Below are 115,343 nucleotides of genomic sequence, written 5' to 3'. Positions count from 1 at the left end.
ATGGGTTTTATGATAAAAGATCCAGAGCCATTTAGCATGGTCTCATGGAGCGAGATCGGCAGGATCGCCGTAAGTTGGGTTATCTCACCACTACTTGGCGGCGTGATGTCTTACATAATATTTGGCTACGTAAAAAGTAAGATTATTGAGCCAACACATGAGCTCAAAATGAATCTAAAAGCGCTAAAGACTGAGAGAAAAGCATATAAAGAAAGCTTTATAAAGGCACTAAAAACAAAGCCGGCTGAGGAGCAAATAGCTACTCTTTCAAAGATCGCAGTTATCGACGAGGACGAGATCGAAACCACTGAATACAGCGAGTACCGCTCAAAAATTCGCATTATGAAAGACGGCGAAAAAGAGATAGACACTTTTAAAGCGATGAAAAAGCATATCCCAATTATCGCTGGATTTGCAGCAATGGTGATCTCGTCAATGATGCTTTTTAAAGGGCTTGAGCATATAAATTTAGCCTTTAGCATCATCCAAACTATCTGGATCATCTTCGTCATCGGTGCTCTGGCGTATCTTGCAAGCCTTGCTATCATAAATGTCATGAGCAAAAACGATAGCGAAAAGAGTATCAATAGAATTTTCTCATGGTTTCAAATTTTTACCGCTTCATCTTTTGCGTTTTCACACGGAGCAAACGACATCGCAAACGCAGTTGGACCATTTGCTGCTGTGCTTGATGTGTTAAAAACTGGCTCTATAAACGAAAGCTCGCCCATACCAAGCATCGCAATGGTAACCTTTGGAATTTCGCTTGTCGTTGGACTTTGGTTTTTAGGCAAAGAGGTGATCACTACTATCGGCTCAAAACTAGCTGAAATTTTACCTACGACCGGCTTTAGCGCTGAGCTTGCCTCAAGTATCGTCATACTTCTAGCCACAAAGCTTGGCATACCAGTTAGCTCGACGCATATCCTAATAGGTGCAGTTTTAGGCATCGGCATCGTAAATAAAAATGCAAACTGGAAAATGGTAAGACCAATCATTCTTGCTTGGCTCATCACACTTCCTGCTGCTGCTATCTCATCAGCTATATTTTATTTTGCCCTTGCTAAATTTTTAGGCGTTTAGATATATTTTTAAATAACGAAAACCGCCCTATTTTTAGATATTTTTTGTATAAATTTATATGAAGGCTTGGCAAGTTGATCCAACCTGCCAAGTAAATTTGAAGTTATTTTTTCTTAATGATGATCTTCTCGCCGTCGCTATCAATGGTGATCTCATCGCCACTTTCAAGCTCATCTTTTAAGATCATATCAGCGATCTTGTCTTCAACTAGCTCATAAAGCGCTCTTCTAAGAGGTCTTGCACCATAAACTATGTCAAAGCCAGCTTTTGCGATAAATTTCTTAGCTTCTTCGCTTAAAACTGCCTTGATACCGCGGTTGTGAAGAGTTTTTTCAAGCTCTTTAAACATGATCTCAACGATAGAGATTAGGCCTTGCTCATTTAGAGGGTTAAAGATGATAGTATCATCAAGCCTATTTAAAAACTCAGGTTTAAAGTAGTTTTTAAGCTCGTTTTTAACAGCCACATCACGATCTTCGCCCTTTAGCTCCATTATGAAATTTGAAGCAATGTTTGAAGTTAAAATAATGATAGTGTTTTTAAAATCAACTGTTACACCTTTGTTATCAGTCGCACGTCCGTCATCTAAAATTCCCAAAAGTATGTTAAATACATCTTTGTGAGCCTTTTCAACCTCGTCAAAAAGTATGACTGAGTAAGGTCTTCTACGAACTGCCTCTGTTAGCTGACCGCCTTCATCGTAGCCCACATATCCTGGAGGCGCACCAAGAAGCCTGCTCACGCTATGTTTTTCCATATATTCGCTCATATCAAAGCGGATAAGCGCCTTTTCATCATCAAATAAAAATTTAGCCAAAGCCTTAGCAGACTGAGTTTTACCAACGCCCGTTGGTCCAAGAAATAAAAACGAACCAATTGGCCTTTGACCTTCATTCAGCCCTGCTTTATTTCTTTTTACAGCACGTGCAAGTGCGTGTAGTGCGTCATCTTGACCGACAACGCTCTCTCTTAGATGCTCTTCGATGCGCAGATATTTCTCTTTTTCACTTGTTAGCATCTTCTTAACTGAAATTCCAGTCCATTTGCTCAAAATTTCAGCTACAAGCTCTTCATCGACTTGGTTTTTAAGAAGCACGCCCTCTTTTTTCATGCTTTCCCATTTTTCTTCAAGCTCGTGTTTGTGCTTTTTAGCATCTGCTATCTTGCCATATTCTATCTCGGCAGCCTTTTGAAGATCGCCATTTCTTTTTGCTATCTCAGCTTGTGATTTTAAGCTATCGATCTCTTTTGTTGCTTTTGAAATTCCGCCAAAAACAGCCTTTTCGTTTTCAAATTTAGTATCAAGTGCTAGCTTTTTCTCATTTAGATCAGCTATCTCTTTTTCGATCTCGCCAAGTCTTTCTTTATTTTTATCCGCATCCTCCATCTTTAGAGCTTCTTTTTCTACTTGAAGCGTTACGATCTCGCGTTTTATCTTTGAAAGCTCATATGGCTCGCTCTCTATTTGCATCTTAAGCTCAGCTGCTGCCTCATCTATAAGGTCGATCGCTTTATCTGGCAAGAAGCGGTTTGCGATGTAGCGGTCACTTAACCTTGCTGCGGCAACTAGCGCGCTATCTGTTATCGTGATGCCGTGATGAACTTCAAGACGCTCTTTTATACCACGTAAAATTTGAAGTGCCTCATTTACGCTTGGCTCTTTAACGTCTATTGGCTGAAAACGTCTTTGAAGTGCTGCATCTTTTTCAAAGTATTTTCTATACTCTTTTAATGTCGTAGCACCAACAGCGTGAAGCTCACCACGTGCAAGAGCTGGTTTTAGGATATTTGCAGCATCCATTCCGCCCTCGCTCGCACCAGCTCCAACTATGGTGTGAATTTCATCTATAAAAAGTATGATATTGCCAGCTTTTTTTACCTCGTCAATAACTGCTTTTAGCCTATCTTCAAACTCACCTCTATACTTTGCGCCAGCTACAACTGCGCTCATATCAAGCGCGATAACACGCTTGTTTGCAAGGCTTGTTGGTACGTCACGAGCCACTATCTTTTGAGCCAAGCCCTCAACGATAGCTGTTTTACCAACACCTGGCTCGCCTAATAATATAGGGTTGTTTTTGCTCTTTCTTATTAAAATTTGCATCATTCTAGTGATCTCTTCATCACGGCCAATGACTGGATCAAGCTCCTTATTTAGGGCTTTTTGCGTTAGATCGACACCAAATTTCTCTAAGCTATCAAGAGTATCATCGCCAGTTTGGCTATCTATCTTTTTACCACCTCTTATGCTCTCAAGGTTCTTTTTGATCTCTAAGATATCGCAAAATTTGCTTAAAATTTGTTTGATCTCACTAAGTTCAAGAGATGAGATGATCCATGTATCAACAGCTATGTAGCTATCGCCCATACTTACCATCAACGCTTTTGCATTTTCAAGAGAATTTATAAGCTCTCTTGAAACTGAAACATTATCTTTTGTAACGTTTGAGCTACTTGGAAGTGAAGAAATTTTACTTTTTACTTCAAGCTCGACAGCATCTTTACTTACATTCATTTTATTAAACACTTGGTTTAAAATAGAATTACTATCTGCAAGCAAAGCCCAAAAAATATGAAGCGGAACAACTTGCGGATTTTTAGAAAATATCGCTAAACTAATACCTTTTTCAAGAGTTTCTTGCATCTGAGCTGTTAAATTTTCTGTTATATCAGCCATTAAATCTCCTTGGATTATTTTATATGGTTGCCATTATATAACTTTAGTCTTATATTGTCAAGTATTTTTATAACACTTGTCACTCTTTTTATTTAATTGCTAAAATTCGCTGTTATAAATTTGTATCAAAAACTATCCAAAAGCAAAAATATAAGCTTAAATTTATACTTTTTTTAGCCAAAAGCTAATAGAATTGAGCCAAAAATTATAGGAGAAATTTTGAATAAATTTAGTAGATTTTTTGCACTAAAAATTACAGGTGCTTTGCTTATTTCAAGCGTAGCAGTGAATGCACTTTTTGCAAAGAGTGAAGACGAAGCAAGTGCGAAGCTTGAAGCACTTTCAAAGCTTACAAAAACAATTTCAACTGTTGAAAAATACTATGTTGATGACATTAAATTTAAAGAGATCATCGATAAAGCCATTGCTGGTTTAATGCAAAATTTAGATGCCCACTCAAGTTTTTTAAATGAAAAAGCCTACAAAGATATGCAGGTGCAAACAAGTGGAGAATTTGGTGGCCTTGGCATAACAGTTGGCATGAAAGATAGCGCACTAACCGTTATTTCACCGATAGAAGATACCCCAGCTGATAAAGCAGGTATAAAATCAGGCGACATTATCTTAAGGATCGATGGCAACTCAACTATCGGCACAACGATAGATGAAGCTGTAAATAAAATGCGCGGCAAGCCAAAAACTCCAATAACTATCACAATTTTGCGAAAAGGTGAGCAAAAACCATTTGATGTAAAAATAATAAGAGATCTTATAAAGGTTGAGTCTGTCTATGCAAAAATGATAGAAAACGATAACATCCTTTATATACGCGTCACAAATTTTGACAAAAACGTCGTTACAAAGGTAAAAGAAGCAATCAAAGAATATCCAAAAGCAAGTGGCATCATACTTGATCTTAGAAATAATCCTGGCGGACTTTTAAATCAAGCTGTCGATCTAGTGGATCTTTTTGTAGATAACGGCGTCATCGTCTCTCAAAAAGGTCGCGACGCATCTGAAAATGTAGAGTATAAAGCAAGTGCGAGTAAAACTCTTTCAAAACTACCACTTGTTGCACTAGTAAATGGCGGAAGTGCTAGTGCTAGCGAGATCGTAAGCGGCTCACTTCAAGATCATAAACGTGCTGTAATAATTGGCGAAAATACCTTTGGCAAAGGAAGTGTTCAAGTAATCCTTCCGATAGATGACACCGAAGCACTAAGACTAACTATCGCAAGATACTATTTGCCAAGTGGCAGAACTATCCAAGCAGTTGGCGTAACACCTGATGTAGTCGTGCATCCTGGTAAAGTGCCACAAAGTGACGACAGTGCATTTAGCATCAAAGAGAGTGAGCTAAAAGCACACCTAAAAAGCGAGCTAAACAAGATAAATCCTACAAGCGAGGGCAATAAAACTGAAGCAAAAGATGATAAAAAGATAATCACGCAAAAAAAAGTCGATGAAGATATTCAATTAAAAACAGCGATTGATACGATCAAAATTTTAAAAATAAAACAATAAATTAGAAGGAGATCTCCATGCAAAAAAGAGAACTTATTTACGAGGGAAAAGGTAAAAAAATGTATGCCACAGACGATGCAAATCTGCTTGTGGCTGAATTTAAAGACGATCTAACAGCATTTGATGCTCAAAAAAGAGGCAACGAAGCTGGTAAAGGCGCATTAAATAATAAAATTTCAACACAGCTTTTTAAGCTTTTGGAGAGTAAAGGCATCGTGACTGACCTAGTTGAGACTATTAGCGACACTGAACAAGTAGTCAAAAAATGCGAGATCATACCTCTTGAAGTTGTTGTGAGAAATATCGCAACTGGCTCACTAAGCAAAAGACTTGGTATAAAAGAAGGCACAGTTTTACCTTTTACTCTCGTTGAGTTTTACTACAAAAATGATGATTTGCACGATCCATTAGTAACAGATGAGCACTGTATCATTATGGGATTAGTAAAGAGTGAAAAAGATCTTCAAATGCTAAGACACACAGCAAGAGAGATCAACTCTATATTATTTAAATTTTTTGCCGAAAGAGATCTAAAACTAGTTGATTTTAAAATAGAATTTGGTATTGATAAAGACGGCAATATCATTCTAGCTGATGAGATAAGCCCTGATAGTTGTAGATTCTGGGATGCTAAGACCAATGAAAAACTTGACAAAGATAGATTTAGACAAGATCTTGGTAGCGTAAAAGTCGCTTACGAAGAAGTTTTAAGAAGAATTTTATCGTAAGGACAAAAATGAAAGCTGTTGTAAATATAGCATTAAGAAGTGGGGTCCTTGACCCTGCTGGCAAAGCAGTGGAGCATGCTTTAAATTCTCTTGGATTTAGCGGTGTATCAAATGTCAGAATAGGCAAACAAATCGTTTTAGATATAGATGAGAGTGATAAAACTAAAGCAAATGAGCAACTAAAAGTGATGTGCGAAGAGCTTTTAGCAAATACCGTCATCGAAGACTATGAGATCGTGCTATGAAAGTAGCGATAATACTTTTTCCTGGCACAAACTGCGAAGAAGACACAGCTCACGCTTTTAAGCTGCTTGGTTGCCAAACGCAGATCATCTGGCACAAAGAAGATAAAATAGATGCTGATCTAGTCGTTTTACCTGGTGGTTTTAGCTACGGCGACTATCTAAGAACAGCTGCGATAGCTAAATTTAGCCCAGCTATGCAGGCCGTAAAAGAGCATGCGAAAAAAGGCGGCTATATCTTGGGAATTTGCAATGGTTTTCAGATGCTTCTTGAGCTTGGGCTTTTAAAAGGTGCTATGAGAAGAAATGAAAATTTAAATTTCGTCTCAAAATATCACCATCTAAAAGTGATCTCAAATAACAATAAATTCCTGGCAAATTTAACCAAAAATGAAGTAGTGAATATACCTATCGCCCACGGAGAAGGAAACTACTACACTGACGAAAATACGCTAAAAAGCCTATATGACAATGAGCAAGTGCTGCTAAAATATTGCGATGCTAAAGGCAACGAAATAAATCCAAACGGCTCAGTCGATAGCATAGCAGGAATTTGTGATGAGAACAAAAAGATTTTTGGCCTTATGCCTCATCCTGAGCGTGCTTGTGAGAAAATTTTAGGTACAGATGATGGTATGAAGATGCTAAAAGGTCTAGTTTGGTAAAACATTTTCTTTTTATCTCCCTACTCGTACTAAATTTATTTGCTGTAAATACCGACGAGGTAAGCGTTTTTGACATGATGGACGAAGTTAGGGAGGATAAATTTGTAAATAGCCCTACTTCAAATCCAAAAACTCAAAAACCACCAAAAGAACAAGATTTTTCAAGAAAATTTGTATCACCACAGCCAGAACGTATCACTCCAGAGCAGATGCGAAACATCGTGCCAACAAACGAGCCAGATATTAGCGTTCCAGACAATCAAGTATATGACAAGATCAAAGTAAAAGAGCTTCTTTTAAAAGCCACAAATGTACCAAAAAATGTTGTTATAGGAGAAATTTTTAGTGTTGAGATAGTGGCTGATACACAAAATGACTTTGAGTTTGAGTTTGAGACACAGCTTGATGAAACAAATATCAAATGGCTAAATAAGAAAAATTTTCAATGGGTAAAAAGTGAAGACAACAAATATGTAAGTACTTTTTATCTTGAGGCTACAAGCATTGACGCAAAGACTTTAAAAGTTAGCTTAACCCTAAAAAGAAATGGCGAAAACTATCAGAGCTCAAGCATAAACATCTTTTTGCCGAAGTTAAAAGAGCTTAGAAGTGATGAGAACTACAACCATATCGTGGCTGATAATCTTGAAGTTAAGAAATTTAAGACAACAAAATTTGATGATATAAACAATATCATGGTTGTAGAAATTTATGGCAAAAATGTCGATCTAAGCGCCTTTAATATTGAAAATAAAACGATATTAAAGCAAGGCGTAGATACGATAAATGGCGACTTTAACTCACAAAGTGCATATTATTTTGCAGTATTTAAGCCAAATAAAAAATCGCTTGACTTTAACTACTACAACCTAAAAAAGGCTAAATTTGAAAGCTTTTCTTTGCCAGTGAGTGTCGAAGATGACGATGTCAGCACACAAATCGGACTAAACCCAAAACAAAGCGAGTTTAGCACCTATAAAGATGTCACGATCTACTCTTGTGCGGTAATTTTTATATTATTAGCTATTTGGCGCAGAAGGCTTAGCTACTTTTTCGTAGCAACCATTTTTATAGCACTTGGAATTTATACCTACAACCCTTTTGGTAAGGCTGTTCTAAAACCAGATATTAGCGTTTCGATCTTGCCTACAAAAAACTCAACCATCTTTTACACATCCCGTAAAAATGAAAATATAGAAATTTTAGACACGAAAGATGACTACTCAAAAATTTTATTTGCTGATGGTAAGATTGGCTGGGTAAAAAAGGATAATCTTGTCAAAAATTAGAGCTTTATTTTTTGCTATTGAGTTTGTTATTAGCGTTATTCTTGTCGTCTTTTTTATGTGGCTATTTAATGATAAAAATAGAGCCATAAGAAAATTTTGGGGAAGATCGCAAAGGTTTTTTGGTGGATATAAACTTGAAGTGATAGGCAATTTTAGTGATGAAGCAAATATCTTGCTCATAAACCACCAAAGCATGCTTGATATCATCGTCATCGAAGAGCTTCACCCAAAAAATGTCTGCTGGATCGCAAAGGCACAGATCGGTAAAATTCCTATAATTGGTAAAATTTTGAGCCTGCCAAAGATGATAGCAGTTGAGCGTGAAAATAAGCACTCTTTAATAAAACTTTTAAAAGAGGCTAAAGATAGAGTTGAAAATGGTCGTGTTTTAGCTATTTTTCCTGAAGGAACAAGATCACAAACTAACAAGCTTTTGCCTTTTAAGGGTGGCGCAAAACTACTAGTTGAAAAGCTAAATTTAAAAGTTCAGCCTATCGTAATCGTTGGAAGTGACGCTTTGAAAGTAAAGGAGTTTAGCTTTAAAAAAGCAGATATTAAAATATTTTGTCTTGATCTAGTAGATACTTCAAAAGAAAACTGGCTAGAGGCAACTAGAGAGAGTATGCAAAAAGTCCTAGACGAAAATAGAAAATAAATTTAGTTTTGCAAATTTGCAAAACCCCTACTCTATAACATTATCTATAAAAATTTGACTTTATATACTAGAAATTTTATCAATAAATTTAAAAAGGTCTAGCGGGAGCTAGACCTAAAAATATTAGTTTTGCAGATAAGTTCTTAAGTTCTAAAGACACTAAGTTTTGAATTTAATGCATCTGTCATCTTGTTTAGATGTTCTGCCGCTGAAGCTATCTCTTCGACACTTCTAGCATTTTCAGATGAAATTTGGTTGATATTTGAGATGCCTTCCATGATTTCATTTACATTTTTACCAGTTGCGATGTAGTCTTGCATAGTCTTATCAGACATTGCTATAGCGTTATTCATTGTCTCACTCATAACATTTATAGTTTTTTCAACATCGCTTGCCACGTGAGTTAGCTCTTGGATCTGCTTAGAGTTGATACCCATTTGCTCGCTACTATCATTGATCGCTTGGACAATGACGTTAATAGTAGCATTTATCTCAGTTAAACTCTTTTGAGTCCTCTCAGCTAGCTGTCTAACTTCATCAGCAACAACGGCAAAGCCACGTCCATGCTCACCTGCTCTTGCAGCCTCAATAGCTGCGTTAAGTGCAAGTAAATTTGTCTGATCAGCTATATCATTGATAACAACAAGAACTGATTTTACCTGCTCGGCATCACGGCTAAGCTGATCGATCTTATCAGCCATTTGATTTTCTACATTAGCTGAATCAATAATCTGCGCTGATAGCGATCTTATAGCTTCAGTTGCCGTTTTTATATGTGTGCTTGCTTTTTGAAGATCGTCTTTGCCAGCTTGAGCTACCGCTAAAGATTCTTTCATATTTTCTTGCATTACTTTACATCTTTGATTTGTCTCTTCTACTATTTCAGTTGATTTTTCTACACGTTTGCCTGTCTGAAGAGATGTAGAACTAAGCTCATTTGCAACGGAGCTATTTTCGCTTGAAAGGTGCTTTGTATCACTTATTAATATTCTTATTCTTTCAATAAAATCATTTATATCTTTACTTATCTTAGCTATCTCGTCTTTACCATAAATAGGAATTTTAATTGTAAAATCAGATGTTATCGCATTTAAATTTGTTCCTAGTCTATCAATAGGATTTGCAACCATCTTTTTAAGTAAGAGCATCGAAACAGCTATCAAAAGCAAGGTAACTATGATACTTGCTATGATGAAATTTTTACTAACTACTTTTAGTGGTGTTAAAAAATCATCAGTAACAGCTGAACCTAAAACCATCCAGTCTAGTTTATCAAATGACTCAAAAGCAACTATGCAGTCAACCCCATCAATTATAATAGGCTCAATACCTTTTCCTTTTTTAACAATATTATCCATAGTAGTTTTTAATTCGCTACTTAGCTCTTGATTTGTCTTGGTTGGATGAAAGTCAAATTTGCCAGTTTTAGTATTGTAAAGAGAAAAATATCCATGCTTACCAAGTTTCATCTCAGAAAAAGTCTTTTTCATATTGTTTAATCCCTCGGTAGGATCATAACCAACAAATAAAATTCCTATTACCTCGTTATTTTCAATAATAGGATCATAAATACTCATATAGTTGCGTCCAAATAAATTTACAACACCTATATACCTCTCTTTATTCATGATATTTTTATAGGCTTGACCGTTTTTGTCAATCATCGTACCAACAGCTCTACTACCATCAGCCTTCGTCACCGATGTACTAACTCTTAAAAAATTATCACCCGATTTTGCAAAAATGGTTGAAATTCCGCCTTTTGTAGCGTTATTAAATTTATCTAGAATATCGTAGTTATTGTTTAAAATACCATTTTGAGATATTAGTTCTATCGCCTCGTATTTGTCAGTTTTGCTCATCTGGTGATTAGTTGAAATTTTTCCAATCATCTCTTTAAAAACACTCATTATTAGCTCTGCACTACTTACATTATCTTTTTCAAATAATTTAACCGTATTCATAGCAAGCTGGACGTTTTGTTCTACTGTTGTAAGCACACCATCTTTTATCTCGCGCTCTAAAATATTTGATGTATATACAACAAAACAAGTCATAGATACTGCCAAAACCGTAGCAATCGTTGCTGAAACTTTTACCAAAATGCTTCGTAAATTCATTTTGTCTCCTTTTTCTAAAAATTTTCGCCTTGATTATAGTACTATTTTAAATAAACTTTATACAAGAATGCATAATTAATAATAATTAATAAATTATCATTATTATTTTATTCATAAACTATAACTTTTTTGAAATCATTTTAAAAAATTAATTTAAAAACCTTGATAGTAATGCTATCAAGGTTAAGTATATTTTTATCACTTTGTGTTATAATCTGCCAAAAATTTTAAAACAAGGAAAGAAAAATGGCAGATAAATTTGAATTTCAAACCGAGGTCAATGACCTTTTAAATTTGATGATCCACTCTCTTTACTCAAACAAAGAGATATTTTTAAGAGAGCTCATCTCAAACTCAAATGACGCTCTTGACAAGCTAAACTACCTTTGCTTGACCGATGAAAAATATAAAAACTTAAGCTACACTCCGAGGATCGACATCAAAGTAGATGAGAAAGCTAAGACTTTAACCATCAGCGACAATGGTATCGGCATGGATAAGGACGAGCTCATCGCAAATTTAGGTACCATCGCAAGAAGTGGCACAAAAGGTTTTATGAAAAATTTAAGCGGCGATGCCAAAAAAGATAGCTCGCTGATCGGTCAGTTTGGTGTTGGCTTTTACTCAGCATTTATGGTGGCAAACAAGATCGAGGTCATAAGCAAACGAGCACTTAGCGACAAAGCCTATAAATGGACATCTGATGCAAAAAGCTATGAGATCGAAGACACCCAAAAAGATAACTTTGGAACGGACATCATCTTGCATTTAAACGATGATGAGTTTGCAAATTCTTGGCGTATAGAAGAGATAGTCAAGAAGTATTCAAATCACATTCCTTATCCTATTTTTATGGATAAAGAGAACTATGTCGCTCCAAAAGAAGGCGAAAAAGAGGGCTCTTATGAGACCAAAAATGAGCAGATAAACAAGGCAAATGCGCTTTGGAGGCTAAATAAAGCTAGCCTAAAAGAGCAAGATTACAACGACTTTTATAAGCAAATTTCACACGATAGTAGCGATCCGCTCCTTTACATACACACAAAAGCTGAGGGCAAGATCGAGTATTCAACTCTATTTTATGTGCCAAGCACCGAGCCGTTTGATCTATTTAGGGTTGATTATCAAAGTGGCGTGAAACTCTATGTGAAAAGAGTCTTTATCACAGATGATGCAAAAGAACTCTTGCCGCCATATTTAAGATTCATCAAGGGTATCATTGATGTTGAGGATCTACCATTAAATGTAAGCCGTGAAATTTTACAAGAAAATGCGATCATGAGAAGCGTCAAAGAGCAAAGCGTGAAGAAAATTTTAAGCGAGCTTGCAAAGCTAAAAGATAACGATCGTGAAAAATACATAAAATTTTACAAACTATTTGGCAAGGTTTTAAAAGAGGGACTTTACGGCTTTAACGCTGAAAAAGAGCAAATTTTAGATCTTTGTCTATTTAAAAGCTCAAAAAGAGATGATTTAGTTAGCCTAAAAGAGTACAAAGAGGCAATGAAAGATGATCAAAAGTCGATCTATTATATCAGTGGCAATAACGAAAGTATGCTAAGAAATTCGCCACTTCTAGAAAGCTTTAAGAAAAATGATATTGAGGTGCTCATTATGGACGAAGAGATCGATACGATCGTTATGCCAATGGTCAATGAATTTGACAAAACTCCTATAAAATCTATCTCGCACGCTGATATCAATGACGAGATAAAAAGCGATGAAAAAGTAGATGAGAGTAAAGTCGCAAACACACTCGTTAAAATGAAAGAAATTTTAAAAGATGAAGTTAAAGACGTCAAGCTTAGCTCAAGACTCTCAAGCTCTGCTGCGGTGCTTATCTATGATAAAAACGATCCTGATTACGCTATGCAAGAGATGCTAAAACAAATGGGACAAGGTGCAAACGCTCCAAAAGTTAAGCCTATCTTAGAGATCAATGCTGATCATGAAATTTTTGCAAAACTAGAGAAGAATGAGGCTATGATTTATGACATTGCGCCTTTACTTCTTGATATGGCAAGGCTAAATGAGGGCATGAGCCTAGAAAATCCAGCTAAATTTTCAGAGCTACTAACGAAAGTTATGCTAAAAGCTATCTAAAATTATAAAGCCCAAGAGAAATTTTGGGCTTTATATTGCTTCTATAAATTTAAATTTCTATAAGAGATCGACCTGTACACCATCTTGAATCTCAAGAAAAACAGTGTGTCTTGTGTTTATTGTATTTCCATTTATGGTTTCTTGGCGATTAAATGTCGCTTTATAGACTTGATTTACTGCATCACCCTCACTTGTGACATCTACTTTGTTATACATGTCACCGACAATACTATGTTTTCTATTTAGCGTAGCAACATCAGCTTTTGTAGCTTTTACAAAGTCATGCGTGAGTTGCACTAAGTCTTTACCGTCGCCTATGACTTTTAGCACTGTATTTACACTCTCACTAGCTGCGCTATTACTTGCATCCCTTGTGTTTCTGCTATCAATAATATCAAAGACACCATCTGGGCTAAATTTTATAGATACTGCTTGATCAGCACTACCTAGCTGGATCTTTTCAAAGTTATTTATCTTTTTAACGTTATCTAAATTTGAAAAATCCACATCATCAACGACTATTAGAGTATCCACGCCACCTCTGCCATCTATCATTCTACCCTTGCTATAAACAAAGGCGTCATCTAGGTTGCCACCTTTTATATCGCCCTCTTGTCTTAGATATACTGGATCGCCAAAATTTGATTCGCCGTATTTACTAGTGTCACTTAGTTCGTAAGAATTTGTAGTCCCTATCTTTTTTAGATGTCCATTTTGAATAAGTGCTTCAACATAATTATTACTAAAGAGATGCGTGCCGCTACCTTGTGCTCCAACTAGCATAGATGAAGGATATGGATCTTGGGGGCCATAAGTGTTTGCTACACTTTTTGGAAGCATATATAAAGATAAGTTCATCTCACCAGTTCCGTCCATATACTCCATATCAAATTTATAAAAACCAGCCTTATCAAATGTAAAATCCCTACTCCACCACTGGCCATTTTTACCATATGATGCTTCGGTAGATGGATTTATATAATTAGTCGCACTTCCAAATTTTTGTGTCGTTCCATTTATAGTAAGCTCTGCATAGTTATGCAAGTCTGCTGCTCTTACAGAGTATATTCCAGGTGCACTTACATATATCCAGCCATTCATCTTCATAACAAGATCAGATCCAACAGGATTTGACTCACCAAGGGTATAGTTGCCGGGTCTACCTTTTAAAACACCATTTGCAAAGCCTATATTATCACCAGTGCCAGCAGCAGTATCGACGCCATTTCTAAATTTTTTTGGTGCATATGGATTAGACGCATCATATAAAGCACTATCTTCATGCCTACCAACTCTAGCTAGATCCTCCGCATGCATATTTCCTTGATTAGACAAAGTCTTATAGTGTGTTCCTGAAGCAAACTGCACAACATCGTAGGTAGTAGAGGCGCTTGGAGAATAAATTTCCATATAGTTTTTATAGATAGGCTTGCCGCCTTGCGTACTATAAACACCAGAATTGTTACCAACTCTAGCTCTCCATGACGGATCTACGTAGTTGTAAAACCACATATCAGCATCAAGACCGCTGTTGCCAATAAATGTAACAGTGCTAATAGATACGTTTCCTGCGGCGTCAGAATTTTTTATCATAAAATTTGCCCCAGTGCTATTGGCTGATAGGGCAAAATTTTCAGAATAGCTATGTGTATTATCAAGAGACGAGCTTTTGTGAACAGAATTTAGCAAGTCATAAAGATCGACTTTATTTATGGTATTTTTATTAAGAGTATTGTTGCCATTTGAGTCGGTTCCAATACTACCTGAAATATCTACACTAGTAACATTAGACGTGGTATTTGGTGTGCCTATCGCATCCGGAGTAGCATCTAGATCGACTCGAACCAAGAGATCATCATCTTTTGTTTCATCACTCTTTAAAACAGTCGCTCTGATATTTGAGTATCTTTCATCTAGCTTTATCCCAAGCGCTTCAAAGTCCATATTTACACGCTTGTCCGCACCTACAACTAGATCTATATAGTTTTGTCCGTTTGGTAAAATTTTAGCATTACCAAGATCATCTTCAAGAGCCAAGCGAAGTTTTGTTCTGGGAGCACGGTCTACACCAAAGACTATATTTGGTTGCTCATCGTTCGTAAGCGAAATATTATACTCTTTTATAGTTTTGCTCTCATTATCGAAGTTATTTTTCTGAATAACTTTTTCATTGTCCCCTGCTCTTAGGTATTTTGCGATATTTATAACTCCGCCGTCTATCTGCGTAGCAAGCTTTACATCATCAATATACTCTAAAATTCCAAAGTCAAATAATCTACCACGGATACCATCAGTCGTCGTAGCCTCGCCAGGTGTTGTAATAGTCGCTCTAACCGGCGTAGAATGATCCATAGAAATATGAACGCCTGGTATACTAAATTTACCACCAGCTATTGGAAGTGGTGCTGAGCCATCACTTGGTACGGCTGTTAGCCCATCATCGCTTATGGTATATTTTACAGTTGTTGTAACAGATGGTATGGTAGGAGTTGATACCGTGACGTTTATACTGCTTCCTGGTTTTGTATTGTTAGGTAGGTAGATATCAAGATCACTTTGGGTTGACGGCGAACCCGAAGGAGTTGTGATGCTATCTATTAGTCCATCACCGTTATTATCCCTTGCAAATTGCACCTTTATGCTATTATCTAGAGTTATCTTGTCTGTGACTGGGGCTGCTTTGTTGCCAGCTTTGTCAGTAAATGTAGTTGTAAAATTTGTAGTAAGCCCATAAAGTCTTGTGGTGGTCTCTATGGTGCCATTATTTACGCTAATAGGTACGCCATCATCTCTTGTCGCACTATATACACCAGATGTATCTTGAGAAATTTTAATAGTAATCTTATCTGTTTTGCCGTCGCTTCCTACGATATCTATCTCAAATTTATCACCATCTCTTGTATCATTTGGAATTTTTATCTTTATAGATGTCTTTACGCCATCAGGACTAAAACCACTCTCCTTGCTAGTTAGAATGCCATCTTTATCGCCATCTTTTACAAACTGTACATGTGGGGATTTGATAGGCGCAACTGTATCGCTTGAAATTTCACTCACGCTTGAAGCTTTTGGAGTGCCAGTCGTGCCATCAATAATCGTCGTGCTTAGCCTTTTTCTGCTTGGATCGCTCGAGTTTGTTGGATCAGTGATTGTAATCTTGCCATTTTCGATAGGAATGATCTCTGTACCACCATCAAGTGTAGCACTAAGTCCGTCAGGTGCGATAGTATATGTCTTTGTCACACTTGTTGGCGTGCTAGCTGGATCATCAACTTTTATACGGATCTTATCGCCAACTACGGCATTGTTTGGTATATAAATATCTATCGATAAGGCCGTACCGCCACTTTTTGTGAGTTCAGCTAAATTTATAATCCCATCTTTATTGTCATCAAGAGTAAAAACAGCGATTGGGTCATTGTTGTTTGCTATGGTTATGGTTTCAGTTGCACCTGGATTGCCTGACTTACTTATCATTTGGATATTTACATTTGTAGGCGTTGAAGATGAAATTTTAACCGCATTTGCTACATTAAAACCAACATTTCCACCACTTTCACTTGTGAGCGGATAGCTCTCGCCACTCTCTTTATCTACAAGCATATTAACAGATGTTTTAACCAGCACTTTTTCATGTAAAGTTCCGTCAGGATCAGTGGTAGTTAGTTTTATCTTGTCGCCTATTTTCATATTTGGTGATAAGATGACCTTTGCATCATCACTTGGTGTGCTAATTGCTGGATTAAAGCTATTTTCGCTTGCATCTATGACGCCATCTCGGTTTAAATCTTTACCCAAAAATACCTTTTTAAAAGCAAGAGTTGGAGTGATGGTATCAACACTTGTGGCTATATTTGCCACATATGAATTAGTGCCATTTGCTAGAGTGATACTAGAATTTACACTAAATGCAGCATTTGGAGTGACAGTGACACTTGGAATGATAAATTCTTTTTGCTCTGGGTTTATAGCATTTGGCGCAATAGGTAAAATTTCACTTGGATTATTTATATTTATCACGCTTGTACCAGCTTGATTAACCTTATAAACAAGCATGGTCTTTACACCGTTATTTACGACTTCCAATGTCACTTTGTCGTTTGGCTTAAAGTCATTATTAAAAGCAACCGCTATACTTGTATGGTTTGGATCACCGCCTGCTTCTGCAATATTTATATAGCTGTCGCCATCAATGTCTTTTAAAATTCTAACACTTGGTGCCACAATAACTGGAACACTCTCTTTTTGCTCTACCGCTGATACCGCCCCACCAACAAAGCTATGTGGCAATACTGACTCGTTTGATGTAAAAGGTAACACAACTGCGCCACCATCAATACCAACAATATTTGAGATGTGACCTTGTGTATCAAAATTTAAACCATTTATGCTTGCGAAGCTACTACTGTGGCTTGAGCCATGAGAACTATGACTTGCGTTGTGAGAGTTGTCGTCCTCGCCTTTGTTTTTTGCTTCTTCATTCTCACTAAGAAATTTTCTCTTATCTTCTTCTATCTGTGTTTCGCTGCCTTGCGTGTTAAAATTTACCTTTGATAGCTCTTTTGTGATGATAATAGTTTGGGGCTCAAGTAGCGTGATTGGCGAAGCGTGGTAGAAATTTATAACGATAGTGTCACCGCTACTTTGTGTGATGATCTCGTCGCCTAAAAATATCTCATCCCCCTGTTTTAGTGCGATCAACTTTCCATTGCGTTTTACAAATACTTTTCCGCTTATTTTTGCAACAATGCCAACATTTTGCATATTTAGTCCTTTAAATTTAATAATCAATCCATTTAAAATTTCACGCGATTGTAGCTAAAAAATATTTTATATAAATAAAAGAATTTACATAATAAATTTTATTATTTTTGATCCATTTTTATATTAAAAAATAAATTAAAATTTTTATAAAATGCCAAATTTGCTTTGTTTGTAATAGAAAAATAAATTTTAAGAATTCCCCACGCCAAAAGACGTGGGATAAATTTATGCTATTTTACTAGCATCAACGATATTTAGATCAAGACCCAGATCCTCAACAGATAGTCCAAGTGCAAGACCTACAAGCTGAGATAGGTGAATGATAGGCTTTCTCACATTTGAGTGGTTCTCATCTTGATATCTCTCTTGGTAGATGTCAAGTTGCATTTGACAAAGCGGGCATGGTGTGACAACTACGTCAGCGCCGTTTTCATCAGCATTATTTACGATCTGGCTTGACATTTTTCTTACAGATGTGCCAGCTGGATAACTAGCGTGAAATCCGCAGCAGTCAAGTCTTTTCTCAAATGGTACAATAGTAGCACCAAGTGCGCCTACAACAGTTTCAAAGCTCTTTGGATTGACTGAGCTTTCTCTATTGTGAAGATCTTTTTCAGGTCTTAGGCTATGGCAGCCGTAAAATAGTGCTACTTTTAGCCCACTAAGTGGCTTAACAACCTTTGCTCTTAGTGTTTCTACGTTTTGATAAAGCACCCAAAGAAGGCTTGTGATCTCGGTTGAGCCATTGTATTTCATATTACCCTCAGCCAAGAAAGTATTTATGTGGTCCTTTGCCCCCTTATCAAGTGTAGTTTTAGCTCTTGTTAGAGTTAGCATACAGGTTGAGCATGTCGTAAGCATCGGCATATTCATCTGCTCAGCAAGTGCTATATTTCTAGCATTTGCCACAAGTGTAGCGATAGGATCGACGTCTTGTGCTTGTTGGGCCCCACAGCAGCTCCAGCCCCTTATCTCGTGAAGCTTCCAGCCAAGTATCAGAGCGATAGCCTCAAGCGACATCTTAGCCTCTTTAGCTGCTTGAGAGAGTACGCATCCTGGGAAAAAAGCGAATTCGTTTTGCATAATTACTCCTTACTAGCAGCTTTGCGAGCCGCATTTATCATTTTTACTAGATCATCATGTCCTTCTATATCCTCTTCGCCAAAGATATGAAGCGGATTCATCTTACCTGCGAGCATTAAATTTGCAGCAATATCCATTTTGCCCATATTTTTAAATACTCCCTCAGAACGAAGCGCAAGCTTGATCTCATTTAGTCTACCTGAGCCATCAACTAGATCGGTTAAGAATGCCTCAGCGTGATCTGGCCCCATACCATCATCAAAACCTTTTTGTATAGCCATGATGCGAAGATCAGTTATATCTTTACATGCACTTATACCTTTTGGACAGCGGTCAGCGCACTCTTGACACTTTACACACATCCAAAGGCCGTTGTCGATAGCTGGTTTTAAGTGTGGCATAGGATCTTTGTTGCGTGAGTCAAACGCCGCTCTATAAGCATGCACAAAGACAAATGGCTGCATATAATCGCTCGCATCAGCTTCAAGTTTATTACACTCACTAGCGCACGCACCGCAAAGTATGCAGTCCCATTCAAGCGCTACTTTTTCATACTCTTTTTGACTTTGCTTACAGCCTTTTTCTGCGCTAAATTCTGACTTAGCAGTGATGCTAGGCCTAATCTTGCGTAAATTTTCGATACTTGGCTCCCAGTCCACCATAAGATCAGAGATGACCCTGAAATTTCCAAGTGGAGAAATTCTTATGCTCTCTGGATTGTCATACTCAGCCAAAAGCTCGTTCATTTTTGTATCACAGGCTAGATATGAGTGGCCATTTACTCTAACAGCACACGCTCCACATATCGCTGAGCGGCAAGATGCTGTGAAATTTAACGTCGCATCCTTTTTTTGTTTGATATCAAGAAGCACTGTTAAAAGAGTTTTGCCTTTGATCTCTTCATTTGTTAGCTCATAAGTTGATTCATATTTTTTAGTTCCGTCAAAGCGGTCGATAATAATTTTCATCCTAGCTCCTTACTCTGGCTTCTTGCCGTCAAGTGAAAATATGCCTGTCACAACGTCTTTGTAACTAAGCTCAAGCTTGCCGTCTTTTAGTGTGACTATGCTGTGTTTTAAGAAATTTACATCATCTCTTTTTGGATAGTCCTCTCTTGTGTGAGCGCCACGGCTCTCAAGACGATTTTGCGCTGCAAGGCATGCTGCACGAGAAAGAAGTATAAGATTGCCAAGCTCGACATAGTCGGTAAATGCTGTATTCATAACTGGGTTTTGATTTGGCACTTTGATAGTGTCATATTTTGCTTGGATAGCTTCAAGGTTTTTAGAGAGCTGATCTAATTTTGCACCAGTTCTAAAGATACCCATTAGATCCCAGTTGTTTTTACCAAGCTCTTCACGAAGTGCGTACATATCGTTCACACCGCCCTCGCCTGTTGCTATGGCTTTAAATTTATCTTGCCACATTTTTGCTAGATCAGAAGTCTTTTTGCCGCTTGCAAATTTTACATTTTGAGCGTAAGCACCAGCACCTTTGCCAGCTAGATCGCCAGTTACAACTGCGTCAGTTAAGCTGTTTCCACCAAGGCGGTTTGCACCGTGGATAGATACACATGAAGCCTCACCACCTACATAAATTCCAGGGATTTTTGTGCTCATATCATCAAATTTAGCTACCTCTATGCCACCCATTGAGTAGTGAGCTGTTGGACGGATAGGTACTGGTTGTTCGATTAGATCGATATTTTGGAAAAGCATGGCTGTGTGGCGAATTTTTGGAAGCTTTTTCATAATGGTATCTTTGCCAAGGTGGCGAACGTCACAAAGCACATAAGCGCTCATACCCTCACCAAAGCCCCTGCCTTCACGAATTTCTGTCTCGATCGCACGAGCGACGACGTCACGAGGAGCTAGCTCCATCTTTTCGTGATAGTTTTTCATAAAGCGCTCGCCCTTGTTGTTTAACAAGTATCCACCCTCTCCGCGAGCTGCTTCAGTGATTAGTGTGCCACCATTTTGAACGCCAGTTGGGTGAAACTGGAGCATCTCAGGGTCTTCAAAACCAAGACCTGCTTTAAGCGCAGCAGCGATGCCATCACCAGTTGCTATAAATGGAACTGATGTGCGGTTATAAAAAATTCTAGTGTATCCGCCAGTTGCGATGACAAGAGATTTGCAAAGAACTGGGTAAATTTGACCATCCTGGATGTTGCGAAGAACGACGCCTTCAACCTTGCCATCCTCAAGACCGATCTCAAGTAGCTCATGATCCATTAAAAATTTAACGCCAGCTGTGATAGCGTCGTCAAGACAGGCGTGCATCAAAATGTGGCCAGTTTTATCAGCTGCGTAGTTACAGCGTTTTTTACTGGCACCACCCATGAAGCGAAACGCAACATCGCCATTATCTTTACGGGACACGTCGCCATTATCTATACGAGAAAAGAGCATGCCATTGTGGTCTAGCTCGTGGATGACTGCGCCTGCTGCCTCGCAAAATTTCACTACCGCATCTTGATCGGCAAGATAAGCCGCACCTTTAACTGTATCATAAGCGTGAAGCTTGAAGCTATCGCCATTACTAAAGTCAGTAACGCCGTTTATTCCACCCTCTGCCATACAGGTCGCATTACGTGATGGCATCATCTTTGTAGCAACAACGACGGTTGAGTTTGGATATTGCTTGCGAACGGCTGTTGCTGCACGAAGTCCGGCACCACCAGAACCGATTATTAGCACATCAACAGATGGCAAGCCACTTTCATTGCCTTTTGGCAACTCACCAGCAAAAACATTGGTTGCACCAGCTGTTGCAGCTAGCGCACCTACGCTGATACAGGCACTTTGTAGAAATTCTCTTCTGGTAAATTTTTCACTCATTGATAACTTCCTATCTTAGTAAATTTTTAGCGTTTAAAACGCACCGCCAGTTCATTTCTTAATATTTTTTAAAACAACTATATTAATTAAATAATTAATAATGAAACATTACATTAAATTTACTTAAAAGAAACATAAAGATTTATTTTAGATTAAGGAATGAGAGCTAATATTAAAATCAAAAAGGATAAAATGGGCTTTTTAAGGCGGTTTATATAAATTTAGCGGTAGAAAATTTACAAGATATATAAAAATTTCTACCGATTTGAAGTTTATTTTTATTTTTGAGTTTTTAAGCTTTAAAAGCTCTTTTTTAGGATATTAGAAAAAAAAATTACTTTTATACTTAAATAAATATATTAAATATAATAAATAATATTATTTTTGTCCTATTATCAAAATTCACCCTTTGGGTGCAAAATTTCTTTTAGCTCGCCATCACTTAGCTTGTAGTTATAAAATCTCTCGTAAAACTCTCTTGTTTTTTGCTCTAAATTTAGATCGCTAAAATGCTCTGGGTAAAATGTCTTAGCCAGCCAAAGCGGATAAAGCGCACCTTCAGCACTTCTTACGCTCCAAAGATAAACGCCACTTGGCACTACAAAAATTTCTCCATTTTGCACAGCTTTTAGCTTGGCAAATGATGCGTTTTTAGCGATAGCATCGGCACTTTTTTGTGAATTTGTGATGATGATGTCTGGGTTAAAGATGATGACTTGCTCTTCGTTTATCGCTTTTGAAATTTTAAAATCCCCATCACTTAGCTCTGAGCTTAAATTTATACCGCCAGCCACGCTAATATACTCTACGCCGATATCTTTTGAGCTGATGGTGTTAAAGTTTCCTGAGTTGTAGTTAAGCACCAAAACTCTCTTTTTTGGCATTAAATTTGCTGTTTTTTGGCTTACAAATTTTATGTTGTTATTAAAATAGTCATTAAACTCACGCGCCCTTTTTACGCTCTTTTCACCCCAAATTTCAGCGATCTTGCTAAAGCTATCTTGTATCTCTTTGATGCTTTGAAATTTATCTATCTTCACAACTGCGATGCCAGCGCTCTCTAACTGAGCCTTGCTATTTTCATCAAACATCATACCAACTGGCCCAAAAACAACTTGCGTTTTTGACGCGATGATAGTCTCGACGCTGCTACTTAGCATGCCGCTTTTGTTATCATTGCTCTTTATCTTTGGAAAAATTTTTGACATGAGCGCAGGCAGTTTTGGCTCACCGATAACTGTTTTGCCTTCAGATACGCCATCTTTAGCATTTTTTATCTTAGCATCAAGAAGTGTAAAGCCACCATACATACTTAAAGTATCAACAAGCTTTCCGCCAGTAGTTAGCTCAAAGCCGCGGTTTCTTTGTGTGCCTTGAATTTTATACTCTGCATTTGCTCCGCTACCGACTAGATATGCTACTGGACGTTTGATCTCAAAGATCGCAGCTGATAGATCAAGCTCACCTAGTCTAGCTTTCGCACCGATCTCATATTGTTTGCTTCTAATAGGCTCTACTGTTAAAGTCTCGCCTGCTCTAGGTCCTCTTCTAAAAGTATAAGTTGATTGTTCATTTGAGATACTATCTGCATAAGTAGTATAAAGGCTTACGTTTTCAACTGGCTTATAGACAAGGCTTACACCGTAGTTAAAGCCACTTTTATCATAGTTTTTCTCTTTAGATGGATCTAGCTTATAGCTTATAAACCAGCTTCTTGAAACTGATAAGATAGTGCTGAAGTAGTCATTAAATTTAATATCATCAACAACAGAAATATTTTTCATATCACTACTACTACTTTTATATCTACCGCTTCCTTTTTTTACATGTGGATTATTAAATATTACTGGATGATATAAATTTGAGTTACCAAGTACTCTTTCTTCACCTCTATTTCTAGCACTATAAATAGTCCAGCGGTATCCATTTGTAGCTACGGCAAAATTATGCGATAAAGAACCTGTTTGAAAATTTGTCAAGCCTTTCAAGAACCAGCTATCTACATCAAATCTACCAGATGCACCACTGCCACCACTTTTAACAACTCTATAATCTCCATTTTGATTTAAAAATGTACCGCTTGTACCATACATATCACGGATAGCTTTTTGCCACTGATAGCCACCCTCAAAGTACCAGTTGTCTGTTAGAGCGTATTTTAGTTTTACGCTAGCCGTTGTTGTTTTTAGGTGATTACCACCAAAAGACTGCTCAAGTCCTCTTTTAGTATCTTTTACAGGGCTTGGTACGTCAAAATTTGCTACTCCGTTTGTTAATGGCATGCTAAATCCACCTGGCATACCTGAGTTTTTATGCTCATAGTGGCTAAAGTTTGTCTCAAGTGTTAAATTCTCTGTAAGGTAAAATCAAGTCCAAGTGAGGCTAAACGACGAGAAAATTTACTATCTTTAGCATTCTTTTCACCACCTGAATAGTAAAAGACACCTCTATATCCGACTTTTTCAAATTTGTTTGAACTATCAAGACCTACGCCTAAATTTGACCTTGAGCTGTAATCAGTCCAGATAACGTTTTGAAGTGGGACTGGGCGCTTGCGAGAGTAAAGGAAATATCCAGAAGGTGTAGCACCACCATAAAGTGAGCCGGCAAGTCCATTTTGGATTTGCAAACTCTCAAACATCGCCATAGGTATAGCTGTGGTTGATGAAGCATAAAAACCATCCCAAAGGACGTTACCTACGACTGAGCCTTGAAAACCGCGAGTTTGAGGACGACCAACATCACCACCGCCGCGATATTGAATAGAAGCTGAAGGAAAGTATCTAACTGTGTCTTCAAAGCCTTGAACGCCTTGGTTATCAAGAACCTCTTTTGAGATCGTATTTACTTGATAAGGCATATCTATAACTTTTTTGTCAGCCAAAGGACCAGCGGCTACTCTTTTGTTTAAAATTCCCTCATCAATACCGCTCTCGCTGATGTTGTCACCAACTGAATTTACTTCAATACCCTCAAGCTTTGTGGTTTGTATAGCAAAAACTTGACTTAAAAACCACTGCACATCAAAAGTGCAGTACATGTTGCAACTGAGATTTTGTAACTCAACTTTTACTCCTTTTACAAAAATTTACGTCTAAAATGTTACTAAAACAAATCTTAAATATAATTTATTAAATATTTAAAAATATATTTTATTTAAAAAAGGTAAAATAAGGCATTGTGAGAACGATTTTTAAAAATTTCATAGCTTTGACAAGATAAATAAATACTATAAATATAATCTTTTATATCGATAAATAATGCTTTAGATTTTAAGAAAAGTAATAATTGATAAAAATATAATAAAGGCTGATTTTTTTATTTTTAGTAGAAATTTTGGCTAAAAATTAGCCAAAATTTATTTTAAAAGCTCTTTTGCGTATTTTAGGCCTAGCTCATAAGCTTTGGCATTTGCCTCTTTGACTTTCTCAGGCACACTTGCTAGCATCTCTTCACGCACTAAATTTTCATCCATACACTTGCTCATCGCCACAGCCACGCCAAGAGCCACAACGCTTTGAGTGATAACATTTCCGACCTCGTCTTTTGCGATAGAAATGATAGGAATTTCATAAATTTTCCAACGCTTTTTGTCTTCATCGCTCACCTTTACCAAATTTGGCTCAACAACGATCGCGCCGCCATCTTTTACGCCGCTTTTAAAGGCATCGTAGCTTATCTGCGCGGTAGCAAGCATAAAGTCTATCTCGCCCTCGTTTGCATAAGGGTATAAAATTTCCTTCTCATCAAGGATGATATCGACCTTTGTTGGTCCGCCACGTACCTGAGATGTGTATGTAGAAGCCTTGACGCCGTATCCGCCTGCCTTTATTTTGGCAGCTGAGAGGATCTCACCTGCTAGTATGACGCCCTGTCCACCAACGCCGACAAATCTTAATTGTGACTTCATGCTAGCTCCTTAAAATCGATCGCTTCGCCGCTCATAGCAGCCCTTCTTACCATGTCGTAAGCCTTGGTATATTCAATCTTTTCTTCATCTTTATGAAGTACACCAAGTGGGAAAATACCCTTTTTCTCCTCATCACTTAACATGTCAAATTTAACCTTGCTCGTCGTGCGGCCCTTTATCCACTCTAAATTTTTCACCGCCTCGCCCATTTTGTTCTTGCGACCTAAATTTATATGGCAGTTTGAAAATACATCAAAAAAGCTGTATCCATCGTGGCTAAAGCCCTCTACAAAGAGCTTTGTAAGCTTCTCTGGCTCGATGACGCTTCCGCGCGCGACGAAGCTAGCACCTGCGGCGGTTGCGAGCTTACAGGCGTCAAAGCTAGGATCGATGTTGCCGTATTGCGCTGTGACCGTCCACATGCCCTTTGGCGTAGTTGGGCTGGTTTGCGAGTTTGTTAGTGCGTAGATGAAGTTATTTATTAGGATGTGATTTAGCCCGATATTTCGGCGGCATCCGTGTATCGTGTGGTTGCCTCCGATCGCTAGCCCGTCGCCATCGCCAGTTACCACGATGACGTGCTTATCTGGATTTGCCATCTTTACACCAGTGGCGTAGGCTACGGCTCTACCGTGAGTTGTGTGGATGGTATTGCAGTCAAGATATCCGCTAAAACGGCCAGAGCAGCCTATGCCTGATACCACGCAAACATCATTCATATCCCAGCCCATAGTGTCGATCGCGCGGATGAGCGCCTTTAGTATGACGCCGTCACCACAGCCCCAGCACCAAAGAGTAGGCATTTTATCTGTTCGTAAGTATTTATCATAATTAAAAGCCATAAATTTCTCCTATCTTCGCCTCGATCTCGCTTGGGCTTATCGGTCTGCCGTTTGCTTTTAGCAGTTTTGCAAAGTCATCTCTTAAGATGATCTTTGAAATTTCACCGCTATATTGACCTAAATTTAGCTCGCAAACTAAAATTTTATTAAATTTATTTGATATCTCTTTTAGCTTTTTAGCTGGAGCTGGGAAAAGTGTAAGTGGCTTAAATAGCCCTACTTTTAGCCCTTTTTCACATAAATTTAAGATCGCTTGCTTAGCTGAAAGTGCCACACTACCAAAGGCGATGATGCAAATTTCTGCATCATCAAGCATAAACTCTTCAAATTTCTCACACTCATCTACGTGTAAATTTACCTTATCAAATAGCCTATTTATCGAGTATTCAACGATCTTGCCATCTTCAGTTGGAAAGCCAGTTGCTCCGTGATGAAGCCCTGTTATATGGTAGTGATAGCCTTTAAAAAAAGGATTTAGCGTAGCTGGCTCATCTGGTGCGGCCTCGTAAGGTTTATACTCTTTTGGCTCGCCACTGAATTCTCTTCTTTTATAAATTTCTAGCTCGCTAATCTCTGGCAAACGCACCCTTGCTTGCATATGACCTATCGTCTCATCAAGTAGCAGCATAACAGGGGTCATAAATCTAGCTGCGAGATTAAACGCTCGAACTGTCTGCGTATAGCACTCCTCAAGGCTACTAGGCGCTAGCACTATCATATTTACATCGCCGTGAGTTGGGTTTTTAGCCTGCAAGATATCTCCTTGTGCGACGCGGGTTGGCAAGCCAGTTGAAGGGCCGCCACGCATTACGTTTACGATGACAAGCGGTATCTCAGCGATAAAACCAAGGCCAATTTGCTCAGCCTTTAGTGAAATTCCAGGTCCTGAGCTTGCTGTCATGGCCTTTGCGCCACTCGCACTTGCACCAAGAGCTACTGAAATGCCAGCTATCTCATCTTCCATTTGTATAAATGTGCCGCCATGTTTTGGCAAAAGCACGCTTAGCTCGTGGGCGATCTCGCTACTTGGAGTGATCGGATATCCGCCAAAGAAGTTACAGCCGCACTCGACAGCAGCCCTTGCTACTAGGGCATTTCCAGTTGATACTAGCTCTCTCATGCGCTCTCTCCAAGCTTTGCAAATTTATTTGCCTTTACGGCAGCGGCCCGCTCTTTGCTCTCAGGCGTTAGCTTTGCAAATTTAAAGCCTTTTTCAGCCACATAAATGGCAAAATCAGGACAGTGAAGCTCACAGTCGCGACAGCCTATACATGAGTCAGCATAGACGACCTCTATCATCTTACCAAGCACTGCTTTTGGCTCAAGCCTCATCGCTAGCACGCCTGCTGGGCAGTAGCTCACGCAGACATCACAGGCCTTACACCTGCTCTCATCGACCCAAACAGGTACATTTTCTTTTATTATCATCTATATTCCTAATCCAAATTTTCTTTTAAAAATTTAATGTTTTTTCTAATATCAGCTTCGCTTTTACTTAGCTGCTCTTGCTCACTTTCATTTATATTTAGCTCTAAAATTTCTTTTAAGCCCTCGCGTCCAAGCCTTACTAGCCTGCCGCAACTTAACTCATCATCAAGAAGCACGCTAGCACTTAAAATTTCATCACTCTTGCCCATGATCGCTTCACACATTTTCACAACAGCAGCCGCTGGTGCGTAGTAAGCTGAAGTGCCAAGGAGCTTAACGATCTTTGCGCCACCTGTGCTTGTCTCTTTTTTAAGAGTTGCAAGCTCATTTTCGTTTAAATTTTCGCTGATATTACTAGCAGATACGATCATCTCATCGTTGTGAGCGCCAATTATCTTTGTCTTTAGCTCTTTTGCATCTTTATCTTTTAGAAGTGCTAGCTCATATCTGCATCTTGCACCATCAAGCTCACCAGCCATGCCGATCACTTTATTTTTGCTAAAATCGCTAAATTTATGAGCCGTCCAGACCATCACATCAAGCGGATTTGTCACAACGATTATCACCGCATTTGGTGCAAATTTTGCGATATTTTGAGCTGTTTGTTTTACGACTACGGCATTTTTAAGAAGCAAGTCCTCTCTTGTTTGACCCTCTTTTCTTGGGCTTCCAGCAGTTACCACTACGATATCACTGCCCTCTATTAGCATAAAGTCATCGCCACCACAAACAATAGTTTTAGCATTAAAAACGCAGCTTGACTGCGCTAGATCGATTGCTTTTGCACGTGCCACATCACCAAATATATCTACAAGCGCGATCTCATCGCAAACTTCCCTCATACAAAGCGCATAAGCTATACTTGCACCGACGTTTCCTGCTCCAACTATACTTATTTTCATTTTCTCATCCTATTATTTGATTTAAAATTTTACTTGGTCTCATGACCTCATTTGCCCTCACTTCATCTGGCAAATAATATCCACCAAATTCCACGCTTGCACCATCATTTTGTCTTATCTCTTTTAAAATTTCGCTCTCATTTTTCTCTAGCTCGTCTGCTAAATTTTCAAAAATTTTACTTAAAATCCCGCCACTTTTTGCCATCTCTCTTGCCCAAAAAAGTGCCAGATAAAAGTGCGACTCTCTGGTGTCAAGAGTGGCATTTGGCGTTTTGTTTTCGTCCAAATAGCTAGCAACCGCTCTATTTAGCGCATCACTTAGCTCTTTTGCCTCTTTTTTTTGCTTAGCAAACGCCAAATGCTCGAGCGAAGCACTAAGCGCTAAAAACTCGCCTAAGCTATCCCAAAGCAGGTGATTTTTCTCTTTTAGTTCTTTTACAAGCGTCGGAGCTGTCCCGCCAGCACCTGTTTCAAACATCGCTCCACCAGCAAGTAGTGGCACGACCGAGAGCATTTTAGAGCTGCCACCTAGCTCAAAGATCGGGAAAAGATCGGTTAGATAGTCTCTTAAAACGTTGCCAGTAACACTTATTACGTTTTTGCCAGCTCTTATCGCCTGAAGCGATTTTATCGTTGCTTGCTCGTAGTTTAAAATTTCAAATTTCACGCCAGCCCTAGCAAATTTCTCTCTAAATTTTTCAAATTTAACTATCAAATTTCTATCATGAGCACGGCTACTATCTAGCCAAAATATAAGCTCATCTTTTGAAATTTCTCCTCTTTTTAAAGCAAGCTCAAACCACGCATTTATCGCATCATCCTTTGCCTGAGTCATCCTAAAAATGTCGCCCTTTTTGACGCTAAATTTAAAAACGTTCTCGCCAGACTCATCAAAAACTACAAATTCTCCGTCCTCTTTTGCGATAAAAGTCTTATCATGGCTGCCGTATTCCTCGGCCTTTTTAGCCATTAGCCCCACGTTTGCTACGCTGCCTATGCTGCTTACATCAAGCGCACCATGCTCCTTAAAGTCCGCTACGCAAGCCTCATAAACCCTAGCGTATGTTCTATCTGGGATCATGCAAAGCGAGAAATTTAGCTCGCCGCTTCTATCTTTTACCTTGCCAGAGTTTCTAATGAGTGCTGGCACGGAGGCGTCTATTATGACGTCATTTGGTACGTCAAAATTGCTGGCATTTTCATTTAGTGCCCAAATTTTTGCTTTTTTGCTCAAAATTTCATCAAATTTAGCCAAAATTTCATCTTTGTTTTCAAGAGTTGAAATTTTAGCAAACATATCTTTTAGGCCGTTTTTTGCCTCCACGCCGTGAGCCTTAAATTCTTCGCCAAAAAGCTCAAAAACCTCTTTAAAATAGCTTTTTATCGCGTGAGCAAAGATGACTGGGTCGCTAACTTTCATCATTGTGCATTTTAGGTGCAGACTCAAGGTCAAATTCTCTTTTTTCGCCTCTTCAAAACAGCTTTCATAAAATTTATCAAGCTCGTTTACGCTTAAATATGTAGCATCAACTATCTCGCCACTTTGTACGGCAAGCTCTTTTAAAAGCTCTTTTTTACCCTCTGTATTCACAAAATTTATATAAAATTTCTCATCTTTATTGGTGATAATTGAGCGCTCATTCTCATAAAAGTCGCCCTTTTGCATGTAGCAAATTTTAGTTTTATTTGCCTTGTCCCAGTCGCCATTACTGTGAGGATGCTTTTTGGCAAATTCTTTAACCGGTGGCAAGACTCTTCTATCTGAGTTTCCTTGTCTAAGAACTGGATTAACCGCGCTGCCAAGCACTTTTTGGTATTTTTTAGCGATCTCTTCGTCGTAGTCTGTGATGATCTCATCTGGATAAAAAGGTACATTTATACCCTTACTTCTTAGCTCCTCTATCGCTGCTTTTAGCTGAACAAGTGTGGCTGAGATGTTTGGTAACTTTATGATATTTGCCTCTTTGTGGGCTGTTAGCTCGCCTAAAAGTTCTAGCTCATCAGCCTTATTTAGCCCAAGCTCTTTGCTAAAAAGAGATAAAATTCTCCCAGCTAGGCTAATATCGGCCCTTGTTATGCTAATGTCAGCGCGTGATAAAAAGCTCTTTACGATAGGAAAGAGAGAGTAGCTTGCAAATAGCGGTGCTTCGTCAGTTTTAGTCCAGATAATGTCACTCATTTTAGCCCTTTTAGTTTTTTTAAAATTTATCACTTTCTTTATTAAATCTCGTTGTATTTTAGGCATTTGTCGCAAATTCTAGCTCTATTTTCCTATATTTTGGTTGTGCTCGCTTAAGGTTTTTGAAAAAATATGCTTTTTTGCCTTTTTGTCAAGCACAAAGTATAAATAATTGCTCTTTGCAGGGTTTATCGCCGCCTTGATCGCACTTATCGAGACCGAGCAAACTGGACTTGGCGGAATGCCGTCATTTAGATAGGTATTAAACTCGCTCATATCGCTTCTTATGCGCTCAGCCGTGATCACATCGTGCGAATAAATTCCGTAGTTTAATGTGCCGTCCATTTGCAGCCTCATGCCTTTATTTAGGCGGTTATAAATGACTGAGGCGACAAGTGGCATCTCAGCATCATTCGCCGCTTCTTTTTGGATGATCGAAGCGATCGTTAAAATTTTAAACCATTTTTTCTCGTTGTATTCGCCAAAAATTTTATTGCTGATCTCACTTTGAGCCTTTCTTGATGAATTTACAAGATAAAAAGCAAGGTGCCTTTCGCTGATACCTATTGGAATTTTATATGTATTTGGCATCAAAAAGCCATCACTCACTGGAGCAAGAGCGTTATATTCGCTATTTAGCTTAACTGGATCAAGTCCTAGCTGGGCGGCGATCTGGTTTAAAAAAACGATAGTTGTTTCGCCTGGTATTAGCGTTATCTCGGTTAAAGCCGCTTTTGATTTTGCAAGTTTTTTTAAAAAATCAACCCTTGAAATTTTGTCTTGGCCGATCTCTATCCAGCCAGATTGCGGAGAGCCGATAAAAAGTATGGCGTATTTGTCTATCACGCTTAAGTTAAAGTTGCGATTAGCTAAATAAGATATAATCTCGCCCACACTTCCCTTTGGTATAAAAACGACCTTGCTTGTGTTTATAGGGCGTGCCAAATAGACAAAAATACTTAGGAAAATGATGACTACGATATCAAAAAAAATGTCTAAATATGGCTTTTTCATAAAATTTTTTATCATCTTGATTCTTTCATTTATCTTACTTTTAAAATACGGCATAAAAATTAACGATTTCGAGTTTTACGGCGTAAAATTGGAGCAATTATATATAAAATTAGATAAAAAAATAATTGCAAGAGCAAAGCAGATAAGGCTCCCAAATTTTAAGAAAGAAAGCAAGCAAAAAAGCAGCGATGAGCGCCTTTTAAATCTCAGTAAAAGCGTAGATTTTATAGATACGATTTTTCAAGAAATTTCACTTGAAAATGTGCAAATAGGCGATGATTTTAAACTAAAAATTCTATTTTTAGATGATATATTTTTTGTTGATAGCCCTTATTTAAATGTGGATATTAAATTCCAAAACGAACAGCAAGATGGAATAGATCTTTTTAGCGTTAGAAATTTAAGCTTTAAGGATTTTAACGTCAGCATTAGCGGCGAAGGAAGTGCAGATTTTGATAAAAATGACTATAAATTTGAGGGAAATTTCACCTCTCATGAGCTGCATGGTAAGCTAAATTTTGCCCTAAAAGATACATTTTTAACCTACAAAGCTTACGATGTCGAGGCTGGAAGCATTAAAAACTTCATTGATGAGCTTGATAGACGCATAGAGCTAAATAGTGAAGTTAAAAACTGGATATATGGATACATCGTTGCTGATGATTACGAGCTAAAAGAGATAAATGGCAAGGCTGATCTAGCTAAAAATGACTTTTATCTAAATGATCTAAATGCCACCGCAAATACTAAAAATTTGCTCGTTAAATTTGAAAAAGGCTTGCCAGCCGTAAATGTAGGCGAGGCAAATATCACGCTTAAAAACTCAAAGCTTAAATTTGATCTTATTTCGCCTATTTACAAGGGCAAAAAGCTTGATGGCTCAAATGTTGTTATAAATAATATCTTTGATGAAAAAAGCGCAAATTTAGAGCTACTTATAAAGACAAAATCGATCTATGATGAAGCTATAAATGAGATATTAAAAGCCTATAAGATCATCGTGCCAGTAAGGCAGCTAAGCGGAAAAATGGACGCTAGCTTAAAAATTTTAATCAAACTTGATGAAAAAAGCCTTGAAAACTTTGATGAAAAAAGTGTTATCGCAAATGGTGAGTTTAAAATCAGCGATGCGGTCCTAGAAATAGCTGGGAGTAAATTTAACGCTAAAAGCGCCCTTGTAAAGCTCATAGACACAACAAATTTAAATATCAATGCTACTGGCTTTGGGCTTGAGTTTTTTAAAGCAAATGCTAAGGCTGATATAAATTTACAAAAAAGTACTGGCGAGATAAAAGGCGTGATAGAAAGCTTTGATCTAAAAGAAAAAAATGATGAAATTTTAGCCTTTAAAAATGAGCCATTTAGCGCATTTTTAGACTTTAGCAAGGCTGATGAAACTTTGCTTAAGATAGAGCCATTTGGGCTTGATATGAGCTTTGGCAGTGAAAGTAAAATATCAACAAAGAATAGTAAATTTTTCATAGAAAGCTCGCCTGTTTTAAAGCAAAACGGCGTGCATGGTTTTGATGAACTTAGTATAAAAAGTAAGGATTTTACTGATCTTGAAATTTTTGCCAAAGAGGTAAACTTTGACTTGCCGTTTTTAGATAAAAATGGCTCAAAGTACGAAAATGACGATCTTAAAATTTTAGTCTCAAAAGCTGGTGTGAAGGTAGATAGTGCAAGTAAAAAGCTAAGCCTAGACATAAAAGAAAAAGTCATAAGCGTAAAAACTAAAGATCTAAATTTGCTAGTGCTTGATGATAACAAAACCAGCGAACAAAGCACGCCGCTTGAGCTTTTAGCAAAAAATGGCGATATCATTTTAAGGGATCTAAACAAGACCTTGCCATTTGCTAGCTTTAGCGCCGAGAAAAAGGGCAAAAGCACCTCGCTAAATGGGCTGGCGCAGCAAGGAAGAGTTGGCTATTTTAACGATGAAAAGAGTATAAATTTAGACGCAACCGACATAAGCGGAGAATTTATCAACGACCTTTTTGGCATCAAGAGTTTTGAGGGTGGTAAATTTCGCCTGAAACTACTTGGGGAAAACTCTAAGAATTTCAAGGCAGAGGTGAGATTTTTTGATACTTTTTTAAAGGATTATATCTTTTATCAAAGGCTACTTAGCTTTTTAAACTCGGTTCCATCTCTTCTTAGTTTTAAAACACCTGATTTTAACGACAAGGGCTTTACTGTTAAAAATGGTAAAATTTTACTCACTAGAAATGGCGATGTGATCGAATTTCTAGCGATTGAAATGATAGGCACAAGTGCTGATATCGGCGGGCGTGGCACGATCGACCTAAAGAGTAAAAAGATAAACATCGACCTTGAGCTAAAGCTACTAAAAGATGCTAGCAATATCATTGATAAAATTCCACTGGTAAATCAAATAATCCTTGGCAAGGACCGCTCGCTCTCAACCGTCATCGCCATACGTGGCACTACTGATAAGCCTGAGTACTCGACGCAGATCCTGCAAGACGCCTTGCTCTCGCCACTAAAGATAATAAGAAACGTGATTCAGGCTCCGTTTTTGATATTTGAGTAGTTTAAATCTGCAATGCATGGAAATTATAGAAAAATTATTGGCTGCTTCTAAAGCCAAGAGTGGCGCTCATTTTTGATTATTTATACTAACCTAGGTTTATAAAGTGCGTAATGCTTAATTTTTACTAGTCAAAAGATATCAAAAGTTAAAGATCAAGGTTTTGATAGCTATTTTTTGCTGCTACAACTATTAAAATATTTTGATAAAAAACATGAAATTTTACATATAAAAATATGTAAAATTTACTTCATCTCAAGGCGCATCAGATACATATCTTCGCCGTCAGTCACCTTTAAATTTTGACTTTTACACTTTGGACAGGTAAAGTCATTTTCGCTAAGCTCCCCGCCAAATCCACAATCCAAACACTCTACAACAATGCCTTGTAAATTTATGACAAGCTCGGCGTTTTCGCAGATCGTACCAGCCTTATAAACATCAAATGCACTCTGCAAATAATGAGGCTCCACTCCGCTTAAACGGCCAACCTTTATCTCGATCTTGCTTATCTCTTTTGCGTTTTCTTTGGCGGCATTTTTCTCGCAAAGACTGACTAAATTTTGAACGATACTAAGCTCGTGCATTAGCATATCCTTGGCAGTAGCTCGCCCTTTGGCGGCTCAAGAAATCTTCTTGATTTGTAGGCATTTTCAATGATGACACGCTCGTTTTTGGCCTCCAGAACTTCGCCTATTATCATCGCATTTTTATCAAATTCTCTTAAAATTTTAAGCGCATCCTCGACCTGGCTCTCGTCAACCGCCATCACAAAAGTGCCCTCATTTGCAAGCTCATAAGGCTCAAATCCAAATAGCTCACAAACACCCATCACTTCGTTTGCTACTTTGATATTTTCTTCAAGAACCAAGATGTCAAATTTGCTAAATTTAGCCCACTCATTTAGCACTGCACTTAGTCCGCCTCTTGTCGCATCACGCATGCACTGCGGCTTTATGCCAGCGCTAAATAGCTTTAAAGCAACCTCTTTTAAGCTCTTGCAGTCACTTTTTAGATCAAGTCCGAGCTCAAATTCTTCTCTTGCTGCAAGCACCACGCCGCCGTGTCTGCCAACATCTCCAGAGATTAAAATTTTAGCCCCTGCTTTTAAATTTTTAAGCTCTACGCCTTCGCAAATTACCTCGCCTATACCTGCCGTGTTTATAAAAATTTTATCGCATTTGCCCTTTGGCACGACCTTTGTATCGCCACAAACTACGCTCACAGCGCTATCTTTACAAGTTTTTGCAAGCGAGCCAAGCACCTTTTCAAGCTCTTCTATACTTAGCCCCTCTTCGATGATGAGAGAGCAGCTTAGGTATTTAGCGCTTGCACCAACCATCGCTAGGTCATTTATCGTGCCACAAGCTGCGATCTTACCGATGTCGCCACCATTGAAAAAAATGGGAGTTACCACAAAGCTATCGGAGCTAAATGCGATCTTACCGTTTAAATTTAGTATCGCTGAGTCGTTGCTCTGCCTTAAAATTTCATTATCAAAAATTTTAAATATCGTCTCGTTTATAAGCGAGTTCATCTCCTCGCCGCCGCCGCCGTGGCTTAGCATTATCTTTTTCATTAAATTCCTTAACCAACTCTTGCATATTTAAAATATGCCGCACATGCCCCCTCGCTTGAGACCATGCACGATCCTATCGGATTTTGCGGATTACAAACCTTGCCAAAGACTTTACACTCTGTTGGCTTTGCTAGCCCTCTTAAAATTTGTCCGCAAATGCATGCCTTGCTCTCGCCAGCACTCTCTACGCTGCAGTCAAACTGCACTCTAGCGTCAAGATAGGCAAACTCATTTTTTAGCTTCATGCCGCTTTGTGCTATCTCGCCAAGGCCTCTCCAGACAAAGTCGCACGGCTCAAAGTACTTGGCTATGAGCTCTTTTGCCTTGACATTGCCCTCTTCTTTAACCGCCCTTGCGTACTCGTTATATACTTCATATGTGCCTGCGTTTTGCTGACGGACTAAATTTAGCACACTTGCCATAATGTCAAGTGGCTCAAAACCGCTAATGGCGATAGGCCTTTTAAATTCGCTCGCTAACTCTTTGTAAATTTTACTACCAGTGATGACGCTTACGTGACTTGGTCCTAAAAATGCGTCTATCCTTACGTTTTCATCGCTCATTATGGCTCTAACTGGAGCTGGGACGGTTACGTGATTTATATGAAAGTATAAATTTTTAATGTCCTCTTGCACCACTTTTTCAACCAAATTTGCGCTCATTGGCGTCGTTGTCTCAAATCCGATCGCAAAAAATATGACCTTTTTGTCTGGATTTTGCTTAGCTATATTTAGCGCATCAAGTGGCGTGTAAAGTGCCCTTATGTCGTGCCCCTCGCCGCGAAGTTTTTGCAAGCTTGTCTTTGAGCCAGGCACTCTTAGCATGTCAGCTAGCGTGCAAAAGATCACATTCTCCATGCTAGCAAGCTTACAGGCCTCGTCTATGCGGCTCTTTGGCATCACGCAGACCGGACAGCCTGGGCCATGGACGAAATTTATATGCTCTCCAACTAAACTTGGCAGTGCGAATTTCATAATGCTATGCGTATGGCCGCCACAAATTTCCATGATATTTAGGGGCTTTGTGCTCTCTTTTTTTATGAGTTTTGAAAGGGCTAGGATTAAATTTTTATCGCGAAAGTCATTGATAAGATCCATCAAATTTTCCCCGCGTTCATATCATCAGCGATCTTTTGATAGACCTCTAAGCTCTCAAGCGCAAACTGCGTATCGATCTTTTGCATAGCGTAACCAACGTGGATTAGCACATATTCGCCAATTTTTACCTCTTCAGAGATGAGATCAAGGCTCACCTTTCTAGTAACACCCAAGGTCTCAACGGTGGCAACGTTATTTTCATCTATTTCTATTACTTTTGAAGGGATTGAGAGGCACATTATCTTAGCTCTTTTTTAAATTCCAAATAGCTTATCCATTTATCGATGCCCTCACCTGTTTTGCTATCTATCACAAAGATATCAACCTTTGGATTTAGCTTTCTAGCATCGTTTTTCACTCGTTCGATATCAAAGTCAAAGTGCGGCGCAAGCGAAGCTTTTGTGATAAGAAGCACGTCAGCAGCCCTAAACATCACTGGATATTTGCTCACCTTATCATCACCCTCTGGCACTGAAAGAAGCACAGCGTTAAAGTGTGAGCCAACGTCGTAGCTTGCAGGGCAGACTAAATTTCCAACATTTTCTATAAAGACTAGATCAAGCTCGTTTAGTGGCAGATGATGAAGCCCTTCATGCACCATAAATGCATCCAAGTGACAGGTCTGACCTGTGCTTATCTGATGAGCCTTTGCACCAGCTTTTACTATGCGATCAGCATCTTGATTTGTCTCCAAATCGCCCTCTACAACGCCTATTTTAAATTTACCAGCATTTATCGTAGCCTCTAAAAGCGTCGTCTTACCAGCACCTGGGCTACTCATTAAATTTACGCAAAGTATCTTTTTCTCATCAAGATGGGCTCTGTTGTGAGCGGCCTCTTTGTCATTTTCAGAGAGAATTTTCTCTATCACGTCTATGGTTTTGCTCTCGTTTAGCACAGGGTGCGCGTGAGCCTCGTGGCTATGCTCGTGTGTGTCATGTGCGTGATCTGTATGCCCATCGTGAGTGTGTGGGTGTGAGTGAGTAGTGCCATCAGCGTGAGTGTGAACGTGGGTGTGATTACCCATTGAACAACCGCAATCTTTACACATTTTTTTATCCTTTTTTATTAATTTATGGAGATTTTAACTCTTAAATTTAAAAATAAAATTAAAATTTAGGAGTTTTCGCAAATAGATCAAAATTAATTTATTTATTTAAATTTCTATTTAAATTTAAAAATACAAATGAAATTTGCATAAGAATTTTAACTAAATTTACTTTACTCTTTTTGCCTAATCTCATCCAACTTATCAAATTTTTCATCACCAAGTAGTTTTTTGCTATTTTTTTGGGCATTCTTTTGGATTATTAGATCCTTTAGCCTAGCCTTGCCATTATCCATCACCATCAAAACCGCATACGCATCAACGTCTTCTTCTCTCATTTCATCTTCGGTATTAGCTGCACTATCAGGTGACATATAAAAGTGCTCTATACCGTATTTTACAAGCGAGTAACCGTCATATCTACCAGCTAAAAAGACTCCATTATCTGGCTTGCTTATACTAAATTTAGCAAAGCTGTAAGTGCCATTAACATCTGGTTTTAAAACAGCATAAACTCTAGCCCCATCTCTTACTCTCTCATCGTATTGGTCGATATAGCGGTCATCTTTATCATTTTCGTCAAAATTTCTTGAGTGAAAATTTGAAAATTCATAGTTTAAATCAACATAATTTCCGCGAAAAAGATCTCTTGGATCGTAAAGACTTACCCTTACTCTTACCTCTTGCCCAAAATAAAGTGGCATAAGTGCGTAGCCAAGCATAATGCCAATAAGCAAAATTTGAAAAATTATAGCTACTATTAATACTTTTATCTTCATTTTTTACGTCCTTTTCTAGCGACAACTAGCACTATGAAAGCAAACACCATAAATAGCGCCGTAGCACCGATATAATCACCTATGAGTTGGAAATACCTCACGGCTGCAACCAAAAATATCATACAAAGACCAAGTTTTAACTCACCCTTTTTGATAAGAACCGCAGCTGTTATGATATTTGCGAGCGAGAAAAATATATTTGCGTAGCCAGGACCGTAGCTAAAGATAAATGGCAACGACACGAGCAGTGCCCCAAGCAGCAAACCACTCTTGTTTTTTTCTTTAAAAAATAGTGCAAAATAAGCAACACTAAATAGGATAAAGACAAAGCCAAAATTGCTTTTAAAAAACGACTTCACAAACCAAAGCTCTTCATCTCCAACCTCAAATAAATTTCTTTCTTCAAATAAAAGCAGACAAAATAACAACACAAAAACGCCAAAATTTTTACCAAATTCTTTTGTAAATGCGCCAAGCCCTACTCTAAATTTATCTAGTAGCGGCGAAATGCTAATAAGTAAAAGTGCATAAGATAGCGATACGATCGCAACCATTGGAAGTCCAAACAAAAATCCATAATCAAATATCGCTCTAAAACCACTAATGTAGCCGCAAAATGAAATGATGTATATAAAAATATCTATAAAAAGCACAAAAGCAAGCCATTTTGAGTCGTCTTTGTAAAGCGTATATGCGCCAAGTACTATAAAAATGATAAAGCCAAAACCAAAGTCGCCCTGATAAGCTATCATAAAAAACCAAACTGCTGCAAAGATAAGGCTTTGGGCTACCAATACACCTTTTTTACTAGCAAAAGAAACCGCAAACGCTCCGATACTCCAAAGCAAGATACCGCCGCTTGGCTCATCGCTAATGTTATAAATTTGAGCAATAAGAGCAATCGCCGCACCAAAGCAGAAATTTCCAAGAAAAAACATCGCCGTTGATAGATTTTCCTTTCCCTTTGTGAGATAGTAAATTCCACCAAAATTTACAAGCCCAAGTACAAACAATACAAGTGCTAAACGTCCTAGTCTTGGTATCTCTTCCCAATTTGCACCAACAAGCGTAAAAAATGCTAGCGCAAAAAAGAGATATGCTACGAGCTTTAAGACAAAACTTATCTTGTCGCTATGAGCATCAGGGTCGATGTCATATAAATTTGCTATTTTTATAGCAGTCTCTTTATCGACTATGCCGTCACTTTGCCACCGATCCAGCTCTTTTGTTAGAAAAATTCTATTTAAAAAGTTCATTATTCACACTCTCTTTTATAAGATATACAAAACACCAAATTTCTAGCAAGTGTCTTAAATACCGTATTTATATTCATTGACGCTGCCTTAATCTTTCAACAAAAAATATAATTGTGATTTAAAATATAAAAAAATACAGAAGCTAAAATACTGCCGATAATAAAAATTTTTAGCAAGGTAGCTTGGGCCAGACTCCTAAGCTTTGCTTTAAAAATTTCTCGCTTAAGTCTAAACCCAAGTAAAAAGAAAAAAACGGCCATCAAACTATCATTTACCAAAAGGATAAGGGGCTTTTGTATCGGCGATCTGCCAAAATTTAGCCTTGTATCGATTTGTAAAAATGAGTTATAAAAACTGCTTAAAAAAATATTTTCAAAGATAAATGCCACTAAAGCAGCAGCGATAAGAAAGATACCACCGATAGCTTCACCTATAAAAAAATCCAAAAAATTCCTAAAACCCATAAAGACCCTTAAAAAACTAAAACCTAGGAATAGCTGCCCTTGTGAGTTTAGAAAATTTTACACCCTTTAAGCCGGCGATCCTTTCAGCAAAGCGTTCAATTTTGCCAGCCTCGCCTCTTATTGAAATCGTTTCTAAGCAGTTATGGTGATCGACATGAACATGGTTTGTGCAGATGATTTTCACATCAGAACTATGCTCTATATCCATCTTTTTATTCACCAAATCGTTGTGATGATGCATATAAATGAGCGTCAAAACCCCGATCAACTCCTCACTAGCGTCCTTCCAGCTATCACTTACGATCTTTTCACGTATCAAATCCCTCGTAAATTCGCTCCTAGAAGCATAGCCTTGTTCGCTAACCTTTTTATCTAGTTCGTCTAGTAACTGACTAGGTAAAGAAACACTAAAACGTATAACACTATCCATTTTCTGCTCCTTTCTCGTTTGATTACCGTTTATAATCATTATACATCACTTATTAGAAAATGTGGATAAATAATAATAAATTTGCCCTAAATTTACGTTAGAATCGTTGCTACAGAATTTTTTATTAATATGAAATTTCAAATTTACTTTAGTAAATTTTTTGTAAATGATATCAAGTAAAGTCTTATTTTGAAAAACTCCACCACTTAATAAAACCTCTTTTTTTTCATTTTTAGAAATTTCAAAAATAATATCAGCTATACCATTTATAAATGCCGTTGCAGCCACCCTTGGTTCATCTTTTAAAGCACTTTTAAAAGCTTCTTCAAAGCAGATCACTCCATCATTTAGACTAAATTTATAACACGCATCTAAATTTTTGTCATAAAGCGCCTCAAGTCTCATGCCGCTCTCACCCTCAAAGCTTGAGTGAAAAAGCCCACAAATAATCGCCCCAAATGCGTCAAATATCCTACCAACCGAGCTAGTCTTTACTAAGTTTAATCCTTTTTGCTCCATTTTTTTAAAATTTGCAAACATTTTTTCATCAAAATTTACTAAAAATTTACTAGCTTCGTCCTCAAGAGAGTATTTTAAAATAATAGAATATGCGATTAGATAAATATTTTTGATGCTGTTTTCGCCCCCAAATAGGCTAAATTCATCAAAATGATAAACTCTCTCGTAACTCTTTTTATCTAGCCTAAAGACCTCGCCACCCCAAATTTTGCCATCTTCCCCGTATCCAGTGCCGTCAAAACAAAAGCCAATATACTTTTTATCTGCTAGCTCATTTTCAAAGATCACACTTAGCAAATGTGCGTAGTGATGCTGCAGATGAACTAGCTCAAAGCCCTGATCTTTCGCCCATTTTGTATTTAAAAAATTTGGATGCAGATCAGCTATAACCTTGTCAATTTTTAGATCATAAGTCTTTTTAAAAAGGGTGAAAATGTCCTTAAACCTATCAAAAGTCGCCACGTTTTTTAGATCACCGATATACGGGCTGATCATCAAAAGGCCGTCTTTATAGATACAAAATGAGCTTTTTAGCTCCGCACCAAGAGCTAAAAATGTCCCTTTTTGCTTGAAATTTGTATGGATGAAATTTGGATTTAAGCCACGGCTCGTTCTTGTAAAAATCGGCTCATCACCAACGCAAAATGTGATACTATCGTCACTTGGCGAGTAAATTTCTCGGTCGTGATCAAGGTAAAAGTCTATGACATCACCTAGTTTTTCTCTTAGCTCGCTCTCGTCTTTTATAACGACTTCACCTGAGATGTTTGCGCTAGTTGCGATGATGTTGTGCTCTAAATAATCAAAAAGCAAAAGATGTATGCCACTAAATGCGAGCATGACGCCAAGCTTGTTTAAATTTGGAGCGACACTTTTTGCAATATTTGAGCCATTTTTTGCTTCAAGCAAGACGATCGGCTTTAAATTTGAACTAAGTAGCTTCGCCTCCGCCTCTGAAATTTGTGCTATCTCTCTAGCATTTTCTAAATTTTTACTCATTAGGGCAAAGGGTTTGTTTGGGCGGTGCTTTCTGGCTCTTAGCTCGCAAACTGCGGCTTCATTTGTCGCGTCGCAAACTAGATGAAAGCCACCAAGGCCCTTAATGGCTAAAATTTTACCCTCGTTTATGAGCCTAGCCGCTTCTTTGGCTGCTTCATTCTTGCTAGCCAAGACTTTGCCAAATTTATCTTTTAGATAGAGTTTTGGTCCGCAGTTTGGGCAAGATATCGGCTCTGCATGGTAGCGGCGATTTAGCGGGTCTTTATACTCGACGCCGCAAAATTCACACATTTTAAACTCGTTCATCGTCGTATTTACCCTGTCGTAGGGCAATGCTTTGATGATAGAAAATCTCGGTCCGCAGTTGGTGCAGTTTATAAATGGGTATTTGTAGCGTGGATTTGTGGGGTCATAAAACTCGCGCAAACAGTCATCGCAAAGTGCGTAATCAGGCAAGATGGGAGCTTGTTTGGTGGCTGATTTTGAGGCGATTATCTCAAGATTTTCATAAAATTTATCTATCTTAAATTTCTTTAGCTCATCGATCCTAGCAAGGGTTGGTAGCTTTTCAAAAAGCTCTTTTTCAAAAGCCAAAAAGCTAGCCTCTTCGCCGCTAAAATTTAGCTTCACGCCCTCGTCATCGTTGTAAATTTCGCCAACAAGCTTAAATTTATCCGCTAAAGTATAGACAAAAGGTCTAAAGCCTACGCCTTGAACTAAGCCCTTGATCTCATATCTAAAGCTTGATCTCAATGCCAAATCCGGGGTCAAAATTTGTTTTTATATTTGGGTTTAGGTGCTTTTTTATCAAGTTGCTAACTACCTTATTATAAAATAAATCCCCGCTTAAAGTAACATTTTTGATATTAAATTTATCTCGTTTTTCATAGCTAAAATCGCTCAAAAAATGCGCCAAAGACTCGGTGCAACCAAAGCTGATATTCTTCTCTCCAGCGCCAGCAAGGATGAATGAAATGATACTTTTTACAAACTTAACCCCATCTAAACCAAAGTCATCTTTCATCTTATAATCGATCCTGACGCCCTTTTGACCGCTAAAATCACTTGCCATTAATAGCAAATTCTCCCCTGCTTTTTTAAAGTCATCGCCTAAGCCAAGCAAGCGTCCAGCTATGCAAAATAGCGAGGAAAAGCTAGCATTTGAGCTAAATTTACCGTTCGGTAGAGTATGCTCTTTACTGAAGTTTTCAAGTAGCCTTTCGCCGCCTTCCTCGGCTCTTATGAGCTCATAAATTTCTTCAAAGCTACTAAATTTAGGTAAAAATAGAAGCTGCGTTTTGTTTGATTTTGAAAGCAGGCAAATTTCATCATCGCTAAATTTGCTAAATTTTAACCCCAAAGCTATATCGCTAAAATTACTAAGCTCAAATTCCTCGTTTTTTGCATAGAAAAATGGGCTTAAAACTGCGCTATTTTCAAGTAAAATAAGCCTTGAAAGAGCATTTTTTTGATCCTTTACTTTAACGCTTAAAAAGCTAAAGCCCTCTTTATTTAGCTGTTCGCAAACGGCGTAAAGAAAAAGATCATTTGGTGCCACCACGTCAAAAAATAGCGGTGCATCCTCGTGATTTTGCCTATAAATGGCTGTCGTCTTTAGTGCTAAAAGTGGTTTTTCAAAGCTAGCTAGAAATGTCAAAGCTCTATCATCGGCGATAAAAATTTTTGGTAGCTGCTTTAAATTTACGGGCATCAAGAAATTTGCATCAAAATTTACCCCAAGAGAAATTTCATATAAATTTTCATCTTGCTCTACGCAAACGCCTTTGCCGTTTTTTAATAAATTTATGCAAGCTTTTAGCTTTTCATTAAAATTACCAATTGTTATCTCGCCCTCAAATTTACTCTCACATAGCACGCCACTTTCATTTAAGATAGCCCTTTCGCTAGCCAAAAAAGCGCTCGCTTGAGTCGGAGTTAGTCCACCAAATTTTATCTCATTTATCTTGTTATCTTTATCAAGCTCTCTTGCAGCCAAGACCTCACTGTGCTTTATAAAAAGACTAAATGGCAAGAGCGCGCTTGCTTTATTTGCCACGCTCTCAAGCTCACTGGTATTGCCACTTACCTTTAGACAAATTTCATCTTCTTTGCACTTTATACTATGAGCTAGATCGCCAACAAGCAAGCGTAAAAATGGCACTAGAAACGAAGCGTCCTTGTGGCAAGTAAATTTAAAAGCAAGTATCATTTTAAACCTTTTTTAGCGTATTCATCAACGATATCATTTAGGGTGAAATTTGCTACTTTTTCACACTTAAAATCAAGCTCTTTTAAGTGATCAAGCAGCGTTTTTTCTAAAATATTAGAAGCGTTTATAACCTCATCTGAGAGGCTAAAATTTGATGATTCTATACGGCTAGGCACGATACCTAAAATTTTAGTCGTAGGCCTATCGCCTGCAAGCTCCATTAGATGAAGTGTCTGAAGCATCTCTATCTCGTGAGCCGAGCCGTCCCAGCTGATAAAATTTGGTACATTTAGAAAGTCGAAAAAATAAATATCGCCCACGCTTGCACCGTTTGCGCTAATGCAATCGACGACGATAAGATAGTCAAACTCACTTATGATGTGAGTTAGAGCGAGGGCTAAAGTGCCCCCGTCCATTAGAGTAAGCTCGTTTTTAGAACTTGTAAATTTGTAGTTTTTAGCCATCAAATTTACAAAATGAACACCTATGCCCTCATCGGCAAACATCACGTTGCCGATACCAAGAACCAGCACTCTCATCAGTGTTCTTTTACAAATTTATAGCCACTAACGATGGCGTCCATCGCTCCATTTTTGCCTTTAACAGCGTTAAATACTGCCATATAAACATGAATAGGCACAAAAATCATAATGACCCACATACAAATTCTATGTATCGTTCTGACATTTGCTAGTCCGCCCATAAGCTCTTCAAAAAATCTTGCTGGCTCATAAAGTGCTCCGCCAAGTCCCTCATGATAAACATGAACATAAAGCACAAGACCACTTAGGCAAATAAGAGTCAAAATAAGATAAAAGAAAAAGTATGAGGCAAACTGCAAAGGGTTATAAACGCCCCTTAAGTGCGGGTGTGGCCCCATAAAAAGATAGTATTTGATCTGTGCGATCCAAATTTTTGGATTTAGAAAATCAACCACACTCATCCACTCTTTTTTGCTATGTTTATCAAAGACAAATAGATAAAATTTAAAGATAAACGCCGCTATCAGCACAAAGCCAGCGATCTGGTGAGCCATACGCCACTTTGCTTGCATAAAATTTGTAGGTTCGCTCGTGATCTCTGGACTCACAAAAACGTATGAGATATAGTAGCCACTCACAACTAAAAGTGTGATCGCTGCAAATCTAATCCAGTGTGTCAGCCTAACGCCGATGGAGAATTCGTATTCGCTGATCCTGTCAGCATTTTTATGTGACATCTTTTCTCCTTATAAATTTGGATTTATCTTATAAGTACTCAAATCATTTCCCTTCGTATCCATAACATGCACAGCACACGCGATGCAAGGATCGTAAGAGTGAATTTTTCGTATTATCTCGAGTGGTTTTGAAAGATCAGCGATCTTTAAACCAACTAAGCACGCTTCGTAGCTTCCCATTTGATTTTGTGCGTCTTTTGGAGAGGCATTCCAAGTACTTGGTACGACTGCTTGCCAGTTTGTGATAACACCATCTTTTATGCGGCACCAGTGGCTAAGCGCACCTCTTGGAGCATTGCCTTGAAAATTTCCTTTGTACTCTTTTTTGTTATCGATTACATATTTTGCGCAGGTCTCTTGATCTGATTTTAAATTTTCTACTAAGGCATTAAATGCATCCATTGTATGCTCTGCAACTACTTTTGCCTCAAGCATACGAGTAGCGGTTCTTCCTAGAGTTGAGAAAACTGCACTTAATGGCAAACCACTCTTTGCTAAAAATTCATCAACTACTTTTTTAACTCTCTCGTTGCCTCTAGCGTAGTTTATAACGATACTTGCTATTGGACCCACTTGCATAGGCAAGCCATCATATCTTGGTGCTTTGATCCAGCTATATTTGCCTTTTGTATCAAAAAGCTTACTATGAGCTAGTTTGCCCTCGGCATCTATGCTCTCACCGTCAATAAGGCCTGTGTAGTTTGCCTCAGTCTCGCCATCATATGGATGAAGCGCTTTATCGTTTTTATACCAAGACCTAGTAGCCTCTTCAGTAATTTTATTTTCATCGATATCATAAACCTTATTAAGATCGCCATTTAAGATATAGCCACCTTTAAATAGATGATCATTTTTGCCTATCAAAAACTCATCGTAGCAAAGTAAATTTGCCACACCAACGTCGTTTAGAACGCTTGGCTCATTACCATAAGCTTTAGCTGCCATCAAGATATCTGGATAGTAAGCTCTATCTACAAATTCTTTGATCTCGGCAAATTTGCTCATATATTCGCCCATTCTAGCTGGATCCATAAGGTCCATCACACAGGTCACACCGCCAACTGTTAGGCTTTGTGGATGTGGGTTTTTTGCGCCAAAGATCGCCATCATCTGAGCTGCTGTTCTTTGGATTCTAAGACACTCTAGATAGTGCGAGAGGACGATTAAATTTTGCTCTGGCGTAAATTTATATGTGCTATGTCCCCAGTATGCATTGGCAAATGGTCCAAGATTGCCCTTTTTAACAAAGGCCTCAACCCTCTCTTTTACCTCTTTTAGCTTGTCAGCTCCCGTGGCAAACGGAAGATCAGTGTATTTAAACGCCTCTTCGCTAGCTTTATGCACATCTGCGCTTAGTGCAGAGACCACGTCTGCCCAGTCAAGGCCGTGGAGCTGATAAAAATGCACGATGTGATCGTGAAGATATAAAGCTGCATTCATAAGCGTTCTAGTTAGCTCTGCATTTAACGGAGGCTTGATACCAAGAGCATTTTCAACTGCGATAATGCCTGCTCGGTAGTGTGAGTATGTACAAACGCCACAAATTCTTTGCATGAAAAAGCCAGCATCTCTTGGGTCTCTGCCTTTTACGATCTGCTCTAAGCCACGCCAAAGAGTTGAGCCAGAATACGCCTCTTTTACAACATTATTTTCATCTACGACAACTTCTATTCTTAAGTGCCCCTCGATACGTGTTATAGGGTCTATTACTATTCTTTTTTCACTCATTTTTTCGCCTTATTCTTTATCTTTACTCATAGAAGCTATAACAGCGTGAGCTGCTATGCCAATGCCAGTAAGAGCTAAAATTCCAATGCCAACTTTATCGCTGACACTATCAGCCCCAAGACCTAAAACAGTATCAAAGAGTCTATCTGCCATAGGCTCTTCAAATGGCCCCATCGTATCCCAGAAGTCTGGCTCTGAGCAGCCTATACAGCCGTGACCTGCTTGAACTGGCCATGATGTGTGCTGGTTAAATCTCTCGCGTGAGCAGTTATTAAATGTATATGGACCTTTACAGCCTACTTTATATAAGCAGTAGCCATTTTTTGCACCTTCATCGCCGAAGTTTTGGACAAACTCGCCAGCGTCAAAGTGACCACGTCTTTCGCAAAGATCGTGAATTCTTAAGCCATAAGCCCATTTTGGCCTATTATAAACATCAAGCGCTGGAAGTGTGCCAAAAAGCAAGAAGTGAAGCACGTTGCCAACGATATTTTTCTCACTTGGTGGACAGCCAGCAACATTAATAACTGGCTTATCAGTCACCTTTGAAAGTCCCACTGAATTTGATGGATTTGGCCTTGCAGCTTGAATGCCACCAAAGCTAGAACAGGTGCCGATCGCAAAGATAGCAGCTGCGTCTTTTGAAGCATTTACAGCATGAGTTTTACCTGTTGTGCCATGAGGTCCAACAGTTAGAAAATTTTCAGTCGCACCAGTTGGGATACCGCCCTCAACTAGCAAAATGTATCTGCCTTTGTATTTTTCGATCGCACTCTCTAAATTTTCTTCAGCCTGCCAACCAGAAGCTGCCATGATAGTTTCGTGGTATTCAAGGCTTATGTAGTCAAATATAAGACTATCTATACTTGGAGCATCGGTTCTTAGTAAGCTCTCGCTACAGCCTGTGCATTCTGCCATATGAAGCCATATCACAGGAAGCCTATCGCTAAGCTCAGCAGCACGAGCAACCATCGGTGTCATCGCACTTGGTAGAGCCATAAAAGCTGTCATCGCACCAGCCCACTTCATAAAATCACGCCTCGTAAAGCCCTTCTCTTTTAAAAGCTGCGCAATACTCGAGTCGCTTTTCATCTTAGGCAACGCACTAAGCTCACTTAAGCGCCTATCTATCTTTTGACGCAAGTCATTATTCATATAAGCTCCTTTGCTTGAAAATTTTACTTTTGTTAATAATATCTTTGTTTAAAGAAGTAAAAAATTATTTTATAAAATTAATATCTATAATTAAATAAATTTTAGCTAAAAAATTTAAAATCCCTTTTTTTGCGATATATTTTCGAAATATAAAAAATAATATTTTGAAAAATTTTATTTTGTTTTGATGAATTTTCAATATTTTAAGCATATTATTCTGAAAGTAAATATCAACTATAATTTTTAATAATTTTAAAAAATTTAGCATATTTAAGGCGAGAGAAATTTTTGAGATATAAATTTTTAAAAGCCCAAATTGATTAAATTTTAGGCTTTTAAAGTTGCATTAAAATGGCCAGATAGCTTCCATAAGCCTTGTACCCCAAGGTTTTTTGGTAGATTTGTCTAGCTCGCCTTCTGTTTTATATAAAATTTTGGCATCAGCTATGTATTTTGAGTCGATTTCGTTGTTTTGTGAGATGTCGTAAGGTCTGATAACGCCGCTTACTTGCATGATCTGCTTTTCTCCGTTTATAAGTAGCTCGCGGCTACCTTCTATGAAATAGTTGCCGTTATTTAGGATTTTTATAATCCTAGCTGAAATGGTTGCGGTAAATTTCTCGCTTCTGTTGCTAGTGCCACTTCCTGTAAATTTGTTTCCGCCACCTGCTTTAAAGCCGATGTCGCCGTATTTGTTTAGATTATCAGCTATATTTGAAAGTGGAGCGGCTCCAGCCGTAAATACACCGCCACCAAGCGAGATAGTGCTATCTTTGTTGGTACTTTTGCTACCAGTTGAAGTTTGGCTTGCATTTTCTGAGATAACGATAGTCACGATATCATTTACATTCATAGCCTTTCTGTCTGAAAATAGCGGATTCTCGCCCTTGCCAAAGAGGCTGCCGGCGTTACTTTGTCCGGTGCCACTATCTTTTGAAGGGAGTTGCTCGACATAAACTGGGGGTTTCATATTGATATGAGGATCAGCGCTTGGTGTGCAGCCAGTGCAAATAATGCCCGCAGACAAGACGAGCCAAATCGTTTTATGGTTCATAAAAAATGCCTTAAAATAAGTATCTTTGTGCTAGAATTAAGCAATTTAAGTTCCTAAAAAGGTCGCAAATGAAAAGTTGTTACGTTTTTACAGACAAAAATTTAGCACATCTGCAAGAAATTATAGCTACAAAATTCAAAAAAGTTGAGATTTTTAAGATAATCCCAGATGAAAACGATAAAAATAACTTAATAAATTCAAATGAAAAAGAGTTTTTTCTAAAATTTATAGATAAATTTGAAGAGTTAAAAGCCAAAAGCGACTTTGTCATAGTTCTTGGCTGTGAGAGCTTTAGTGTCTTTGGTAAAAGTGAGCTAAATTTAAAGCTAGCTAGAAATTTAAACGCACCAGTTTTTGATGAAAACGCAAGCGAGCTAAAAGCGCTAAATCCAAACTCAAAGCTTCTAATCACCGATAAGATAGATGAAATTTTAAACTATAAAGCAGATATCATCACGCCATTTAAATTTCAAAGCTTGCTTCTAAAAAGAGCTAAAGTTGCAAACAAAACCGTTGTTTTGCCAGAAAGTGACGATGAGAGAATTTTAAAAGCGGCTCACATCGTATTAGAAAAAGATGCAGCAAATATCATTTTGCTAGGACTTGAGAGCGAAATTTCAAAAAAAGCAGCTGCTTTGGGGCTAAATTTAAGCAAAGCCAAAGTGATCAACCCAGCGCAAAACGAGCTGACAGATGAATTTGCAAAGAAAATTTATGAGCTAAGAAAACATAAAGGCGTTGATGAAGCCAAGGCAAACGCGCTTGTAAAAGATAAAATTTACTTTGCTACGATGCTAATTCATGAAGGCTTGGCAGACGCACTAGTAAGTGGCGCTACGATGAGTACGGCCGATACGATACGCCCAGCCTTACAGATCATAAAAACAAAGCCAAATGTAAGCGTGGTAAGTGGGGCATTTTTTATGGCGCTTGAAGAAGAAATTTTGCTCTTTGCAGACTGTGCTGTCACTCCAAATCCAAGCGCAGATGAGCTAGCTAGCATCACACTAAGTAGCGCTCAAACGGCAAGTGCCTTTGGCCTTAGTCCAAAGATCGCTATGCTGAGCTACTCTACAGCTGATAGTGGAAGTGGACCTGATGTGGAGTTTGTAAAAGAAGCTGCTAAAAAAGCTAGCGAGCTTGATGCAAATTTAAAAATCGCAGCGCCAATTCAGTTTGATGCAGCGGTTGATCTAAGTGTCGCTGGCAAAAAAATGCCAAACTCAGAGGTTGCTGGGCATGCAAATGTCTTTATCTTTCCAAATTTAAACTGCGGAAATATCTGTTATAAAGCAGTTCAGCGAAGCGCAAACGCTCTAGCTGTGGGTCCAATACTTCAAGGATTAAAAAAGCCAGTTAATGACCTAAGCCGCGGTTGCCTCGTTGAAGACGTGGTAAATACTATCTTAATCAGCGCCATACAAGCAGGAGAATAATATGAGAATTTTGGTTTTAAACTCGGGTAGTAGCTCAATAAAATTTCAACTTTTTGCAATGGATACCAAAACCAGTCTAGCAAGCGGTCTAATAGAGCAAATCGGTAGCTCCAGCTCAAGAGCGGTGCTAAAAGCAAATGGCGAAACCTACGAGATAAACCGCTTTATAAAAGACCACCATGACGGACTTGAGGCGATGAACGAGCTCTTTGTTACTTCACACACTCTGCACGATCTAAGCGAGCTTGACGGTATCGGACACAGGATAGTACACGGCGGAGAGAGCTTTTTTAGCTCGATGATCGTTGATGAGAGCGTTATTAAAAAGATCGAGGAGATAAGCCCACTTGCCCCTCTTCACAATCCGGGGCACCTTGCTGGCATCAAAAATGCGATGAAAGAGAGCAAAAACGTGCCTCATGTGGTCGTTTTTGATACGGTATTTCATCAAAGCATGCCAGAGTATGCCTACCGCTATGCCCTACCATACGATGTTTGCAAGACTCATCACATAAGAAAATACGGCTTTCACGGCACTTCACATAGATATGTTTGCAAGCAAGCGGCCAAAATGCTTGGCATAGAGTTTGATAAATTTAACGCTATCTCGCTTCATTTAGGCAACGGTGCCTCAGCCTGCGCCGTGCAAAACGGCAAAAGTATCGACACATCAATGGGTCTAAGTCCACTTGAAGGGCTCATAATGGGGACAAGAAGTGGCGATATGGACCCAGCAGTAGTCATCTACCTGCTAAATATCGGCGTTTTAAAGTGGAACGAGATCGATAACTTTTTAAATAAAAAGAGCGGACTTTTTGGAATTTGTGGCTCAAGCGACATGAGAGAGGTTGTGGCTAAAATGCAAAATGACGAGCGAGCAAAGCTTGCTTTTGATATGTTTTGCTACCGAGTAAAAAAATATATTGGCTCATATTACGCCATTTTAGGACGCGTAGATGCGCTTATATTTACTGGCGGTATCGGCGAAAACGCACCAAATACAAGGCAAAAAATTTGTGACGAATTAAAACATCTTGGTATTCACATAAATCACGATCTAAATTTCCAAGACATGCGAGGCGAGAGATGCATAGACGGGGATGACGCTAAGATAAAAACGCTCATCGTCCCAACAAATGAAGAGCTAGAAATCGCGATAGAAACGGCTAGAGTAATAAAAGAGAACAAAGCCAAATAAATAGAAGCTAAAATAAAATAGTTAATTTGTATTTTGCCAAACTTAACATATAAATTTTAAGTCTAACTCGTTTTAAAATAAAATTAGCATTATTTTTATACTGCTAGATAAAAAGCTTTTGCGATTTTAAGCTCGCAAAAGCTTGTAATCAATTTTTCTTAAAAAATCTCAAAATTTTTGCTTGAAGTTTAAACTGATCTGAAAGCTCCATTATCGGATAAGCTCCAGCGTATTTTTTGCCACCAGGCAGATCTTTGCTAACGCCTCCACGTGCAGCGATCTGCGCGAAGTCACCCACTTTTACATGACCAGCTGAGCCGCTTTGCCCGCCCATTACGACGTTCCTGCCTAGCACTGTTGAGCCAGCAAGGCCAGTTTGTGAGACTATTAGGCAGCCATTTCCAAGCTCACAGTTGTGACCTATTTGAACGAGATTGTCTATCTTTGTGTAGTTTGCGATCATCGTGCTCTCAAAAACACCACGATCTATCGTCGTGCAAGCACCAATCTCGACATAATCACCCAAAACTACGTTGCCATTGTGATAAATTTTTACATGCTCGCCAGTTTTTGTATGCGCATAGCCAAAACCATCACTTCCAATCACACAGTTTGCTAGTAGGTGGCACTCGTTACCGATGACGCAGTCGTTATAAATGACTGCGTTTGGGTGGATGATGCAGTTTTTGCCGATAGTCACATTATCGCCCAAAAATGCTCCAGCCATAACTATCGTATTTTCACCAACACTTACGTTTGAGCCGATGTAGACATTTGGCATGATAGTAGCACTTGGAGCTATATTTGATGGCTTTGGCTCGCAAAATAATGGCTTCGCATAATCTTTACTAAGCAAGGCAAATGCAAGATGTGGATTGTCGCAAACTAGTGCGACCATGCCAGCTGGTACCAGGTCCAAAAGGGCTTTTGTGACCAATATAGCTCCAGCATTTGAGTTGCTTATAAATTTAGCATTTTTCTCGCCATCGCAATATGTTAGCTCAGCTTTATTTGCATTTTTTAAAGAATTTAAGGCAAAAATTTCTATATCTTCTCCGCTAAAAGTAGCGTTTACTTTTAAAGCTATTTCACTTAGTTTCATCATATATCCATTATCACAGATCCGCCGCGTACGACGTCAACTGGGTTAAATTTCTTTATAGATTTTAAAAAGCTCTCTATCCTACTCGCATCGTCAGCCACCATGACAACGATATAGTTTTCATTTGTATTTGTCACAATGCCGTTGTACGCCTTTAGTATTGCTTCAAGGCCAGCAAAATTTTCACCAAGCGGAATTTTCACAAGAGCCATCTCTTTTTCGACAAATTCGCCACTTTCTATGACTTTATACGTTGGTATGAGCTTATGAAGCTGTTTTACGATCTGCTCTAAAACTCTCTCGTCGCCACTTGTTACGATACTTAGCCTTGAGAAGTTGCTCTCAGGTATCGGAGCAACGGTGAGCGTATCGATGTTGTAGCCCCTGCCCGCAAAAAGCCCAGAAATTCTAGCCAAAACGCCGTGTTCATTTAAAACTATAACCGAAATCGTTCTTCTGATACTCATTTTTCTTCCTTGCTCTTTAATATCATATTATAAATCGCAGCTCCAGCTGGAACCATAGGAAGCACATCCTCAAAGCGGTCAATCCTAACGTCGATCATCGCTGATTTTTTGCTATCGATCGCTTCTTTTAAAGCCTTTCTAAACTCGTCCTTACTCTTACAAACAAAGCCAATACCGCCAAAACCTTCAACGATCTTTGTAAAATCAGGCTGAAGGCTAAGATCGGTCGATGAGTAGCGCTTTTCATAGAAAAATGTCTGCCACTGGCGAACCATGCCTAAGAAGTTGTTGTTTAAAATGATGTTTATAACGGGCATATTTATCTCATGAGCCGTCATTAACTCTTGGATATTCATAAGTATTGAGCCATCGCCTGTAAAATTTATAACAAGATTGTCTGGTTTTGCACATTTTGCGCCGATCGCTGCAGGCAAGCCATATCCCATCGTACCAAGGCCGCCACTTGTGACAAGCTGCCTTGCTCGGTTAAATGGATAAAACTGCGCTACCCACATTTGGTGCTGGCCTACGTCTGTTGAGATGATAGCCTCTGGGCCCGCTATCTTTGCAGTCTCTTCGATGACCCATTGCGGTTTTAGAACCGTGTCACTATCTGTGTAGCTTAGAGGATTTAGCTTTGAGTATCTATCTAAAATTTCTCTCCAAGGTGCGTAGTTTTCAGGCTCGGCTTTGACTTCTTCGTAAAGCTCAGTTAGCACGTTTGTAAGATCCCCAACGATCGGATAGTGAGCATTTATGATCTTTGAGATAGAGCTTGGATCGACGTCGATGTGAATTATCTTTGCATGTTTGGCAAACTCATCCGTCCTACCAGTGATCCTATCACAAAACCTAGCTCCAAGCGAGATCAAAAGGTCGCACTCGCTAAGTGCCATGTTTGAAGCATAGCTGCCATGCATGCCTGCCATGCCTAAATTTAGCTCATCTTTTGCGTCAAGCACGCCAAGAGCCATCAGCGTCTCAACCGCTGGGATGCCAGTTTTTTTCATAAATTTACGGATAATATCACTAGCTCCAGATGCGATCGCACCGCCACCGATGTATAGAAGCGGCCTTTTAGCTTCATTTATCGCAACTGCTGCTTTTTTTATCTGTTTTGAGTTGCCCTTATAGGTCGGTTTGTAACTTGGGATAGAAATTTCTTTTGGATATACAAAATCTCCAAGTCTTGATGTGATATTTTTTGGGATATCGATATGAACTGGTCCTGGACGGCCTGATCTTGCGATATAAAAGGCCTCTTTTATGATACGAGGTAGCTCTTCGACGCTATTAACTAAAAAGTTATGCTTAACACAGGGGCGTGAAATGCCGACCGCATCGATCTCTTGAAAAGCATCTGTACCGATCATAAATGTTGGTACCTGACCGCTTATAAGCACGATCGGTATGCTGTCGCTATAAGCTGTTGCAAGGCCAGTGACTGCATTTGTAAAGCCAGGGCCACTTGTCACAAAAGCAACGCCAACTTTACCACTAACTCTAGCGTATCCATCAGCCGCGTGAACGGCTGCTTGCTCGTGGCGAACCAAAACGTGTTTAAAATAAGCCTGCTTGTATGTTTCGTCGTAGATATTTAAAGCTGCACCGCCAGGATAGCCAAAAACTATCTCAACGCCCTCTTCGTGCAAGGCCTCGCTTATCATCTGTGAACCAGAAATCTGTTTTATCATCACTTTAGCCTTTTGATAAATTTATCGCAGATTATATCCCAAAGCATTTTAAATCCATTTTAACTTTCTAGCGAATTTTAGGTATCGTTTTGATTTTCTTGAAAAATTTTTAACTAATTTAGAAGAACAATACAAAATATTTTACATAAAATTAAACATATTATTTTTAGTAAGATTGATAAATTTAAGTGAGCAAAGACTATAAAATTTTAAGAGCTAAAACTCATTTGTATAAATTTTAGGCTTAATTTTTTAATTAAATTAAGTCTAAAATTTTGCTTCGTTTTTTATATCATTTAGCTTTTTAACGGCTTCGTCAAAGTCATCAGAATTTATGAAAACATTAATATTTTCATTTTTCTTATAGACTTTATCGTAGTATTTTGTGAGTAAAATTTCAGCTACTTTGGCAATGTCGTTTTCATTAAATTTAACCACAGCTTCATCTCTAGCTTTTTTATCGATAAATGGCGAGATTTTCTTCATACACTCGTCAAAAAAGGTTTTATTCACACTTTTATAATCATCTACTATGCAAGAAATTCTTTTTTCTAAACTTGCGCTCACTTCGACATTTATGCCACTACGCATCGCTTCATAAAGGCTTTTTGGCAAGCTTAATGAGCCTATCCTTCTGCTCTCACCCTCAATAAAGCAAATTTTATCTTTTAGCGTTATGAGCTTTTCAAACAACGCATCTTCAAAGCTTTTTTGGCTTGGCTGCGCGCCATTTATCGCCCCAAAGACAGATCCTAAATGATTTGCCATAGCTTCAAGGTCTATTGATGGGCTTAGAGTCCTTATGAGCTTACTTTTATAGCAGCCAGTATTTCCAAAAAGAGTGATAAATTTTGTGCTTAAAGGTCGATTTAGAAATTCTAAAACGTGATTTCTATAAGCTTTATAGCCACCACTAAGTCTAAAAACTCTATATCCTATCATGCTTAGCACATAGCCAACAGAATTTGATCTAAGCCCGCCTTTAGCGCAGTAGATACCAATAGCTGAACCAACCTTAGCTCTTTTATAAACCTCATCAATGATATTTTGTAAATTTTTGCAGATATATTTTGCACCAAGGCTCTTTGCTAGAGATCTATCGCTTTTATAGATCGTGCCCACCTCTTTATGTTCCGCGTCATTTAAAGCGTATAAATTTATGGCATCTTTTATGTGAGAATATAAAAATTCATGTGGCGATCTTGCGTCTATTAAAATTTCAAAAGAGCTTCTTTTCTCTAGCCACTGCTCTACATCAAGCTCAAATAACGGCACTAAATGCCTTTTTTAGTTTCTCAAAAAGCGGATAAAATGGTGTGCCATTTACTCTCACATCAGAGATGGTGGTTATAAAATTTGTATCTCCGCTCCACCTTGGCACAAGGTGATAATGCACGTGCTCAGCTATGCCAGCTCCTGCTGCTTTGCCTAAATTCATACCTATATTTACGCCATTAGCATAAAGCTCTTTTTTTAAAATTTCAACCCCAAGCCTTACAAATTTACTCATCTCAAACCAAGTATGCTCATCAAGCTCTTCGATCTTGTCGGTATGCTGATTTGGTATTATCATAAAATGCCCTGGAGAATACGGATATAAATTCATAATCCCAAAACAATATTTAGCTCGAAAAAGCACACCATTTTTATCATCATCATCTGAGTTTATAACATCACAAAAAACACAGCTATCTTTTTTAGCGCTAAAGTATTCACTCCTCCAAGGGGCACAAAGGTGCTGCATCACTCGCCCTCCTTTATCTTTTTGACGGCATTTTTTATGTCGTCTTGTCTCATAAAATGCTCTCCTATCAAGAAGGCATCTACGCCTATTTTACTTAGCTCCCTAAGCTGCTCGTGCTCGTAAAGGCCACTTTCAGCAACTATTATCTTGCCATTTGGCAAAAGTGGTATGAGCTTCTCACAAAGGCTCATATCCATCGTAAAATCATCTAAATTTCGGTGATTTATGCCTATTATATTTGCTCCTGCAAAGATAGCCTTTTTCACATCACTCGCGTCGTGAGTTTCAACCAAAACTTCAAGCCCTAAATGATGAGCGTAGTCTAAAAGCTCTTTTAGCTTGCCTTGTGTTAGTGCTTTGGCGATGAGCAGGATAAAGTCTGCTCCGTAAACAAGAGCTTCAAGAATTTGATACTTATCAACGATAAAATCTTTTCTAAGGATCGGCCTTGATGCATAGCGACGAACCTGCGTGATGTACTCGATGTTGCCTTTAAACCAATGTGGCTCAGTCAAGATACTAAAAGCATTTGCGTATGGCTCGTATTCCTGAGCGATCTTTATAGGCTCAAAATCCTCTCTTATCACGCCCTTACTTGGGCTTGCTTTTTTGATCTCGGCTATGATTTTTATAGGCTCATTTTGACTTGCTCTAAGAGCATTTAAAACATCTCTTGGCACGTATGGATTGTACGCGAGCGAGCGGCCAAGCCACTCCTCAGGGAAGTCTGCTTTTCTTTTTTCAAGATCATCTTTAGTTTTTTTTATTATCTCATCAAGTATCATTTTTTAAGCCTTTTGTTTAAATTTATTATACAGCGCTCTATTAGGTGCAAATGCTCTTTTGCCTCTTTTGAAGCTCTAAAATCAACATCTTTCATCGCATGTTGCATGATACTTTTTGCTTTTTTGCACTCACCGAGCTTAAAATAACCCCAGGCTAGCGAATCCTCATAATAAGGCGACTCAGGAGAGATAGCAAGTGCCTTTTGCACAAGCTCTATACCCTTCCTAGGGTCAATATCATGATCTATCAGCAAGTAGCCATAATAGTTAAAAAACATATCATTTTCTAGCTTTGGCACGCTAGCTTCAAATTTATCTAAAATTTCAGCCATTTTTTGTTCGTTCAAGGCATCTTTATTCATCTCGTATTCGTAAATCGCGGCTTTTGCTAAAAAATTTAAATCCCTGCTATCGTTATAAATTTTAACAGCAAGTATGTATGCGTCACCAAAATTACTAGTTGCCGCATAAAGATCCATAAGTGCCACATCGTTGTAGCTATATTTTTTTAAAATTTCAATTGCTGCTTTGTAATTTTTATCATAGATAAAAAACTGCACGATCTTATCAATATATGAAGTATCGTGATTTAGCTCATAAAGCTCTTCAAAGAGCTCGATCACTTTTGGGAAATTTCTTTGCTGGGAGTAAATTTCAGCCAAAAGCTCACAAGTTTTTAGCGTGCATCCTTGATCCTCTTTAAATTTCTCAAGATACTTTGTAGCGTCTTTTATCTTATCCATGCGATTTATCAAAATATCAACAATACGGAGCAAGTTTTCTTCTTCTTGCTTTAGCGAGTATGCCTCTTCGAAGTATTTTAACGCAGTCGTTGTTTCATTTTGCATCATACAAATAGTGCCAAGCATAAGTAAATTTTGAGCATTTGGTTCTTTTGTAGCAAGCTCTTGCATTAAACTTTTAGCCTCATTTAGCTTTGAAAGATTTACTAAATTTGCCACCTTTATACGGATAAAATCACTGTCATCTTTTAAGCTTTTTTCGCCTTCATTTATCAAAGCGTCTAAATTTTCATTTTTTGTAGCAAAGGCGAGTTTGATCGCCTCTTTTAAATAAGCTTTTTGATTTGTATCTTTAAAAATATTTGAGTAAGCTTGAATGCTAGCATTTACATCTCCACTATCTTGAAACAATAAAGCCTGCATTAGACGTAAATTTATACTTTTATTATCGTCAGCCAAAAGTAGCTGCGAGTTAAAAAATATGCTCATAAAAAATACTAAAATTTTACGCCAATACATTCTGCTTTTAGCTCCTTTAAATTTTTTTTAAAATAATTCCAAAATGGAAAAGTCCTACATTGCTGTGGCCTTAGCTCATAGACTGAGCAGTTTTTATTTTTTTCATCAAAAAATACACAAGCAAAGCCATCTTCATAAGGCTTCTCTTTTATGCTACACCTTAGCCCAACTCTTATTAAAAACTGCTTTTCAAACTCATCTTTACTCATATAAAATGCGGTGCAAAATTTTGAAATTTCTTCTTCATTTATCCAGATGTAGCCACTCTCTCCTGTGCAACACTTGCCGCCACAGCTCTCGCAAAAGCTGGCATCAAACTCATAGCTAAAGCCTTGCACTCTCACGCTAGCTCCTGATAATCAACGCTGTTTGTATCAGCTTTTTTAAAAATTTCAATCGCCTCTTTTGTATGCGAGCCATTTTCGCTCATTACCAAAGGTGGCAAAATTTTTAACTTTGAGTTTGAATTATTTCTCACCTCAAACAAGGCTAAATTTGCTGGTTTATCAGCCTTTGTATGAATAAATTTTAGGCTTACTAAATTTAGCTTAAACTCTTTTAGACACGCTACAATCTGACTAAGATCATCAGGTGCATAGCAAAAAAACGCCCTTTTGTGAGGCTTTAAATTTATGCTTATACCTCTTATAAAGTCTTTTATACCCAAAGAGCTTGTGTATCTACTAGCCTTTATATGCTCATCTTCGCTTTGTTTCGTACCTTCGTGATAAAATGGCGGATTTGATACGATGAGGTCAAATTTCTCACTATCTTTAAAATCTGCAAAATTAGTATTTATAATTTCTGCCTCAAAGCCGTTCTTACTGGCATTAAATTTAGAAATTTCACCATTTATTTGTAAGATATCAAGCAAGCTTAGGCTAGAATTTTTAAAGTCGCGTTTAAGCAAAAGCCCAAGTATCCCGCACCCTGCGCCAACGTCTAAAATCCTGCCTGAAAAATTTTTCAAACTTGAGCTTATAAAATCATAAAGTACCAGCGTATCGCTGTTGTAGCGATAGCCACTTTTTAGCTGAGCCAAGATCATCTATAAACCTTGATGATAAAGCCACGCGTGACATCTTTTACGATCACTTCAGAGCTAAAGCTGATCCTTGCAAAATCGCCAAATTCTTCTTTTATAAGCTCGGCTGCTGCCTTTGCGCGCTCTTTACCAACGCCATAATTTACATAGTTATTTAGCCTACCAAGATCGTCTTTTTTGATGCTTTGAGCCACATTTGACGGAATCACAAAATTTTTCTTATCAACGATCGGAATTATCTCATAAAGGTAGTTTGAGTTAAATCTTTGCAAAAATTCGCTCACTCTATTCTTACACATCACGCTAACCTTATCTTTTGCATCCATATCATCACACTCAAGGCTAGAGATCAAAACCAGCTTTGTTGGCGTCTCTGGCTTAGTTGTCGCCTGCAAGATATTTTTTAAATTCACATTTTCATTTTCAAGTTCATCTTGCCTATTTAAATTTTGCTCGATATCTTTTTGAAGTTCGATGATTTTGGCATTTACTGGACTTCCTTTTACGCTAGATGAGCTAAGTTCATTTATTTTAGAATTTAACCTCTCAATCGTCTTATTACTCTCGTTTAACTTATGTTTTGCGCTTTCAAGCTCATTTTGTAAGCTTAGTAAATTTTTACCACCACTTTTATTGCTATCAGCAAAAAGAGCCGACGTATCAGCTATCTTCTTTTGCAAAATATTTATTTGCTGACGCAAAATCTCATAGTTTTGCATATCGATCTTTAGCGTTCTTTTTTGAGCTTCTAGCTCACTTTGCTTTGCTGCTAGCATTTGACTTGTTTGAGTGAGATTATTTTCTAGCTCTTTTATCTTTTCATCTTTTGAGTTTATCTTTGCACTTAAATTTTTCAGCTCACTGTCATTTAAACCAAGCTTTTGGGTCTGCAAAGAGATAGTTTGGTTTTGCTCAAACAAAGTTTTTAAAAATTTATTCGTCTTTGTATCAAGCGTCTTTAGCTCATCTTTTGCATTTTTAAGGCTCTCTTCACTTAAATTTAGCTTTTTATTTAGCTCACTTAAACTTGTATTTGCATCTAAATTTTGCTTCTCTAGCTTTTTATTTATCAAATTTACTCGCTCAAGCTCTTTTTTAAGCGAATTTATATTTTCATTTGCGAGTTTATTTTCCTGCTCGCTTTTAAGATTTTTTTCTTTTAGATCATTAAAACTTTTATGAAGTGCTGCAAGAGAGGCATTTAGCTCTAAATTTTTACCATTATAGTTTTCAACTGCCAAATCTTTTGAGTTTAGATTTTTCTTTATCTCATCAAGCTCATAAATTCTATCTTTTAAAGCAGTTTTGTTTGACTCAAGTGCTTCTTCTAGATCGATTATTTTATTTGCTTTTTTTGAAAGCTCATCTTCCATAACACTTTTTTGTGTCTCAAAGCCATCAGCTAGTGCGTTTATCTCTTTTTCATAGCTAAATTTTTGAGCATTAGCATCATTTTTGACTCGCTCGATCTCTTCTTTTAAGATCAAAATTTCCTTTTTTTCGTTTTTCTCTTTTTCTTTTTGAGCATTTTCATACTCTTTTATTATCGCTTCTCTTTGAGTTAAAGACGCGTTTAATTCGATATTTTGCTCTTTTAGTGCAGTAAAATTTGCATCAAGATTTTCTTTAAATTTATTAAAATTTGCCTCGATCTCTTTTATCTTATTTTCATCGCCATTCTTGGCTTCACTTATAGCGTTTTCAAGATCGATTATCTTTTTTTCATATGCCTTTGAGCTCTCTATCATATCGGATTGAGCCTCATTTAGACGTTTTGTTAAAGTCTGGATATTTTCGAAATGCTGCATCTCAAGCTCGCCTAGAGTCTTTTGATTTTTCTCTACTATCTCGTTCTTTTCATTTTCAATATTTTTTTTCAACTCCGAAATCTTGCTTATAAAATCTAAATTTTTTTCACTAATATCAATATTATCAGCAGCTAAAATTTGATTTTTCTTGCTCAGCTCACGAACTTGCTCTTTGAGTTCATTTACATTATTTGATAAATTTAAGTCACTAATTTCAGTAAAATTTTGCATGTAGCTTTTTGGTGTTATATAACCACCATACTCGTACAGATCGTCTTTGCTGATATATTTTTGTTTCTCTTCTTCTGAAAGGCTGTCAAAATTTATAGAATAAATAGTTTTGTTTGTATCATTTGGCTTTTCCTCATATTTTTGAGATCTTAAAAATGAGAGGCAAAAGCCAAGTATTAAACAAAAAAAAGCTAGTAAAAATTTATTTATCAAGCTTGTGCCTTGCCTTTTAAAATATCTTTAATGACACTATGAGCATGATTTAGAGCTACTACGATCGAGCCGCCATTTTTTAATACAATATCACCGCCAACATAAAGCCCTGGTACGCTACTTTGGTAATTACTATCGACTATTGGAGTGCCTTTATCGTCAGTTTTGATTTGGCATTTTTGTAAAAAATCAACCGGACTTGAGCCACCGATCGCATAAACTACTCTGTCATATACGCGAATTTTGCCATTTTCATAGTGTACTCTAACCTTACCAGACTCATTGTCTATCTCGGTTATATCGTGATTTAGCCTTACTTTTATCTTGCCGTGCTTTTCTAGCTCCCAAAGTGCGCTTAAATTTGTCTCATTTACGCGGCTAAAATTATCTTTTCTGTAAGCAATGGTCGTTTTATTATACTGGCAAAGTTCGATTGCATACTCAACCGCCGAGTTTCCACCACCCACAACAAGTACTTTTTCGCCATTTGTACAGCTGTCAAGGTTAAAATTTACCACTGAATTTAGTGATGGCGGTATTTTATAATCAGGCTTATTTGGACGTCCCATTTTACCAATAGAAATCATCACATTTTTAGTTTTATAGACTGCTTTTGATGTGGTTACGTTAAAAATTTCTCCGTCTTTTTTTACACTCTCCACTTCAGAATTAAAAAAAGCTTCAATCTTTTCAGTATCAAGCAGCTTGTCAAAATAATCAAGCGTACTCTCTTTCGTGCCATCCTCAAATGAAACTACACCATGTATCGTGCTATCTTGCCCTTTATACTCTTTATCTACGCGTTTATTATCTTTATAAAATTTTCTTATCGTTTGGCTGTGATTATCGCCTTTTTCAAGAAGCAAAACGTTGTTTAAGCCATTTCTTTTTGCCTCAACTACGCTAGCAATTCCACAGGGTCCACCACCGACAACGATTAGATCATAAACATTTACCATCTTTTTCTCCAAATTTTATAATTTTAAGCTTTTTTAACCAGATCAGCCATCAAAAATGCAAGCTCAAGTGCCTGATCAGCATTTAGCCTTGGATCGCACTGTGTCTCGTATCTTTGCTCTAGCGAGCTCTCAGTAAGTTTTAATGCCCCGCCAGTGCACTCTGTCACGTCTTGACCTGTCATCTCAAGATGCACGCCGCCAGCTCTTGTGCCCTCAGCTTTGTGAATTTCAAAAAAGCTTCTAACTTCGCTTATTATCTTGTCAAATTCTCTGGTTTTGTAGTTATTTGAGGTTTTTACGGTGTTGCCATGCATCGGATCGATACTATAAACGATATTTAACCCTTCTCGCTTTAGCTCTCTTAAAATTTTTGGTAAATTTTCGCCTATCTTATCAGCACCCATTCTGATTATCACGTTTAGTCTGCCAGCTTCATTTTCTGGATTTAGTTTATTTGCAAGTGCTACGACGTCCTCAGCCTTTGCACTTGGTCCGATCTTTACGCCGATAGGATTTTTCACACCGCTTAAAAAATGCACGTGAGCGTCGTTTATACCACGTGTTCTCTCACCTATCCAAAGCATATGAGCCGAGCAGTCGTACCACTCACCGCTAAGACTATCAACCCTAGTTAGTGCCTCTTCATAAGGTAGTAAAAGTGCCTCGTGAGATGTATAAACCGCGGTTTGATTTATGACTGGCGTATTTGCTGAAGTGATGCCACAAGCTGCCATAAATGAAAGCGTCTTTGTTAGCTCATCAGCTAGTTTTGCGTATTTCTCGCCGATCTCTGGCTTTTTGACAAAGCCTAAATTCCACTTATGTACTTGATGAAGGTCGGCCAAACCGCCTCTTGAAAAGGCTCTAAGTAAGTTCATCGTAGATGCACTTTGATAATACGCCTCGATCATGCGTTTTGGATCAGGCACTCTTGCCTTTTCGTCAAATTCAAAGCCATTTATGATGTCACCTCTATAGCTTGGAAGCTTAACGCCATTTACCTCTTCAAAATCGCTACTTCTAGGCTTTGCAAACTGCCCTGCCACGCGGCCCACTTTAACCACTGGATAGCCACCAGCAAAGGTTAAAACTATCGCCATTTGAAGTAAAACCTTAAACATATCTCTGATATTGTTTGCATTAAAATTTGTAAAGCTCTCAGCACAGTCGCCACCTTGAAGCAAAAATGCCTCACCATTGCAAACTTTTGCAAGTTCTTCTTTTAAACTTCTAGCCTCGCCAGCAAAAACCAAAGGAGGAAGCGATTTTAATTTTTCTTCGACCTCTTTAAGCTCTTTTAAATCTGGGTAATTTGGTTGTTGCAAGATATTAAATTCTCTCCAGCTATCGCGGTTCCAAGTCATTTATTTTCCTATCTTTTTTGCCTTAAATTAGACGCTGATTATATCACGCAAAACTTAAAAAATAAAAGCCATTAATGGGCTATTAAAGATATTTTGCATACAATCGCTACTTTAAATTTACCCAAAAAAAGAGAAGATTTTTTTCATGATAAAAGGCATTTTTTATTCGCTTTTGGCATCAGTTTTATTTAACTGCATTTACTACATGTCAGTGCTCATGAACCCCATCAGCACACAAGCTCTTATTGGATACCGCATGATCTTTGCCATGCCTTTTGTCATCGCCGCCATTTTTTTGTTAAAACAGCAGCGAAATTTCAAATTTTTACTTCTAAAAATAAAGCTAAAACCTAAAATTTTACTAGTTTTGCTTGCTACCTCGCTCATCGTCTCATTTCAGATGTGGCTTTATCTCTGGGCGCCAAGCAATGGCTCAGCACTAAAGGTATCAATTGGCTACCTCATCATGCCAATAGTCATGGTCCTTTTTGGACGGATATTTTTTAAAGAGCACCTCTCTAAAACAAAGCTAGCCTCGATATTTTTTGCAGCCCTTGGCGTCTTTAGCACAGCTATACTAAGCGGCGGCATCTCGTGGGAGAGCGCTGTAGTTTTTTGCCTTTATCCAGTCTATTTTGCCATTAGAAAGTACTACAACCTTGCAAATTTCTCAAGCTTTGTTATAGAGATAATTTTTATGTTTTTATTCTCATTTTATTTTGCGCTCACAGCCGATATGAACTACGTGATGAGCCAAAATCCAAACATCTACTATCTGCTCATCTTGCTTGGTGCTATCAGCGGCATAGCCCTCATCGCCCAGATCCTCTCAAGCACGCTCGTGCCGATAAATGTACTAGGTTTGCTTACATATTTTGAGCCTATAATGATGCTTTTTGTCTCATTTGCTATCGGCGAGAGACTGGAGAAAAGCTCTTACTTTTTGATGATATGCCTTGCTATTTCGGTTACGCTCTTGATGATTGATAGCATAAATTCCATAAAAAGCGATAAAAAATGCAAAAACTAAACGAAGCTCAAAAAGGCGTTGCTTTCGCACTTAGTGCGTTTTTTATGTGGGGATTTTTAGCAGTTTATTTTAACCTCTTTAGTAAAGATGTCGATGCTTATGAAATTTTAGCTCATAGGGTCATTTGGTCATTTTTCTTAATGGCTGGAGTGCTTTATTTTAGTGGCAAAATGGGTAAAATTTTTTTATTGCTAAAAGATATAGGCTCACTAAAAGCACTATTTTTAAGCGGCACTTTTATCACTATAAACTGGGGCGTTTATGTATATGCGGTTAGCAATGGCAAAATTTTGGACACAAGCCTGGGCTATTTTATAAATCCACTAATAAGCATGCTTCTTGGTGTTATCATCTTTAAAGAAAGGCTAAATAAAAGCGGATTTTTAGCCATTTGTATAGTCGTTTTAGCCATTAGCGTACAAATTTATGCCCAAGGCGGATTGCCATTAGTTTCCATTATCTTGCCGCTTTCATTTGGATTTTACGCGGCAGTTAGAAAAATGGCAAAGATTAGCGCATTCAACGGGCTTTTTATAGAGACATTTTTCATGTTCCCATTTGCACTTGCTTACGTCCTTTACATAGCATTTTTAGGTAAAAGCCACTTTGGACTAAAGGAGGACTCGCTTTTAATGATCGCCTCAAGCATCGTAACCATCGTGCCACTTGTCGCATTTAACGCAGCTGCAACAAGGATAAATTTAACAACGATCGGCTACTTGCAATACATCTCGCCAACCATCGCGATCCTTTGTGCGGTCTTCATTTACGGCGAAAATTTAGACGGCTACAAGGTCATCTCGTTTTGTATGATCTGGCTGGCACTTGCAATAATTAGCATAGATAAATTTAGAAAAAGGAGTAAAAATGAATAGCGTTACGATTTATTTGCTGCTTGCGTTTTTTGCGGCACTTATTTTATATTTTCAGATACAAAAACTAACCAAAAAGCTTGACGATGAAGGGGCGGTGCCAGCTTATCAAAAGGCTGCGCAAGAGGTTTTAGAAAATTTAAGCAACGCTGAGAAATATCCAAAATTTTGCAACGTAATATTTAAAAAAATAAACGCCTTAAGGCAAGATATTTTATTTGAAGATGCGCTAAATAGTGAGTCTGAAAAAGATAAAGCATTAGATGCCTTAGAGCAAATAAGAGAAAAACTGGAAACTTTATCAAAGCAAGAAAATTTAAGCTGGGAGAGCGAACTCTTTGCGATCTTGGACGAGCTTGATGGCTTTGTAAGGGCAAATTTAAAAGACGGCGAAAACAAGGCTGAGAGCTTAAGGGAGGAGTTAAAAAAAGAATTTGATGAGTTGTGATATCGACTCAAATAAATTTTAGATTTAAAGGAATAAACATGTTTGAAGATATAGATTACGATGGTTTTAAGATTTATTGTGATGAGAATAAAAAAATGATAGATAGTTCCATTGAGGCCTATCAGTCTTATTTAAAAAGTTTTATTGCCTTTTTAGAAAATAATAAAATTTATTCATTTTCTGATTATAGTAATACAGATACAACATATTTAGAAAAAGAATTTATAAAAAGAGGTAGAAATGAACAAACTTTTAATAAATATATGCGTGCAGCAAATTATTATATGGATTTTAAAAATGGCAAAGGAGATACAATGCCAATAGAAAACAATAGACAACAAAAAGCTAAGGTAAATTTTCCACTAAATCAAATTTTATATGGTCCTCCAGGAACTGGAAAGACATACAGTACAGTGACAAAAGCTATCGAGATAATAGAAGAAAGAAAAGTTAATATAAGCGAAAACAGAAATGATCTAAAAAAGAAATTTGATGGATATATACGAAATGGACAAATAAAATTTATAACATTTCATCAAAGCTATGGATATGAGGAATTTGTTGAGGGCATAAAGCCTGTATTTGATAGCGAAAACGAAGATGGCGATATAACTTATGAGATATCAAAAGGAATTTTTTATCAGTGTTGCGAAAATGCTTTGCTTCTTAGTGGATACAAAGGTAAACTTAGGGATTTTTGCGATCTACCAAAAGATGAACGGCAAAAGTTTTTTAATGACGATACACCAAAATATGCCATCTTTATCGACGAGATCAACCGCGGAAATATATCTAAAATTTTTGGTGAGCTCATAACTCTTATAGAGCCATCAAAAAGACTCGGAGCAGATGACGAAATAATGGTGAAGCTGCCATATTCAAAAGAGAAATTTGGAGTGCCGTCAAATTTATACATAATAGGCACGATGAATACGGCAGATCGCAGCATAGCCCTCATGGATACGGCACTTAGAAGAAGGTTTGAGTTTGTGGAGATGATGCCACAACCGGAACTTCTAAAAGACATTAAGATCATTAAAAACGGAGATGACACCGACATAAAGCTCAATGAAATGCTTAAAACGATAAATGAGCGCATAGAGTATCTTTACGACAGAGACCACACGATAGGGCATGCTTATTTTATGTCAATAAAAAGCGGTGCGGATATATCAGAGTTAGCCTCAATCTTTAAAAATAAAATTTTACCGCTACTTCAAGAGTATTTTTATGACGATTGGGAAAAGATAAGGCTAGTATTAGGGGATAATGGGTTTATAAAAGAAAAAGAGAAAGATAGAAAATTGCTTGTGTTGGATGGCAAAGAATATGAAACTGATAAAATTTTATATGAGATAAAATTTGAAGCCTTTAAAGAACCAGAAAACTATATAAAAATTTACGAATGAAACAAAACGCAAAGCAATGACCAAATACTTAATAGAGTTTGAAAAATTTCGCCCAGAAGACGACCAAGATCTATTTAATGCCGTAGATGCATTTACTAGAGAAAATTTTGTCGCAGTAGAATTTTTAAAGCCCGGCAGAGACAAAAAGGGCGATTTTTTACAAGCTCAAAACTACGTCGGTATCATCCAGACAAAAAGTGGCGATAGCCTTGAGATACTTCCAAAAATCCATGATAATGACAATGGCAGCAATAAAGAAGCAGTAGAAAATTCTAAAAGAATTTTACTAAGAATGTTAAAAACTTTAAAAAACCATCCATTTAAAAATATAAACATAGCAAATTTAAAAAGCCTAAATTTGCCGCTTCTTGAAATTTTTATATCGATGTTCTTAGATGAAGTATCAAAACTCATAAAAATAGGCATAAAAAGCGACTATGTTGGGCTAGAAGATAATCTAAAATTTTTAAAAGGAAAGCTTAAAATATCAGAGCAAATACGTAAAAATATCGTCCATAAAGAGAGATTTTACGTTTGCTATCAGGAATTTTCCATAGATAGAGCCGAAAATCGTCTAATAAAAAGTACGCTCGAGTTTTTATATAGACGCTCAAAATCAAGCAAAAATCAACGACTTATCAGGGAATACTTATTTATTTTTGATGAAATTTCATCTAGCTCCGATATAAACGCGGACTTTAGCCGGTTAAAACTAAATCGCCAAACAAAACATTATGAACAAGCGCTTTTATGGAGCAAGATATTTTTACAAAACAAGTCGTTTAGTCCGTATGGAGGTAGCGAAATAGCCTTTGCTTTGCTTTTTGATATGAATAGACTTTTTGAGAGTTACGTCGGAAATTTTACAAAGAAAAAGCTTCCGGATGCTATATTGCAACATCAAGGAAAATATCTTATTGAAGAGCCAAAAAGAGACTTTTGGTTAAAGCCAGATATATTCTTAAAAGATAAATTTATAGCTGACACAAAGTGGAAGATCGTAAAGTCAAGAGATGATATCTCGCAAACTGACTTATATCAACTCTACGCTTACGGTAAGAAATACGAATGCGGCAGGCTTTATCTCATATACCCAAGAATAAGTGGCGCTGACCAAAAAGCTATGAAATTTAAATATGAAAACAATATGTGGCTTAATGTTTTATACTTTGATTTAGAAAAAGACGAGATTGCTAGAAATTTACTAGCCTAAAGTACTTTTTAAAGTCCCTTAAAATTCCACTCTAATTTTCTATTTCTTAATAAGTGGATTGCAACTCATCAGAGTAGCCATTAAAGTTTCGCTTTTAGAGCCATTATCCTCTTATATGAAGCGTCGATTCGCTCTTTGCTGATCTTTTTCTCATTTACAGCGTCGATTATGATCTGAGTGATTAGATCGGCTGTTCTTTGGTTATTTATCTTAAACTCACTAAAGAGTAAAATGTCGCCACCAGCGTTTATAAATTTCACCACCTTTTGCGCCAAAGCTTCGTCTCCAATGCCTTTCATAAGCATATCATCACTGATAACTACGCCATTAAATTTAAGTTCATTTCGCAACAGATCGGTTATTATTTTTTTAGAAAGTGTGGCCGGATTGTCCTCGTCGATACCCTTTACAAAAAGGTGTCCGACCATGATGATCTGCGCTCTACCTGTGCTTATGGCGTCTTTATATGGCAGAAGCACGTCTTTACTTAGCGTGACCTCGCTCTTATTTTTATGTGAGTCCTCTTTTGAGCTGCCATGCCCTGGGAAGTGTTTAAGTGTCGTTAGGATGCCCTGCTCTTTAAATGCATCCATAAAGGCATCTGCGTAGATCACCACCTTACTAGCGTACTCGCTAAACGCTCTTTGCTTAGCGGCGATGATAGGCGAGTTTTCATCGTGCAGATCAACCACTGGAGCGAAATTTAAATTTATGCCACACTCCTTTAAATTTATAGCCATTTTTGAGTAGAGATCGTATGCGCTTTTGATATCAAGCGTGCTTGCGACCTCGTATGCGCTAGGATATGGGCCATCAAAGCTCTTATCCTTCATGCGGCTCACGTTACCACCCTCTTCGTCGATAGCGACGAAAATTTTAGGACTTTTTTCTTTGATCGCCTTTATGCTAGCTTTTAGCTGGGCTTTACTAGTAACGTTTCTGCCAAGTAGCATCACACCGCCAAACCTCTCATATCCAGCGTCGCTTAGCATCGCACGAAACGCAGCGTCCTTTGTGCTAGCTCCATTAAAGCCAACCATTATCATCTGCGAGACCTTAGCTCTTAGGCTCACTTCTGCGCCACTTAGTTCCAGAGCAAAAATGGCTACAAAAAATATAAATTTTAAAGCTTTCATCTTCTTCCCAAAAGTGATTTTACGCTCTCAAAAACATCTTTGCCATTTAGCATATTTTCAACCTCGCTTGCGATTGGCACATATATGCTCTTTTCTTTAGCAATCTTGCTAATAGCCCTTGCAGTATCGACGCCCTCTGCCACTTCGCCAAGCTCATTTAAAATTTTTTCTAATCTCTCGTGCCTTGCAATGCCTAGACCTACGCGGTAGTTGCGTGAAAGTATCGATGAAGCGGTTAAGAAAAGATCTCCTGCGCCGCTAAGCCCCATAAATGTCTCGTCTTTTGCGCCAAAAAATTTACCAAATCTAGCCATCTCGACAAGCCCACGTGAAATGAGGCTAGCTCTTGCGTTGTTGCCAAGACCAAGACCGTCGCAAATGCCGCCAGCTATGGCTATCACGTTTTTATAGGCCCCACACACCTCAGCGCCGATCACATCATCAGATGTGTAGGCTTTCATGTAGCTTGGGAAAAATGAGGCAAATTTTAAAGCTAAATTTTGATTTTTAGAATTTACCACCAAGGCGCAAGGCAGCTTTTGCATGATCTCTTTTGCAAAGGTCGGCCCTGAGAGAAAGGCTAAATTTTCTCTATCCACAAAGTCTTCATAAATTTCATTTAAAAATTTAAGATTTGCCGTATCTATACCCTTACTGGCGACTAAGATCTTTTGATCTTTGTTTTTGTAGTTTTGCTTTAGCCATAAATTTGTAGCTTGCGTTGGGATCGTGCAGACTAGATATTCGCACTCCAAAGCCTCTTCTAAGCTTACAAAATTTGGCATCTCTCTTGGCGTTCTTGAGCTGATGACGCACTCGTTATTCTCACTAAATGCGTGAAATAGCGCACTGCCCCACTTGCCAGCTCCGATGACTGCTATGCTCATTTTAGCCCTTTTTTAGCCTATTTTGGCCTTTAAAAGCTCATTGACCTTGCCTGGGTTAAAGGCACCCTTGCCCTCTTTCATCACCTGACCGACAAAGAAGCCAAACATCTTATCTTTGCCGTTTTTATACTCTTCAACTTTGTCAGTATTTGCAGCTAAAATTTGATCTATGATCGCGATGATCGCTGAGTCGTCGCTTACTTGTTTTAAGCCAAGCTTTTCGATGACGCTATCGACGTCCGCGTCGTTTTCCATAAGGTAGTCTAGCACCTCTTTTGCAGCCTTACCGCTTATCGTGCCATCTTCTATACGTTTTAGTAAATTTATCATTTTAGCACTATTGACTGGGCTTGTCTCGATCGTTACGCCGTTATTTAAGCGGCCAAGAAGCTCGACTATAAGCCATGTAGTAGCAAGCTTTGGTTGAATTCCAGCAGCGATCAGCTCTTCAAAATATCTAGCCATCTCAACGCTTTGGGTTAAATTTAGCGCATCACTCTCTTTTACGCCTAGCTCGCTAACATATCTTGCGACCTTTTGCTCGGCAAGCTCTGGAATTTTTATCGCTTCGTCATACATATCTTCTGATATCTCAACTGGCAGCAAATCAGGGTCAGGAAAATACCTATACTCCGCGCTATCCTCTTTGCCACGCATCGATCTTGTCACTAAATTTGTCGTGTCAAACAGCCTTGTCTCTTGATAGACTTCTTGGTCGTATTTGCCATCTTCCCAAGCTGCACTTTGGCGCTCCACCTCGTAATCGATCGCTTTTTGGATAAATTTAAATGAGTTTAGATTTTTTATCTCAACTCTTGTATAAAGCTTGGTATCGCCTTTTGGACGGATAGAGACGTTTGCATCGCAGCGGAAGCTACCTTCCTGCATATTTGCGTCGCTGATATTTAAAAAGCGAAGGATTGAGTGCAGTTTTTTAAGATAAGCCACCGCCTCGTCGCTACTTCTAAGGTCTGGCTCGCTAACTATCTCAAGAAGCGGCGTGCCGGCTCTATTTAGATCAACCAAACTCTCATTTTCTTCGTGGATATTTTTACCAGCGTCCTCTTCAAGGTGCGCTCTAGTTACGCCGATGCGCTTTTTAGTACCGTTTACGTCGATGATAAGTTCGCCACCTTCAACGATAGGTATCTCAAACTGTGAAATTTGATAGGCCTTTGGAAGATCTGGGTAAAAATAGTTTTTTCTATTAAATACTGATTTTTTATTTATCTTAGCGTTTATCGCTGTACCAAAGCTGATCGCCTTTTTGACTGCCTCTTTGTTTAGCACAGGTAGCGCTCCAGGCAGAGCTAGGCAGGTTGGACAAACGTGGGTGTTTGCCTCGTCGCCAAAGCTAGTCGAGCAAGAGCAGAAAATTTTAGTTTTTGTATTAAGCTGAGTGTGAACTTCTAAACCGATAACGACTTCAAACATATTTTTACCTTTAAATTTATACAAATTTTTAAGGCGTATTTTAGCGATACTTTCTTTTAAAATATCTAAAAATGAGCGTTTTGACTGGAAAAATAAAGAATGTGATTTAAAAATTTAAATAGTTTTAAAAAGGAAAAAGCCATATAAAAATATGGCTTTAAATTTTAATGCTCGTGCTCACTAATAGCAACAGCACCAGCTAGATAAACATAAGTTAACATCATAAAAATAAATGTTTGCAAAACAGCCATAAGCGTTAGAAGCGCAAAAGCTGGAAGCGGAGCAAACCAAGGTGCAAGTGTAAGCATCGCTAGCAAGAATAGATCATCTCCCTTGATATTACCAAAAAGACGAAATGATAGCGAAACTACACGTGAAAGATGCGAGATGACTTCAACTGGAAACATAATAGGAGCTAGAAATTTATTCGGTCCCATAAAGTGTCCAAAGTATTTAAAAAATCCATTTTCTCTAATGCCCTCAAAGTTGTAATAAACAAATACAACTAAAGCCAAAACTAGAGTTAAATTTAGACTTGATGTTGGCGACTCAAATCCAGGAATAATACCTACAACATTTGAAAAAAATACGATAAAACCGATAGTTGCAACAAGTGGAAGATATTTCCTTGCTAGTTTTTCACTACCTAAAGTATCTCTTCCCATCGATATAACGCCCTCTAAATAAGCTTCAACTATATTTTGAAGACCTCTTGGTACAAGCTGCATCTTACTCCTTGCTATATAAGCAACTATGATAACAATCAAAGCTACAAGCAGAAAGTGAAACGCATAGATAAAGGCGTGGGAGTTGTTTAGAAAATTTGAAAATAGAAACAAATCTTTCATTAATTTACCTTGGATTTAGAATTTTGCGTGATTGTAACAAAATTATTGTTAAAACATTTTTAATTTTAAACTCTGAAATAATCAAAAATCAATTTACAAATAGTCACTGCAACGACCACTAGAAACATTGTTCTAATAAATTTTACCTCTTTTTTAATGACAAGATTTGATCCAAAATATGCGCCTAAAATTTGACCAACTGCCATTAAAAGTCCAACAGCCCAAAGCATCTGTCCGCCAGCTATAAAAATGCCAAGAGCAACGATATTGCTAGTAAAATTTAAGAGTTTCGTATGAGCGACAGCTTTTTTTAAATTTAGCCCAATTAATGCCACTATCGCAAATGTCCAAAAAGAGCCTGTTCCTGGACCAAAAAAACCATCATAAAAGCCAAGTATCAGCCCAAAAACTACATAAAATAGCTTTTCATTCATCTTTGCAGCTCTATCATTTTCGCCGACTTTTGGCATAAAAAGCGTATAGATAAAAATAGCAATCAGTAAAAATGGGATAATTATCTTTAAAAAATTTGTATTTAAAAATAGGATAACCACTGCTCCAATGATAGCTCCAATGAAAGTAAAAACAATACCTATAAAGCACTCTTTATAACTAATTAATCCCCGTTTTGTGAAATTTAAAGTCGCTGTAAAGCTACCAAAGACCCCTTGAAGCTTATTTGTGCCAAGTGCAAGGTGTGGTGGCACTCCCATCGCCATAATAGCTGGAAGTGTTATAAGCCCACCTCCGCCAGCGATAGAATCGATAAAACCACCTAAAAACGCAGCTACAAAAAAAACGACATAGCTAAGTAGATCAAATTCCATTTTTTACTCTTTTGATAATTGAAATAAAAGCGGATTGTAATTTATTTGTACTTATCTTTTTGTAAAATTTTATATTTGAAATGAGAGATTTTTAAAATTTATAAATTTTAACGAGCCTTTAGATCTAGCCCAAAGACTCGCTTACTAAAGTGATTACTTAATAACACCACAAAGCATTCTAGCGCCACCACCACCAAGTGCTTTTGGGTTGTCGCTGTGATTGTCGCCACCAACATGAACCATTAATGAGTGACCTTTTAGCTCGTCAAGACTTTTTATCTTTGGGGCTAGTACTGGATAGTTAGCATTGCCCTCGGCATCTACGTAAAGTGCTGGCAAATCACCTTTGTGACCTTTATCATCCCAAGCAAAAGAGTGCATTTTTGTGCCAGCTGGATCCCAGTGACCGCCTGCTTTCATACCAAGGCCTTTTTCAGTCGCACCACAGTCAGCATTTTCATGGATGTGAAAGCCGTGTAACCCTGCAGTAAGTCCTTTTAAATTTGGAAAAAATGCAACGCCGTAGTTTGTCTTAACAGCTACTACTTCGCCGACACTCTTATCGCCCTTCTCGTTTAGTTCATTAACAGGTATAACTAGATGCTCTCCAGCTTTTGCATCAAAGTGATGACCCTCATGAGCAAAAAGCAAAGTTCCTAAAACTGCACTTAGTAAAACGATTTTTTTCATACAAGCTCCTTGTGGATAAAATTGTATGGCAAGTCTACCCTAAATTTAAAAATTTAGCAATAATTTTTATTGATTAAGATTTTTTATGATAGTTTCTAACTCTTTACTCTGCCCTATTCTATAAAGCGCAAAGTCGTATTTTATCGGGTCTAGCTCATCAAATTCTCTAAGTTTTTTTGTAAGATCCATGACTGCTTTGAAATCGTAGCTCTTTCTATTTATAAGTCCTAAATTTAAAGAAACTCTATGTGTATGAACATCAAGCGGTATCAAAAGCTTATCTTTTGGCAAATTTTTAAATAATCCAAGGTCGATGTCGCTATCTCGCACCATCCAGCGAAGATACATATTGTAGCGTTTATATGGGCTTTGTGGCTCCCTCTCAAAACTCTTACCAAAGAAAAACTCATATCCGTCAGAGCGGTAAGAATTTAGCTTATATATAAATTTGATAAGTTCATTTATGCCATCTATCATCTCGCCATTTTTTGCTAGACCTTGGCGTAAAATTTCCTCTATGTCACCCTCATTTTTAAGACGTGAGAGAGTGATAAAAATTTCTCTCACATCATTTTCATTTTGAAAGCGGTATTTGAAATTTAATAAATTTTTCTTGATATTTTGCTCGCTCTCATCAAGCAAACCAAAATCAAGCGAATTTAGAAATTTCACTATCATTTTTGCGTTACCATAAGCAAATAACGCACAAATGAGCGCTATGTTTGGCTCTTTAAATTTAGTAGCTACTTGAAGTGGATCTGGGGCTTCAAACAGCCCCAGATTTGTATTTTTACTAAGTACGTGCGAGTCTAAAAGGCTCTTTAGCTCGCTCATTGTTTTAATGAAAGAAGCGTGTCAAGCATTTGATCAACGGTCGTGATGATCTTTGCAGCTGCGCCGTAACTTGCTTGAAAGCGGATCAAATTTGTAAGCTCTTCATTGGTGTCTACGCCACTTGTTGATTGAAATTCCTCTTCAGCTGTCTTTTGCAAAGACGTATTTGTATCGTGGATCGTATTATTCGCCTCTGTATCACTCGCCATGTCAGTCGTAAGATAGCGGTAATATCCCTCGATCGTCTCATCTCTATCAAGCGCTATGCCACTTGAGTAAAAGGTCTGCTTTTGATACTGAAGCTGGATCATTTTATTTGCAACTTCATTATTTCCGATAACTGGCTTTGAGTAGGCACGAAGCTTTGTGTGGTCTTGGGTAAAATTTTGATTTATGCCGATACTATTTGAGTCAGTACCTGAAAAAAATCTATTTATACCAACAGCACCTGGAAAATTTGTACCGTGATCGACTATCGATATGCTATAAAGCCCTTGAGCTTGTTTTGGAATGAGAGAAAAAGTACCTTTTTTAGTATTTTTATCATAAAAATATGATGCCTCAAAAAAGTCATCAACGTCATTTAGCATATTATTGTCTTTATTGTCATCTGAGTTTGAGTTAAAGTCTTTGACGATAGAGTTGCCATATTTTGTATCATTCATCGTCGTCGTGCCATTTACATTTATAGTTTTTCTGGCCACGACATTGCCTTTGTTATCATAAACAATAGCTTCAAAACTTCCGTTTCTTATACTATTATCATGATTCATCAATGTCTTATCGCCTTCTAAATAACTTATCGGATCTGAGTTAGAAATTTCAACTGCAGATTCGGCATAGATATTATTTGTACTTGTTATCAAGGTTTTACTAAATGTATTTAAATTATCAATGTATTTTTGGATCGTTCCATCGCTAAATTTATCATTATCTGGCTCGTAGTTTCTACCCCTAAGATCAAGTGCAGCTCCGATTTTACCGCCTGTAATCTTTTCTTCCATTGGTATTCTTCTGCCATCTTCTCTTTCATAATAAATTTTTGTATATCTTCCACTTTCGGTTGAACTCATAGAAATTTCATGAAAATTTACACCATCAACGATACTTACACCGCCAATGTTTAGATTGTAGTATTTTCCTTGATCTGTTATTCCTGTATCTACCCTAGAATTGCTCTTTAGATCGCTTTTATAAACTGCTGTATTTACCAGCTTTGACATAGCAAGCTCAAGCTCATCACGTTTATCACGAAGATCATTTGCATTTATTTTTATACCAGCGTCCGCGCCTGATTCTATTCTTTGGATTTGCTTATTAATATTTGCTATTTGCCTGCCTAGCGAATTTATCTCTTTTATATTTATTTTTATCGTTTCATCAATCTTTTCATGCATATCATAAAGCATCTTTGATGAGCGGTTGATACTTGCAGTCAATACACTTGCTTTATTTATCAAATTTACTTTCTGAGCACCAGCATTAGGGTTTGAAGCAAAGTTATTCCACGCGGAAAAATACTCCTGAATGTCCTTCACCATTCCATTATCTTTTAGATCAGGAAAATATTTTGTAGCTTCTTGCAAAATTCTTTGTTTATAGGCCGTGTTTTCTAAATTTGACGATGAATATTTTAGTCTTGAGTAGGCAAACTCATCATGAAGCCTTGTTATAGTATCTACTTGTGTGCCTGTGCCAACTCCGCCAGGGACTGTATTCATCGCTGGAGATGCAGATTGGACAACACGCTGCCTTGTATAGTAGTTGCTATCGGCGTTTGCGATATTATTTCCGGTTGTACTTATTTGAAGTTGGGCCGCATTTAGCCCTGAAACACCCGTGCCTAATGACATAAAAATATTAGCCATTTTTTAAACCCTTGATTTATAAAAATTATTATCTATGCTATTTCCATCTTGGCCGTATTCGCTTGCTTTAGTGCCAAAAATTTTTTCATTAAGTGAGTCAAAAAATTCTTTAACAGCAACAACATGTCTTGCATATTCTTTATTTACTTTATGTAAATTTTCAAGCTTTGAACGCATAAGAACAAGCTTTGACTTCACTTCATCGTCTAAAACACTAGCAAGTGTAGTCGTACCGCTCTCTTTTGATACCTTTAAAAGCTCTTTATCTAGTGCTCTTTTTGTATCTTCAAATGCACGAACTAAGGCATTTTTTTTCTTTACACTCTCATCAACACTTGAGTGTTTAGCCTCTTTTATATTTGCGATGTCTTGTATGGTTAAATTTATAAGCTCATCAAGCTCACCTATAGCCTCGTCCAAAAGCTTTTTTATCATTTAAATTCCTTAATTACAGCAACGCATCAGCCACAGCCCTAGCCGTTTTTGATATATCAACCTGATAGGTGCCATTTGCTATGGCATCAGCTATCTCTTTTAGCTTTGCGTTTTCGTTTGTTCTTACTTCTTTACTCTGAGTTTCGACCTTGGCATCGCTATTTTTATTTAGCGTATTTGCCTGAAAATTTGGTCTTTGATTCAAAGGCCTTATCATATTCATACCTCTTAAAATAAAATGTTTATATCACTACATCGGCATAATATAAATTTACTTAAGAGTCTCTCTTTAAAAAATCGTACAAAAGTTCTGAAAAACCAAGATTTCCGCTCAATGCTTTACTCATTGCATCGTTATACATTGACCTATAAATATCGCTACCAGCAGCCTTTGGATATAGCGAGTTGTGCTCATCTTCTTTTAAAGCAATATCAAGCACAGCCTTTACCATATATGCCTCAAATGCATCAGTTTGCTCTTTTAAAAGCGCATCTTGTTTAGCATTTGCATTTTTTATCTTATTTGCTGAAATTTCATTGTATGAATTTAGTGCTAGTGTGTTATCTATTTGCATTATATTATCTCCAGATCAACTTGTATCGCACCAACTCGTTTTAAATTTTCAAGTATCGATATGATATCGCTTGGTGTTGCCCCAAGCTTATTTAAAGCTCTTGTTATATTTGCAACGGTTGTTTTTTCGCCTGAAATTTTAAGTAAATTTTGACTAGGTGCGACAGATGTATCGCTTCCTATATTTACATCATTTTGTGCTGCTTCCTCATAGCTATTTGGCTCTATTTTTATTGTGATTGCACCGTGAGTTAATACAACTGGACTAACCACGGCATTTATACCACTTACTATTGTGCCGGTTCTCTCATCAACTACGATCTTCTCATCTGGCTTATACTCCACGTCAAGATCAAGTACAGCGCTTGCAAGCTCGATGATACTAACATCATCTGGCTTTTTAACGATGACCGTTCTTGGATCTATCGCCTTTGCGGCATCATCAGAGATATTTGCATTTATGGCGTTTTGGATATCAAGAGCGGTTTTAAAATTTGTATCTTTTAGGCTTAGTCTTATAGTGTCTTGATTGTAAATGTCATAAGTTACTTCTCGCTCAACCAAAGCTCCATTTAGGATAGAACCGACGGTTGGGTGGTTCCCACCTGATCTACCCATGCTTTTACCACCGATGCTTAAAGCACCCTGAGCTAGAGCGTAAATATCACCGTCAACGCCTTTTAGTGGCGTCATGAGAAGCGTACCCCCTTGCAAACTTTTTGCATCGCCAATAGATGAGATCACGACATCAAGTTTATCGCCATGCCTTGCAAATGCAGGAAGCTTAGCTGTTACCATAACAGCTGCTGCGTTTTTTGACTTGATATCATCTGGATTTATCTTTACGTTTACACCTTGAAGCATGTTTGATAGAGACTGTATCGTAAATTTCGACGTTGAGCCATCACCTGTGCCATTTAGTCCAACCACAAGGCCATAGCCTATTAGCTGATTATCTCTTACGCCAACTATGCTTGCAAGCTCTTTTATCTGCGTAGCAAAGGCTGAAGTAGCTATCACTGAAGCTGCTACAAAAGATAAAAATTTTTTCATATTTTTTCCTAAAATTTAGCTATTTCAGGTTTTTAAAGCAAAAGATGTTCCAAATTTTTATAAATTATTGAAAATAAGAGAGCGAAGTAGCTCCAAATTTTTTAAATTTTACTAGTTTAAATGTAGAAATTTCATCACTAAATTTAAAGTCACTGTTGTGCTCAAAAACTATCATGTAAATTTTCTCTTTTTTTAGCTGTGAGATTAAATTTACAAGCTTTTCGTAGATATCATCAAAGCCAGCTCTTATGTCAAATGGCGGATCAAGGTAGAGCAAGACCTTGCCATTTTGCGAATTTACAAGATCAGGCAAAATGGCGAAAGTGTCCCCATTTATTGCTTTTAAATTTGCGGCTTCAAGGCTGGCAAGATTACTCTGTGTGATCTTAAAAGCGGCTCTGTCTTTTTCGATAGCGATAGCCTCACGTGCTCCGTTGCTAACGGCCTCGCTTGCCATCACGCCACTTCCACTAAAACCCTCTATAAATGTAAGTGAGTAAATTTCATCTCTAATGACGTTAAAAAAGGACTCTTTTACGATACTTTTTGTACTTCTAGTCGTGCTTAGACTTGGCAGTTCAAGCCTTTTGCCTTTAAATTTACCACTTGAGATTTTAGTGTAAAGCTTCACTGATTTGCCCTTAGAATTTCAAGAAGATCGACTTTAAATTTATCTATTAAAAGTGAAATTTTCTCTTCTAAGCTCTTTTCATTTTTAGCTTCATTTAGCTCATTTGCTTTTGAAATTTGCATAGCTGAGTAAAATTCTTCAAGTGTATCAAGAAGTGTCGTCTTGGTAAAAGGATGAGAAAGATGAGCATTTTTACCTATTATAAATAGTGGTTTTTTTGTCGCAATCTCGCGGTCACTCACTACAAAATCACAATCCTTATGATGAGCAGCCAAATTTCCACAAAAAAGCAACAGTGTCTTTTGAAGTAAAATACACTCGCACTCAAATGAAATTTTCATATCTCTTCCTATAAATTTTTGCTCGATTTTAGCCTAAATAATCAAAAATTTGTATAAACACTAAAGGATTTTAAAATTTTACCGATGTAGAAGCTAACGTAAGTTTTAAGGAGTAAAACTATGGAAATCTTTAAGGCAGCAGCAAATCAGGTGCTAGATACGAGCATGAGCACATCCGCTCAACGTCAAATAGACAGCAGACCTATAGAGCATTCTGATGTTAAATTAAGTGCTGATAAAAACAATGAAACAAAAGACATTAACGAGCTAGACGGACTTAGCAACGAAGAGCTTGCCAAAAGAACAAGAGAGGTCACTGACAGACTAAACTATCAAATGCAGCAGCTCGATACTAATGTAAGATTTGCTTACAATGAGAAGCTAAATTTAATGGTCGTGCAAGTAAAAGATGCTAAAACTGGAGAAGAGATAACACAACTTCCAAGCAAAGAAGCTATAAGAATAAGCGAGTATTTCAAAGAAAGTATCGGAATACTTTTTGACAAGGAGAGTTAAAAATGGCAGTAGGTAACGTAACAAATTTAGGCATCGGCACAAAAAATAGCGGACTAAATGATGATCTTATCAAGAAATTAAAAGAAGCAGATGAAGCAGGACAGATCAAGCCTTTAACAAAAAGGCTAGAAAGAAATGACCTAAAGCAAAAAGACCTTGCAGCGCTAAAAACTCTAGTTAGCAACGTAAACGTAAGTGGCAAAACGCTTGGCGGAGAGGCACTTTATCTAAAAAGAACTACAAATAATGCTGGCAAAAGCGTAACAGCCTCAGCGGCAAATGGCGTTAACGTACAAAATTTTAATATAGATGTGCAAAAACTTGCTCAAAAAGATACATTTCAAAGCTCAAATTTCAAAAACGCTTCAAGCTTAGTAGGTGCGACAAATAACGGCTCTTTTGACGTTGAGATCGATGGACAAAAATTTTCTATTAGCGTAACTAGATCAACCACGTATCAGGATATTGTAGACAAGATAAATGATATTAGTCGTGGTAAATTACAAGCTAGAATTTTAAACGTTGGCGGAGATAAACCAAATCAAATCATGCTTCAATCAGGCAACACTGGCGCAACACAGACTATTAAATTTTCAAATGATACGGCTGGTGTTTTAGATAAGCTTGGCTGGGATAGTACGCAGTTTCAAGATAAAGATGCAAATGGCACTCTACTAACAAATCCTGATGGCACACCAAAGATGACATCAAATTTTGAAAAAAATAGAATTTTAAAGGCACAAGATGCGGAATTTACATATAACGGAGTAAATGTAAAAAGAAGCAAAAATACCTTTAACGACTTAAGGCCTGGAATTTCTATTACATTAAATGAAACTGGTAAAACAAACGTAAGCGTCTCTCAAGATACAAAAGAAGTAATAAAAGCGGTTGAAGAATTTATCAAAGACTACAACCTAATGACCATGAACCTTGGTATAGCCACAAAATATGACGAGGAAAAGGGAGCTGGCACTTTCCAAGGCGTTAGCGAAATTTCAAGCTTAAGATCAAACATTGGTCGTCTTGTAAATGGACAAGATAGTGAAGGTAAAGCATTAAGCAAATATGGCATAGTGCCTGATAAAGACGGACAGCTTCAGCTTGATCTAAATAAGCTAAATGCAGCTCTTAGCAAAGATCCTGAAGAGATTCAGAAATTTTTCATGGGATCAAGCAAGATCGAGCCAATAAGTTATATGGGGGCATCGACTGTTAGCGCTGGAGCATTAGATATAAAAGCTGGTGATCTTACGATAAACGGCAAGTCAGTTACATTCTCAACTACTGCCACAGCCACAGCCGAAGAGAACGCACTAAAACTTCAACAAGCTATAAATGACGCTGGCATAACTGGAGTTACAGCTAGTCTTGATAAAAGTGGCAAAAGAATCGTCTTAAAAAGAAGCGATGGCGAAAATATCGAGGTAAAAGGTAAAAATTCAGCCTTAACAGCTCTAGGTATGAATGAAGCTACTATAAATCCAGTAACCAAAAAGACAGATGGGCTATTTACAAAGCTAGCTAAAATGCTTGATGGTGTCGTTGGCAAAAGTGGTACGATGGTTGCTATGCAAAATCAGTTAAAAGATGAAAATGAGTCGATCACAAAAAACAAAGAGAGCACACAAAAGCTTTTAGATGAGAAATATACAACAATGCAAGAGCGTTTTATCAAGTATAACGCTATCATCGCAAGCTTAGAAAATCAGTTCTCGACACTAAAATCAATGATCGATGCAGAGATAAATAGTAGAAAATAAGAGAGAAAGATGAACCAAAGTGCATATAGTGCATACGCACAGTCTAGTTTTGGGGGCATTGAGTCCCCAACTAAATTAATAGAAATGCTTTATGACGGAATTTTAAAATTTATATTTCGTACAAAAAAGGCGATAGAAGCTGGAGATATAGAGAAAAAAGTTTATTATATTAATAGGACAAACGCTATTTTTGTTGAGCTTTTAAATTCGCTTGATTATTCTCAAGGCGATGTAGCCCACTATCTTAGCGGCCTTTATACAAGACAGATGCAACTTCTTGCTATGGCAAATATACAAAACGATGTCGCGGCTTTAAATGAAGTAACCAATGTCGTAAAGCAACTATCTGAAGCATGGAGAGAGGTAACATCAGGTGAATAGTTGGATCAATGAATTTAAATTAGCATTGATAAACGAAGACACAGACAAGATAGCTGCTTTATCACAAAATTTTAATGAAGATATGTTTACGAGCCTAGCTCTAGCGCAAGAAGCACAAGCACTAATTGGCGGCGCAATAGAGCTTTTAAAAAGCAAGTCTTCGCACATCCAAAATGAGCTTATAAAACTACAAAAAGCTCAAAAATACGTAACAAACTGATATGTTTTTATAAAATTAAAGGCACGGCGTTAAGCCGAGTTCTGTCTTGAGCGATCATTTATCTACGCTTGCTTTTACAAACAAACTCTAGCGAAGGGTTTTAATATAAGACCAAAACCATCCCTTCTTGCTGCAGGTTGGGTTTATATGGCCACGCAAGTTACCAAGCGTGCCGGTGGGCTCTTACCCCACCGTTTCACCTTTACCGCCGAAGCGGAAGTCTACTTTCTGTTACACTATCCCTTAGGTTTCCCTAGCCATCCGTTAGATGGAACCTTGTCTTATCGCAGCTCGGACTTTCCTCTTTTGCAAAAACAAAAGCGATCGCTTACCGTGCCAGAGCGAAATTATAGCGGCTTTGGCTTAAATTTCTAGCTTTTAAAACTTTAAACTTTATGTTTTTTATTTAAAAATAAATAGAGCACTTTGAGTAAATATTTAGCGCAAAGAACGTATAAAATTTTATCTCAAAGCGCGATAAACTCAGCATTATTTATAGGTCGTAAATCGTACAAGTTCCCAAATTTCTCCATTATCTCGTGCGTGGCTTGCATAAAAGGCTCGCAGCCAAAGTGCGGCACGATGCAAAAATCAACCAAATTTAACCCCGTAAAATCGCTCGTTTTTACGCTATTTTCATCCATCAGCGTAGCATATTTCGTATCCGGAGCCGCCGCGATCGCTCCCGCCGACTCACCGATATAAATTTTGCCCGCTTTGACTGCATTTTTTATAGCTTGCCAGATGCGCGATTTTCGCAGCTCGTTAAGCAGATAAAACGTATTTCCGCCGCTAACGTAAATGATGTCGCACTGACTAATAGCGGCTAAAATCTCATCGTCGCAAAATGGTTCGTCTTGCTCGGATACTAGCGCCGCCGAATTCTTGGCGCAAGAGACGTCAAGGTGTCTTAGCTTCGCGCCAAAATTTTCTAAAATCTCCACCGCTTCATCTACGTAAAAATTCACCTCTTCAAATTTTGCTGCCGTATCGATAAAAACAATATCTTTGCCTTGAAATTTTACCACTTCATTGATCTTACTCGCAATCTCCGCAAAATAAGAGCAAAGAAAAATATTCGCCATTTTTAATCCCTTTAAAATATAAATTTGTAAACGTATTATATCTAAACGATCCTAGAAACGCTTGTATTTTGCGTCGCTCGCGTCTTGCTCCACGGGTAAAATTTAGCGGGTTTAGGATACGGGTCTTGGCGCGAAAATCCAATAAATTTAGCCTCAAATTTGAGCTTAAAATGACAATGTAAAGTTTTTGCACCGCTTGACTCACAGCTTTTAAAGAGCGTTAGGCGAGGTGAATTTTGATTTGCAAAATTTAAACGTAAAAGTTAAGGTGAAGTCTTGCGAGATGGTTTTAATTGTTTCCTACGTCGCTATGCTCTTAGCTAAATAGAAGAAGTAAATTTCGTCCCAAGATAAGATATACAGCCTATCGCAGGGCGAAATTTATACTCTGCTTGCACTTGCGAGCATAGATGCAAAAATCATTTAAAAGCGCTCGCAAGACAAGCCGCCGCCCTACTCAAAGATATTTTTATGCAAGATTTCTTCTAGCACAACAGTCGCATAGCTGCCTTTTTGCAGCGTAAAATTTATCGTAAAGTGCGCTTTTTCCTCATTGTATTTATAGCTCGCATCCTCCAAATAACACCACGCAAAGCGCCTAGAACCCGTCATTTTAGCTTTATATTTGTTTGCCTGCGCGAAAATTTGATCCTCGACTGCTCTAGCCGCACCCTGCGCCTCATACTCCTTTGCACCCGCTATCAGCCCGCAGCTAGTGATATCCCTAGCGTCAAAGCGCGTGCCCTCCGCGTCCAAATCCTCGCACAAAAAGCACTTGCCGTGCGGATAGTGACCCAAAACTTCGCCCTCTATCAGTTTAAAAAATCTCTTTTGCGATTTTAAATTTTTCAAAATTGCGCCGTCAAGATACGGGTAAATTTGAGCTAGCTCGCCTAGGCTAAAATCCTGCGCAAACTTTGAAATCTCCACGCGTTTGCTAAGCCAACGGTTAAAAAGATCACTTTGATATGCCGAGATCAAAAAGTCGTTTAGCTTGACATTTTTACTTTTTTTGCCGTTTATCGTCCCATTTTTAAGAAGCTCCAGGCCAGTTTCGGCATTGTCGCCAAATTTACCAAAACGCTGATAGCCAAAGTAGTTTGCATATCCCATTTTATCGATACTAACAAATACTTGCTCTAGCTTTTTGGCATTACTTGGTAGTACTTTTTTTAAGCGTATAAAAAAGCTATTTCCCTTTAGATGTCCGATACGAAGCTTATTTTTATGCACATTTAGGCTTAAAATTTTCATCTTTTCGTGGCTAAAATTCGCTAGATTGCTCTCAAATTTACGTGGCATCGAGATAAACTGCGTCGTCATGCCCTGTTTGTCTTTTAGTCCCGCATAGCCAAAGTCGCGCATTTTAGCTCCTGTAACCTCGCTTAAGACGTGCAAAGCCTCCTGCGTCGTCATATCTTTTTTAGAAATTTCAACGATCAAGTGCTCGCCATCCCCGCTAAACTCGTAAAGTGGTATCTCGCGCACGACAAAATCATCTGAATTTTTAGAAAAGTAAGCCTCTATGGGCGCATGAGTGAGTGCATAAAGTGGCTTAAAAGTGGTGGTTTCTTGCATTTTGTTTTAACCTTTTATTTGAAATTTTTGCAAAGACGTTAATCTTTGTCCGTGTTTTTGCGGCAATCCTTTTGATAGCGTTTAAATTTTTAGGACTAAAAGTAAATAAAATTTCATACTCTTCACCGCTACTAAGCTCAAATTTACTTAGCTTTTTTGTAAATTTAGCACCCTTTTTGTTAGCCTTTAAAAGCTTAGCAAAATCTGCATTTAGCCCATCTGAGATATCCATAGCGGAGTTTACAAGATGAGCTGCTTTGTAGAAAAATTTATCTCTTAAAATAGGCTTTTTAAAACGTGAATTTTTTGAAATTTGAGCTAGCCTTAGAAGCGAATTTAGCCCTTTTTTGCTACCTCCAAGCTCGCCAGTAAAAGCCACCAGATCTCCGTATTTTGCATTTTTTCTAAGCACAGCTTTGCCATTTAGCTCGCCAATTACACTAACGCTTATATTTAAAATTTTGCTACTTATCGTGTCGCCACCGATTATCTTTACACCAAACTCCTCACACGCTCTATTTATGCCGCCACTTAGCTCTTTGATTTGCTGTGGCGTAAAATTCTTTGGCAAACTAAGTCCAAGAAGCGCAAATTTTGGCCTAGCATTCATCACGATTGTATCTGAAAAATTTACGATCATCGCCTTGTAGCCGATCTCTTCAAGGCTTAGCCAGCCATGCTTAAAATGCGAGTTTTCAGCAAAAATATCCTTGCTAAAGACCTGCTTGCCAAGCACAGCCGCATCATCGCCAATATAAGCGTTACCAAAGCATTCAATCGTGAAATTTTCTTTATCCATCGGGCCATTATAATGAAACTCCTTTTAATTTTAGGATAAAATAAGCCAAAAAAGGAGCCAAATGCAAAAAATAGAAATTTTTAGATTTAATGCAAAAAAGGATATTTTGTCGTATTTTAAACCATATTTTTTAGAAATTTTAGATTACGCAAACCTTGACGAGCTATTTTTGCATGTTAAAAAAATTGATCCATATTTTCAGCCAACAACTGGCTTTGTGAAAGTAAATGATGTCGTAGTGAGCACTACTGAACCATTAGTAAATTTATATGAGAAATTTACAGGCGAGATTGTGATTTCGCCACTTGATGAAAAAAGAGCAGTTTTAGATCTTGAAATAAACGATGACGACTTTTGGGAGAAATTTAAGCCATTTGAGAAATTTTGCGATCAAGCAGACAAAGAATTTTATGCAAGCTTAAAACCATATTTTTATGCTGATTTTGTGAGAGAATACGAGCCAAATTTTATAGGTGCAGCTGCTATCATATTGGCTCATCATCTTTATAAAAAAGAAAAAAATGATGAGATCATGAGGCTTATCAACAATGAAAATGGTGTTTTGATAGCTTACAAGATTGATGATTTTATCTTTGGCGGAAGCGAAATTTATACAGAAGCGATTAGGTTTTTTAAAGAAATTTTAGGAATAAAAGATGATGAAACCTCAAAAAACGAGCTTGAAAAGATAAAGAGCTTGGATAAATTTAAAGGATTTAAAATAGCCGTAAGTGATAAAATCCCTGTAAATTTAGATAAATTTAGAGCAAATTTTATAAATCTAAACACCAAATTTCCTTGTGGATTTGAGCTTTTAAAAGTAAACGAAAAGCTTGCATTTGCACTTGCAAGCAAGACCATCTTTAATGCGTTTGATAGCGGGGCTGATTTTTTACTAGCTAGCAATGAGGCTGAGTTTTATATGTTTGACACGCTTTCAAAAAAGCTTGAAAAATTTGCAAACAGAAGCTTGCAGGATTTTTATATTTTAAGAGTTAGCGAACTGATAGAGCTTGAAAATGGCAAAATTCCAGCAAGCCTAAAAGAGCATACGCTAAAAGTAAATCTAGTCTAAAACTAGAGAATTTATTTTTGCAAAGTTTCATTTTGCTCGCTTAAGGCTTCTTCTTTTTCGTCTTCTTGTCTTATCTCATCGTACCTTGCTTTGGCGTTTTCATAAACACCAGCTGGAAGGCTTATGTTTAAATCATCCCTTAAGCTCATCACATCATCACAAGCATTTTGGTAGCCAAGGTCACAGCTTTTCATATAATAACTCACGCCAAGCTCGATATTTGAGTGCTTTTTTAGATCACTATCCATTTGCTCATTTATCTCTTCATTTACAAACATATCGCCCAAGGCCTCGCACGAAAGCACATCTTTTTGCTCACAGCCATCATAGAAAATTTCATACGCAGTTGCGTAATCTCCGGCATTTAGCGCCTCAATACCTCTGTCATAATCATCAATATCAAAGCCAAATACCAAATTTAAAGCTAGGATTAAAAAAACTATCTTTTTCATATAAAGCTCGGTGCATCGTTTGAAAATAGTATGAGATCGCCAGCACGCGTATTTTGAGCTAGAATTTCTTGCATTTTATTTTTATCCTTTAAGATGATGATCTTTGGCTTTATGATGTACTTTAGTAAAACTTCAGCATTTAGTGAGCTTGTGATGATGACAAGATCAAAAATTTCATTTATCACCTTGGCTAAATTTGCATTTTGCTCCGCATCGCTCTCGACGATACCAGGCGTTAGCAGCACTTTTCTGCCAGCGTAGGTACTTACAAGCTCGTAGCTTGAGCTCATACCTGAAAAATTTCCATTAAAGCTATCATCAATTATCAGCTTGCCGCCAGCCTCGATCTTGCTTAGACGGTGCTCGACGTTTTTCATCTTAGATAGCGCTCTATCTACCGCCTCATCGCTCATCTTTAGATACTTTGCCACCTTTATACAAACGGCTAAATTTGTAGCGTTAAATTTGCCAAGTAGCGGCAAAACGTAGCTCTTGCCATCAAGCGTAAACGAAATTCCATCTAAATTTGCATTTATATCTTTTAGGCTCTCATCGTAAATTTCTAAATTTTGGCTTGGCTCTTTTTTTGTCGAACTATGTAAAAATGCCATTTGCAAACGAGTGCTTTGAAGTGCTTCAAGCTTGGTAGAGCGGATATTATCAAGCGTTTTAAAATACTCAATGTGTTGCGCGCCGATCTCGCCAACGATTACGATTTGCGGATTTAGAAATTTAGTGATCTCCAAAATGTCGCCCTTTAGCCTAGCGCCTGCCTCAGCGATGTAAATTTGCGTTTGCTCGCTTAAGTTTTCATTGATATCTTTGATGATGCCAGCCATTGTATTTACGCTGCGAGGTGTTTTGTAGCAGACAAAGCTATCTTTTAAAATTTCAAATAAGAAATTTTTGATACTAGTTTTGCCGTAGCTTGCTGTGATCAAGATAATTTTTAGATCTTTATTTGCGCCCAGTTTTTTAAGTGCCTTGTTTTTAAATCCTTGAAATTTTATCTTTTCTAAAATTTCACTAAAAAATAGGCTCATAACCAAGACAAAAAGTGGCATCGGAGCCAAAAACGCCTTGTGGATGATAAAATTTAGAGCGTAGTTTAGGATAATAGCGCAAGCAAGGATCACAAAAAAGTGCTTGACCCTGGCGGTAAAGACTAGCTTTTTATCAAGTTTTTTGTACCAAAGATAAAGAGCTGGCAAAAGTGCAAAGTAAAAATAGATAAAAAACCACTTACCAGTCGTGTAAAAAAGTACCAACGGCACAATAAAGAAAAAGACGTGCCAAGCGGGCTTTGTGAAGTGAAAGAGCACGCGCTCAGGCCTATATGAAAACCACTGAAAGCAAGTAATCACATAAAAAGCGAGCGCAAAAACAAATAAAACTGTGCCTATGCTTAAAAATATATTCATCTTACCTCCTCGATACCGCTCTCATCGTCATCTAGCACAACATTTTTAGCTTCATTTAGCTCAAAATTTATCCCTTTTTCTATCTCGTCACTTATAAATTTAGCGTGAAGTAAAAAGAAAAAATGATCACCATTAAGCGGAAAAAATGAACTATTTTTTATGAGCTTATGTATACTCTCTCCGCTTGTTATAGGCGTTGCCTTGTCATTTTCTCCCCAAAATATCAAAGCCTTACCACTAAAGCTGGCAAAATGCTTCATAAAATCCTCATCAACAACGTTTTTTAGGGTATCATACATCACTCTACTCATACCACTCACATCTTTTGTAGCAAAGAGTTTATAAAATTTTCCAAATCCAAAAAGCTTAAAAATTTTAAAAATAGCGATCTTTGTGCGCACGATAAATGGCTTTTTGACAACTATGCCAGCTGAGCTTAAAAGTACAAGATGTGGCGGTTTTAGAAGCGTTGCGACCTTGCCACCAAAGCTATGACCTACGATGATATCTGGCTTTATGCCAAGCTCATCGCAGAAATTTTCAACAATTTTTGCATAATCGCTTGTTTTTAAAGGATCAGTAATTGAGCTTTTACCAAAGCCTGGCATATCGATATAAACGTGGCGCAGTTCGCTCAAATATGAGCCAAATGCCTTTTTCATTATCTCTTTGTTTGCGCCCCAGCCGTGTAAGAAAAGCACTATTTTTTTGCATTTCGGATTTACTACTTCGTAGCTGATCTCATACTCGTCTGAGCCGTACTTTACCGCCCTACTCGCCATCGTTTTCTCTTTTTTTAGCAGCGTAAATGCTCTCAAGCACGCTTACTGCCTCGCAAAGACGCTCATACTCTTCCATATTTAAAAGTACTGCTTCAAATTTATTATTTTTAACAATGACCGCTCTTTTTAATTCATTAGCTCCCACACGAGAGAGCACTGAACTAAAATTTCTAACCACTTCAGTTGCTGTATAAATTTCATCTTTTGTAAAAGTTACCATTGTCGCTCTTTGTGTAAAATTTTACGTAAAATATCACAAACTACTTTATAATCTACTAAATGGCCTAAATTTTCCCACGACCTTTTACTGAAGTGATCGAGTTTATAAAGCTATAATCGATCTTTATATTACGCTCTCTTGGAAGTGAGTTTGCAAGAGCATTTAAAGTGCTCTCAAAATCCTCAAATAGATAGTTTGCAAGGCTTCCTGGATTTGGATTTATCTCATTTAGATAGACCTCATCATCTATCATAAAAAAGTCGCATCTAATGATCGCTCCATCAAAGCCGCAATCATAAATTTTTGAAAAGTTAAATTTAAGCTTTTGTTTTAACTCCTCAGAAATTTCAGCCTCTTTTACCTTGTTTTCATTTGAAAAGCTAAGATATTTTTGCTCGTAGTCAAGAAATTCTTTCTTTTTTGGCTCTTCGATGATAGAAAATTTTATCTTCCCATCTATCTTACAGCCTGCAAGGTTGTACTCTTTTACTCCCTTTATAAAAGGCTCGATAAGCACATCTTTATCAAACTCAAATGCTACGTCTTTTGCATAAGTTAGCTCGCTGGCGTCATGCACTATATTTACGCCGATACTACTTCCAAGTCTTGCTGGCTTTAAAATAATAGGATAGTGAAATTTTGGCTGGCTCTCACGAGTTAGCATCTCATAGTCAAGCGCCTTTACGCCAGCTTTTTGCGCTAGAAATTTGGTTAATTCTTTGTTGTAACTAAGCGCACTTACTTCAAGCCTTGGACCTATATATTTTATGCCGTAAAAGTCAAAAAGTGCCGCTATCTTGCCATCTTCGCCGTCCATGCCATGGATCAAATTTATAATGACGTCGCACTCTACTTTTTTATCGCCAAAAAGAGAGTGTATGAAAAATCCGCCCTTAGACAAAATGAGCTTTTTTGAATTTTTGTATTTACCAGAGCTAAAGAAATTTGCTCTCATATCTTTTTGCTCGATAAGATAAAAATCTCTATTTGCGTCGCAAAATATAAATTTTAGCTCTTGTTTTAGGACATTTTTTAAAACTATCGCACTAACTATGCTTATCTCATGTTCATAGCTCTTTGCTCCAAATATCACACCTAAATTCATCTTTTTATCCTTATCCTAATTTCTTTAATGCTTCTTTTATAAGATCACTCGTATTTTCACTCTTGCACTCAGGCAAAATTTTCACTATCTTCTCACGTTTAAAACCAAGTGCTTCAAGTGCCAAAAGTGCCTCATTTTGATAGCTTGGCACGCTCTCGTCACTTATTAGTTTTGCGTCGCTTAGCTCAGCTATGATGCGTCTAGCAGTCTTTGGTCCGATACCTGGCACACTTTTAAAGGTATCTGCATCGCCGCTTATTATGGCACTTGTAAATGCCTGTGAGCTAAGACTTGAGCAAACTGCCATAGCCGTGCTAGCTCCGATGCCATTTAATTTAATAAGCATCTCAAACATCTTTTGCTCATTTGCATCCAAAAAGCCGTAAAGTAAATTTGCGTCCTCTCTTATGATCTGTGTTATGGCAAGCTCGACTTTTTCGCCCTTGCTAAGCTTGGCTGAGCAAAAAAGCGAAATGAAAATCCCATAACTTACGCCGCTATTTGTCTTAAGTATCACAAATGCGGGATCTTTTTTGCTGACGATACCTTCGATCGCTTTTATCATCCTTTAACCTTTTATTCTTAGAAATTTGTATCTGTGTAGTCTTCTAATTTATTTGACTTTTTGATCTTATACTCAGCCTCATCGCCATCGCCGATCTTCTCCAAAGTAATAGCATGAGCGGTTTCATTTTGCTTTGAGATATAAGTAACATTTTGCGGAGGATCAACGATAACAAATCTAATCTCATTTAGTTCAACCCAGTTGCCTCTATTTATCACTTTTGCAGAGAATATTCCATTTTGCATGATCTCAAGCTCATCTTTTAGAGTAGCTAGCAACTCTTTTTTATCTTTAAAAATTTTTAGCAAAGTGTTGTATTCATTGACTAGACCTTGATACTCTTTTAGCTTTTTCATAAAGGTAACTGGCGGTATCACTTTAGCTTTTGAGAGCTCTTCTACCTTTGCTTTTATGGTATAAATCGAGTCTTTATTTTCATTTATGACATTTTTCTTTGTTTCAATATTTTTTAGAAGTGAGGCAAGCTCCGCTTTTGTATATTCGATCTTATTTAATTGCTCTTGCGTAGCCTCAGCACTTTCAGGCATTTTGCTAGTATCGATTATAAATTTATTATCAGTGCCTCTTAGATATCTTACGTCTATTAAGTGTGAAGCTGTGATAGTGCAGTTTGAGCCAAGTGTGTTTATTTGAATATTTTGAGCGGTTATAGAGCCACCAACGACGCTATTTATCTTAACTCTTTTTGCTACGACGTTTCCGCCTTCTAGCCTATCTATCTCGACATTTTCAGCTTCAACCTTACCGATGTGGATAGAAATTTTTGCATTCTTTGCATAAATTTTAGCCTTTTGGTGTGTTTGACCACCGATTATTACTTCATTTGCTTTAACCATTGCATTTGCACCGACATTTCCTTTTACCTCTATCTCGTCAGCCTCCACGATGATGCCAGTACCGATGGCGTCTTTTATAGTATCAGTTTCCCTAACCACCAAAGTCACATTTGTATCAGTACCTGCTTGAATAGAGCCAGTTGTTTTAAAATTTGCTTCATTTATCTCTATACGCTCTTCGATGTCAAATGAGCCATTTTTCTCAACTACATATCCTGATTTTTTAGCGATGTATATTATGCTATCGTCATTTTCTACTCTCTCTATATTTTCGCTTATGCTTATCTCTTTACCAGTATCTTCTTTTGGCTTTTCTACTGCTAATAATTTACCTCTCGCATCACGGCCATTTTGCCCTTCGTGAGACTTTTTCTCTTCCATTATCACTTCATCTTGTGCTACACCAAAAACAAAACCTCTATCAGCGTAATCAACCTTGTCTTCCTCTTTTATCGCATCAAGTTTATCTTTGTAATAGTAAAGTATCTTTGCATCGGTAGCTTTTTTTGGATTTATACCTTGTGTTATGTTTAGTATGTAGTCTTTATCAAGTTCGCCCTTTACATGCACAACTGAGGCGATTTGTTTTAACTCATCTTTTAGTTTGCCGATCCTTATACCTATTAAAATTTGAGCTTTCATAAGCTGTTTGGCGATGTATTCAAAAAGTTTATCTTCGTAATGCTGTTCGTATTCACAATCTTTTGTAGCTTTTACCTTTGCGACTACTTTTGTAACCGTTGAATTTACACCGATTTCTATCTTTGGAAGCCTTGGTACAGCATTTAGCCTAACATCAAAAAATTCCACGTCATAGACCTGCTCGATCTCTAGTGTCTCGTCAAGATAAAAAGCATTATCATCAAAAAAGTTTAAATTTTCTTCAGGGACAAAAACTGGCTCTTCATTATCTTTATTTTTATAATAAGTCAAAATATCTAAAATTTTAAAATCTATAAATTCTACCGGTACGCTGTGTTGCTTGCTTAGTTCTTTAAGCGATATATAAGGCGTTGAAGTTTGAATTTGCGTTGGCGGTAAAAATCTCTCGTTTTCTTGCACGTTCTCGCTCAAAATTGATCCATTTCACATAAAATTTGGCTCTTATTATCTCTAAAATTTTATTAAATTTGGGTTATGTAAGCTTTAAAGCATCTTTTGTTACTATTGCGTTTTCAAATTTAATTTAGGTGAGCGATGTTTATAAAAGGTTTTTTTTCAAACTCAGTTGGCATTATGGTTTCAAGAATTCTTGGACTTATAAGAGACCTTTTAACAGCTTCTATCCTTGGAGCTGGCATATTTAGCGATCTTTTTTTTATCGCTTTTAAAATACCAAATTTATTTCGGCGTATCTTTGGCGAGGGCGCCTTTACGCAGGCATTTTTGCCAAATTTTGCAAATAGCAAGAAAAAAGCGATCTTTCAGGCTGAAATTTTCATCAAATTTCTACTTTTTATAGGCGCATTAACGCTTCTTGTAAATTTATTTACGCCCTACTTTATAAAGATCATCGCAAGCGGCTTGAGCCAGCAAAATATCACAGACGCAGTGCCACTTGTGCGTATAAATTTCTACTATCTAGCACTTGTTTATATCGTCACTTTCATGGGTGCACTGCTTCAGTACAAAGGGTACTTTGCAACGACTGCGTTTTCTACTGCGCTACTAAATTTAGCCATGATCGCATCGCTACTTTTGGCTCGTGGCAAGAGCGAGAGCGTGGTCGCTCTTTATCTTAGCTTTGGTGTCGTTGTAGGCGGCATCTTGCAGGTTTTAGTGCATCTAATCGCTATGAAATTTAACGCCTTAAATAAAATTTTCTGGGGCGGTCTAAGCGGATATTTTAAAGGCAAAAGAGCGCAAAGCAAAGGCTTTTTTATAAATTTCTATCACGGCTTACTTGGCTCAAGTGCTATGCAGATAAGTGCATTTATGGATACTTGGCTAGCGAGCTTTTTGGTAAGTGGCTCGATAAGCTACCTTTTTTATGCAAATAGAATTTTTCAGCTTCCACTTGCCATCTTTGCGATCGCACTCTCTCAAGCACTCTTTCCAAAGATCACTAGGCTTTTAAAGCAAAAAGATGAGGCAAACGCTCTAGTTTGGACGAAAAAGAGCTTTTACTTGCTTCTTTGTGCCCTACTTGCAGCCACGATCACAGGTGTTGTGCTAAGTGAGTTTATCATCTGGCTATTGTTTGAAAGAGGGAATTTCGCAAGGGCAAACACCATTGAATGCGCCAAGGTGCTAAGTGCCTATTTGGTGGGACTTACGCCATTTGGTCTAGCTAAAATTTTCTCACTTTGGCTTTATGCAAACATGAAACAAAAAGAGGCGGCCAAAATTTCTATCATCTGCCTTGTGATAAATTTGATCCTAGCTGTCATTTTGATGCAGAAATTTGGAGCTGCTGGCCTTGCATTTGCAAGCTCACTTGGAGGATTTTTGCAGCTTATTTTATATATAAGAGCCTTTGGAGCTAAGCGATTTTTAGCTATAATCGAGCTTAAATTTATAGCCGCTATCGCTGTTTTCGCGGTTTTGCTCTATTTTGGTTTAACATTTTTAAAGGATATATTTAATGCGAATTTTTGATACTTCTAAAAGAGAAAAGGTTGAGTTTAGCCCTATTAAAGAAGGTGAAGTTAGCATCTATCTGTGCGGACCAACGGTCTATGACGATGCGCATTTGGGACATGCAAAGTCAGCCGTTAGCTTTGATCTTTTAAGAAGGGTATTAAAAGCGCTTGGCTACAAGGTCAAATTTGCAAGAAACTACACCGATATAGACGATAAAATTTTAAATAAAATGGCGCAAACTGGCCAAAGCCTAGAAAAGATCACAAACAAATATATAGCGCATTATGAGAGTGACATGAACGCTTTAAACGTGCTTGATCCAGACTTTAAACCAAAGGCTACGCAGTGCTTGGAGGCGATCATTAGCTACATCAAGGTGCTTATGGATAGAGGTGTGGCGTATAAAACCAGCGATGGAATTTACTTTGATACGAGCAAGGATAGTGGATATTTTAGCATCAGCGGCAAGGATAATAACACCGATCTAATCGCACGAGTGGCAAGTTTTGGTGAAAAAAGAGATGAAAAAGACTTCGTGCTTTGGAAATTTGATGAGAAATGGTACGAGAGCCCATTTGGCAAGGGTCGTCCTGGCTGGCACACCGAGTGCGTAGCTATGATAAGGGAGTTTTTAAGCGACAAAGAAAACGAGGAATTTGAGATCGACATCCACGCTGGTGGCATCGACCTGCTCTTTCCACACCACGAAAACGAAGCTAGCCAGTGCAGATGTGCCTACCACAAAAATTTAAGCAAATACTGGATGCACAATGGCTTTATAAAAGTAAATAACGAAAAGATGAGCAAGAGCCTAAATAACAGCTTTTTCGTAAAAGACGCCCTAAAAAACGTTCATGGCGAAGTGCTTAGATTTTATCTTCTTACAAGCCACTACAGGGCTCATTTTAATTATTCAGATGAAGACTTAGTGGCTTCAAAAAAGAGGCTTGATAAAATTTACCGCCTTAAAAAAAGAGTTGATGGCGTGCAAGCAGGGGCAATAAATGAGAGCTTTAAAAATGAGCTACTTGAGGCACTAAGTGATGATCTAAACGCTTCAAAAGCACTTGCAAGTGTTGATGAGTTTGTAAAAACAGCAAATGAAAGGCTTGATACAAATCCAAAAGATAAAGCCTATAAGGCAGAAGTAGTGGCGAATTTAGAGTTGATAGGTGAAATTTTGGGCATCGCTATCACAAATTATGTTGAGTATTTTCAGTTTGGCGTAAGCGACGAGCAAAAAGAGTACATCCAAAGACTTCTTGATGAGCGCGCGATAGCTAAAAAAGAGAAAAATTTTGCAAGAGCTGATGAGATAAGAGATGAGCTTTCCAGCCTAAATATCTCTATCATGGATACGCCAAATGGCGCAGTTTGGGAGAGAAATAATGAATAACTTTGGCTTAAAAGATGTGCTAAAGCGCTTTGGCTCATATTTTAAAGACTACATTCCACACTTCATCCTAGCCTTCATCGGCATGGGGCTTGCAAGTGGAGGAACAGCGGTCAGTGCGTATCTAGTGGAGCCAGTACTTAATAAAATTTTTGTTGAAAAAAATGAAACACTGCTTTATTTGTTACCATGTGCGATCATCGCTATTTATCTGTTAAAAAATGTTGGAACTTTTATGCAGGCCTATTTTACCGCGTATATCGGTCAAGATACGATTAGAAGATTTCGTGAAAAGATGGTCGAAAATTTACTAAATTTGGACATGAAATTTTTTAATGATTTTAGAACAGGTGAGCTAATAAGCAGAACCACGAACGATATAGAGCGTATAAGATCTATTGTTTCAAGCATCATACCTGAGCTAATTAGGGAGCTTGTAACTATCATAGGTCTGCTTTGTGTAGTCATATACCAAAGCCCCAAATTAGCCTTTTTTGCACTTGTTGTTATGCCAATAGCGATTTATCCGATCTCGCGCCTTGCTAAAAAGATGAAAAAAATCTCAAAAAAATCGCAAGAAAAGACATCTGATATCACCTCAGCCTTGAGCGAAATTTTTACAAATATCGAGATCATCAAGGCAAATAACGCCCAAAAATACGAGCATTCACGTTTTGTTGAAGAAAATAACAAATTTTTCAAGTTAAATCTTAAAACCGTAAAAATCGAGCAATTAGTAAGTCCGCTTATGGAGACGATAGGCTCTATTGGTGTCGCAGCCGTTATTATCGTAGGCGGTAAAGACGTCATAGACGGAAATATAAATATGGGTGCTTTCTTTTCATTTTTAACTGCACTTTTTATGCTCTACACTCCGCTAAAACGTATCGTGAATATATACAACAAAATGCAAGACGCCATCGCCGCAAGTGAGAGAACCTTTTTCTTGATGGATAAAGTAAGCGAGATAAAAGATGGCGAAAAAGAGCTAAACGAAGAGATAAATTTGATTAAATTTAATGATGTCCACCTAAGCTACGGCGACAAAGAGGTCTTAAAAGGTATAAATTTAGAGGCCCGCAAGTCAGAATTTATAGCCCTGGTTGGTTCAAGCGGTGGCGGAAAAACTTCGCTCATGAATCTACTTATAAGATTTTACGACGTAAATAGCGGAGAAATTTTAATAAATGAGACGAATTTAAAAGATATCAAAATCCACTCACTTCGCCAAAATATCGGACTTGTAACCCAGCGTGTCTATATCTTTAACGACACAATCGCTAAAAACGTGGCTTACGGCAGAGAATTTAACGAAGATGCCGTGATAAATGCACTAAAAATGGCAAATGCTTATGAGTTTGTAAGCAAACTAGATGATGGTATCCACTCTATCTTAAATGAATTTGGCACAAACCTTTCAGGCGGTCAAAGACAACGCATCGCAATAGCAAGAGCACTTTATCAAAACCCACAAATTCTTATCTTTGACGAAGCTACTTCAGCGCTTGATAACGAGAGTGAAAAAGAGATCACAAAGGCTATAAACAACCTAAGAAACAAAAAGATCATATTCGTCATCGCTCACCGCTTAAGCACGGTTGAAAATGCTGATAAGATCGCGCTTTTGTGCGATGGAAGGATAGTTGATATCGGAAGCGATGAAGAGCTTAGCAAGAAAAATGAAATTTATGCAAAACTTAAAGGCAAAGCCTTAGTTTAAGGCGATTTTTGCTAAGATTTGCACAAATTTTTAGGCATTTTAAAGAGGTTAAAATGAGCTTAAACTACGATACTTTAAAATCTATATTTTTTAAATTTGATCCTGAAACTGCCCATAAAATCGCAGAATTTTTAATGATCGGGGCAAATAAAATTTTTCCAGGATCATTAAGCTTTGTAGCAAATAAGTGCGTGGTCGATGACAGTGCGCTAAAACAAAATTTATTCTCAAGCACTTATCACAATCCAGTTGGCATAGCTGGGGGCTTTGATAAAAATGCCACAATGTTTGAAGCACTAACAGCTCTTGGCTTTGGGTATTTAGAATTTGGCACATTTACTCCAAAACCTCAACCTGGCAACGACAAACCAAGACTTTTTAGGCTCGTAGACGAAGAGAGCATCCAAAATGCGATGGGCTTTAACAACGATGGTTGCGAGGCTATTAAAAATAGAGTCAAAAAACTTTATCCTTATACTTTACCTATCTGGGCAAATATCGGTAAAAACAAGGTTACACCAAACGAAGATGCAATAAAAGACTATGAAATTTTAGTAAAAGAATTTAGCGAAATTTGCGACACCTTTGTCATAAACGTCTCATCACCAAACACGCCAAATTTAAGAGCCTTGCAAGATGAGAGCTTCATAAAAGAACTTTTTAGCGTCATTTTGCCACTTACTAAAAAACCAATTATCTTTAAAATCGCTCCTGATATGAGCCACGAAGATGCGATCAAGCTTTGTAGCTGCGCGGTAGAAAACGGCGCTAGTGGCGTGCTTGTCTCAAATACAAGCATTGATTATTCACTCTCTTGCTCATCAAATTTAAAAGACTTTGGCGGATTAAGCGGTAAAGTGGTCGCTCAGAAATCAAAAGAGATGTTTAAAGCCGTGGCAGACGAGCTTTATGGCAAGACGACACTCATAGCGTGCGGTGGCATAGATAGCGGTGCAGAGGTATATGAGCGCATAAAAATGGGAGCAAATTTAGTGCAAATTTTTACAAGCTTTATCTTTAAAGGGCCGATGATCGCAAGAGATATAAATTTAGAAATTTTAGAACTTTTAAAAAGAGATGGCTTTGCCTCTATTAGCGAAGCAGTCGGCATAGATGTTAAAAAATAAAAGGCAAAAGATTGATAAAATTTAATAAAACAAAACTAGAAAACGGGCTAGAAATTTATCACGTACCAGTAAATCCTGGCTCAAAAGTGATAAGCGTCGATGTCTTTTATAAAGTTGGATCAAGAAACGAAGTGATGGGCAAAAGCGGCATCGCTCACATGTTAGAGCATCTAAATTTTAAATCAACCAAAAATTTACGAGCTGGGGAGTTTGACGAGATCGTAAAAGGCTTTGGCGGCGTAAATAACGCAAGTACAGGCTTTGACTATACCCACTACTTCATAAAAGCCTCAAATGAAAATTTAGACAAAACGCTTGGTCTTTTTGCCGAGCTTATGAAAAATTTAAGCCTAAAAGACAAAGAATTTCAGCCAGAGCGAGACGTGGTACATGAAGAGCGTAGGTGGCGAACAGACAATAACCCTATGGGATACCTCTACTTTAGGCTCTACAACCACGCATTTATCTATCATCCATATCACTGGACTCCGATAGGCTTTATAAAAGATATTGAAAACTGGAATATCTCCGACATAAAAGAATTTCATGCTACTTTTTATCAGCCAAAAAATGCGATTTTGATGATAAGTGGCGACATCGGCAAGGACGAGGCATTTAAACTAGCTAAGAAAAATTTTAACAGCATAAAAAATAAAAGAGCCATCCCAAAATCTCACTGCAAAGAACCTGAGCAAGATGGAGCCAGAAGAGCTATCATCTATAAAAATAGCCAAACACAAATGCTAGCCATCGCCTACAAGATCCCAGACTTTAGGCATGCTGATCAAGTGGGGCTAAACGCGATCAGTGAATATCTAGCCACTGGCAGAAGCTCTATTTTACAGCAACGTCTAATCGATGAGCTAATGCTCGTAAATCAAATTTATGCTTATAATATGAGCTGCGTTGATGAAAATTTATTTATATTTTTAGCAGTTTGCAACCCAGATGTCGAAGCAAGTGTGGTTGAGGCTGAAATTTTAAAGATCATAGATGATTTAAAAAATAAACCAATCGACAAAGATGATGTTTTAAGAGTTAAAAATTTGATAAAAACTGATTTTATTTACTCATTTGAGAGTGCAAGCAAGGTTGCAAATTTATATGGCTCATACCTTGCTAGAGGTGACATAAAGCCACTTTACGAGCTTAAAAAAAATATCAATAAAATCGATGCAAAACTTTTAAAAGATATAGCAAATAGATATTTTAATGAAAAAACCAGCACAACAATAATATTAAAAAAGGAATAAACGTGGAAAATTCGCTTCAAGGTGCGATGACCGCACTCATTACGCCATTTAAAAATCAAAAAGTAGATGAAGTTAGTTTTGAAAAGCTAATAAAAAGACAGATAAAACACGGTATAGATGTCGTTGTACCAGTTGGAACTACTGGCGAGAGTGCAACACTAACGCATGATGAGCATAGAATTTGTATCGAAATAGCCGTTGATGCATGTAAAGGTACAAATGTAAAAGTACTTGCTGGGGCTGGCAGTAACGCGACTCACGAGGCTATTGGTATCGCTAAATTTGCTCAAGCTCATGGCGCTGATGGTATCCTTTCAGTTGCACCTTATTACAACAAACCAACACAGGAAGGGCTTTACGAGCACTACAAAGCTATCGCAAATAGCATTGAAATCCCTGTGCTTCTTTATAATGTTCCAGGTAGAGTTGGCGTGGATATCTTGCCAGCGACTGTTTTTAGACTCTTTAAAGAGTGTAAAAATATCTACGGCATCAAAGAGGCTACAGGTAGCATAGATAGATGCGTCGATTTGCTAGCTCACGAGCCGAATTTAGTAGTCATTAGCGGTGAAGATGCGATCAACTATCCTATCATATCAAATGGCGGCAAGGGCGTTATCTCAGTTACTGCAAACCTCTTACCAGATCAAATTTCAGAGCTAACGCACCTTGCAATGAACGAAGAGTACAAAAAAGCAAAACTAATAAACGACAATCTATACACGATAAATAAAACGCTCTTTTGCGAAAGCAATCCGATACCGATCAAAGCAGCGATGTATCTAGCTGGACTCATCGACTCTTTGGAATACCGCTTGCCACTTTGCAAACCAAGTAAAGAAAATTTTAAAAAGATAGAAGAAGTAATAAAAAATTACGAAATAAAGGGTTTTTAATGAAGGACACACTAAACGAATTTAAAGGTAAAACGCTAGTCATCAGTGGCGGCACTAGAGGTATCGGCAGAGCTATAGTTGAAGAATTTGCAAAAGCTGGCGTAAATATAGCATTTACCTACAACTCAAACGAAGAGCTTGCAAAAGAACAAGCAAAAGAGCTTGAGACTACTTACAAGATAAAAGCCAGAGCTTACGCACTAAATATCCTTGAGCCAGAGACTTATAAAGAGCTATTTTTAAAGATAGACGAGGACTTTGATAGGATTGATTTTTTTATATCAAATGCAATTATTTCAGGTCGTGCAGTAGCTGGTGGATACACTAAATTTATGAAGCTAAAACCAAGAGGCATAAACAACATCTTTACAGCAACTGTAAATGCCTTTGTCGTAGGCACCCAAGAAGCTGCAAAACGCATGGAAAAAGTGGGTGGTGGTAGCATCATCAGCCTATCATCGACTGGAAATTTAGTATATATCGAAAACTACGCAGGTCACGGCACAGCAAAAGCAGCCGTTGAGGCGATGGCAAGATACGCTGCAACCGAGCTTGGCGAGAAAAATATCCGTGTAAACGTCGTAAGCGGCGGTCCTATCGAGACAGACGCGCTAAGAGCCTTTACCAACTACGAAGAGGTGCGCGATATGACGGCAAAGCTTAGCCCACTAAACCGCATGGGACAGCCAACTGATCTAGCCGGAGCATGTCTATTTTTGTGTTCACCAAAAGCTAGCTGGGTGACTGGACATACATTTATAATAGATGGCGGCACGACTTTTAAATGAGAGTGAAATTTCTAAGCATAAAGGCATATTTGTGAGTTTAAATTTACCAAATTCTTTAGCATTTTTTAGGATACTTCTGGCTCCGCTTATGTTTTTTATGCTCGTAAATGCACCAGGAATTTTTACGCAAATTCACATGAGCTGGATAAACTACTTCGCAGCTCTTATTTTTGTTATCGCCTCGGTAACTGACTTTTTTGACGGCTACATCGCAAGAAGCTGGGATCAAAAAACTAAACTTGGGGCGATCCTTGATCCACTGGCAGACAAGATGCTAATTCTTGCTGCATTTTTAGGCCTCATGATGCTTGGAAGGGCTAGTGCTTGGGCTGTTTATCTCATCTTGGTGAGGGAATTTTTTATAACTGGCTTTCGTGTCGTTATGGCAAGTGACGGTGTAGAGGTCGCAGCTTCGATGGCAGGCAAAGTAAAAACCGTCTCACAGATGTTTGCGGTTGGATTTTTACTGATGAGCTGGCCTGGTGGCGAGCTTTTGCTCTGGATCGCTGTTGCACTAACACTTTATTCTGGGTTTGAATATATCTTTGCCTATATAAAGGCGATGAAAAAGAGCTAAATTTGAGCTACGAATTAAAAGATATTATTTTAGAACGCACTGCAAATTTAGAGCCAGCACTGAAGAAACAAGCTAAAAAACTAAATCAAAAGATCATCAACACAAATTTTTATCACGATGCTAAAAATTTAGAAAAAATTGGCGCTGTGATAAGCCCTGAGCTAAATGAATTTTTATTAAGCTGCGCTTTAGAATACGACAAAACCCATACGGATAAATTTGATACGTTTGATAACGACGTAGAGACTTTGCGTGGTATTTGGAGTGCGATGAGTTTTTCAAAAAGCCTTGACATTTTAGACTATCTAAGCATGCAAGCTACTCGCTCGGTATCGCACCGCTCGTTTGCACACAGATACATCTTTGAAATTTTACGCTTGCAAGAGAAGGCTGGCCGTACACATCCGCTACTTGCCAAGCTTTATGACTATTATAATGGCTTGCAAGCAAAACTGCCCATATATGAGCTTTTACGAAGTATCGGAGTGACTCCTGCTGATCCTTATGATTTTGATATCTCACTAAATGCTGTAAATTTTGGCTACTGGTTTAGCAACCAAGGACTAAGCGATGATGAGCTAGCCGGTAAATTTCACTTAGAAATTCGCCTTTTTGCCCCTTTTATAAATGACCATACATTTGAGATAGAGCTTAGAAACGACGCTGTGACAAGGGCTAGAATAAATTTTAACGATGACGGCATGAGCTTTTTGCAAGAGTTGCCAAGCGACGTTTTGCCCTACCCTGATATTTTAAACTTAAAACCATTTATCGATCAAGTAAAGTCACGTTTTGATCTAAAATTTGACCTAGACGATAAAGATAAAACTTATTTTAGCGTCAGCAAAGGACTAAATAGAGCCAAAGTGCTCTCTTGGCTAAAGGAAATTTTCGCCTAAGCGACAAGACAAATTTGAGAGTAAATTTATAAACTTTGGCTAAAATCTTATCAATTTTTTCAAAAAAAGGTAAGTTTTGAAAGGCATTCTCTTCACTCTGGCCCTGCTTGGACTTGGGCTTTATGCGTATTCGTTTTATTTTTTAGTGACTGTTTTAGCCATTAGTTTTCTTATATTTTTTCACGAGTTTGGCCACTTTTTGGCAGCAAGAATGCTTGGCGTAAAGGTAAACACCTTTAGTATCGGATTTGGCGAGAAAATTTACACCAAAAATGTTGGCGGTACCGACTACTGTCTAAGCGCGATCCCACTTGGTGGATACGTACAGCTAAAAGGTCAAGACGACACCGACCCAAAGGCCAAAAACTATGACTGTGATAGCTACAATGTGCTAAGCCCACTAAAGCGAATTTACATACTCTTTGCAGGGCCGTTTTTTAACTTTATCTTGGCGTTTTTTATATACATTTTGCTTGGATTTATCGGCGTTGAGAGACTTGCACCAAGTATCGGTCACATAGCGGATGGCTCGGCAGCTGCAAATGCTGGTCTAGCTAAAAATGATAAAATTTTAGCAATAAATGGAGTAAAAATAAACGAGTGGGACGAGATCAGTAAAAATGTAAAACTCGAGCCTAGCACTATTTTGATAGATAGAAACGGCTCGTCACTAAGCATAAATTTAACACCAAAGATAGGCGAGACGATAAATCCTTTTAATGAAAAAGTGCAGCGCCCATTGATCGGCATTAGGTCAAACGGCGAAGTGATAAAAATTTATCACACAGGTTTAGAGAGCCTTAAATTTGCCTTTGATGAGACAATCGAGGCTTCAAAGCTCATCTTTAAAAGCTTTGCTAAGTTAGTAAGCGGAGCCGTGCCACTAAAAGAGGTCGGCGGTATCTTGCAGATCGCCGATGTCACTTCAAAAGCCGCTCAGATCAGCGTTAGCGTGTTGCTTCTTATCACAGCGCTCATCTCTGTGAATTTAGGCGTTTTCAATTTATTCCCCATCCCAGCGCTCGATGGCGGCCACATACTTTTTAACTTATATGAGCTAATTTTTAGACGCGAGGTAAATGAGCGAGTGCTCACGACGCTTACCTACTGCGGCTGGGTGCTACTGCTTGGTATAATGGTACTTGCGACCTTTAATGACATTATGAGATTAAGCGGAGGTTTATGATGATAGTTTTAAAAGAGCTATTAGAAAAGATCGAAAATTTAAGCAAAGATGTGACGCTCATCGCCGTTAGCAAAAATGTGACATGCACTGAAGTAAGAGAGCTTTATGCGCAGGGGCAAAGAAATTTTGGCGAAAATAGAGTCCAAGAGCTAGCCAAAAAAGAGCTAGAGCTGCAAGATTTTGCTGGCATCAAATGGCACATGATCGGCCGCTTGCAAAATAACAAAATCAATCAAATGATAAGCCTAAAGCCCACACTTTGGCAAAGTTGCGATAGCTTTGAAAGGGCCGTAGAAGTCGATAAAAGACTCAGCTACAAGCTCGATACCTTGCTTCAAATAAATTCAGCTGATGAAGATACAAAGCAAGGTGTAAGCGTAGCAAACGCGGCAGAAATTTATGAGCGTATCCAAAGCGAGTGCAAAAATATTAATCTAAAAGGCGTGATGAGTATCGGAGCGCATGTGGATGAGCCAAAAGAGATTCAAAAGAGCTTTGAACTAACTTATAAAATTTTTGAGAGCCTAAAGCCAAAAGGTGCAACTATCTGTTCGATGGGTATGAGTAGTGACTTCGAGTTAGCGATAAAATGCGGCTCAAATATGATCCGCCTTGGCACTATGCTTTATCTATAAATTTATCACTTTTGCATGCCCCTACTGCTAACGAAATAGATTACTACTGGAGCTATGTAAATTTCTGCCCAAAAAGACTTAGGCAAAAAACTAAAATTTAATATTTAGCATCGGCCAAAACCAAGGCAAAAAGTACTTTTACGCCGGCTTTTTCTAGAGTATTTCTAGTCTCAAGTATCGTAGTGCCAGTAGTTACGATATCATCTACTAAAATAACTGGAGCAGTGATCTTTTTTAGGATTTTAAAATTTCTTGGGTTATTTTGTCTAAATTGTAAATCCCTACCACTATAACTGGTCTTGCTAGTTGCATGCAGTGCGTGAAATATGGGCTTTAGATTTTTAGCCCTTAGTGCATTTGCCAAAATAGCCGTGTGCGAGTAGCCATGATGCACTCTATCATCTATCGGCAAAGCATAGACTTGCTCCGGAAAGCTAAAACTTTTGGCAAATTTCTTAAATGCAAATTTGGCTAAGTTTTTATATATAAAATATCCGTGCATTTGGTGCTTAGAGTGGATGAGTTCTTTTATTTCAGAGTAGCCGTAAAAGCTATAAATTTTAAAGCCCTCTAGTTCTCTTACTATTGGGCTTGGTTCGCTTAAAATTTGCGAGCAGGTTTTACAAAATGTCTTTAGTGTAAAGCTCTTGCAAAACGCGCAAAACATCAGCTATTTAAGATAGCGATCGCAGAGCGTTTAATGGCGTCATTAATAATGTCTGTTAAGAATGGCTTAAATGCTCCGCCAGTGCGAACTAGCTCAAATTTGGTTTGGTTGTTTGAGATATTTTTGATGATGCTTTGATCACCTTTTTGGATTTTAAGAGTGATCTTTATCTTACCTCTTGTGTTGTCGCTATTGTATCCGCTCATATTTGCTTCAAATTCGTTTATGAAAACTTCAACCACAACGCCACCCATGCCATTTACATTTGCGCCATGAGCTATGAGCTCTTTTTTAAGAGAGTCACCAAAATAGGTCGCGAGATCGTTTTGAAGCACGACGTATTCGTCCACGGTGCCCTTATCATCAGTTATCGTTGCAATAGTGCTTTTGTTTTTGCGATTATCATGCACCGCACTTATATAGACCTCAAAACCATTGCTTTGTTGATTTGAAACAATAGCCTTATAAGGATCAAACGCAAGCACCGTCTGAGTAGGCGCGCAACCGCTCAAAAATAGGACAAAAAGTCCAAAGATAGCTAGAAATTTAAATTTACTCATATTTTTCCTTTCAAAGTTTAGTGATCTCATCAGCCACTTTTATGGCAGCTTGCTTGACTAAAAGCGCGATAAAGAAGTCAAACTGACCGCTTTTTGACGCCTCAAGCTCCTCCACGTGGTGTCTAGTCGAGATAGGAATTCGCTTTTTGAAATTTATATCTGAAAGCACAAGCTCGCCGTATAAGTGCCCGTTTAAAATTTCAGAGCTTCTAGAGTAAGTGCCTCTAAGCTCGTCAAATCTAAAATCAAGCCTATATGTATAAGGCGATGTTTGAGTATCGACAACAACGATTCCGCGAGAATTTAACTCACGTTGCAAAAACATGTAAAAAAGCACTTCGAGGCGTGGATTTGAGTTAAAAACTGCAGTATTTCCTTCAACACCTGTGTAATATATCGATCTTGCACTACTTCTAGCATCGACGATCCTGTGGAAATAAACCTTTTTTAATCCAACATTAGTATCGATCATATTTTTTTCCAAGCAGCAGTTTATTGCTACATCACTTTTGTATTTAACACCATTTATAAAAAGACCATCGCCCCTGCCTTTGCAAGCGCTGCAGTCAGCTGGGATCCTCATAACCTCTTCAAAATACATTTTATCTTCACTATTTATGCTCGCACTTTGCACACCGTCTATTCCCTCGCACGATAGACAAAGGCTAGCTTTAGCCACGCAGCCAGTTAAAAAGATAGCTACAAAAACTGCAAATAATGTCGTTCTTAGCATTTTACTTCCTTTTGCTCTTTTTGTTTTTTGCGGAGATTTTTCACGCTCTCACCTGCGATACCATAGTTATTCGTATCAATCTCATCGATAATGACAACGGTATTTTGAGCGCTTCTACCTAAAATTTCGCTTATTAGTTTTGTAACTCCGCTTATCATCTTCTCTTTTTGCTCAACACTTGGGCTATCGCCCTCTTTTGTCACACAAATTTTCACAAACGGCATAACATTTCCTTTTTACAAATTTAGCATTTAAATTTTAATCAAAACCTATCTGCCAAAATAAGATCCTTGCTGCGGCAGTATCGCAAAGTCAGACGAGGCGTGGGTAAAATTTACGACGGGAGTTACCATAGCAGGTAATGACCGAGTAAATTTTAGACACAACAAAGTATGACAAAGCGAGACAACGCATTAGTCTATTTTTAGGACTGATAAGAATGCCTCCTGCGGCAAATTCACCTTACCTATCGCCTTCATACGTTTCTTACCCTCTTTTTGCTTCTCAAGCAACTTCCTCTTACGAGTGATGTCGCCGCCGTAGCACTTGGCGGTTACGTTTTTACCAATTGATTTTACGGTTTCACGGGCGATTATTTTATTACCGATGCTAGCTTGTATCGCCACTTCAAAGAGCTGGCGCGGTACGATCTCTTTCATTGCCTTTACAAAGTCCCTGCCCTTTGTTTGTGCCTTGCTCTCAGGCACGATGATAGAGAGCGCATCGACCGTCTCGCCGGCCACTTTTACATCAAGCTTCACTAGATCGCCCACGCGGTAGTCGCTAGGCTCATAATCAAAGCTTGCGTAGCCTTTTGTGCTTGATTTTAGTTTGTCATAAAAGTCCATAACGATCTCGTTCATCGGTATGTCATACTCAAGCAAAACACGATCAGTCGTGATGTAATCCATCTTTGTTTGTATGCCACGACGGTTGTTTAAAAGAGTGATGATATTGCCCAAAAACTCGCTTGGCGTGATGATAGTAGCCTTTACATATGGCTCAAGGATTGAGTCTATTTTATTTACAGGCGGCAACTGACTTGGGTTTTGAATTTTTAAATTTACCCCGTCAGTTTGGATGACTTCGTAAGTCACAGTCGGCGCTGTGGCGATTAGATCAAGATCAAACTCGCGCTCGAGCCTCTCTTTGACGACCTCCATGTGAAGAAGACCCAAAAAACCAACCCTAAAGCCAAATCCAAGTGCGACCGAGGTCTCTGGCTCGTAGCTGATCGAGCTGTCATTTAGCTTTAGCTTATCCAGCGCGTCACGCAGATCTTCAAATTTATCAGTTTCTATTGGATAAAGTCCCGCAAATACAAACGGCTTAGCCCTCTCAAAGCCACCAACTGGGTCCTTTAGAGAATTTCTTGACTGAGTTATAGTATCTCCAACTTGAACATCGCTAACGTTTTTAAGCCCCAAAACAACGATACCAACCTCGCCAGCGCTAAGCGTTTTGGTCTTGATCGGAGCTATAGGATTTGGATACATGAGGTCTAGTACGATGTGTTTTTTGCCTATACCCATGACCAAAATTTCATCATTTTTTGAAATTTCACCATCATAAACACGCACAAGGGCTAACGCACCAAGGTAGTTGTCAAACCAGCTATCGTAAATGAGCGCCTTTGTAGGCTTATTTGCATCGCCATTTGGCGCAGGGATCCTCGTGATGATCGCTTCAAGCAGCTCTTTTATGCCAACGCCTGTTTTTGCGCTCACTTCGATAGCTCCTGAGCAGTCAAGTCCGATGATGTGCTCGATCTCGTCTTTTACCCTAGCAGGGTCAGCCGCTGGTAGGTCGATCTTGTTGATGACTGGGATGATCTCTAGGTTGTTTTCAAGTGCAATATAGACGTTTGCGATGGTTTGCGCCTCCACGCCCTGACTGGCGTCCACGACAAGAAGCGCGCCCTCGCAACTAGCTAGGCTGCGGCTCACCTCGTAGCTAAAATCGACGTGACCTGGGGTGTCTATCAAATTTAGAACAAAATTTTCGCCATTTAGTGCGTAGTTTAGGCGGACAGACTGGGCTTTGATCGTGATGCCACGCTCTTTTTCGATATCCATCGTGTCCATGATTTGCGAGCTCATCTCACGGTCGCTTACGGCGCCACACTCCTGAATGAGGCGGTCAGCAAGCGTGCTTTTGCCGTGGTCGATGTGAGCGATGATGCTAAAGTTTCTAATGTTTTTCATGAAATCCCTAGTTAAATTTTAGGCAATTTTATAAAAAAAATCGTTAAAGTTGAGTAAAAATGAGTTTGCTAGGCTAGCAAGGCTTAAATTTAAAGCTCAAATTTAGCTCTTAAACTTTTACACAAAGCACAGAGCACAACGCAAAGCGAATATAAAAAATAAAGATAAGCAAGAAGCGGCAAAAAAACAAGAAAACCTGAAGCATAAACTAAAGCGATAAGCCCGTATGTCGCAGGTGCAAGCACTGGCACGTAATAAGTCCAAAGCTCTGGTTGTTCGAATGGGGCATCTATGGCATTAAAATATAGAGCAAAATTTAACGCCAGCAACAAAACAAATATATAGCCCTTTTTTATACAAAATAGAGCGCAAACCAAGGCGCTACTGAAAAATTTACTGCGATAAGAGGAGTCTTATCCATAAAAATACCAAGCAACCCCAAAGCCACGACCATTAGATATTCATTTTTTATGCGCAACATTAAATTTAAACCTTTTGCATCAAATTTTAGTGATGATGCCCGCAGTGATCATCTTCGTCATTTAGCTCGCAGATGAGACCATTTTTGTGTCCAAGGTTCTCACTTTCAAACTGAAGCGTGACGTGACCAATGCCTGCGTGAGAAAGCTCGTGTTCGATTCGCTTTATTATCTTTGAAATTTCAGCCACGCTTAGCACATCATCTACCACCACGTGGGCTATGAGCGCGTTTGTGCCAGCATTTATCGCCCAGATATGCAGGTCATGAACGATTTTAACGCCATCTACGCCCCTTATAACGCCTAAAATTTCATCCGTATCAAGCTTAAGCGGCACGGCTTCGATCAGGATGTTAAAGCTATCTTTTAGCAAATTAGCGCCGCTTTTTATGATAAGCAGTGAGACAAAGATACTTGCGATACTATCGGCCTGCGTGAAGTTAAATTTTATTACAAGAAGCGCTGCAAAGATAGCGCCGACCGAGCCAAGCGTATCACCAAGCACGTGCAAATAAGCACCTTTCATATTTAAATTTTCTTTTGTATCAGCGCTTTTGTGCATATAAACGGCTACGACTAAATTTATAATAAGCCCCAAAATACTAACAAGAAGCATCGCCTCAGCTTTGATCTCTGGCTCGTTAAAAAGTCTGATGATCGCTTCGACTATGACAAAAACGGCAAGTGCGATAATGGCGATGGCGTTTATGAAAGCAGCGATGATCTCGACCCTTTTGTAGCCAAAAGTCTTTTTTAAATTTGCTCTTTTTTCTGCGATCTTAAAAGCGACCAGCGACAAAAAGAGAGCCGCAGCATCTGAGAGCATGTGAAATGCGTCGCTAATAAGCGCAAGCGAGTTTGAAACGAAGCCAAAGACCGCCTCAACTATCATAAATGTGAAAATTAGAAAAAATGAATTTCTTAAAACAGTTTTATTGCTCGTGTGAATGTGCATACCGCCATGCTCGGCGTGGTGGTGATGAGAGTGGGTCTCTTGCATCTAAAATGATCACCTTTTACTGATAAATTTAAGCATCCATAGCAAGCTCTGGCGCCACCTGACTAGAGGCTAAGCAAGCTAAAAACTGTATAAATATGCCCTGCATCTGCTTTAGTGCCGCTTAAAGATTGAATTTTAAAAATGATAAAAATTTTGTTGTAACTCTTGACATTACAACTAAAAATTATTATACTTCGCTCATCAGTTGTAAATAAAAATATTACAACACAAAGACAAGGAGAACAAAATGAAAAATTATCAAGTTGCAAAGATCGCAAACGAACCAAGAGTCGAACTAAAAGAGTCTTTAAATTTAACTGGCTGTGAGATATCTATAAACGAGCTTCCGGCAAATGTGAGCGTGCCATTTGTCCATGCACATAAGCAAAACGAGGAGCTTTACATCATTCTAGATGGTGAGGGTGAGCTTTTTATTGATGGCGAAGTGATAGTAGTTGGCAAAGGAGACGCGGTGCGCATAGATCCAGAGGGTAAAAGGTGCTTTAGAGCTGGCAAAAACGGCATCAAAATGATCTGTATCCAGGCAAAATGCGGTAGCCTAGAGCAATACACTATGAGTGACGGCGTGATAGTTGATGACGTAAAGCCAAGCTGGCTGTAAATTTAAAAACAAAATTTAAAAGAGAAATAATGAAAATAGCAATCATAGGCGCAAATGGTAAAAGCGGTACAAATTTGGTGAACGAGGCTTTAAAGCAAGGCTATGATGTCACAGCGATAGTTAGGAATAAAGAGTATAAAAACGAAAGCGTAAAGGTTATCTATAAAGATATTTTCGAGCTTACAAAGGCTAATCTAGCAGGCTTTGACGCGGTTATCAGCGCATTTGCAGCGTGGAGCGAAGAAACATTTGCGCTTCATAAAAAAGTGGCCACTCACCTAGTAAATTTACTAGAAGGCACTAGCACAAGGCTCATCGTAGTTGGTGGCGCTGGCACGTTATTTGTTGATAGCAAAGGCACTATGGTTATGGACACCCCAGACTTCCCAGCGGCATATATGGGCGTGGCAAAGGCGACTGCGGAGTCTTATTTTGAGCTAAAAGATAGGAGCGATTTACTTTGGACATACGTAAGCCCAGCAGGTGACTACGACGCAAATGGTGCTCGTACTGGCAAATACGTGCTTGGTGGAGATAATCTCATCTTAAACTCAAAAAATGAGAGCTATATAAGCTATGCAGACCTTGCGCTTGCGATCACAGACGAGCTAAAAAACAAAAAATTTATACAAAAACGCTTCACAGCAGTTGGCGAGCGAGCATAAAAATTATAGATTTGACATAGCTGGCACAAAAAGCCAACTTGTCAAATCTAAACTAAAAAATAAACTGCTTTTAGTAAAAATTTAAAGTATAATCAGAGAAAATTTCAAGGACATTTATGCAAGTAGGGATCAAGTTTTCAACCGCGATCCATGTAGTTTTAGCAGCTTGTTTTTTCAAAGACGAGAAAGTCACGAGCGAATTTATAGCAGGCAGTATAAACACAAATCCGGTCATAGTTAGGCGCCTACTTGGTACTCTAAAGGCTGCAGGACTTGTGAATGTTGTAGCTGGAGTTGGTGGTGTAAGTCTTGCGAAAGAGCCAAAAGATATAACCCTCCTTCAAATTTTTAACGCAGTAAATGATAAAGAAAAACTTTTTAAGATCCACTCTGACTCACCTAAGGCCTGCCCACTTGGTAGCAAGATCGAGGGACTTTTAACTGGTCACCTCCTAAAAGCACAAGAAGCTTTAGAAAGTGAACTAAGAAGCATTACTTTACAAGATCTATTAGATGAGCTTATTAATTTATAAAATTTAAAAAGTAGGTAAACTAGGTTATAGA

General features: G+C 38.0%; 109 protein-coding genes, 1 other RNA gene and 2 pseudogenes (1 of these 112 running past the window's edge). 35 read left to right on the top strand and 77 right to left on the bottom strand.

What is annotated here, in order from left to right; translation table 11 throughout:
- Positions 1 to 1,083, top strand: partial view of an inorganic phosphate transporter gene (locus tag F3G75_RS00545; protein ID WP_149716168.1) — the 3' portion only. It extends 456 nt beyond the left edge of the window; 1,083 of the gene's 1,539 nt are visible here — the last part of the coding sequence; its start codon lies off the left edge, out of view; it ends in the stop codon at positions 1,081 to 1,083.
- 103 nt (positions 1,084 to 1,186) lie between these two features.
- Here F3G75_RS00545 and F3G75_RS00540 read toward each other — a convergent pair whose 3' ends face one another.
- Positions 1,187 to 3,760, bottom strand: coding sequence for an ATP-dependent Clp protease ATP-binding subunit (locus F3G75_RS00540; protein WP_149716167.1), 2,574 nt, complete (start codon positions 3,758 to 3,760; stop codon positions 1,187 to 1,189).
- A gap of 207 nt (positions 3,761 to 3,967) precedes the next feature.
- Here F3G75_RS00540 and F3G75_RS00535 point away from each other — a divergent pair, with 207 nt between their 5' ends.
- The 6 genes from F3G75_RS00535 to F3G75_RS00510 are packed head-to-tail and all read left to right on the top strand — an operon-like array spanning position 3,968 to position 8,863.
- The gene (locus F3G75_RS00535; RefSeq protein WP_410470364.1) at positions 3,968 to 5,284 is read left to right on the top strand and encodes a S41 family peptidase; all 1,317 of its coding nucleotides are present in this window, start codon (positions 3,968 to 3,970) and stop codon (positions 5,282 to 5,284) included.
- Between the two features lie 17 nt (positions 5,285 to 5,301).
- Positions 5,302 to 6,012, top strand: a complete 711-nt coding sequence (gene purC / locus F3G75_RS00530) for a phosphoribosylaminoimidazolesuccinocarboxamide synthase (protein ID WP_149716166.1) — start codon at positions 5,302 to 5,304, stop codon at positions 6,010 to 6,012.
- Positions 6,013 to 6,020: 8 nt separating this feature from the next.
- Positions 6,021 to 6,257, top strand: a complete 237-nt coding sequence (gene purS / locus F3G75_RS00525) for a phosphoribosylformylglycinamidine synthase subunit PurS (RefSeq protein WP_103603908.1) — start codon at positions 6,021 to 6,023, stop codon at positions 6,255 to 6,257.
- On the top strand, positions 6,254 to 6,919 hold the full coding sequence (gene purQ, locus F3G75_RS00520; RefSeq protein ID WP_149716165.1) for a phosphoribosylformylglycinamidine synthase I: 666 nt from the start codon (positions 6,254 to 6,256) through the stop codon (positions 6,917 to 6,919). Before purS ends, purQ begins: the two co-directional genes overlap by 4 nt.
- Entirely contained in the window at positions 6,913 to 8,208 is a 1,296-nt protein-coding gene (locus F3G75_RS00515) for an SH3 domain-containing protein (protein ID WP_149716164.1), read from the top strand. Before purQ ends, F3G75_RS00515 begins: the two co-directional genes overlap by 7 nt.
- Positions 8,189 to 8,863 (top strand): lysophospholipid acyltransferase family protein, encoded by a 675-nt coding sequence (locus F3G75_RS00510; protein WP_223154401.1) that lies wholly within the window; start codon positions 8,189 to 8,191, stop codon positions 8,861 to 8,863. The genes F3G75_RS00515 and F3G75_RS00510 overlap by 20 nt, the downstream gene beginning before the upstream one ends.
- A gap of 143 nt (positions 8,864 to 9,006) precedes the next feature.
- Here the strand turns inward: F3G75_RS00510 and F3G75_RS09545 are convergent.
- Both F3G75_RS09545 and F3G75_RS09540 read right to left on the bottom strand, forming a co-directional pair.
- Positions 9,007 to 10,059, bottom strand: a pseudogene (locus F3G75_RS09545) (methyl-accepting chemotaxis protein); the annotation flags it as partial.
- A gap of 27 nt (positions 10,060 to 10,086) precedes the next feature.
- A pseudogene (locus F3G75_RS09540) lies at positions 10,087 to 10,920 on the bottom strand (Cache 3/Cache 2 fusion domain-containing protein); the annotation flags it as partial.
- A gap of 309 nt (positions 10,921 to 11,229) precedes the next feature.
- On the opposite strand from F3G75_RS09540, the gene htpG reads away from it, so the two are divergent.
- Positions 11,230 to 13,086, top strand: coding sequence for a molecular chaperone HtpG (gene htpG / locus F3G75_RS00500; protein ID WP_149716161.1), 1,857 nt, complete (start codon positions 11,230 to 11,232; stop codon positions 13,084 to 13,086).
- A 57-nt stretch (positions 13,087 to 13,143) separates the two neighbouring features.
- Here htpG and F3G75_RS00495 read toward each other — a convergent pair whose 3' ends face one another.
- From F3G75_RS00495 to mltG, 13 genes are all read right to left on the bottom strand, one after another.
- Positions 13,144 to 17,850, bottom strand: a complete 4,707-nt coding sequence (locus F3G75_RS00495; protein WP_149716160.1) for a hypothetical protein — start codon at positions 17,848 to 17,850, stop codon at positions 13,144 to 13,146.
- A gap of 225 nt (positions 17,851 to 18,075) precedes the next feature.
- Complete coding sequence (sdhE, locus tag F3G75_RS00490; RefSeq protein WP_149716159.1) at positions 18,076 to 18,933, bottom strand: 8-methylmenaquinol:fumarate reductase membrane anchor subunit; 858 nt, start codon at positions 18,931 to 18,933, stop codon at positions 18,076 to 18,078.
- A 2-nt stretch (positions 18,934 to 18,935) separates the two neighbouring features.
- Complete coding sequence (gene sdhB, locus F3G75_RS00485) at positions 18,936 to 19,901, bottom strand: 8-methylmenaquinol:fumarate reductase iron-sulfur subunit (protein WP_149716158.1); 966 nt, start codon at positions 19,899 to 19,901, stop codon at positions 18,936 to 18,938.
- Between the two features lie 9 nt (positions 19,902 to 19,910).
- On the bottom strand, positions 19,911 to 21,773 hold the full coding sequence (gene sdhA, locus F3G75_RS00480) for an 8-methylmenaquinol:fumarate reductase flavoprotein subunit (protein WP_149716157.1): 1,863 nt from the start codon (positions 21,771 to 21,773) through the stop codon (positions 19,911 to 19,913).
- A gap of 395 nt (positions 21,774 to 22,168) precedes the next feature.
- Positions 22,169 to 24,073 carry a TonB-dependent receptor domain-containing protein gene (locus tag F3G75_RS09375; RefSeq protein ID WP_223154420.1) on the bottom strand — a complete coding sequence of 635 codons (1,905 nt, stop codon included), beginning with the start codon at positions 24,071 to 24,073 and terminating at the stop codon, positions 22,169 to 22,171.
- Positions 24,074 to 24,117: 44 nt separating this feature from the next.
- Entirely contained in the window at positions 24,118 to 24,813 is a 696-nt protein-coding gene (locus tag F3G75_RS09370) for a Plug domain-containing protein (RefSeq protein WP_223154396.1), read from the bottom strand.
- Between the two features lie 318 nt (positions 24,814 to 25,131).
- On the bottom strand, positions 25,132 to 25,683 hold the full coding sequence (locus F3G75_RS00470) for a 2-oxoglutarate:acceptor oxidoreductase subunit OorC (protein WP_103576524.1): 552 nt from the start codon (positions 25,681 to 25,683) through the stop codon (positions 25,132 to 25,134).
- Complete coding sequence (locus F3G75_RS00465) at positions 25,680 to 26,525, bottom strand: 2-oxoglutarate ferredoxin oxidoreductase subunit beta (protein ID WP_148784667.1); 846 nt, start codon at positions 26,523 to 26,525, stop codon at positions 25,680 to 25,682. The genes F3G75_RS00470 and F3G75_RS00465 overlap by 4 nt, the downstream gene beginning before the upstream one ends.
- A complete protein-coding gene (locus F3G75_RS00460) occupies positions 26,515 to 27,645 on the bottom strand; it encodes a 2-oxoglutarate synthase subunit alpha (protein ID WP_149716156.1) in 1,131 nt (376 codons plus the stop codon). The genes F3G75_RS00465 and F3G75_RS00460 overlap by 11 nt, the downstream gene beginning before the upstream one ends.
- A complete protein-coding gene (locus tag F3G75_RS00455) occupies positions 27,642 to 27,953 on the bottom strand; it encodes a 4Fe-4S dicluster domain-containing protein (protein WP_021091402.1) in 312 nt (103 codons plus the stop codon). The genes F3G75_RS00460 and F3G75_RS00455 overlap by 4 nt, the downstream gene beginning before the upstream one ends.
- Positions 27,954 to 27,961: 8 nt before the next feature.
- On the bottom strand, positions 27,962 to 28,855 hold the full coding sequence (locus F3G75_RS00450; protein WP_149716155.1) for a lactate/malate family dehydrogenase: 894 nt from the start codon (positions 28,853 to 28,855) through the stop codon (positions 27,962 to 27,964).
- 4 nt (positions 28,856 to 28,859) lie between these two features.
- Positions 28,860 to 31,034, bottom strand: a complete 2,175-nt coding sequence (locus F3G75_RS00445) for an NADP-dependent isocitrate dehydrogenase (RefSeq protein WP_149716154.1) — start codon at positions 31,032 to 31,034, stop codon at positions 28,860 to 28,862.
- 84 nt (positions 31,035 to 31,118) lie between these two features.
- Entirely contained in the window at positions 31,119 to 32,063 is a 945-nt protein-coding gene (gene mltG, locus F3G75_RS00440; protein ID WP_149716153.1) for an endolytic transglycosylase MltG, read from the bottom strand.
- Positions 32,064 to 32,136: 73 nt separating this feature from the next.
- Between mltG and F3G75_RS00435 the strand changes: the two genes are divergently transcribed.
- Positions 32,137 to 34,602 carry a YhdP family protein gene (locus F3G75_RS00435; RefSeq protein WP_149716152.1) on the top strand — a complete coding sequence of 822 codons (2,466 nt, stop codon included), beginning with the start codon at positions 32,137 to 32,139 and terminating at the stop codon, positions 34,600 to 34,602.
- A gap of 242 nt (positions 34,603 to 34,844) precedes the next feature.
- Here the strand turns inward: F3G75_RS00435 and hypA are convergent, their stop codons facing one another.
- The 16 genes from hypA to flgH form a co-directional block, all read right to left on the bottom strand.
- Positions 34,845 to 35,186, bottom strand: a complete 342-nt coding sequence (gene hypA, locus F3G75_RS00430; protein WP_021085840.1) for a hydrogenase maturation nickel metallochaperone HypA — start codon at positions 35,184 to 35,186, stop codon at positions 34,845 to 34,847.
- Positions 35,186 to 36,178: a hydrogenase expression/formation protein HypE gene (hypE, locus tag F3G75_RS00425; RefSeq protein WP_149716151.1), complete on the bottom strand. Its 993-nt coding sequence runs from the start codon at positions 36,176 to 36,178 to the stop codon at positions 35,186 to 35,188. Before hypE ends, hypA begins: the two co-directional genes overlap by 1 nt.
- An 8-nt stretch (positions 36,179 to 36,186) precedes the next feature.
- Positions 36,187 to 37,275: a hydrogenase formation protein HypD gene (gene hypD / locus F3G75_RS00420; protein WP_149716150.1), complete on the bottom strand. Its 1,089-nt coding sequence runs from the start codon at positions 37,273 to 37,275 to the stop codon at positions 36,187 to 36,189.
- Positions 37,275 to 37,514, bottom strand: coding sequence for a HypC/HybG/HupF family hydrogenase formation chaperone (locus F3G75_RS00415; RefSeq protein ID WP_149716149.1), 240 nt, complete (start codon positions 37,512 to 37,514; stop codon positions 37,275 to 37,277). Before F3G75_RS00415 ends, hypD begins: the two co-directional genes overlap by 1 nt.
- Positions 37,514 to 38,326 carry a hydrogenase nickel incorporation protein HypB gene (gene hypB / locus F3G75_RS00410; RefSeq protein ID WP_149716148.1) on the bottom strand — a complete coding sequence of 271 codons (813 nt, stop codon included), beginning with the start codon at positions 38,324 to 38,326 and terminating at the stop codon, positions 37,514 to 37,516. The genes F3G75_RS00415 and hypB overlap by 1 nt, the downstream gene beginning before the upstream one ends.
- Positions 38,327 to 38,496: 170 nt before the next feature.
- Positions 38,497 to 39,102: a GDYXXLXY domain-containing protein gene (locus F3G75_RS00405; protein WP_149716147.1), complete on the bottom strand. Its 606-nt coding sequence runs from the start codon at positions 39,100 to 39,102 to the stop codon at positions 38,497 to 38,499.
- A complete protein-coding gene (locus F3G75_RS00400) occupies positions 39,099 to 40,358 on the bottom strand; it encodes a DUF2157 domain-containing protein (protein WP_149716146.1) in 1,260 nt (419 codons plus the stop codon). The genes F3G75_RS00405 and F3G75_RS00400 overlap by 4 nt, the downstream gene beginning before the upstream one ends.
- Positions 40,359 to 40,453: 95 nt before the next feature.
- Positions 40,454 to 40,804: a Na+/H+ antiporter NhaA gene (locus tag F3G75_RS00395; protein ID WP_188115367.1), complete on the bottom strand. Its 351-nt coding sequence runs from the start codon at positions 40,802 to 40,804 to the stop codon at positions 40,454 to 40,456.
- Between the two features lie 34 nt (positions 40,805 to 40,838).
- The gene (gene nikR, locus F3G75_RS00390; RefSeq protein ID WP_021091291.1) at positions 40,839 to 41,252 is read right to left on the bottom strand and encodes a nickel-responsive transcriptional regulator NikR; all 414 of its coding nucleotides are present in this window, start codon (positions 41,250 to 41,252) and stop codon (positions 40,839 to 40,841) included.
- A 45-nt stretch (positions 41,253 to 41,297) separates the two neighbouring features.
- Positions 41,298 to 43,523 (bottom strand): carbamoyltransferase HypF, encoded by a 2,226-nt coding sequence (hypF, locus tag F3G75_RS00385; RefSeq protein ID WP_149716144.1) that lies wholly within the window; start codon positions 43,521 to 43,523, stop codon positions 41,298 to 41,300.
- The gene (locus tag F3G75_RS00380) at positions 43,507 to 44,979 is read right to left on the bottom strand and encodes a hypothetical protein (protein WP_149716143.1); all 1,473 of its coding nucleotides are present in this window, start codon (positions 44,977 to 44,979) and stop codon (positions 43,507 to 43,509) included. The genes hypF and F3G75_RS00380 overlap by 17 nt, the downstream gene beginning before the upstream one ends.
- Entirely contained in the window at positions 44,976 to 45,518 is a 543-nt protein-coding gene (locus tag F3G75_RS00375; protein WP_149716142.1) for a HyaD/HybD family hydrogenase maturation endopeptidase, read from the bottom strand. The genes F3G75_RS00380 and F3G75_RS00375 overlap by 4 nt, the downstream gene beginning before the upstream one ends.
- Positions 45,518 to 46,198, bottom strand: coding sequence for a Ni/Fe-hydrogenase, b-type cytochrome subunit (gene cybH, locus F3G75_RS00370; protein ID WP_021091370.1), 681 nt, complete (start codon positions 46,196 to 46,198; stop codon positions 45,518 to 45,520). The genes F3G75_RS00375 and cybH overlap by 1 nt, the downstream gene beginning before the upstream one ends.
- A gap of 9 nt (positions 46,199 to 46,207) precedes the next feature.
- On the bottom strand, positions 46,208 to 47,926 hold the full coding sequence (locus F3G75_RS00365; protein WP_149716141.1) for a nickel-dependent hydrogenase large subunit: 1,719 nt from the start codon (positions 47,924 to 47,926) through the stop codon (positions 46,208 to 46,210).
- Positions 47,927 to 47,935: 9 nt separating this feature from the next.
- Positions 47,936 to 49,081, bottom strand: a complete 1,146-nt coding sequence (locus F3G75_RS00360; RefSeq protein ID WP_149716140.1) for a hydrogenase small subunit — start codon at positions 49,079 to 49,081, stop codon at positions 47,936 to 47,938.
- A 346-nt stretch (positions 49,082 to 49,427) separates the two neighbouring features.
- Positions 49,428 to 50,135 (bottom strand): flagellar basal body L-ring protein FlgH, encoded by a 708-nt coding sequence (gene flgH, locus F3G75_RS00355; protein ID WP_072594280.1) that lies wholly within the window; start codon positions 50,133 to 50,135, stop codon positions 49,428 to 49,430.
- 68 nt (positions 50,136 to 50,203) lie between these two features.
- Here flgH and pta point away from each other — a divergent pair, with 68 nt between their 5' ends.
- Entirely contained in the window at positions 50,204 to 51,571 is a 1,368-nt protein-coding gene (gene pta / locus F3G75_RS00350; RefSeq protein ID WP_149716139.1) for a phosphate acetyltransferase, read from the top strand.
- 1 nt (position 51,572) lies between these two features.
- On the top strand, positions 51,573 to 52,769 hold the full coding sequence (locus F3G75_RS00345) for an acetate kinase (RefSeq protein WP_149716138.1): 1,197 nt from the start codon (positions 51,573 to 51,575) through the stop codon (positions 52,767 to 52,769).
- A gap of 148 nt (positions 52,770 to 52,917) precedes the next feature.
- On the opposite strand, the gene lpxD is transcribed toward F3G75_RS00345, so the two are convergent.
- The 12 genes from lpxD to F3G75_RS00285 form a co-directional block, all read right to left on the bottom strand.
- Entirely contained in the window at positions 52,918 to 53,871 is a 954-nt protein-coding gene (gene lpxD, locus F3G75_RS00340) for a UDP-3-O-(3-hydroxymyristoyl)glucosamine N-acyltransferase (RefSeq protein WP_149716137.1), read from the bottom strand.
- On the bottom strand, positions 53,871 to 54,332 hold the full coding sequence (ilvN, locus tag F3G75_RS00335) for an acetolactate synthase small subunit (protein WP_223154400.1): 462 nt from the start codon (positions 54,330 to 54,332) through the stop codon (positions 53,871 to 53,873). The genes lpxD and ilvN overlap by 1 nt, the downstream gene beginning before the upstream one ends.
- Before the next feature lie 2 nt (positions 54,333 to 54,334).
- Positions 54,335 to 56,029, bottom strand: a complete 1,695-nt coding sequence (locus F3G75_RS00330; RefSeq protein ID WP_223154399.1) for an acetolactate synthase large subunit — start codon at positions 56,027 to 56,029, stop codon at positions 54,335 to 54,337.
- 270 nt (positions 56,030 to 56,299) lie between these two features.
- Positions 56,300 to 57,307, bottom strand: a complete 1,008-nt coding sequence (gene mnmH / locus F3G75_RS00325; protein ID WP_149716135.1) for a tRNA 2-selenouridine(34) synthase MnmH — start codon at positions 57,305 to 57,307, stop codon at positions 56,300 to 56,302.
- Complete coding sequence (locus F3G75_RS00320; RefSeq protein ID WP_149716134.1) at positions 57,294 to 57,776, bottom strand: HIT family protein; 483 nt, start codon at positions 57,774 to 57,776, stop codon at positions 57,294 to 57,296. The genes mnmH and F3G75_RS00320 overlap by 14 nt, the downstream gene beginning before the upstream one ends.
- Positions 57,776 to 58,561, bottom strand: a complete 786-nt coding sequence (gene trpC / locus F3G75_RS00315) for an indole-3-glycerol phosphate synthase TrpC (RefSeq protein ID WP_149716133.1) — start codon at positions 58,559 to 58,561, stop codon at positions 57,776 to 57,778. Before trpC ends, F3G75_RS00320 begins: the two co-directional genes overlap by 1 nt.
- The gene (locus F3G75_RS00310; RefSeq protein WP_223154419.1) at positions 58,558 to 59,793 is read right to left on the bottom strand and encodes a tetratricopeptide repeat protein; all 1,236 of its coding nucleotides are present in this window, start codon (positions 59,791 to 59,793) and stop codon (positions 58,558 to 58,560) included. The genes trpC and F3G75_RS00310 overlap by 4 nt, the downstream gene beginning before the upstream one ends.
- Positions 59,794 to 59,801: 8 nt before the next feature.
- On the bottom strand, positions 59,802 to 60,167 hold the full coding sequence (locus tag F3G75_RS00305; RefSeq protein ID WP_149716131.1) for a YkgJ family cysteine cluster protein: 366 nt from the start codon (positions 60,165 to 60,167) through the stop codon (positions 59,802 to 59,804).
- Positions 60,164 to 60,871 (bottom strand): tRNA1(Val) (adenine(37)-N6)-methyltransferase, encoded by a 708-nt coding sequence (locus tag F3G75_RS00300; protein ID WP_149716130.1) that lies wholly within the window; start codon positions 60,869 to 60,871, stop codon positions 60,164 to 60,166. Before F3G75_RS00300 ends, F3G75_RS00305 begins: the two co-directional genes overlap by 4 nt.
- Positions 60,868 to 63,120 (bottom strand): vesicular transport factor Uso1p, encoded by a 2,253-nt coding sequence (locus F3G75_RS00295; RefSeq protein WP_149716129.1) that lies wholly within the window; start codon positions 63,118 to 63,120, stop codon positions 60,868 to 60,870. The genes F3G75_RS00300 and F3G75_RS00295 overlap by 4 nt, the downstream gene beginning before the upstream one ends.
- A complete protein-coding gene (locus F3G75_RS00290) occupies positions 63,117 to 64,079 on the bottom strand; it encodes an NAD(P)/FAD-dependent oxidoreductase (RefSeq protein WP_149716128.1) in 963 nt (320 codons plus the stop codon). Before F3G75_RS00290 ends, F3G75_RS00295 begins: the two co-directional genes overlap by 4 nt.
- 23 nt (positions 64,080 to 64,102) lie before the next feature.
- Positions 64,103 to 65,443, bottom strand: coding sequence for a class II 3-deoxy-7-phosphoheptulonate synthase (locus F3G75_RS00285; protein WP_149716127.1), 1,341 nt, complete (start codon positions 65,441 to 65,443; stop codon positions 64,103 to 64,105).
- 145 nt (positions 65,444 to 65,588) lie between these two features.
- Between F3G75_RS00285 and rarD (F3G75_RS00280) the strand changes: the two genes are divergently transcribed.
- Genes rarD (F3G75_RS00280) through F3G75_RS00260 form a run of 5 tightly spaced genes read left to right on the top strand, consistent with a single transcriptional unit; the run spans position 65,589 to position 70,415 of the window.
- Positions 65,589 to 66,473 (top strand): EamA family transporter RarD, encoded by an 885-nt coding sequence (rarD, locus tag F3G75_RS00280; RefSeq protein ID WP_107776545.1) that lies wholly within the window; start codon positions 65,589 to 65,591, stop codon positions 66,471 to 66,473.
- Positions 66,461 to 67,348 (top strand): EamA family transporter RarD, encoded by an 888-nt coding sequence (gene rarD / locus F3G75_RS00275; RefSeq protein ID WP_149716126.1) that lies wholly within the window; start codon positions 66,461 to 66,463, stop codon positions 67,346 to 67,348. The genes rarD (F3G75_RS00280) and rarD (F3G75_RS00275) overlap by 13 nt, the downstream gene beginning before the upstream one ends.
- The gene (locus F3G75_RS00270) at positions 67,341 to 67,793 is read left to right on the top strand and encodes an aryl-sulfate sulfotransferase (protein WP_149716125.1); all 453 of its coding nucleotides are present in this window, start codon (positions 67,341 to 67,343) and stop codon (positions 67,791 to 67,793) included. The genes rarD (F3G75_RS00275) and F3G75_RS00270 overlap by 8 nt, the downstream gene beginning before the upstream one ends.
- A 38-nt stretch (positions 67,794 to 67,831) precedes the next feature.
- Positions 67,832 to 69,202 carry an McrB family protein gene (locus tag F3G75_RS00265; RefSeq protein ID WP_149716124.1) on the top strand — a complete coding sequence of 457 codons (1,371 nt, stop codon included), beginning with the start codon at positions 67,832 to 67,834 and terminating at the stop codon, positions 69,200 to 69,202.
- Positions 69,203 to 69,218: 16 nt separating this feature from the next.
- The gene (locus F3G75_RS00260; protein WP_149716123.1) at positions 69,219 to 70,415 is read left to right on the top strand and encodes an McrC family protein; all 1,197 of its coding nucleotides are present in this window, start codon (positions 69,219 to 69,221) and stop codon (positions 70,413 to 70,415) included.
- A gap of 80 nt (positions 70,416 to 70,495) precedes the next feature.
- On the opposite strand, the gene F3G75_RS00255 is transcribed toward F3G75_RS00260, so the two are convergent.
- The 14 genes from F3G75_RS00255 to F3G75_RS00190 all read right to left on the bottom strand — a co-directional run bounded on the left by F3G75_RS00255 (position 70,496) and on the right by F3G75_RS00190 (position 81,973).
- Positions 70,496 to 71,551 carry a glycoside hydrolase family 3 N-terminal domain-containing protein gene (locus F3G75_RS00255; RefSeq protein WP_149716122.1) on the bottom strand — a complete coding sequence of 352 codons (1,056 nt, stop codon included), beginning with the start codon at positions 71,549 to 71,551 and terminating at the stop codon, positions 70,496 to 70,498.
- A complete protein-coding gene (locus F3G75_RS00250; protein ID WP_149716121.1) occupies positions 71,548 to 72,438 on the bottom strand; it encodes an NAD(P)H-dependent glycerol-3-phosphate dehydrogenase in 891 nt (296 codons plus the stop codon). The genes F3G75_RS00255 and F3G75_RS00250 overlap by 4 nt, the downstream gene beginning before the upstream one ends.
- A 12-nt stretch (positions 72,439 to 72,450) precedes the next feature.
- Positions 72,451 to 73,872: an Asp-tRNA(Asn)/Glu-tRNA(Gln) amidotransferase subunit GatB gene (gene gatB / locus F3G75_RS00245; protein WP_149716120.1), complete on the bottom strand. Its 1,422-nt coding sequence runs from the start codon at positions 73,870 to 73,872 to the stop codon at positions 72,451 to 72,453.
- A gap of 164 nt (positions 73,873 to 74,036) precedes the next feature.
- Positions 74,037 to 74,720: a F0F1 ATP synthase subunit A gene (locus F3G75_RS00240; protein ID WP_103628838.1), complete on the bottom strand. Its 684-nt coding sequence runs from the start codon at positions 74,718 to 74,720 to the stop codon at positions 74,037 to 74,039.
- A gap of 65 nt (positions 74,721 to 74,785) precedes the next feature.
- Complete coding sequence (locus F3G75_RS00235) at positions 74,786 to 75,547, bottom strand: TSUP family transporter (protein WP_149716119.1); 762 nt, start codon at positions 75,545 to 75,547, stop codon at positions 74,786 to 74,788.
- A gap of 153 nt (positions 75,548 to 75,700) precedes the next feature.
- A complete protein-coding gene (locus F3G75_RS00230; protein WP_149716118.1) occupies positions 75,701 to 76,237 on the bottom strand; it encodes a superoxide dismutase family protein in 537 nt (178 codons plus the stop codon).
- A gap of 66 nt (positions 76,238 to 76,303) precedes the next feature.
- Entirely contained in the window at positions 76,304 to 77,071 is a 768-nt protein-coding gene (locus F3G75_RS00225; protein WP_149716117.1) for a TIGR02757 family protein, read from the bottom strand.
- Positions 77,068 to 78,939: a flagellar hook-associated protein FlgK gene (gene flgK / locus F3G75_RS00220; protein ID WP_149716116.1), complete on the bottom strand. Its 1,872-nt coding sequence runs from the start codon at positions 78,937 to 78,939 to the stop codon at positions 77,068 to 77,070. Before flgK ends, F3G75_RS00225 begins: the two co-directional genes overlap by 4 nt.
- 3 nt (positions 78,940 to 78,942) lie before the next feature.
- The gene (gene flgN, locus F3G75_RS00215) at positions 78,943 to 79,374 is read right to left on the bottom strand and encodes a flagellar export chaperone FlgN (RefSeq protein ID WP_021091397.1); all 432 of its coding nucleotides are present in this window, start codon (positions 79,372 to 79,374) and stop codon (positions 78,943 to 78,945) included.
- A 13-nt stretch (positions 79,375 to 79,387) separates the two neighbouring features.
- Positions 79,388 to 79,591 carry a flagellar biosynthesis anti-sigma factor FlgM gene (locus tag F3G75_RS00210; protein ID WP_072594307.1) on the bottom strand — a complete coding sequence of 68 codons (204 nt, stop codon included), beginning with the start codon at positions 79,589 to 79,591 and terminating at the stop codon, positions 79,388 to 79,390.
- A gap of 58 nt (positions 79,592 to 79,649) precedes the next feature.
- Complete coding sequence (locus F3G75_RS00205) at positions 79,650 to 79,949, bottom strand: rod-binding protein (protein ID WP_021091392.1); 300 nt, start codon at positions 79,947 to 79,949, stop codon at positions 79,650 to 79,652.
- The gene (locus tag F3G75_RS00200; RefSeq protein WP_149716115.1) at positions 79,949 to 81,001 is read right to left on the bottom strand and encodes a flagellar basal body P-ring protein FlgI; all 1,053 of its coding nucleotides are present in this window, start codon (positions 80,999 to 81,001) and stop codon (positions 79,949 to 79,951) included. The genes F3G75_RS00205 and F3G75_RS00200 overlap by 1 nt, the downstream gene beginning before the upstream one ends.
- Positions 81,002 to 81,065: 64 nt before the next feature.
- Positions 81,066 to 81,632 (bottom strand): 16S rRNA (guanine(966)-N(2))-methyltransferase RsmD, encoded by a 567-nt coding sequence (rsmD, locus tag F3G75_RS00195; RefSeq protein ID WP_149716114.1) that lies wholly within the window; start codon positions 81,630 to 81,632, stop codon positions 81,066 to 81,068.
- Positions 81,629 to 81,973 carry an ornithine carbamoyltransferase gene (locus F3G75_RS00190; protein WP_149716113.1) on the bottom strand — a complete coding sequence of 115 codons (345 nt, stop codon included), beginning with the start codon at positions 81,971 to 81,973 and terminating at the stop codon, positions 81,629 to 81,631. The genes rsmD and F3G75_RS00190 overlap by 4 nt, the downstream gene beginning before the upstream one ends.
- A 120-nt stretch (positions 81,974 to 82,093) precedes the next feature.
- Here F3G75_RS00190 and flaG point away from each other — a divergent pair, with 120 nt between their 5' ends.
- The 4 genes from flaG to F3G75_RS00170 are packed head-to-tail and all read left to right on the top strand — an operon-like array spanning position 82,094 to position 84,853.
- On the top strand, positions 82,094 to 82,489 hold the full coding sequence (flaG, locus tag F3G75_RS00185) for a flagella length regulator FlaG (RefSeq protein ID WP_072594311.1): 396 nt from the start codon (positions 82,094 to 82,096) through the stop codon (positions 82,487 to 82,489).
- A gap of 2 nt (positions 82,490 to 82,491) precedes the next feature.
- A complete protein-coding gene (gene fliD / locus F3G75_RS00180; RefSeq protein WP_149716112.1) occupies positions 82,492 to 84,252 on the top strand; it encodes a flagellar filament capping protein FliD in 1,761 nt (586 codons plus the stop codon).
- Positions 84,253 to 84,261: 9 nt separating this feature from the next.
- Positions 84,262 to 84,633 (top strand): flagellar export chaperone FliS, encoded by a 372-nt coding sequence (fliS, locus tag F3G75_RS00175; RefSeq protein ID WP_072594313.1) that lies wholly within the window; start codon positions 84,262 to 84,264, stop codon positions 84,631 to 84,633.
- Positions 84,626 to 84,853: a hypothetical protein gene (locus F3G75_RS00170; RefSeq protein WP_103640513.1), complete on the top strand. Its 228-nt coding sequence runs from the start codon at positions 84,626 to 84,628 to the stop codon at positions 84,851 to 84,853. Before fliS ends, F3G75_RS00170 begins: the two co-directional genes overlap by 8 nt.
- A 14-nt stretch (positions 84,854 to 84,867) precedes the next feature.
- Here the strand turns inward: F3G75_RS00170 and rnpB are convergent.
- The 4 genes from rnpB to F3G75_RS00150 all read right to left on the bottom strand — a co-directional run bounded on the left by rnpB (position 84,868) and on the right by F3G75_RS00150 (position 88,315).
- Positions 84,868 to 85,193: RNase P RNA component class A (gene rnpB, locus F3G75_RS00165), an RNA gene on the bottom strand.
- 127 nt (positions 85,194 to 85,320) lie between these two features.
- Entirely contained in the window at positions 85,321 to 85,938 is a 618-nt protein-coding gene (locus tag F3G75_RS00160; protein WP_149716111.1) for a Type 1 glutamine amidotransferase-like domain-containing protein, read from the bottom strand.
- Positions 85,939 to 86,391: 453 nt separating this feature from the next.
- On the bottom strand, positions 86,392 to 87,516 hold the full coding sequence (truD, locus tag F3G75_RS00155) for a tRNA pseudouridine(13) synthase TruD (RefSeq protein ID WP_149716110.1): 1,125 nt from the start codon (positions 87,514 to 87,516) through the stop codon (positions 86,392 to 86,394).
- The gene (locus F3G75_RS00150) at positions 87,494 to 88,315 is read right to left on the bottom strand and encodes a thiamine-phosphate kinase (RefSeq protein ID WP_149716109.1); all 822 of its coding nucleotides are present in this window, start codon (positions 88,313 to 88,315) and stop codon (positions 87,494 to 87,496) included. Before F3G75_RS00150 ends, truD begins: the two co-directional genes overlap by 23 nt.
- 61 nt (positions 88,316 to 88,376) lie before the next feature.
- On the opposite strand from F3G75_RS00150, the gene F3G75_RS00145 reads away from it, so the two are divergent.
- The gene (locus F3G75_RS00145; protein WP_149716108.1) at positions 88,377 to 89,390 is read left to right on the top strand and encodes an HdrB C-terminal domain-containing protein; all 1,014 of its coding nucleotides are present in this window, start codon (positions 88,377 to 88,379) and stop codon (positions 89,388 to 89,390) included.
- An 11-nt stretch (positions 89,391 to 89,401) separates the two neighbouring features.
- Here the strand turns inward: F3G75_RS00145 and F3G75_RS00140 are convergent, their stop codons facing one another.
- The 7 genes from F3G75_RS00140 to F3G75_RS00110 form a co-directional block, all read right to left on the bottom strand.
- On the bottom strand, positions 89,402 to 89,842 hold the full coding sequence (locus F3G75_RS00140) for a hypothetical protein (protein ID WP_149716107.1): 441 nt from the start codon (positions 89,840 to 89,842) through the stop codon (positions 89,402 to 89,404).
- Positions 89,839 to 91,263: a Mur ligase family protein gene (locus tag F3G75_RS00135; protein ID WP_149716106.1), complete on the bottom strand. Its 1,425-nt coding sequence runs from the start codon at positions 91,261 to 91,263 to the stop codon at positions 89,839 to 89,841. The genes F3G75_RS00140 and F3G75_RS00135 overlap by 4 nt, the downstream gene beginning before the upstream one ends.
- The gene (gene estV, locus F3G75_RS00130; protein WP_149716105.1) at positions 91,260 to 92,045 is read right to left on the bottom strand and encodes an EstV family lipase; all 786 of its coding nucleotides are present in this window, start codon (positions 92,043 to 92,045) and stop codon (positions 91,260 to 91,262) included. The genes F3G75_RS00135 and estV overlap by 4 nt, the downstream gene beginning before the upstream one ends.
- The gene (locus F3G75_RS00125) at positions 92,035 to 92,265 is read right to left on the bottom strand and encodes a type II toxin-antitoxin system Phd/YefM family antitoxin (protein WP_087584583.1); all 231 of its coding nucleotides are present in this window, start codon (positions 92,263 to 92,265) and stop codon (positions 92,035 to 92,037) included. Before F3G75_RS00125 ends, estV begins: the two co-directional genes overlap by 11 nt.
- A gap of 64 nt (positions 92,266 to 92,329) precedes the next feature.
- Complete coding sequence (locus tag F3G75_RS00120; protein WP_149716104.1) at positions 92,330 to 93,370, bottom strand: D-alanine--D-alanine ligase; 1,041 nt, start codon at positions 93,368 to 93,370, stop codon at positions 92,330 to 92,332.
- Positions 93,371 to 93,380: 10 nt separating this feature from the next.
- The gene (gene ruvA, locus F3G75_RS00115) at positions 93,381 to 93,935 is read right to left on the bottom strand and encodes a Holliday junction branch migration protein RuvA (RefSeq protein WP_107687272.1); all 555 of its coding nucleotides are present in this window, start codon (positions 93,933 to 93,935) and stop codon (positions 93,381 to 93,383) included.
- 17 nt (positions 93,936 to 93,952) lie between these two features.
- A complete protein-coding gene (locus F3G75_RS00110) occupies positions 93,953 to 95,866 on the bottom strand; it encodes a flagellar assembly protein A (RefSeq protein WP_149716103.1) in 1,914 nt (637 codons plus the stop codon).
- A gap of 123 nt (positions 95,867 to 95,989) precedes the next feature.
- Here F3G75_RS00110 and murJ point away from each other — a divergent pair, with 123 nt between their 5' ends.
- The 11 genes from murJ to F3G75_RS00055 all read left to right on the top strand — a co-directional run bounded on the left by murJ (position 95,990) and on the right by F3G75_RS00055 (position 107,849).
- Positions 95,990 to 97,390 carry a murein biosynthesis integral membrane protein MurJ gene (murJ, locus tag F3G75_RS00105; protein WP_149716102.1) on the top strand — a complete coding sequence of 467 codons (1,401 nt, stop codon included), beginning with the start codon at positions 95,990 to 95,992 and terminating at the stop codon, positions 97,388 to 97,390.
- Positions 97,377 to 98,771, top strand: a complete 1,395-nt coding sequence (gene cysS / locus F3G75_RS00100) for a cysteine--tRNA ligase (RefSeq protein WP_149716101.1) — start codon at positions 97,377 to 97,379, stop codon at positions 98,769 to 98,771. The genes murJ and cysS overlap by 14 nt, the downstream gene beginning before the upstream one ends.
- Positions 98,764 to 100,488, top strand: coding sequence for an ABC transporter ATP-binding protein (locus F3G75_RS00095; protein WP_149716100.1), 1,725 nt, complete (start codon positions 98,764 to 98,766; stop codon positions 100,486 to 100,488). The genes cysS and F3G75_RS00095 overlap by 8 nt, the downstream gene beginning before the upstream one ends.
- 53 nt (positions 100,489 to 100,541) lie before the next feature.
- The gene (locus F3G75_RS00090) at positions 100,542 to 101,615 is read left to right on the top strand and encodes a quinone-dependent dihydroorotate dehydrogenase (RefSeq protein WP_149716626.1); all 1,074 of its coding nucleotides are present in this window, start codon (positions 100,542 to 100,544) and stop codon (positions 101,613 to 101,615) included.
- An 11-nt stretch (positions 101,616 to 101,626) separates the two neighbouring features.
- A complete protein-coding gene (locus tag F3G75_RS00085) occupies positions 101,627 to 102,868 on the top strand; it encodes a M16 family metallopeptidase (protein ID WP_149716099.1) in 1,242 nt (413 codons plus the stop codon).
- 26 nt (positions 102,869 to 102,894) lie between these two features.
- Complete coding sequence (gene dapA, locus F3G75_RS00080) at positions 102,895 to 103,764, top strand: 4-hydroxy-tetrahydrodipicolinate synthase (protein WP_054197407.1); 870 nt, start codon at positions 102,895 to 102,897, stop codon at positions 103,762 to 103,764.
- The gene (locus tag F3G75_RS00075) at positions 103,764 to 104,552 is read left to right on the top strand and encodes an enoyl-ACP reductase (protein WP_103576725.1); all 789 of its coding nucleotides are present in this window, start codon (positions 103,764 to 103,766) and stop codon (positions 104,550 to 104,552) included. Before dapA ends, F3G75_RS00075 begins: the two co-directional genes overlap by 1 nt.
- Complete coding sequence (gene pgsA / locus F3G75_RS00070; protein WP_223154395.1) at positions 104,530 to 105,129, top strand: CDP-diacylglycerol--glycerol-3-phosphate 3-phosphatidyltransferase; 600 nt, start codon at positions 104,530 to 104,532, stop codon at positions 105,127 to 105,129. Before F3G75_RS00075 ends, pgsA begins: the two co-directional genes overlap by 23 nt.
- A gap of 2 nt (positions 105,130 to 105,131) precedes the next feature.
- Positions 105,132 to 106,028, top strand: a complete 897-nt coding sequence (locus F3G75_RS00065) for a hypothetical protein (protein ID WP_149716098.1) — start codon at positions 105,132 to 105,134, stop codon at positions 106,026 to 106,028.
- Between the two features lie 76 nt (positions 106,029 to 106,104).
- Entirely contained in the window at positions 106,105 to 107,214 is a 1,110-nt protein-coding gene (gene rseP / locus F3G75_RS00060) for an RIP metalloprotease RseP (protein ID WP_149716097.1), read from the top strand.
- Positions 107,211 to 107,849, top strand: a complete 639-nt coding sequence (locus tag F3G75_RS00055; protein WP_188115366.1) for a YggS family pyridoxal phosphate-dependent enzyme — start codon at positions 107,211 to 107,213, stop codon at positions 107,847 to 107,849. Before rseP ends, F3G75_RS00055 begins: the two co-directional genes overlap by 4 nt.
- 97 nt (positions 107,850 to 107,946) lie before the next feature.
- Here the strand turns inward: F3G75_RS00055 and F3G75_RS00050 are convergent, their stop codons facing one another.
- The 8 genes from F3G75_RS00050 to F3G75_RS00020 form a co-directional block, all read right to left on the bottom strand.
- Positions 107,947 to 108,516 carry a ComF family protein gene (locus F3G75_RS00050; protein ID WP_149716096.1) on the bottom strand — a complete coding sequence of 190 codons (570 nt, stop codon included), beginning with the start codon at positions 108,514 to 108,516 and terminating at the stop codon, positions 107,947 to 107,949.
- On the bottom strand, positions 108,516 to 109,076 hold the full coding sequence (locus F3G75_RS00045; RefSeq protein ID WP_149716095.1) for a YajG family lipoprotein: 561 nt from the start codon (positions 109,074 to 109,076) through the stop codon (positions 108,516 to 108,518). The genes F3G75_RS00050 and F3G75_RS00045 overlap by 1 nt, the downstream gene beginning before the upstream one ends.
- Before the next feature lie 10 nt (positions 109,077 to 109,086).
- Complete coding sequence (locus tag F3G75_RS00040) at positions 109,087 to 109,809, bottom strand: hypothetical protein (RefSeq protein ID WP_149716094.1); 723 nt, start codon at positions 109,807 to 109,809, stop codon at positions 109,087 to 109,089.
- Entirely contained in the window at positions 109,803 to 110,033 is a 231-nt protein-coding gene (locus tag F3G75_RS00035) for a 2-hydroxymuconate tautomerase family protein (RefSeq protein WP_009294206.1), read from the bottom strand. Before F3G75_RS00035 ends, F3G75_RS00040 begins: the two co-directional genes overlap by 7 nt.
- Positions 110,034 to 110,222: 189 nt before the next feature.
- Complete coding sequence (lepA, locus tag F3G75_RS00030; protein ID WP_149716093.1) at positions 110,223 to 112,013, bottom strand: translation elongation factor 4; 1,791 nt, start codon at positions 112,011 to 112,013, stop codon at positions 110,223 to 110,225.
- Between the two features lie 89 nt (positions 112,014 to 112,102).
- Positions 112,103 to 112,390 (bottom strand): transporter, encoded by a 288-nt coding sequence (locus F3G75_RS00025; protein WP_223154418.1) that lies wholly within the window; start codon positions 112,388 to 112,390, stop codon positions 112,103 to 112,105.
- Positions 112,366 to 112,494 (bottom strand): hypothetical protein, encoded by a 129-nt coding sequence (locus F3G75_RS09505; protein WP_262481466.1) that lies wholly within the window; start codon positions 112,492 to 112,494, stop codon positions 112,366 to 112,368. Before F3G75_RS09505 ends, F3G75_RS00025 begins: the two co-directional genes overlap by 25 nt.
- Before the next feature lie 26 nt (positions 112,495 to 112,520).
- Entirely contained in the window at positions 112,521 to 113,492 is a 972-nt protein-coding gene (locus F3G75_RS00020) for a cation diffusion facilitator family transporter (RefSeq protein WP_223154393.1), read from the bottom strand.
- A gap of 247 nt (positions 113,493 to 113,739) precedes the next feature.
- Between F3G75_RS00020 and F3G75_RS00015 the strand changes: the two genes are divergently transcribed.
- The 3 genes from F3G75_RS00015 (at position 113,740) to F3G75_RS00005 (ending at position 115,312) form a co-directional block, all read left to right on the top strand.
- Positions 113,740 to 114,114: a cupin domain-containing protein gene (locus F3G75_RS00015; protein WP_149716092.1), complete on the top strand. Its 375-nt coding sequence runs from the start codon at positions 113,740 to 113,742 to the stop codon at positions 114,112 to 114,114.
- A gap of 29 nt (positions 114,115 to 114,143) precedes the next feature.
- Positions 114,144 to 114,779: an NAD(P)-dependent oxidoreductase gene (locus tag F3G75_RS00010; RefSeq protein ID WP_149716091.1), complete on the top strand. Its 636-nt coding sequence runs from the start codon at positions 114,144 to 114,146 to the stop codon at positions 114,777 to 114,779.
- Between the two features lie 116 nt (positions 114,780 to 114,895).
- Entirely contained in the window at positions 114,896 to 115,312 is a 417-nt protein-coding gene (locus F3G75_RS00005; RefSeq protein ID WP_149716090.1) for an Rrf2 family transcriptional regulator, read from the top strand.
- Positions 115,313 to 115,343 lie beyond the last annotated feature (31 nt).

This window comes from Campylobacter concisus (genome assembly GCF_902460705.1).
In the GTDB taxonomy this organism is placed as follows: domain Bacteria; phylum Campylobacterota; class Campylobacteria; order Campylobacterales; family Campylobacteraceae; genus Campylobacter_A; species Campylobacter_A concisus_Z.
Note: the sequence above shows the minus strand (reverse complement) of the source record. Positions and strands in the feature narration are given on the sequence as shown.

What these genes read in the sequence shown, in the direction of transcription:
- F3G75_RS00035 (WP_009294206.1), bottom strand. Translation starts at nt 110,033, where the DNA reads ATGCCGTTTGTGAAAATTTGTGTGACAAAAGAGGGCGATAGCCCAAGT.
- F3G75_RS00015 (WP_149716092.1), top strand. Translation starts at nt 113,740, where the DNA reads ATGAAAAATTATCAAGTTGCAAAGATCGCAAACGAACCAAGAGTCGAA.
- F3G75_RS00470 (WP_103576524.1), bottom strand. Translation starts at nt 25,683, where the DNA reads ATGAAGTCACAATTAAGATTTGTCGGCGTTGGTGGACAGGGCGTCATA.
- F3G75_RS00020 (WP_223154393.1), bottom strand. Translation starts at nt 113,492, where the DNA reads ATGCAAGAGACCCACTCTCATCACCACCACGCCGAGCATGGCGGTATG.
- flgH (WP_072594280.1), bottom strand. Translation starts at nt 50,135, where the DNA reads ATGAACCATAAAACGATTTGGCTCGTCTTGTCTGCGGGCATTATTTGC.
- F3G75_RS00040 (WP_149716094.1), bottom strand. Translation starts at nt 109,809, where the DNA reads ATGCTAAGAACGACATTATTTGCAGTTTTTGTAGCTATCTTTTTAACT.
- F3G75_RS00320 (WP_149716134.1), bottom strand. Translation starts at nt 57,776, where the DNA reads ATGCAGCACCTTTGTGCCCCTTGGAGGAGTGAATACTTTAGCGCTAAA.
- hypE (WP_149716151.1), bottom strand. Translation starts at nt 36,178, where the DNA reads ATGAAAAAGATAATGCTAAGCCACGGCGGCGGCGGCGAGGAGATGAAC.
- sdhA (WP_149716157.1), bottom strand. Translation starts at nt 21,773, where the DNA reads ATGAGTGAAAAATTTACCAGAAGAGAATTTCTACAAAGTGCCTGTATC.
- F3G75_RS00285 (WP_149716127.1), bottom strand. Translation starts at nt 65,443, where the DNA reads ATGACTTGGAACCGCGATAGCTGGAGAGAATTTAATATCTTGCAACAA.
- F3G75_RS00230 (WP_149716118.1), bottom strand. Translation starts at nt 76,237, where the DNA reads ATGAAAAAAATCGTTTTACTAAGTGCAGTTTTAGGAACTTTGCTTTTT.
- F3G75_RS00290 (WP_149716128.1), bottom strand. Translation starts at nt 64,079, where the DNA reads ATGGTAAATGTTTATGATCTAATCGTTGTCGGTGGTGGACCCTGTGGA.
- F3G75_RS00225 (WP_149716117.1), bottom strand. Translation starts at nt 77,071, where the DNA reads ATGAGCGAGCTAAAGAGCCTTTTAGACTCGCACGTACTTAGTAAAAAT.
- F3G75_RS00120 (WP_149716104.1), bottom strand. Translation starts at nt 93,370, where the DNA reads ATGAATTTAGGTGTGATATTTGGAGCAAAGAGCTATGAACATGAGATA.
- F3G75_RS00445 (WP_149716154.1), bottom strand. Translation starts at nt 31,034, where the DNA reads ATGAGTGACATTATCTGGACTAAAACTGACGAAGCACCGCTATTTGCA.
- F3G75_RS00380 (WP_149716143.1), bottom strand. Translation starts at nt 44,979, where the DNA reads ATGATACTTGCTTTTAAATTTACTTGCCACAAGGACGCTTCGTTTCTA.
- F3G75_RS00140 (WP_149716107.1), bottom strand. Translation starts at nt 89,842, where the DNA reads ATGAAAAAGATAGTTTTTTTAATCCTAGCTTTAAATTTGGTATTTGGC.
- F3G75_RS00455 (WP_021091402.1), bottom strand. Translation starts at nt 27,953, where the DNA reads ATGATAATAAAAGAAAATGTACCTGTTTGGGTCGATGAGAGCAGGTGT.
- hypD (WP_149716150.1), bottom strand. Translation starts at nt 37,275, where the DNA reads ATGGATCTTATCAATGACTTTCGCGATAAAAATTTAATCCTAGCCCTT.
- nikR (WP_021091291.1), bottom strand. Translation starts at nt 41,252, where the DNA reads ATGGATAGTGTTATACGTTTTAGTGTTTCTTTACCTAGTCAGTTACTA.
- purC (WP_149716166.1), top strand. Translation starts at nt 5,302, where the DNA reads ATGCAAAAAAGAGAACTTATTTACGAGGGAAAAGGTAAAAAAATGTAT.
- truD (WP_149716110.1), bottom strand. Translation starts at nt 87,516, where the DNA reads ATGCAAGAAACCACCACTTTTAAGCCACTTTATGCACTCACTCATGCG.
- estV (WP_149716105.1), bottom strand. Translation starts at nt 92,045, where the DNA reads ATGGCGAGTAGGGCGGTAAAGTACGGCTCAGACGAGTATGAGATCAGC.
- ruvA (WP_107687272.1), bottom strand. Translation starts at nt 93,935, where the DNA reads ATGATAAAAGCGATCGAAGGTATCGTCAGCAAAAAAGATCCCGCATTT.
- F3G75_RS00050 (WP_149716096.1), bottom strand. Translation starts at nt 108,516, where the DNA reads ATGTTTTGCGCGTTTTGCAAGAGCTTTACACTAAAGACATTTTGTAAA.
- flgK (WP_149716116.1), bottom strand. Translation starts at nt 78,939, where the DNA reads ATGGCTAATATTTTTATGTCATTAGGCACGGGTGTTTCAGGGCTAAAT.
- sdhB (WP_149716158.1), bottom strand. Translation starts at nt 19,901, where the DNA reads ATGAAAATTATTATCGACCGCTTTGACGGAACTAAAAAATATGAATCA.
- F3G75_RS00205 (WP_021091392.1), bottom strand. Translation starts at nt 79,949, where the DNA reads ATGCAAATAGATAACACACTAGCACTAAATTCATACAATGAAATTTCA.
- gatB (WP_149716120.1), bottom strand. Translation starts at nt 73,872, where the DNA reads ATGTTTGAAGTCGTTATCGGTTTAGAAGTTCACACTCAGCTTAATACA.
- F3G75_RS00135 (WP_149716106.1), bottom strand. Translation starts at nt 91,263, where the DNA reads ATGAATATATTTTTAAGCATAGGCACAGTTTTATTTGTTTTTGCGCTC.
- F3G75_RS00405 (WP_149716147.1), bottom strand. Translation starts at nt 39,102, where the DNA reads ATGAAGATAAAAGTATTAATAGTAGCTATAATTTTTCAAATTTTGCTT.
- F3G75_RS00075 (WP_103576725.1), top strand. Translation starts at nt 103,764, where the DNA reads ATGAAGGACACACTAAACGAATTTAAAGGTAAAACGCTAGTCATCAGT.
- hypB (WP_149716148.1), bottom strand. Translation starts at nt 38,326, where the DNA reads ATGTGTAAAGATTGCGGTTGTTCAATGGGTAATCACACCCACGTTCAC.
- F3G75_RS00365 (WP_149716141.1), bottom strand. Translation starts at nt 47,926, where the DNA reads ATGAGTGAAAAAAGAATAGTAATAGACCCTATAACACGTATCGAGGGG.
- F3G75_RS00095 (WP_149716100.1), top strand. Translation starts at nt 98,764, where the DNA reads ATGAATAACTTTGGCTTAAAAGATGTGCTAAAGCGCTTTGGCTCATAT.
- F3G75_RS00345 (WP_149716138.1), top strand. Translation starts at nt 51,573, where the DNA reads ATGAGAATTTTGGTTTTAAACTCGGGTAGTAGCTCAATAAAATTTCAA.
- rarD (WP_107776545.1), top strand. Translation starts at nt 65,589, where the DNA reads ATGATAAAAGGCATTTTTTATTCGCTTTTGGCATCAGTTTTATTTAAC.
- F3G75_RS00450 (WP_149716155.1), bottom strand. Translation starts at nt 28,855, where the DNA reads ATGAAAATAAGTATAGTTGGAGCAGGAAACGTCGGTGCAAGTATAGCT.
- lpxD (WP_149716137.1), bottom strand. Translation starts at nt 53,871, where the DNA reads ATGAAACTAAGTGAAATAGCTTTAAAAGTAAACGCTACTTTTAGCGGA.
- F3G75_RS00265 (WP_149716124.1), top strand. Translation starts at nt 67,832, where the DNA reads ATGTTTGAAGATATAGATTACGATGGTTTTAAGATTTATTGTGATGAG.
- cybH (WP_021091370.1), bottom strand. Translation starts at nt 46,198, where the DNA reads ATGTCACATAAAAATGCTGACAGGATCAGCGAATACGAATTCTCCATC.
- F3G75_RS00300 (WP_149716130.1), bottom strand. Translation starts at nt 60,871, where the DNA reads ATGATCTTGGCTCAGCTAAAAAGTGGCTATCGCTACAACAGCGATACG.
- F3G75_RS00190 (WP_149716113.1), bottom strand. Translation starts at nt 81,973, where the DNA reads ATGAAAATTTCATTTGAGTGCGAGTGTATTTTACTTCAAAAGACACTG.
- pgsA (WP_223154395.1), top strand. Translation starts at nt 104,530, where the DNA reads ATGGCGGCACGACTTTTAAATGAGAGTGAAATTTCTAAGCATAAAGGC.
- F3G75_RS00400 (WP_149716146.1), bottom strand. Translation starts at nt 40,358, where the DNA reads ATGAACTTTTTAAATAGAATTTTTCTAACAAAAGAGCTGGATCGGTGG.
- F3G75_RS00240 (WP_103628838.1), bottom strand. Translation starts at nt 74,720, where the DNA reads ATGAAAGATTTGTTTCTATTTTCAAATTTTCTAAACAACTCCCACGCC.
- F3G75_RS00090 (WP_149716626.1), top strand. Translation starts at nt 100,542, where the DNA reads ATGAGCTTAAACTACGATACTTTAAAATCTATATTTTTTAAATTTGAT.
- F3G75_RS09505 (WP_262481466.1), bottom strand. Translation starts at nt 112,494, where the DNA reads ATGTTGCGCATAAAAAATGAATATCTAATGGTCGTGGCTTTGGGGTTG.
- F3G75_RS00145 (WP_149716108.1), top strand. Translation starts at nt 88,377, where the DNA reads ATGCAAAAAATAGAAATTTTTAGATTTAATGCAAAAAAGGATATTTTG.
- lepA (WP_149716093.1), bottom strand. Translation starts at nt 112,013, where the DNA reads ATGAAAAACATTAGAAACTTTAGCATCATCGCTCACATCGACCACGGC.
- fliS (WP_072594313.1), top strand. Translation starts at nt 84,262, where the DNA reads ATGAACCAAAGTGCATATAGTGCATACGCACAGTCTAGTTTTGGGGGC.
- F3G75_RS00460 (WP_149716156.1), bottom strand. Translation starts at nt 27,645, where the DNA reads ATGAGAGAGCTAGTATCAACTGGAAATGCCCTAGTAGCAAGGGCTGCT.
- F3G75_RS00055 (WP_188115366.1), top strand. Translation starts at nt 107,211, where the DNA reads ATGATGATAGTTTTAAAAGAGCTATTAGAAAAGATCGAAAATTTAAGC.
- flaG (WP_072594311.1), top strand. Translation starts at nt 82,094, where the DNA reads ATGGAAATCTTTAAGGCAGCAGCAAATCAGGTGCTAGATACGAGCATG.
- F3G75_RS00540 (WP_149716167.1), bottom strand. Translation starts at nt 3,760, where the DNA reads ATGGCTGATATAACAGAAAATTTAACAGCTCAGATGCAAGAAACTCTT.
- F3G75_RS00250 (WP_149716121.1), bottom strand. Translation starts at nt 72,438, where the DNA reads ATGAGCATAGCAGTCATCGGAGCTGGCAAGTGGGGCAGTGCGCTATTT.
- F3G75_RS00255 (WP_149716122.1), bottom strand. Translation starts at nt 71,551, where the DNA reads ATGAAAGCTTTAAAATTTATATTTTTTGTAGCCATTTTTGCTCTGGAA.
- F3G75_RS00125 (WP_087584583.1), bottom strand. Translation starts at nt 92,265, where the DNA reads ATGGTAACTTTTACAAAAGATGAAATTTATACAGCAACTGAAGTGGTT.
- pta (WP_149716139.1), top strand. Translation starts at nt 50,204, where the DNA reads ATGAAAAGTTGTTACGTTTTTACAGACAAAAATTTAGCACATCTGCAA.
- purQ (WP_149716165.1), top strand. Translation starts at nt 6,254, where the DNA reads ATGAAAGTAGCGATAATACTTTTTCCTGGCACAAACTGCGAAGAAGAC.
- F3G75_RS00270 (WP_149716125.1), top strand. Translation starts at nt 67,341, where the DNA reads ATGAATAGCGTTACGATTTATTTGCTGCTTGCGTTTTTTGCGGCACTT.
- trpC (WP_149716133.1), bottom strand. Translation starts at nt 58,561, where the DNA reads ATGATACTTGATGAGATAATAAAAAAAACTAAAGATGATCTTGAAAAA.
- F3G75_RS09375 (WP_223154420.1), bottom strand. Translation starts at nt 24,073, where the DNA reads ATGCCAGGTGGATTTAGCATGCCATTAACAAACGGAGTAGCAAATTTT.
- rarD (WP_149716126.1), top strand. Translation starts at nt 66,461, where the DNA reads ATGCAAAAACTAAACGAAGCTCAAAAAGGCGTTGCTTTCGCACTTAGT.
- F3G75_RS00495 (WP_149716160.1), bottom strand. Translation starts at nt 17,850, where the DNA reads ATGCAAAATGTTGGCATTGTTGCAAAAATAAGCGGAAAAGTATTTGTA.
- F3G75_RS00360 (WP_149716140.1), bottom strand. Translation starts at nt 49,081, where the DNA reads ATGAATAATGACTTGCGTCAAAAGATAGATAGGCGCTTAAGTGAGCTT.
- F3G75_RS00210 (WP_072594307.1), bottom strand. Translation starts at nt 79,591, where the DNA reads ATGATAAGGCCTTTGAATCAAAGACCAAATTTTCAGGCAAATACGCTA.
- F3G75_RS09370 (WP_223154396.1), bottom strand. Translation starts at nt 24,813, where the DNA reads ATGTACTGCACTTTTGATGTGCAGTGGTTTTTAAGTCAAGTTTTTGCT.
- F3G75_RS00415 (WP_149716149.1), bottom strand. Translation starts at nt 37,514, where the DNA reads ATGTGCCTCTCAATCCCTTCAAAAGTAATAGAAATAGATGAAAATAAC.
- F3G75_RS00200 (WP_149716115.1), bottom strand. Translation starts at nt 81,001, where the DNA reads ATGAAAAAATTTTTATCTTTTGTAGCAGCTTCAGTGATAGCTACTTCA.
- htpG (WP_149716161.1), top strand. Translation starts at nt 11,230, where the DNA reads ATGGCAGATAAATTTGAATTTCAAACCGAGGTCAATGACCTTTTAAAT.
- dapA (WP_054197407.1), top strand. Translation starts at nt 102,895, where the DNA reads ATGACCGCACTCATTACGCCATTTAAAAATCAAAAAGTAGATGAAGTT.
- cysS (WP_149716101.1), top strand. Translation starts at nt 97,377, where the DNA reads ATGCGAATTTTTGATACTTCTAAAAGAGAAAAGGTTGAGTTTAGCCCT.
- F3G75_RS00160 (WP_149716111.1), bottom strand. Translation starts at nt 85,938, where the DNA reads ATGGCGAATATTTTTCTTTGCTCTTATTTTGCGGAGATTGCGAGTAAG.
- mltG (WP_149716153.1), bottom strand. Translation starts at nt 32,063, where the DNA reads ATGATAAAAAATTTTATGAAAAAGCCATATTTAGACATTTTTTTTGAT.
- F3G75_RS00235 (WP_149716119.1), bottom strand. Translation starts at nt 75,547, where the DNA reads ATGGAATTTGATCTACTTAGCTATGTCGTTTTTTTTGTAGCTGCGTTT.
- hypA (WP_021085840.1), bottom strand. Translation starts at nt 35,186, where the DNA reads ATGCACGAGCTTAGTATCGTTCAAAATTTAGTCAGTCTTTGCGAGAAA.
- F3G75_RS00010 (WP_149716091.1), top strand. Translation starts at nt 114,144, where the DNA reads ATGAAAATAGCAATCATAGGCGCAAATGGTAAAAGCGGTACAAATTTG.
- murJ (WP_149716102.1), top strand. Translation starts at nt 95,990, where the DNA reads ATGTTTATAAAAGGTTTTTTTTCAAACTCAGTTGGCATTATGGTTTCA.
- F3G75_RS00310 (WP_223154419.1), bottom strand. Translation starts at nt 59,793, where the DNA reads ATGAGCATATTTTTTAACTCGCAGCTACTTTTGGCTGACGATAATAAA.
- F3G75_RS00260 (WP_149716123.1), top strand. Translation starts at nt 69,219, where the DNA reads ATGACCAAATACTTAATAGAGTTTGAAAAATTTCGCCCAGAAGACGAC.
- purS (WP_103603908.1), top strand. Translation starts at nt 6,021, where the DNA reads ATGAAAGCTGTTGTAAATATAGCATTAAGAAGTGGGGTCCTTGACCCT.
- F3G75_RS00005 (WP_149716090.1), top strand. Translation starts at nt 114,896, where the DNA reads ATGCAAGTAGGGATCAAGTTTTCAACCGCGATCCATGTAGTTTTAGCA.
- F3G75_RS00465 (WP_148784667.1), bottom strand. Translation starts at nt 26,525, where the DNA reads ATGGCTTTTAATTATGATAAATACTTACGAACAGATAAAATGCCTACT.
- flgN (WP_021091397.1), bottom strand. Translation starts at nt 79,374, where the DNA reads ATGATAAAAAAGCTTTTGGACGAGGCTATAGGTGAGCTTGATGAGCTT.
- F3G75_RS00150 (WP_149716109.1), bottom strand. Translation starts at nt 88,315, where the DNA reads ATGGATAAAGAAAATTTCACGATTGAATGCTTTGGTAACGCTTATATT.
- F3G75_RS00375 (WP_149716142.1), bottom strand. Translation starts at nt 45,518, where the DNA reads ATGAGAGTGCTGGTTCTTGGTATCGGCAACGTGATGTTTGCCGATGAG.
- F3G75_RS00045 (WP_149716095.1), bottom strand. Translation starts at nt 109,076, where the DNA reads ATGAGTAAATTTAAATTTCTAGCTATCTTTGGACTTTTTGTCCTATTT.
- sdhE (WP_149716159.1), bottom strand. Translation starts at nt 18,933, where the DNA reads ATGCAAAACGAATTCGCTTTTTTCCCAGGATGCGTACTCTCTCAAGCA.
- fliD (WP_149716112.1), top strand. Translation starts at nt 82,492, where the DNA reads ATGGCAGTAGGTAACGTAACAAATTTAGGCATCGGCACAAAAAATAGC.